This is a genomic window from Vibrio sp. Of7-15 (genome assembly GCF_022347565.1).
GTDB lineage: Bacteria > Pseudomonadota > Gammaproteobacteria > Enterobacterales > Vibrionaceae > NORP241.
On sequence record NZ_JAKRGH010000009.1, the window covers coordinates 115,343 to 196,991 of the forward strand.

The 81,649-nt window shown below is 43.7% G+C and carries 55 protein-coding genes and 1 other annotated feature (1 of these 56 only partly in view); of the genes, 32 read left to right on the forward strand and 23 right to left on the reverse strand.

The window, feature by feature from the left end:
* On the forward strand, positions 1 to 185 hold the final stretch of the coding sequence (grcA, locus tag MHO82_RS12105; protein ID WP_239184205.1) for an autonomous glycyl radical cofactor GrcA. Its footprint begins 193 nt before the window's first position; only the last 185 of its 378 coding nucleotides appear in the window; its start codon lies off the left edge, out of view; it ends in the stop codon at positions 183 to 185.
* 117 nt (positions 186 to 302) lie between these two features.
* Here the strand turns inward: grcA and thrC are convergent, their stop codons facing one another.
* From thrC to thrA, 3 genes are read right to left on the reverse strand one after another with little or no spacing between them, the layout of a single operon-like run.
* Positions 303 to 1,583, reverse strand: coding sequence for a threonine synthase (gene thrC, locus MHO82_RS12110; protein ID WP_239184206.1), 1,281 nt, complete (start codon positions 1,581 to 1,583; stop codon positions 303 to 305).
* Entirely contained in the window at positions 1,580 to 2,536 is a 957-nt protein-coding gene (gene thrB, locus MHO82_RS12115; RefSeq protein ID WP_239184207.1) for a homoserine kinase, read from the reverse strand. The genes thrC and thrB overlap by 4 nt, the downstream gene beginning before the upstream one ends.
* Before the next feature lies 1 nt (position 2,537).
* The gene (gene thrA, locus MHO82_RS12120) at positions 2,538 to 4,997 is read right to left on the reverse strand and encodes a bifunctional aspartate kinase/homoserine dehydrogenase I (protein WP_239184208.1); all 2,460 of its coding nucleotides are present in this window, start codon (positions 4,995 to 4,997) and stop codon (positions 2,538 to 2,540) included.
* 25 nt (positions 4,998 to 5,022) lie between these two features.
* Positions 5,023 to 5,141 (reverse strand) — a sequence feature (Thr leader region).
* 268 nt (positions 5,142 to 5,409) lie between these two features.
* On the opposite strand from thrA, the gene aceK reads away from it, so the two are divergent.
* Both aceK and MHO82_RS12130 read left to right on the forward strand, forming a co-directional pair.
* Positions 5,410 to 7,122 carry a bifunctional isocitrate dehydrogenase kinase/phosphatase gene (gene aceK, locus MHO82_RS12125; protein ID WP_239184209.1) on the forward strand — a complete coding sequence of 571 codons (1,713 nt, stop codon included), beginning with the start codon at positions 5,410 to 5,412 and terminating at the stop codon, positions 7,120 to 7,122.
* A 154-nt stretch (positions 7,123 to 7,276) separates the two neighbouring features.
* A complete protein-coding gene (locus MHO82_RS12130; protein ID WP_239184210.1) occupies positions 7,277 to 7,741 on the forward strand; it encodes a hypothetical protein in 465 nt (154 codons plus the stop codon).
* Here the strand turns inward: MHO82_RS12130 and MHO82_RS12135 are convergent.
* Together MHO82_RS12135 and MHO82_RS12140 are read right to left on the reverse strand one after the other, a co-directional pair.
* Entirely contained in the window at positions 7,738 to 8,229 is a 492-nt protein-coding gene (locus tag MHO82_RS12135) for a putative 4-hydroxy-4-methyl-2-oxoglutarate aldolase (protein WP_239184211.1), read from the reverse strand. The two genes, MHO82_RS12130 and MHO82_RS12135, sit on opposite strands and share 4 nt — an antisense overlap.
* Positions 8,230 to 8,261: 32 nt before the next feature.
* A complete protein-coding gene (locus MHO82_RS12140) occupies positions 8,262 to 8,690 on the reverse strand; it encodes a DUF3293 domain-containing protein (RefSeq protein ID WP_239184212.1) in 429 nt (142 codons plus the stop codon).
* Positions 8,691 to 9,034: 344 nt separating this feature from the next.
* On the opposite strand from MHO82_RS12140, the gene arcA reads away from it, so the two are divergent.
* On the forward strand, positions 9,035 to 9,751 hold the full coding sequence (gene arcA / locus MHO82_RS12145) for a two-component system response regulator ArcA (RefSeq protein WP_239184213.1): 717 nt from the start codon (positions 9,035 to 9,037) through the stop codon (positions 9,749 to 9,751).
* 80 nt (positions 9,752 to 9,831) lie between these two features.
* Here arcA and MHO82_RS12150 read toward each other — a convergent pair whose 3' ends face one another.
* From MHO82_RS12150 to MHO82_RS12165, 4 genes are all read right to left on the reverse strand, one after another.
* Positions 9,832 to 10,278 (reverse strand): hypothetical protein, encoded by a 447-nt coding sequence (locus MHO82_RS12150; protein ID WP_239184214.1) that lies wholly within the window; start codon positions 10,276 to 10,278, stop codon positions 9,832 to 9,834.
* Between the two features lie 8 nt (positions 10,279 to 10,286).
* A complete protein-coding gene (gene arcB / locus MHO82_RS12155) occupies positions 10,287 to 12,683 on the reverse strand; it encodes an aerobic respiration two-component sensor histidine kinase ArcB (RefSeq protein ID WP_239184215.1) in 2,397 nt (798 codons plus the stop codon).
* A 130-nt stretch (positions 12,684 to 12,813) separates the two neighbouring features.
* Positions 12,814 to 14,559, reverse strand: coding sequence for a GGDEF domain-containing protein (locus MHO82_RS12160; RefSeq protein WP_239184216.1), 1,746 nt, complete (start codon positions 14,557 to 14,559; stop codon positions 12,814 to 12,816).
* Between the two features lie 125 nt (positions 14,560 to 14,684).
* On the reverse strand, positions 14,685 to 15,629 hold the full coding sequence (locus MHO82_RS12165) for a TIGR01212 family radical SAM protein (RefSeq protein ID WP_239184217.1): 945 nt from the start codon (positions 15,627 to 15,629) through the stop codon (positions 14,685 to 14,687).
* A 630-nt stretch (positions 15,630 to 16,259) separates the two neighbouring features.
* Here MHO82_RS12165 and gltB point away from each other — a divergent pair.
* The 12 genes from gltB (at position 16,260) to MHO82_RS12225 (ending at position 36,411) form a co-directional block, all read left to right on the forward strand.
* On the forward strand, positions 16,260 to 20,807 hold the full coding sequence (gene gltB, locus MHO82_RS12170; RefSeq protein ID WP_239184263.1) for a glutamate synthase large subunit: 4,548 nt from the start codon (positions 16,260 to 16,262) through the stop codon (positions 20,805 to 20,807).
* Positions 20,800 to 22,269, forward strand: a complete 1,470-nt coding sequence (locus MHO82_RS12175) for a glutamate synthase subunit beta (protein WP_239184218.1) — start codon at positions 20,800 to 20,802, stop codon at positions 22,267 to 22,269. The genes gltB and MHO82_RS12175 overlap by 8 nt, the downstream gene beginning before the upstream one ends.
* A 501-nt stretch (positions 22,270 to 22,770) precedes the next feature.
* Positions 22,771 to 28,353, forward strand: coding sequence for a glutamate synthase-related protein (locus MHO82_RS12180; protein ID WP_239184219.1), 5,583 nt, complete (start codon positions 22,771 to 22,773; stop codon positions 28,351 to 28,353).
* 32 nt (positions 28,354 to 28,385) lie between these two features.
* A complete protein-coding gene (locus MHO82_RS12185) occupies positions 28,386 to 30,149 on the forward strand; it encodes a sulfite reductase flavoprotein subunit alpha (RefSeq protein ID WP_239184220.1) in 1,764 nt (587 codons plus the stop codon).
* A 96-nt stretch (positions 30,150 to 30,245) separates the two neighbouring features.
* Entirely contained in the window at positions 30,246 to 30,677 is a 432-nt protein-coding gene (locus tag MHO82_RS12190; protein WP_239184221.1) for a DUF1499 domain-containing protein, read from the forward strand.
* 101 nt (positions 30,678 to 30,778) lie between these two features.
* Positions 30,779 to 31,249, forward strand: a complete 471-nt coding sequence (locus MHO82_RS12195; RefSeq protein WP_239184222.1) for a DUF1456 family protein — start codon at positions 30,779 to 30,781, stop codon at positions 31,247 to 31,249.
* Positions 31,250 to 31,407: 158 nt separating this feature from the next.
* Complete coding sequence (gene mtnN, locus MHO82_RS12200; protein WP_239184223.1) at positions 31,408 to 32,106, forward strand: 5'-methylthioadenosine/S-adenosylhomocysteine nucleosidase; 699 nt, start codon at positions 31,408 to 31,410, stop codon at positions 32,104 to 32,106.
* 7 nt (positions 32,107 to 32,113) lie between these two features.
* Positions 32,114 to 33,067 carry a cobalamin biosynthesis family protein gene (locus tag MHO82_RS12205; RefSeq protein WP_239184224.1) on the forward strand — a complete coding sequence of 318 codons (954 nt, stop codon included), beginning with the start codon at positions 32,114 to 32,116 and terminating at the stop codon, positions 33,065 to 33,067.
* A 29-nt stretch (positions 33,068 to 33,096) separates the two neighbouring features.
* Positions 33,097 to 33,918 carry a vitamin B12 ABC transporter substrate-binding protein BtuF gene (btuF, locus tag MHO82_RS12210; protein WP_239184264.1) on the forward strand — a complete coding sequence of 274 codons (822 nt, stop codon included), beginning with the start codon at positions 33,097 to 33,099 and terminating at the stop codon, positions 33,916 to 33,918.
* A gap of 107 nt (positions 33,919 to 34,025) precedes the next feature.
* Positions 34,026 to 34,637 (forward strand): TRIC cation channel family protein, encoded by a 612-nt coding sequence (locus MHO82_RS12215; protein ID WP_239184225.1) that lies wholly within the window; start codon positions 34,026 to 34,028, stop codon positions 34,635 to 34,637.
* Between the two features lie 195 nt (positions 34,638 to 34,832).
* Positions 34,833 to 35,816 (forward strand): questin oxidase family protein, encoded by a 984-nt coding sequence (locus tag MHO82_RS12220; protein ID WP_239184226.1) that lies wholly within the window; start codon positions 34,833 to 34,835, stop codon positions 35,814 to 35,816.
* A gap of 40 nt (positions 35,817 to 35,856) precedes the next feature.
* Complete coding sequence (locus MHO82_RS12225) at positions 35,857 to 36,411, forward strand: flavodoxin family protein (RefSeq protein ID WP_239184227.1); 555 nt, start codon at positions 35,857 to 35,859, stop codon at positions 36,409 to 36,411.
* A 114-nt stretch (positions 36,412 to 36,525) separates the two neighbouring features.
* On the opposite strand, the gene tyrS is transcribed toward MHO82_RS12225, so the two are convergent.
* Positions 36,526 to 37,713 (reverse strand): tyrosine--tRNA ligase, encoded by a 1,188-nt coding sequence (tyrS, locus tag MHO82_RS12230; RefSeq protein ID WP_239184228.1) that lies wholly within the window; start codon positions 37,711 to 37,713, stop codon positions 36,526 to 36,528.
* A 129-nt stretch (positions 37,714 to 37,842) separates the two neighbouring features.
* Between tyrS and MHO82_RS12235 the strand changes: the two genes are divergently transcribed.
* Positions 37,843 to 39,150: a peptidoglycan DD-metalloendopeptidase family protein gene (locus tag MHO82_RS12235; RefSeq protein WP_239184265.1), complete on the forward strand. Its 1,308-nt coding sequence runs from the start codon at positions 37,843 to 37,845 to the stop codon at positions 39,148 to 39,150.
* Between the two features lie 63 nt (positions 39,151 to 39,213).
* Here MHO82_RS12235 and MHO82_RS12240 read toward each other — a convergent pair whose 3' ends face one another.
* The 3 genes from MHO82_RS12240 to erpA all read right to left on the reverse strand — a co-directional run bounded on the left by MHO82_RS12240 (position 39,214) and on the right by erpA (position 43,871).
* Complete coding sequence (locus MHO82_RS12240; protein WP_239184229.1) at positions 39,214 to 42,303, reverse strand: efflux RND transporter permease subunit; 3,090 nt, start codon at positions 42,301 to 42,303, stop codon at positions 39,214 to 39,216.
* 9 nt (positions 42,304 to 42,312) lie between these two features.
* On the reverse strand, positions 42,313 to 43,431 hold the full coding sequence (locus tag MHO82_RS12245; RefSeq protein ID WP_239184230.1) for an efflux RND transporter periplasmic adaptor subunit: 1,119 nt from the start codon (positions 43,429 to 43,431) through the stop codon (positions 42,313 to 42,315).
* A gap of 98 nt (positions 43,432 to 43,529) precedes the next feature.
* Entirely contained in the window at positions 43,530 to 43,871 is a 342-nt protein-coding gene (erpA, locus tag MHO82_RS12250) for an iron-sulfur cluster insertion protein ErpA (RefSeq protein ID WP_239184231.1), read from the reverse strand.
* Positions 43,872 to 44,169: 298 nt separating this feature from the next.
* On the opposite strand from erpA, the gene hemL reads away from it, so the two are divergent.
* Positions 44,170 to 45,465, forward strand: a complete 1,296-nt coding sequence (gene hemL / locus MHO82_RS12255; protein WP_239184232.1) for a glutamate-1-semialdehyde 2,1-aminomutase — start codon at positions 44,170 to 44,172, stop codon at positions 45,463 to 45,465.
* Between the two features lie 8 nt (positions 45,466 to 45,473).
* Here hemL and MHO82_RS12260 read toward each other — a convergent pair whose 3' ends face one another.
* Positions 45,474 to 46,229 carry a CpsB/CapC family capsule biosynthesis tyrosine phosphatase gene (locus tag MHO82_RS12260; protein ID WP_239184233.1) on the reverse strand — a complete coding sequence of 252 codons (756 nt, stop codon included), beginning with the start codon at positions 46,227 to 46,229 and terminating at the stop codon, positions 45,474 to 45,476.
* Positions 46,230 to 46,587: 358 nt separating this feature from the next.
* Here MHO82_RS12260 and MHO82_RS12265 point away from each other — a divergent pair, with 358 nt between their 5' ends.
* The 13 genes from MHO82_RS12265 (at position 46,588) to MHO82_RS12325 (ending at position 67,560) form a co-directional block, all read left to right on the forward strand.
* Entirely contained in the window at positions 46,588 to 47,673 is a 1,086-nt protein-coding gene (locus tag MHO82_RS12265) for an AI-2E family transporter (protein WP_239184234.1), read from the forward strand.
* Between the two features lie 161 nt (positions 47,674 to 47,834).
* Positions 47,835 to 48,854 (forward strand): 16S rRNA (guanine(1207)-N(2))-methyltransferase RsmC, encoded by a 1,020-nt coding sequence (rsmC, locus tag MHO82_RS12270; protein WP_239184235.1) that lies wholly within the window; start codon positions 47,835 to 47,837, stop codon positions 48,852 to 48,854.
* Between the two features lie 248 nt (positions 48,855 to 49,102).
* Positions 49,103 to 52,480, forward strand: coding sequence for a response regulator (locus tag MHO82_RS12275; RefSeq protein ID WP_239184236.1), 3,378 nt, complete (start codon positions 49,103 to 49,105; stop codon positions 52,478 to 52,480).
* A gap of 752 nt (positions 52,481 to 53,232) precedes the next feature.
* Positions 53,233 to 54,909 (forward strand): ABC transporter substrate-binding protein, encoded by a 1,677-nt coding sequence (locus MHO82_RS12280; RefSeq protein WP_239184237.1) that lies wholly within the window; start codon positions 53,233 to 53,235, stop codon positions 54,907 to 54,909.
* Positions 54,910 to 55,055: 146 nt separating this feature from the next.
* Positions 55,056 to 56,042: an ABC transporter permease gene (locus MHO82_RS12285; protein ID WP_239184238.1), complete on the forward strand. Its 987-nt coding sequence runs from the start codon at positions 55,056 to 55,058 to the stop codon at positions 56,040 to 56,042.
* A gap of 2 nt (positions 56,043 to 56,044) precedes the next feature.
* Positions 56,045 to 57,070, forward strand: coding sequence for an ABC transporter permease (locus MHO82_RS12290; RefSeq protein WP_239184239.1), 1,026 nt, complete (start codon positions 56,045 to 56,047; stop codon positions 57,068 to 57,070).
* A gap of 1 nt (position 57,071) precedes the next feature.
* Positions 57,072 to 58,055: an ABC transporter ATP-binding protein gene (locus MHO82_RS12295; RefSeq protein WP_239184240.1), complete on the forward strand. Its 984-nt coding sequence runs from the start codon at positions 57,072 to 57,074 to the stop codon at positions 58,053 to 58,055.
* A gap of 22 nt (positions 58,056 to 58,077) precedes the next feature.
* Positions 58,078 to 59,073 (forward strand): ABC transporter ATP-binding protein, encoded by a 996-nt coding sequence (locus MHO82_RS12300; RefSeq protein WP_239184241.1) that lies wholly within the window; start codon positions 58,078 to 58,080, stop codon positions 59,071 to 59,073.
* A gap of 24 nt (positions 59,074 to 59,097) precedes the next feature.
* Entirely contained in the window at positions 59,098 to 60,807 is a 1,710-nt protein-coding gene (locus tag MHO82_RS12305; RefSeq protein WP_239184242.1) for a glycoside hydrolase family 9 protein, read from the forward strand.
* A complete protein-coding gene (locus MHO82_RS12310; protein WP_239184243.1) occupies positions 60,800 to 61,675 on the forward strand; it encodes an N-acetylglucosamine kinase in 876 nt (291 codons plus the stop codon). The genes MHO82_RS12305 and MHO82_RS12310 overlap by 8 nt, the downstream gene beginning before the upstream one ends.
* Positions 61,676 to 61,692: 17 nt before the next feature.
* Positions 61,693 to 63,618: a family 20 glycosylhydrolase gene (locus MHO82_RS12315; RefSeq protein WP_239184244.1), complete on the forward strand. Its 1,926-nt coding sequence runs from the start codon at positions 61,693 to 61,695 to the stop codon at positions 63,616 to 63,618.
* A 37-nt stretch (positions 63,619 to 63,655) separates the two neighbouring features.
* A complete protein-coding gene (locus MHO82_RS12320; protein WP_239184245.1) occupies positions 63,656 to 66,055 on the forward strand; it encodes a N,N'-diacetylchitobiose phosphorylase in 2,400 nt (799 codons plus the stop codon).
* Between the two features lie 92 nt (positions 66,056 to 66,147).
* Positions 66,148 to 67,560, forward strand: coding sequence for a phosphoglucomutase/phosphomannomutase family protein (locus tag MHO82_RS12325; RefSeq protein ID WP_239184246.1), 1,413 nt, complete (start codon positions 66,148 to 66,150; stop codon positions 67,558 to 67,560).
* 69 nt (positions 67,561 to 67,629) lie between these two features.
* On the opposite strand, the gene MHO82_RS12330 is transcribed toward MHO82_RS12325, so the two are convergent.
* The 8 genes from MHO82_RS12330 to MHO82_RS12365 form a co-directional block, all read right to left on the reverse strand.
* Positions 67,630 to 68,664 (reverse strand): ABC transporter ATP-binding protein, encoded by a 1,035-nt coding sequence (locus MHO82_RS12330; RefSeq protein ID WP_239184247.1) that lies wholly within the window; start codon positions 68,662 to 68,664, stop codon positions 67,630 to 67,632.
* The gene (locus tag MHO82_RS12335) at positions 68,664 to 70,292 is read right to left on the reverse strand and encodes an iron ABC transporter permease (RefSeq protein WP_239184248.1); all 1,629 of its coding nucleotides are present in this window, start codon (positions 70,290 to 70,292) and stop codon (positions 68,664 to 68,666) included. Before MHO82_RS12335 ends, MHO82_RS12330 begins: the two co-directional genes overlap by 1 nt.
* A 61-nt stretch (positions 70,293 to 70,353) precedes the next feature.
* Entirely contained in the window at positions 70,354 to 71,370 is a 1,017-nt protein-coding gene (locus MHO82_RS12340; RefSeq protein WP_239184249.1) for a Fe(3+) ABC transporter substrate-binding protein, read from the reverse strand.
* Positions 71,371 to 71,525: 155 nt separating this feature from the next.
* The gene (locus tag MHO82_RS12345; RefSeq protein ID WP_239184250.1) at positions 71,526 to 72,755 is read right to left on the reverse strand and encodes an ammonium transporter; all 1,230 of its coding nucleotides are present in this window, start codon (positions 72,753 to 72,755) and stop codon (positions 71,526 to 71,528) included.
* Positions 72,756 to 72,781: 26 nt separating this feature from the next.
* Positions 72,782 to 73,120, reverse strand: a complete 339-nt coding sequence (locus MHO82_RS12350; protein ID WP_239184251.1) for a P-II family nitrogen regulator — start codon at positions 73,118 to 73,120, stop codon at positions 72,782 to 72,784.
* A gap of 188 nt (positions 73,121 to 73,308) precedes the next feature.
* A complete protein-coding gene (locus tag MHO82_RS12355; protein WP_239184252.1) occupies positions 73,309 to 73,677 on the reverse strand; it encodes a YacL family protein in 369 nt (122 codons plus the stop codon).
* Positions 73,678 to 73,782: 105 nt separating this feature from the next.
* Positions 73,783 to 76,380, reverse strand: coding sequence for a bifunctional aconitate hydratase 2/2-methylisocitrate dehydratase (gene acnB, locus MHO82_RS12360; protein WP_239184253.1), 2,598 nt, complete (start codon positions 76,378 to 76,380; stop codon positions 73,783 to 73,785).
* A gap of 215 nt (positions 76,381 to 76,595) precedes the next feature.
* Positions 76,596 to 78,923 (reverse strand): patatin-like phospholipase family protein, encoded by a 2,328-nt coding sequence (locus tag MHO82_RS12365; protein WP_239184254.1) that lies wholly within the window; start codon positions 78,921 to 78,923, stop codon positions 76,596 to 76,598.
* Between the two features lie 54 nt (positions 78,924 to 78,977).
* Here MHO82_RS12365 and MHO82_RS12370 point away from each other — a divergent pair, with 54 nt between their 5' ends.
* Positions 78,978 to 80,897 (forward strand): methyl-accepting chemotaxis protein, encoded by a 1,920-nt coding sequence (locus MHO82_RS12370; RefSeq protein WP_239184255.1) that lies wholly within the window; start codon positions 78,978 to 78,980, stop codon positions 80,895 to 80,897.
* A 51-nt stretch (positions 80,898 to 80,948) separates the two neighbouring features.
* Here the strand turns inward: MHO82_RS12370 and MHO82_RS12375 are convergent, their stop codons facing one another.
* Positions 80,949 to 81,251 carry an MliC family protein gene (locus MHO82_RS12375; protein ID WP_239184256.1) on the reverse strand — a complete coding sequence of 101 codons (303 nt, stop codon included), beginning with the start codon at positions 81,249 to 81,251 and terminating at the stop codon, positions 80,949 to 80,951.
* Positions 81,252 to 81,649 lie beyond the last annotated feature (398 nt).

Consider the following 81,649-nt stretch of genomic DNA (forward strand, 5'->3'; position numbering starts at 1 on the left):
TTGAAGGTGGCCAACACCTAAACGTGAACGTTCTTAAGCGCGAAACTCTTGAAGATGCAGTTGCTCACCCAGAAAAATACCCACAACTAACAATTCGTGTTTCTGGTTACGCGGTACGCTTCAACTCGCTAACCACTGAGCAGCAACGCGATGTGATTGCTCGTACATTTACTGATTCTCTATAATCGTAAATGCAACATACAAAAATGGCGCTGAAGTTCAACGCCATTTTTTGCTTTACATAGATAGTAATAAAAAAGGAAGGCCAAAGCCTCCCTCTATCATTCACTTTACATAGTCATTTACTGAACGCTACGTAACACCGCTTTGAGTGCATCAAAATCATTTTCAAGATCTTGAGACAACAACTCCATCGCACCATGCTTGGCCAAAGGTGCTGGTAGCTCAATCTCATTACCTAGAATGTCTTCCACGACTTCTTTAAATTTCGCAGGGTGGGCAGTACATAAGAACATACCCGTTTCGCCATCTTGCAGCTGCTCATTTAGAACGCGGTAGGCAATAGCACCATGAGGCTCACATAGGTAACCTTCATCACTCATTTCTTTTAACGTTTCAGCACTTTGCTCATCAGTGACAGCACCTTTTCCTAACGTATCTAGCCCCCAACCTTTCAGCTGGCAAAGCTCTTCAATGCGAGGCCAATTATTTGGCTGACTAACGTCCATCGCATTAGAAATCGTTGGAATTGTGGTTTTCGGCTCCCATTTACCGCTTTCTAAGTAACGTGGCACCGTATCATTCACGTTCGTTGCCGCAATGAAGCGCTTAATAGGTAAACCCAATGCTTTTGCCAATAAACCTGCCGTTAGGTTACCAAAGTTACCACTTGGTACAGAAACCACTAAATTTTCACGCTCTTCTTTACTAAGCTGGGAGGCAGCTTCAAAGTAATAACAGATCTGAGCCATTAATCGACTGATATTAATTGAATTAGCCGAGTTCAAACCGATCTCTTCACGAAGGGCCTGATCATCAAACGCTTGCTTAACTAACGCCTGACAGTCATCAAAATCACCGTTAATGGCAACCGTATGAATGTTCTTACCTAATGTACAAAATAACTTTTCTTGTAATGGGCTGATCTTGCCTTTCGGGTATAAGATCACCACATCAATATTGTCCATGCCATAGAAAGCGTGCGCAACAGCGGCTCCAGTATCACCCGATGTCGCGGTCAAAATAGTAATTTTCCCGCCATTCGATACCGCTGCTAAAGATTGCGCCATAAAACGGCCACCAAAATCTTTAAACGCTAAAGTTGGGCCATGGAAAAGTTCCAGCGCGTAAACACCTTCTTTTACTTTATTGATTGGAGCTGGGAACTGGAATGCGTTATGAACTAGCTCATTCACTTTGTCTTCTGGCAGCTCATCACCAATTAGTGCCGATAAGATTTTCCCGCTGCGAGTGACAAAATCTTCTGTTAGAAGCCCATCAATGTCATCTAGCTGTGGGATATCGGATGGAAAAAACAGACCTTGATTGCTACCTAACCCTTGACGAACGGCTTGGCCAAAAGAAACTTGCTCTTGATTATCTTTTAAATTGTACAGCTTCATAACTCACTTCCTGTAACTTGAGAGCCTTGCTTGTCCAAACGACAAACATGGACGAATCCTTCATCATTTTGTACGTAGTTGTCTTGTAACCAACGAGCTACACGCTCTGCTACGTCTTTGTCTTTACAAATACTAAATAAGGTTGGGCCAGAGCCTGAAATCCCCGTTGCCAGTGCCCCAGCCGATGCCGCATATTTGCGTGCATCGGAAAAACCGGGTAATAGCTGCTCACGGTAAGGTTCTGCAATCACGTCTTTGATCATTTTCGCTGCCAATTCAGGCTGCTGTGAATAACAAGCGTGAATAAAACCACCTAAATGACGACCATGAGCAATAACATCTTGGCGTCGATATTGAGCAGGTAAAATTTCACGTGCCGCCGCTGTCGAAACAGTGATCCCCGGATACGCCATAACCCAATACCAGTCATCAAAACTCGGCACTTCTTGGCTAATAATGCCTAACTCTTCAACCATAAGCTGAAGACCACCTAAATAGCAAGGTGCAACATTATCATAATGCACACCACCGGAGATCTGGCCTTCCATTTCTCCCATTAGCGCTAATAGTTCTGTTTCATTCAAAGGCAAGTCATGGAAGCGGTTTAGAGCATCGAGCGCTGCCACAATAGAGCACGCGCTAGAACCTAAACCAGAGCCAATAGGCATGTTTTTCTCAAGCGTCATGGCCACAGGCTTTAACTCGATGGACTTTTTCTCCAATTCACGTGCAAACACACGCCAGCAGTCATAAACAATATTTTCTTTTGGGTTGTCTGGCAGCTTTGCCACAAAACTGCCTGCTGTGGCCAAACTAAATGGTTCACTACCACTTTGAACTAATACACGATCCCCAAGACGCGTACCATCAACTGGTGATACAGCCGCTCCTAGAACATCAAAGCCAACACTGACATTGCCAATCGACGCTGGCGCATAAACTACAACACTCATCTTATACCCCTAGCTTCCAGCCTAATGTACGCATTAAATCAGAGAACACACCCGCTGCCGTCACTTCCGTGCCCGCACCGTAACCACGTAATACAAGTGGAATTGGCTGATAATAGCGGCTGTAGAAAGCCAAGGCATTTTCACCATCTTTGATCTTAAACATTGGATCATTTTCATCAACTGCCGCAATTCTTACCTTGCATTTACCTTCTAAAATCTCCCCAACATAACGCAGTACTTTGCCTTCTTTTGCGGCTTCGGCTAATGACTCTTTAAAATAGGCGTCCGCTTCAGGAAGGCGCGCCATGAACTCATCAACTGAACCAGAGTCATCAAAGCCTGGTGGCAGAGCTTGTTCAACTTCGACATCGTCAAGCTCTAAAGATAAACCAGCTTCACGAGCTAAAATCAGCAACTTACGAGCAACATCCATACCGGATAAATCGTCACGAGGATCTGGCTCAGTAAAACCATTATCTCGTGCAATAGTGGTCGCTTCACTTAGCGTCATGCCTTCATCTAACTTACCAAAAATGTAAGACAGAGAGCCGGATAAAATACCGTTGAATTTCTCAAGCTCATCGCCCGCTGCGATCAAATTTTGTAAGTTCTCAATAACAGGCAGACCAGCCCCAACCGTAGTTTCATACATGAACTTACGACGAGTCGCTCGTGCAGAATCACGCAGCTGATGGTAGTAAGCCATGCTTGCTGTATTTGCTTTTTTATTCGGTGTGATCACGTGGAAACCAGCGGATAAGAAATCGGCATATTGCTCAGCAATACCTTGATCAGACGTACAATCAATGATCACTGGGTTAATAATATGGTTACGCTGAACAAGGGCAATCAAGCGTGCCAAGCTAAACTCTTCCGTCGCACATCCCATGCGATCACGCCAGTTTTCTAATGGCAGGCCTGCACTGTCGGTCAGTAGACCTCGACTGTTGGCTAAGCCACATACTCGGATCACAATGCCCTTTTCCGCCAATTTCGGTTGCTGACGCTGAATTTGATCCACCAGCTCACCACCAACACCACCAACACCCACTACAAATACATCAAGGAAATGCTTACTGTTAAACAGGTTTTCATGACAAGCTTTGATGGATTCAGAGATCTTATCTTCAGGGATCACCGCCGAAATTGCGCGCTCCGAAGACCCTTGCGCAATAGCGACAATATTGACGTTCACTTCTGTTAAAGAGGTAAAGAACTGAGAAGCCACACCACGGGACGTACGCATACCATCACCAACTAGCGTTACGATGGCAACGTCATCAATAAATTCTACGGGCTCTAGTAGGCCATCTTTTAGCTCAAGTTCAAACGCCTCACGCAAAATTTGCTCTGCTTGTGGCTTGTCTTCTGCTTCAATACAGAAACTAATGCTGTACTCAGAGGAAGATTGGGTAATAAGGACAATTGAAATACCCGCAGTCGACATTGCGCCAAATACGCGAGCCGCCATGCCCACCATGCCTTTCATTCCCGGGCCAGACACGTTAACCATTGTCAGGTTACTAAGAGTCGTAATACCTTTAATAGATAAGTTATCTTCGCCAGTATCATGACCAATTAACGTACCAGCACCTTGCGGGTTAAAGCTATTTTTGATCAAACAAGGAATATGGAACTGGGCAATCGGTGCAATAGTTTTAGGGTGAAGAACGGAAGCACCAAAATAAGAAAGCTCCATCGCTTCTTGGTAGCTAAGTGATTTAAGAAGACGGGCATCGTCTACGATACGTGGATCACAGTTGTAGACACCATCCACATCCGTCCAAATTTCACAACACTCTGCGCGTAAACACGCTGCAAGCACAGCTGCCGAGTAATCTGAGCCGTTACGCCCTAGAGTCACTAACTCTCCTTGCTCATTACCAGCGGTGAAACCAGGCATGATGTTTACATGACCTTGCGGAAGTGGCTCATTTTTAAAATTCAGCGTAGAAACATCCACATCCACCATTGCTTCAAGGTGTTCGCCTTTAGCAAACAAGTACTTAACTGGATCAATCAAGCTTGCTGGTTGGCCTTTGGCTTCTAATACCGCTTTCATGGTGACAATGGAAATACGCTCACCCTTACTGATGATTTTTGCGTACACATTGTCCGGACATAACCCGAGTAAGTTGATGCCATGAACATATTGGCGAAGTTGCGACAAAGAATCTTTTAATTTTAGCTCTAAGGCTGACTTGTTCACTTGAGGCAGCTCAGACACGATGCCATCAAATAACTGTTTAAAAACAGATTCCACTTCAGCAATCTGTAATTCTGCTTCCCCATTTTTCAGTGTGCTATCAATAACTGAAACTAATTTATTGGTCACCTTTCCTGGTGCAGATAACACAACAGACACTTCTTGCTGACGTGCATTATTCGCAATGATGTCTGCCGCTCTTAAAAATCTATCTGCATCCGCTAACGATGAACCACCAAATTTTAAAACTCGCATCCCTTCCTCCCAATGATAAACTCGCAAAAAAAAAGCCTGTCCCTTGTGGGGTACAGGCTTTTTTTCAAAATACTTTCTCGTATCAGCCCACCCCAACACATTCCGTGCCGGTAATAATAATGGTTGTGGTGTTCATAGTGCTGATAGATGACATATGTGTTTTTTATTCGTTCGTTGTGTGCAATACCTAACCTTTAACCTATTTTATCTAATAGAGTCAATAAAAATTTATTTTTCACTTTTTAGTCCAGAGAACAAAAAACCAAAACAAGCCATTGATTTTAAACAACTTAAACAAGCTTAATAAAAATATCATTGCTTATTTATTTTTGTAAAAAAATCACGAAACATTTATTTACAGGGGATTTAATGTACAGTAAATAAACATAAGATCATGAAGAAGGAGCTTCGGATGGGTGCCAATATGGAACAACTTGTTGCTAACACCATACTACAAGGCTTTGATGCCATGTATGGCCGTTTTCTTGATGTCACAGCCGGAGCACAGCACCGTTTCGAGCAGTGTGATTGGCCCAGCGTGCAACTCGCGCTCAAACAAAGAATCAATTTTTATGACCACCATGTCGGGTTAGTAACCCAACAAATTAATGCCATGATCGGTGGTCGAAATTACATTAAACGTGCCTTTCTCATGGCCGTAAAAGCAGAGTACGTCACTTTGCTCGATAATTATCCCCGTTATGACATTGCCGAAAGCTTTTTCAATTCCGTCTACTGTCGTATTTTTGAACATCGTAATATCGATCGGGAAAAGCTCTTTGTCTGTTCCTCTCAAGATGGCCGAATTCCAACTTATCCAACTCCTCTAACCCGAACTTATGCAGCAACAGCTGGTATTTATGACATGGTTGAGCGTCTGATTGACGACACGCTGTTTACACGCCACTGGGAAGATAAATATCGAGATATAAAACGAGTTACTCACGCGATTCAAGATCACCTTCGTTCAACCTTTACACCCTGCACTCAAATCGAGCTCATCAGAGAGCCCTTTTATCGCAATAAAGGTTGCTACTTAATCGGAAAACTCACCACCGAACTGGGCACACACCCGTTTATTTTGCCCTTGATGAATCACCCCGAAAAAGGGTTATACATTGACGCTTGCATCATGAACCAAGACGAAGTCAGTAAAATTTTTGGCTTTGCTCGCTCTTATTTCATGGTCTACGCTCCCGCTCCAGCCGCGCTTGTCCGTTTCTTAAGAGGGCTGCTACCCAATAAGACCAAAGCCGAGCTCTACACCGCGATTGGTTGTCAAAAACACGGTAAAACCGAATTATACCGACAGTTTTTACGCCACCTTGAAAAATCAGACGATCAATTTGTCACCGCACCCGGCATCAAAGGCATGGTCATGACGGTGTTTACACTTCCTTCTTATGACTTCGTCTTTAAAATCATCAAAGATAAATTTGCCCCACCTAAAGACGTCACTCATCAAGTCGTGAAAGAAAAATATCGACTGGTAAAAGAACACGATCGTGTCGGGCGTATGGCTGATACATTGGAATACCGTAATTTTACTTTTACGAAAGACCGATTTAGTGACGAGCTGCTACAAGAATTATTGGAAGTCGCTCCATCCATTGTCAAAGTACACGGCAACGAGGTATCCATTAAGCACTTGTACATGGAAAGAAGAATGACGCCATTGAACATTTACATGGATACCGCTAATGAAGATGATCTAGCCATTGCTGTCAACGAATATGCGCTCGCTCTAAAACAGCTGGCCGCTGCAAATATTTTCCCGGGCGACATGCTGTTCAAAAACTTTGGGGTATCCCGTCATAAACGGGTGATTTTTTACGACTACGATGAAATCAGCTACATGACGGAAATGAACTTTAGGGAGATCCCACCTCCTCGTTTTCCTGAAGATGAAATGTCAGCAGAACCTTGGTACAGCATTGGGCAGTTTGATGTATTCCCTGAGGAATTCTCAACTTTCCTTCTAACCAATCAACGCATTCGAAAACTGTTTATGCAAAACCATAAAGAACTATTTGAAGCTGCATATTGGCGTAAATTGCAAAGCAATATAAATGCAGGCCACTATGAAGATGTATATCCATATAGTGAGCTTGAACGCTTCAAGTGATTTGAGTAAACAGAGAGAAAGTCGAGATTAAAATAATGAGAGTTATCACAGTTTATATGCAATAGCTCTCTTCTTTTTGAATCACAATTCCCAATCCAGAAATACTCGACTACCATGTATCTAGCAAATAATAAAAATAAAAGGTGGTAGGGAAATGACCAAATGGTTATTTACTCTGATCCTGCTGGTAGTGGCATTACCAACAACAGCAAATGAGTTAAATATTACAGACAAAGCCCCTTCCCCACATAAGTGGTTTGTGTCTTCTCAATCAGTGCCGACTGATCAATTTGATCTTTGGCAAGTAGACAGTGGGTACTCTTATTCGGTTTTTGATTCCGTAGAGTTATACGTGGGCGCTCGTCTACGCTCGAATGAACAAGAAACACGCTCAAATAAAGGTGGGCTGTTAAGTGGTATTAAATACAACTTCAGTGATCGCTTATCTGTACAAAGTGCCATTCATACCAGCAATACTGAAACAGAGACCCAAAACTCAGCGACCTCTGTAGAGCTGTCTAGTCAACTTCAGCTTTCCGAACAAATAGACCTACGAGCAACCATGGATTACGAAGCGTTACAGCAGGTCTATCAAATCGGTATTGGTTTTAAGTTCTAAAGTTTAGATAAATCTAGCGCTTCGGGACTAAGTAGTACTCCGTTTAAATCCGCATACACATAATCACCAGGTTGAATCATCTGATTATGTATCGTCAGTCCTACATTTGCTTCCCCGGCACCACGCTTTTCAGTTTTAAATGGGCAAGCACCTAACGCCTTTACTCCCAATTTTAAGCCCGATAACGTCGCGATGTCTCTCACTGCACCGTGAACTATGATGCCTTCCCAACCGTTTTTTACCGCTAACATAGCCAATTTATCACCAAGCAGCGCTCGCTTGCATGACCCATTGCCATCAATAAACAGCACCTTTCCTTTGCCGTTTTCCGACACAATGTCCCGAACTAACGAGTTATCGTGAAAACAGCGAAGTGTTACAAGCTCACCATAAAAACTTTTTTTATGCCCATAGTCTTTATATTCTTGCTCTAATAATTGAACACTCTCTTCATACTTATCACAAATATCTGGCAATAAATCTTTCATTGTTCCTCCATGATCCAATATTGAATTTTTACTTAACCTATAATTAAAAGCTCAGAAAAGAGGCCAAGATCACGAACGCTTTGCCCACCCAATAACACAGGCACTAAACGAATACGGCCACATTCCACATAATAAATTGCATTCTGATCAAACTGCTTTGCAAGCTCTACTGCCTCTAGTAACGGCACCTCAACCGCAAAGCTGTCTTCAAACCATCGCCCTTCTCTATCACTACCGACGATTTTAGAAAATCGCAATGAACGGCTTTTCATTTCCTGCATAAGCTTTTGATTATAAAAAAAGTTACGTTCATCTGGCTTTTTTACACTTCTCGGGTTCCAACCAGTGATAATAGCAAAACACTCAATAGACGGCGGTTCATCCACATAAAAAACAGTCGACGAATAATGCCCCCAAAGTTCTCTCTTACATTTTAGTTTGTCTTGCTCAATAACACTCATTTTTAGCGTTGCATCTATTTATATTCCCAATAAGTACAATACGACCTTTGATATAAATCAATAAAGTGCATGGAAATAAATATGAGTTATTGTTAGCGTGCTGTTAAGTGCTTAGAATTAGCCCATTCAAAGGAATCACTAGCCAGTAGCCTATTTATAGGATTTTGCGATTTTCGCTGCATTTATAGCCTAGATTGCCTGTAAGGACGGCGTACCGTTTAGAAGAGTGTTCTATTTGAGATATTTAGTTTATCATTCATGAATACTTTGCCTATATGTAAAAATTTTATATAGAATTTAATTATTCTATAACCGGTTTTCGAATTAGTAATTAGGTACCGCCCATGCAAACCCCCCAGATCCTGATCGTCGAAGATGAGCATGTTACTCGTAATACCCTAAAAAGCATTTTTGAAGCTGAGGGTTATAATGTTTATGAAGCCAATGATGGCGAAGAAATGCACCAGATGTTGTCTGAACATCACGTGCATTTGGTGATTATGGATATCAACCTACCGGGTAAAAATGGCCTTCTTCTTGCGCGTGAATTACGCGAACAAGGCGATATGGCGTTAATGTTCTTAACAGGACGTGATAACGAAGTTGATAAAATTTTAGGTCTTGAAATTGGTGCTGATGATTACATCACTAAGCCATTCAACCCTCGAGAGCTAACTATTCGTGCTCGTAACCTACTAACGCGAGCAATGAACCAAAGTGTTCCACAAGAAGATAAAAAGCTTGTTGAGCGCTACGAGTTTAATGGTTGGACTCTAGAAATTAATAGCCGCTCATTGATTAACCCTGATGGTGAACAATACAAATTGCCACGCTCTGAATTCCGAGCTTTACTGCATTTTTGTGAAAACCCAGGCAAAATCCAAACTCGTGCAGATCTTCTGAAAAAGATGACAGGCCGTGAGCTAAAACCACATGATCGTACTGTTGATGTGACCATCCGTCGCATCCGTAAGCATTTCGAGTCAACATCTGATACGCCAGAAATCATCGCGACAATCCACGGTGAAGGCTATCGTTTCTGTGGTGAATTAGAAGAGTAATCACTTTTCTCTACTATAGGTAAAAACAAAAAAGCCTCGTTCAGCGAGGCTTTTTTATATCTATCAACTAGCAAGCGCCGCTAGAACACTTCGGCCACTTTCACTTGTTCTTCAACCAACCACTCTGAACCACCGTTACCATCGGTAAGCTCTACCGCGATATCTATGCGCTGGCTTGGATCAACCTCCCCCTTCCATGACGCGGCAATTTCCCAGTAGTTCTCTTCGTGTGGACGGATTTCATACTGCTCTTCGCTCAAGCGCCACTCTTGCTCACCCTGACGAAATAAGACTTGTACCACTTCAATGTCAGGTGAAATCGTGGTTAACGCATTTAAACTCAGCGCTGCATTTGCTTTAACGCCAGTTTCACCCACCATTGGCATTTTATTTAGCCATACATTACTTTGCAGCGTAATACCTTCCCCTGCTATATAAGCAAAGGTATTACCCTGCCAGTCGGTCGTATTCATTGTTGCTGCGCACCCTGAAAGAGCTATTGCCAACGCTAACGCTATTCTTTTCATTCTCTATCCTAATTTGATTGCTGTGCTAGCCACTGTTTAAGTACATCGATATCATGATGGTATTCATTTTTTATTTCATCAACCCAGTCATTGATATTCTCCCACCATGCCGGGTGATCTGGTGATTGTGCTTTTTGAGCCACTTGCTGAATATGCTTCAACCCTATTGAACCAGCTGCGCCTTTAATTTTATGCGCTTCAGAGACAATGCCATCTTGATCTTTGGCTGTCATATTCGAATCTAAGATATCAATGTATTCTGGCATTAAGTTTTCAAACATCGCGATACTGTCGAGAATCGGTTTACTGCCGACAATCTCAACATACGAGATCAACATATCCATGTCTAATAACGTATTAAAGAGTTCGCTGTTATTACTTGGTTCTACTCTCATTTCTGGCTCTTTATTGTCTTTTTCAGGATTAAGCTGCTCTGTATTATTCAATGAAGCACTCTCTTTCACTTCAGAGTTAATGGCCAAGCGTTCTATTACTTCCGTTAAGGCTTTCACACTAAGCGGCTTACTGATAGCTTCATCCATGCCTTTAGAAAAATATTCCCCTTTTTCTTTCAGCACATTTGCCGTTAACGCAACCAATGGTGGCAAATTGTCATAATGAGATCGGAAGTGCTGAGCAATATCAAAGCCTGTCATATCAGGTAACTGGATATCCAGTAATACTAAGTCATACTTACTTGGTTCAAACATTTCAATCGCTTCATCGCCACGCATAGCAACATCCACCGTGTGCCCTAAGCTTTCGAGTAATGAACGGGCAACCGTAATGTTCAGTTCAATGTCTTCCACCATGAAAATATGTAAACTTGACTGGCTTTTCACTGGCATGGCTTCTTCTTCTTCCACCTGATCCACCAGCGGCACAGAAATGGTCACGGTAAAGGTACTACCAAACCCTTCTTCACTCGATACCGTAATATCTCCCCCCATCATATTGATGAGCTGATACGATACTGCCAACCCAATTCCAGTACCTACAGCATGCAAATTATCACTGCTGTGTTTCACTTGATAATACATCGCAAAAATCTTATCGAGCTCAGACTCAGGAATACCGATACCTGTGTCCTCCACTTCGAAAATAAGATCGGCGCTGTTATCGTGAATGTCACTGCTCACCGTCATCACCACACCGCCTTCTTTGGTGAACTTCATGGCATTACCAATCAAGTTCCAAAGCACTTGGCGTAAACGCGTCCCATCAACCTCTATGTATTTCGGAAGATCGCTTAATCGCTCTAAATCAAAACGCAGCTTTTTCTGCTCAGCCATTAAACCTGAGATATTTTCCATTTCGATGACAAAATCTGTGAAATCAAGTGGTTTTGGCATCAACTCTAACTTACGGCGATCAAACTTATCCATATCGATAATGTCATTAAAAATATTACCGAGCGTAATGGCACTGACATTAATGGTGCGCATGTAATTACGTTGTTCATTGTTTAAGGAAGAGTCCAAAAGCATACGGCTTAGACCCACAATGCCATTTAATGGAGTACGCAGTTCATGACTGATTGTGGAAATAAAGGTTGTTTTGTCTCGACTGGCTTTTTCTAAAGCATCTTGATAATGCTTACGCTCGGTTGTATCACGGCCAAAACCAACCAAACCTAAGTGACGGCCATCTTTACTATAAAATGGGATTTTACTGAGTTCAAAGTATGCCTTACGACCATCTGGATACTCTAACCATTGGTCGTAAGTCAAAGAGCTGTTCTGGCTAAACACTTGCTCATCTGTTTCCACAACTTTTGATGCCACTTCTTTGCTGTATACGTCCCATGGTGTTAAGCCAACTAACTCTTTTTCCGTACGACCAGTCAGCTCTTCCATGGCTCGGTTACAGCCAGAGAATTGCCCTTGTGCATTACGGTAATAAATAAGATCTGGAGAGGTATCAAGAAAGGAACGTAATAAAGCCGTTTGTTCTGCCAATTCCAGCTGAGCTTTTTCACGTTGGAAGACTTCATTTTCAAGATCGTGCATGGCCTCTTGCCGCGCCTCTTCGGCTTTTTCACGTTCTTCAATCTCTTGATTCAACTGCTTAATGTTGTCTTGTAGCTGGTGATTTAGCTCCATATCACGAGCACGCATCTCTTCTAACTTAGTAACTAATTTAGACAAGCGTTGACGAGAATCTTCCAATTGATCCACCACAACGGATAAAAAATACACCGCCCAAGGCGTGATTAATAATCCAAAAAAGACAGAGCGAACAATATCAATATTATCCACCTCTCCTTGAAGACCTAATGTCACTCCAACTTGCACCACAACAGCCAAGGCAACCAGAGCCAAAGCAAGCAGCATGCTAAACCGCATAATGCCAAGCTTTACCATCAAATCAACATAGTATTGAGCCAGAAGTTTTATCTGTTTCATGATGTTTTCCATTACTTACATTAATGGAAATCATATAGTGAGTTATGAGATTCCCCTAGAGGCAAATCTCATAACCTTAATGAAAAACACAACTTTTCTATTTAAAGACAGGAAAAAACGAAGAGATATATTAGATTGATGAAATACTCTGGGTTTGATTACGCCCTGCACGCTTAGCCTGATACAGTGCTTTATCGGCAATCCCCACCAGTTCACCATAATCTTGACCATGTTTAGGGATAATAGAAGCAACCCCCAGACTCACAGTCAGCAAGGATGATATCTCCGAATACTCATGGGAAATTTCTGCATCAACTAATGCTTGGTGTATCTTACGGGCCACAATATCGGCCCCTTCTAAGGTAGTATCGGGCAATAACATCACAAACTCTTCTCCCCCGTAACGTGCAACCATATCAGTTGCACGAGTGACCACAGAAGAAAACACATCTGCTACTTTACGTAATGCTTCATCCCCGAGTTGATGGCCATAGTTGTCGTTATACGATTTGAAACTATCAATATCACATAAAATAATCGACAACGGTTGTTGCTGACGAATATGCAGTAACCATAACGTTTTCAGCTGCTCATCAAAGCTACGACGGTTCGCCACTTTGGTTAGGCCATCAATAAAGCTTAACGTTTTCAGCTTCGCATTTACTTTCGCTAATGCCTGCTCTGCCAGCACACGCTCAGTGACATCGCGCGCCATCACCAGCACACCGCGGCTTTCATTCGCCGAGTTATAATACGCAGATTTAATCACATCAAACCACGTAATAGTGCCATCTGAATGTTTTAACTCATCAATGTACTTTACTGTATTGCCAGTTTCTAAGACCTTCTGATCCGTATTGTGGTAACGGCGATACACCGCTTCTGGCAGCACATCTTTGATGGTTTTTCCGATCAACTGCTCGGCAGAGGACACACCAATCGAATAAGCAAACGGCTCATTACATGCTTCATAAATGTAGTGCTCATTGAACATGCCAATCGGATCTGGGCACGAGTCTAATATGCTTTGTAATAAGCTATCTCGGTGAGCCAATGCCACTTCGGTATCTTGACGCTTTTCAATTTCATGACGCAAGTTTTCCTGCATAACGTGCCAGTCCGTTACATCATGACTGATACTCAACGTGCCCACGGTTTCACCTTGCTCATTTAGTAACAGGCTTTGGTGCGTCTCTAATAAGCAACTGCTGCCATCAGGTGAGGTTGTCCAGCTGCGATTTGATGAACGGCCCCGCATCAAAGACGTATTAATATCAACAATACCTTCCTCTACCCGATCCCGCCAGAAACGATCAAAGGCTTTATTCGTCCCCAGAAGTTCCCCTTGATTATTTTGAAAATACACTAATTCACTCAACGAATTCAGCGCACTCTTAGACACAAGAAGTTGGTCATATTGTTGGCTATTTTCAGAACCTTTTTCTTCTGTTGGAACCGCATAAAGCAGCCATGCCTTTTTTCCTCGGAATGAAATGTATCGACCAGATAAGGTGATTTTTTTAGAATTGACCTCAGATACGGGCCATGTCATCTCCAACCCAGAGAAAGTCACTCCCGAATAGCTGGCCAATTGTTGGCATAACGAGGTGGTAGATATCAGCTCAGGGTAACGAAATGTCGAGCCTATTTTACGAATACCTAATAGTTGTTGCGCTTTGGTATTTGCTTGTAATAAACGACCACTGCTCATTTTGATCGTTAAAGTAGCAATAGGCATCTGCATCAAGATCTGCTCTGTTCTCTGCTGATGCCTTATTTGAATAAAACGAATAAGTGCCAAACATATCATGATAACCAAAGCAGTTAAGCCATAGCCTTCTGTGGTGTCTAATAGCCAGGTACCAAGATCCTTCATCGCTTTCCTTTATCATTCTATGCATTGATCAGATATTCGCGCTGATTCGATAAAGTCAGCAAAGCTATTCTACCGAGTGACACTTCGATTCACCAACAAATCTTATTCATTACTATAGTTAGAGTTTAATGCGATTTCCTGACAGGTTCCGTATAGATAAAAGATTGATTTATCAAACTTCCTTGAGCGCCATCAACATCCAGTTTTCGACCTATTTCTGTCATGGCTAACCAGCGTTTTTCACACCATAACGGTGCCAGTAATGTCGGCCTTCTCGCCGTGGCTGTTACGCGATGAAAAATAATGTCAGGTGGCGTTAGACGAATCAGCTCGCATGCTATATCGATGTATTCTTCCATCTCCTGAGCTTGCATACGCCCTGTGTGCCATGCTTTAGCCATGGTACTGCCTTCCACAATATGCAGCGGATGAAGTTTTATGCCATCAGTGCCCGTTTCAATTACTTTGGCTAACGTGTTGCGATTATCATCTCGGCTTTCCCCCGCCAAACCGATAATAAGATGTGTGCATACCTTAATGCCTAACGCTCGTGCTCTACGAGTAATGGTGTCATAGCACGCAAAGTCATGACCACGGTTAATTCGTTTTAATGTGCTCTCTTTTGCTGTTTGCAAACCAAGCTCTAACCAGACTTCGTAGCCTTGCTGAACGTAATCAGATAATAACTCTAACACCGCATCAGGGACACAATCAGGCCGAGTACCCACACATAACCCCACGATATTGGCTTCCGACAATGCCTCTTCATACATTCTTTTTAAGGTTTGCACTTCCGCATAAGTGGACGTGTACGCTTGAAAATACGCCAAATATTTTTTGGCACGATGAACTTCATTTGCTCTTTCGGCCAACTGAACTTGAATCGATTTTTCTTGAGTTTGCTCATCGGCGAACGATGCTACATTGCAAAAAGTACACCCCCCTCGACCGATAGTGCCATCACGATTAGGGCAACTAAAACCGCCATGTAAAGTTAATTTATGGACCTTCTCACCGTAACGGCGCTGTAGATCTTGACCAAAGGTATTTACCAACTCATGCAGTTGCATTCTTCATTACTCTAAGACGTTAAAACTAGCCTAATCGGCCTTTGATAGTATTTTTTGCCACTAAACATCAAAAGTAAGCGATCAACCACTTAAATGATAATGGTTATCACTAAGATTTGTGAAATTAACATTCGAATCTGTAGAAAAAAAACAGGTTTAGACTACATATAAACTGGGAACCGGCCCCTAACACAAATCAATAAAAACGCATAATTTAGCTATTAAAGCGCAAAAGTTAATGCAAAGTTAAATAGTTATGCACAATGACTAATGAAAAACTGCTTTTACATGTAAGTTTAGTTGGTATTTAGCAAGACAAAAATGTAGGATAGTTACATAACAAGATTATTTATTAGCCGATACACCGGATTAGCTATCGGCCAAAAAGTGATACCCACCCACCATAAATTGTTGAACGACTGGAGTCATATTCAACACAACGGGCATCGCATTGGAGAGGTTACTTTGCAAGTACATCAGTGCTACCGCAAAGAGCCAGAAAGGATTCAGGCTCTACACCAGAGGGTTAATCACACCCCGTAGAGTTCTAGATTTCAAAAATACAAAAAAGGACAAGGCATAAATTTGCATAGACAAGTTGCGCCTGCTAAAAACTGGAAGGATGTATCTATGGTAGATAGAGAGCAGAATGCACGAGGTATGTATGTACCAGAATTGGAACATGACGCCTGTGGAATCGGTTTTGTTGCTCACCTTAAAAACCGTAAATCTCATGAAATTGTAACTCAAGCACTGGATATGCTGGCACGAATGGAACATCGTGGTGGCCAAGGTTGTGATCCGTGCAGTGGTGATGGCGCAGGCATTCTTTTGCAAAAGCCCCACGAGTTCTTATTAGAAGAGACCGTCCAACAAGGCATTAAACTGCCAGCGTTCGACAAATACGGTGTTGGTGTGGTGCTTTTTCCTAAAGATGAGTACAAACGTCAACAGTGTCGCGACATTCTAGAGCGCAATGCTAAGCGCTTAGATCTTGAAGTTATTGGCTACCGTGTCTTACCTGTAGACAATTCAATGATCGGTGAAGATCCACTCAGCACAGAACCTCAGTTTGAACACGTATTCATTACTGGCGGCTCAAACCTAGATCCTGCGGTTCTTGAGCGTAAACTGTATGTTTTACGTAACTACACAGTGCGTGTGTGCCTAGAAAGCGTTTCTAACATCGGCGATGATTTTTACATCAACTCTCTGTCGTACAAAACATTAGTGTACAAAGGCCAGCTCACCACAGAACAAGTTCCTCAGTATTTCTTGGATCTTAAAAACCCAAGCATGGTAACGGCACTTGCCCTTGTTCACTCTCGCTTTTCTACCAATACATTCCCTCGCTGGCGCTTGGCTCAACCATTCCGTTACATTGCCCATAATGGTGAAATCAACACCGTTCGCGGTAATCTTAACTGGATGAAAGCCCGTGAAGCGATCCTTGAATCTGACTTATTCAGCCAGCAAGAAATCAATATGCTGCTTCCGATCTGTCAAGAAGGCAGCTCAGATTCATCGAACTTCGATATGGCGCTAGAGCTACTGGTTCTTTCTGGTCGTAGCTTGCCACACGCTTTAATGATGCTGATCCCTGAAGCATGGCAAGAAAATAAAAACATGGATCCAAAGCGTCGTGCTTTCTACCAATATCACGCTAACGTTATGGAGCCTTGGGACGGCCCAGCTTCTGTGTGTTTCACGGATGGTGTTCAAGTAGGAGCAACATTAGATCGTAATGGTCTTCGCCCTTCTCGTTATACCGTGACTAAAGACGACTTCCTCGTCATGGCGTCAGAATCTGGTGTGGTGGAAATTGAGCCAGAAAACGTTCAATTCCGTGGTCGCCTACAACCTGGTCGTATCTTTGTGGCAGACTTAGAACAAGGTCGCATTATTTCTGATGAAGAAGTAAAAGATTCAATCGCCACGGCACAGCCTTATGAACAATGGGTGAAAGACAACCTATTAAGCTTAAAAGAGCTACCTGAAGCCGACAACATGCACCACCAGCCAACACCTGAGCGTCTGCTGCATCACCAACAAGCATTTGGTGTTAGCTCAGAAGAAGTGAATGAGATCATCGTTCCTCTTGCGAAAACAGGTTACGAACCATTAAGTGCCATGGGTGCAGACTGGCCTCTGGCTGTTCTTTCGCACCAATCTCAACATTTATCCAACTACTTCAAGCAATTGTTTGCTCAAGTTACCAACCCGCCAATCGATCCGATCCGTGAACGTATGGTAATGTCTTTAAATACCTACCTTGGTAAAGATCAGAACCTACTGAGCGAAACAGCAGAGCACTGCCAAAAAGTAGAATTAGAGTCTCCAGTTCTTTCTAACGACGAACTAGAAAAACTGCGTGCGATTGATAACGAGCACTTACAATCCAAAACATTAGATATTGTCTTCCGCGCAAACGGCGATGCAGGCAAGCTTGAGCGTGCTCTAAAACGTATTTGTCAGTATTCAGAAGATGCCGTTATCGACGGTTATTCCATCATCATCCTGACAGACCGTGCCGTCAACTCAAACCATGCCGCAATCCCTGCCATGCTGGCGGTAGGTGCGGTTCATCACCACCTCATCCGTAAAGGGTTACGTGCCAAGTGTGACATCGTCGTAGAAACGGGAGATGCTCGTGAAACCCACCACTTTGCAACTCTTGTGGGCTACGGTGCGAATGCGGTAAACCCATACTTAGTCACTGAAACCATTGTTGATCTTCAGAAGAAGAAGAAACTCGACCCAGAAATTTCATCGGTCGAGCTATTCAATAACTACCGCAAAGGGGTTAACGGCGGCCTATTAAAAATCTTCTCAAAAATGGGGATCTCAACCCTACAGTCTTACCATGGCGCGCAAATCTTTGAAGCTCTGGGGATCAGTAAGTCAGTCGTAGACAAATACTTCACCGGTACGGTTTCACGTATTGAAGGTTTAACCATCGATGACATTGCCCAAGAAGTGCTGGTTCGTCACCGTGTGGGTTACCCGACTCGTGAAATCCCAGTTCAGGTTCTGGATGTGGGTGGAGTCTATCAGTGGAAGCAGCGTGGTGAGAAACACTTGTTTAACCCTGAAACAATTTCACTACTGCAAAAATCAACCCGTAACAAAGACTACGAACAATTTAAGCAGTACGCCCACGCAGTTGACTCACAAGGTGATAACGCCGCGACATTACGTAGCCAATTAGAGTTCATCAAAAATCCAGCAGGCTCCATTCCTCTTGCCGACGTTGAACCTATTGAGAATATTCTTAAGCGTTTCGCAACGGGTGCAATGAGCTTTGGTTCTATTTCTTACGAAGCACACTCCACACTGGCTGTTGCAATGAACCGCATCGGAGCGAAATCAAACTCAGGTGAAGGTGGTGAAGATCCTGCTCGTTTTGAACGCAAAGACAACGGTGACTGGGAACGTTCTGCCATCAAACAGGTGGCTTCTGGCCGCTTTGGTGTAACGTCTTACTACCTAACGAATTCTGATGAAATTCAGATCAAAATGGCACAAGGTGCGAAACCCGGTGAAGGTGGTCAGCTACCTGGAGATAAAGTCGATGATTGGATCGGTGCAACACGTCACTCCACCCCAGGGGTTGGCTTAATTTCACCACCGCCACACCATGATATTTACTCTATCGAAGATTTGGCTCAACTGATCTACGATCTCAAAAACGCGAACCGCGCTGGCCGTGTCAACGTGAAACTCGTATCGGAAGCAGGCGTAGGTACGATTGCATCGGGTGTAGCAAAAGCGAAAGCTGACGTAGTACTTATCGCAGGTTTTGATGGTGGTACAGGTGCATCTCCGATGTCTTCTATTCGTCACACCGGTCTGCCTTGGGAGCTAGGCTTAGCTGAAACTCACCAAACACTGCTGAAAAATGGCCTACGTAACCGTATCGTTGTTCAATCTGACGGTCAGATGAAAACGCCACGTGACCTTGCAGTCGCAACGCTACTTGGTGCTGAAGAATGGGGCGTAGCAACAGCAGCCTTGGTTGTTGAAGGCTGTATCATGATGCGTAAGTGTCATAAGAATACATGTCCTGTTGGTATCGCAACGCAAAACAAAACCCTTCGTGAGCGTTTCGACGGCCGCGTAGAAGATGTTGTCACCTTCTTCCAATACATGGCTGAAGGTCTACGTGAAGTCATGGCTGAGCTTGGTTTCCGCACTATTGATGAAATGGTGGGTCAATCACACAAACTGAAGATCCGTGATGATATCGGCCACTGGAAATACAAAAACCTAGATTTAAGTCCTGTTCTGTTCAATGAACCTGCCCGCCCTGAAGACGGCATTTTCAACCAGCGTGAACAAGAGCATAACCTTGAAAATGTTCTCGACCGTAAGCTAATTGAAGCCGCTGCACCAGCGCTCTATGAAGGCAAACAAGTAGATGCTGAGTTTGACATCATCAACACCGACCGCAGTGCGGGAACCATGCTGTCGAACGAAATTTCAAAAATTTACAAAGACCAAGGCTTACCACAGCCAATGAACGTCAAGTTCAACGGCAGTGCGGGCCAAAGCTTAGGAGCCTTCCTTGCCAAAGGCGTGAAATTTGAAGTCGAAGGTGACGCCAATGACTACTGGGGTAAGGGCCTGTCTGGCGGTACGTTAGTGCTGTACCCAGATGCAAAATCAGACATTATTCCAGAAGACAATATTGTCGTAGGTAACGTTTGTTTCTATGGTGCTACGTCGGGCGAGTCTTACATTCGAGGTATGGCTGGTGAACGTTTCTGTGTTCGTAACTCTGGTGCAAAAGTGGTAGTTGAAGGTGTTGGTGACCACGGTTGTGAATACATGACTGGTGGTGTAGCCGTTATTCTCGGTCAAACAGGCCGTAACTTTGCCGCAGGTATGAGTGGCGGTGTTGCCTATGTTTGGGATCAGTTCAATGACTTCGAAACCAAACTAAACCCTGAGCTAGTTGACCTAGACCCAATTGAGCAAGAAGACAAAGATCTGCTCACAGAAATGCTAACTAAACATGTTGAATTGACTGGTAGTACAGTTGCAGCAACTTTCCTATCCAACTTTGAAGCAAACCTTCAACAGATGGTGAAAGTCATGCCAAGGGATTACAAAGCCGTACTACTAAAACGTAAAGCAGAAGCTGTAAACAAGGAAGAGTTGGAGGCCGTAAATGGGTAAGCCTACAGGATTTTTGGAGTTTGGCCGTGAACTGCCACAAAAATTAGATCCAAGTGTTCGTATTCAAGACAACAAAGAATTTGTCTTAAACAAAGAATTTGGCAATAAAATCAATGAGCAAGCATCGCGCTGTATGGATTGTGGCGTTCCTTTTTGCCACAACTCATGCCCGATTGGTAACATCATCCCAGAGTTTAATGACGCGGTGTTTCGCGACAGCTGGGAAGAGGCATGGAACATTTTAAGCACCACCAATAACTTCCCAGAGTTTACTGGTCGTGTTTGCCCTGCGCCTTGTGAAAGTGGCTGTGTCCTTGGCATTAACCAAGATCCAATCACCATCTGTAACATCGAAAAAACCATTGTGGAAACGGCCTACCGTGAAGGGTATGCAAAACCTAAAACGCCACGCTCTCGCACAGGTAAAACAGTCGCGATCATCGGTTCAGGGCCGGCAGGGCTGGCAGCCGCTGAGCAGCTAAACAGCGCTGGCCATACTGTTACCGTATTTGAACGTGATGAAAAAGTGGGTGGTTTACTTCGCTTTGGTATCCCAGATTTCAAACTCGGCATGGATGTCATTGATCGTAAAATCAATTTAATGTCTGACGCGGGCATCAAGTTTGAAGTCAATGCCCACATTGGTGTTGATATTAATGCACAACAACTGCGCCAAGACTTTGATGTGGTGTTATTAACAGGCGGCTCTACAGTGCCTCGTAACTTACCAATTCCAGGCCGTGAGCTCTCAGGTGTTCATTTTGCCATGGAGTTTTTAGGCCAAAATAACCGCCGTGCAAACAACATGGATCTGAAAACAGAAGAAATTCACGTTAAAGATAAGCACGTGGTAGTTATCGGTGGTGGTGATACCGGCTCAGACTGTGTAGGCACATCAAACCGCCATGGTGCGGCAAGCATTACACAAGTAGAAATCATGCCGATCCCACCTGAAAAGCGCCCAGCAAATCAGCCATGGCCTGAATACCCAATGATCATGAAAACCACTACTTCACACGAAGAAGGCTGTGATCGTCATTGGAATATTCTGACCAAAGAGTTTATCGGCGATGAAAGTGGCAACGTGAAAGCATTGCGTATTGCCGATATTCAGTGGGATGAACCTAAAGCGGGTGAGCGCCCTAACTTCACTGAAGTGGCTGGCTCTGAGCGAATTATTCCATGTGATGCCGCATTCTTAGCGATGGGTTTTTTGCACCCAGAACCAACAGGCGTTCTTGCTCAACTGGATATTAAACTGGATGAGCGTGGCAATGTTGCAACCGACGGGTTCGCAACAAACCAAAAAGGCGTGTTTGCCGCCGGTGATATGCGAACAGGCCAATCTTTGGTAGTTCGCTGTATCAATGAAGGTCGTGAATGTGCTCGTGAAGTAGATGAATACTTAATGGGTAACACTAACCTTGAAGCAAAAGCAGATTCTTTAATGCTATCAGCATAATCTATTGTAATTCCTTCCAATCTTGGCCAGTGCTTTGACGCTGGCCTTTTTTATACCTGCTTTTTATTCCTCCAAAATCCGCATACTTAAGATTATGTTCTACACTATTAATCATTAAATACGCATAAAAATTTTTAATTGCCTCTCAAAAAAATACGCCACAAAAATGTAACAAAAAGGTTAAAAATAAAACACTAAGCCATTGTTATATAAGAGATAAAAATCACTAATCATTACTATTATATAATTAGAAACACAATATTGTGAAAGCTTGACCTTTTTATTAATTCCTTATAGCTTGTTAGGTTGCTGAAAACAAATAACAACGGAAATGTTAACTAAGTATTTAAAATTCAGCACTTTAAGCTTATATCGCACATAAATGCAGTCACAATTTCTGTATGGTTTATGATTAATAACCAGCGATTCAGTAATCATGATGTAAGTAAACGCTTAGTAGTCACTGCCAGATAAACAGGCAGTAAGCAAGGGAGAATTGCAATGACACTGTATGATCCGTCGCTAGAGAAGGACAATTGTGGCAAAAATACCAGCACTCACAGTGAACGTGAGGCTAGCTACAAACTGGTTCAAACGGCGATCTCAGCACCTGCTCTAACCAGTCAGGAATTTCGTTCGCTGTACGATAGTGAGCATGAACATTCGAGTTGTGGGGTTGGATTCATCACCGATAAAACAGGTGAGCAAACCCACCAATTACTCGCTTTGGCCCACCAAGCACTGTGCACAATTCCTCATCGTGGTGGCATGAATGCAGAAGGAATTGGTGATGGTGCCGGAGTCAATATCGACTTATCTGTCAACTTTTATCGCTTTTTACTTGAGCAACCTAGCCTTGAAAAAGGGGAGTTTGGTGTTGCTAACTTTTTCTTTCCATTCGATAACTCTCAGTTTGATACCGCAAAATCACTGATTGAAAGCACACTTTCAAAACACAAACTGGATATTGCTTTCTGGCGTGAAGTTCCTGTAAATACCGATGCGGTAAATAAAGCGTCACAACAAGTGCAACAAACCATTCAACAAGTCATTTTTTTAAACCGAGAACCAAGAAATCACGTTGAATTTGAAGACGATATTAACTTATCACTCAGTGAACTGGAGTCGATAGGTTTTACTGATGACAACTTGGAAGGCTTTTATCCGCTTTCGATGAGCTCCAAAACTCAGGTGTACAAAGGGCGCTTAAATTCATGGGAAGTTGTGCCCTACTTTGCGGATCTTTCACACCCAGAACATCAAATCACGACCCTATTTTTCCATACGCGTTTTTCCACCAACACCGCACCAGCCACTATGATGGCTCAACCTTTTCGTCGCATGGCGCACAATGGCGAGTTGAATACCGATAAAAAAAATCGGTTAAGCGAAGACGCTATTGCTCGCCAGCAACATAAAAAAGTGATCTTTCCAAAAGGTCAATCAGACTCTGCCCGCCTCGATCAAACGTTGGCCCGCCGTGTGGTGGAAGACAGATTAGACATCGTGACGGCTGTGCTGGCAATGATGCCCCCGGCCTGGGAAAACGATGAAAAAATCTCCCCTGAAGTTCGGGCTATGCTGGAGTACTTTAGCTTATCAGAAGAGAAAAATGACGGACCAGCGGCACTGATTTTCTCCGATGGCCAAAAAGTAGGAGCCCGTCTCGATCGCCTAGGTTTGCGCCCATTACGCAGTGTCGAAACAGACCGTTATCTTGCAGTAATGAGTGAAGCTGGACAAATCGACTTTCCCGCTGAAGAAGTCATCCGCTATGGTCGTATTCAAGCTGGCGGGATGATCTACTTTGACCACGGGACTGGTAAGAGTTACGAAACCAATGAAATCCTAGAAACCCTAGCTAAGGAGCGTAATTATTCTGCTCTATTAGAGTCTGCTCGAATTACCCTCGATGATCTTGCCCCTTCTTCACTAGACGATGTGACTGAGAATACCGAGTTTAGCTCATACAGCCGTCAAGTTGCTTATTCACTGAACCAAGAAAGCTTCAAGTTCTTCTTAGACCCAATGATTGAGCATGGCGCAGAGAAAATTACGGCAATGGGTTTTGGCTTAGCGCCTAACGTCTTAACCGACGAAGAAGGAGGAATGTCGAAATACTTTAGCCAACGTTTTGCTCAAGTAACTAACCCACCACTTGACTCTTTACGAGAGTCAGACGGCATGACGTTACGTGTTGCCCTAGGTGCAAAGCCCAACTTTAGCCCACAAGATACAGTTCAACTGGTACTCGATTCACCGATCTTACAGCCACAGCAGCTAGAGCAAATTTTTGCCCAAGACAGAATCAACGTAACCACCTTCGACACCTTATTTACTCCTACGCTCAACAGCCGAGAAGACAATGCCAAACGGGTCGCGCAAGCCATTAATGATCTGTGTGACGCCGTCCAACAAGCGGCAGAACAACAATGCGGTATTGTGGTACTGAGCGACAAAAACATTGCCAATGACAAAGCCGCCCTTCCTGCTGTGCTTGTTGTTACCGCGGTAAACCAGCGCTTGATCAAAAAAGGCTTACGCTTTGACACCAGCATTGTTTATCAAACAGGCCAAGCTGTTAGCAGCCATGATATCGCCTGTTTACTGGGTTTCGGTGCCTCGGCCATTTGCCCGATGTCCGTATTCCACCGAGCAAAAACTCTGTCGAATAACCAGCCAGTCGAAACCGGACTAAAGAACTTTCAAAAAGCGTGTGAAAAGTCACTCATGAAAACCATGGGTAAATTTGGCCTTTGTACCGCTGAAAGTTACATTGGCGGTGAGTTTTTTGAGTCAAACTTCTTAGATACCGACTCCCCATGTTTAAAAAAGTACTTCCCTAACATCAGCTCTCCAGTTGGTGGCGCACGCTTTGAAGATCTAGCGTGGAGCTCGGCAAAATGGCACTTTAAAGCACTGGCGATTAATGAAGAAAACCAGATACCGTTACTGGGTTTATTTAAAGAGCGTCAAGACGGTGCAGGTCACAGCTTTGGTAATACCGCAGTACGCGAATACATCAACATGACCCAAGAGTCGGTGCAATATGTCGATGAAAACCAAGCAGAACAAGCCCTTGAGTCCGCAGTAGTCACCAGTGAAGACATCGCTTATAAAGAGCAAGGCTACGACAAACTCACCCCAGAGCAGATAGACAATTTTAAAGTAACACCGTCTTACCGCTCATTTGCCAGCAGTTTATACAGTGAACGGGAATCTCGCCCTGCCGCCCTTCGTGATATTCTGTTGCTGCCGCTCGATTTTACCGCAGCATCCACACCGGAAGAGTTCTCACACCTACTTGATCGCTTCCACTTTGATGGTAACGTCAACTACCTATGGGCGGGTTTACAAGTCACCTCTCTTTCCGTAGAGGAAGGACGATTCCAGTTACAACTGAATAACGTTGAAGCATCGGAAGCACTTCATGCGGCTATTAAGTCCACCTGGGCCGAAAAAATCGTCTCCGCTTCGCTAGAAAGTCATCACATTTCGCTTGAAGTAAAACCAGAGTTAGGTCAATTCTTAACGCGTATCAAGGCGGCTAAACAGCCAATAGAGTTAGATCAAGTTGAACCAGCTCACCTAATTACACCCACTTTTGCGTCTGGTGCAATGAGCCACGGAGCACTCAACGCCAACGCGCATCAAGCGGTAGCTCAAGGCACCAACATTGCTGGAGCCATGAGTAACTCAGGTGAAGGTGGCGAGCACTCAACGCGCTTTAATACAATCAAAGCCAGCAAAATCAAACAATTTGCATCAGGACGCTTTGGGGTCTGGGTAGGCTATTTGGCTGATCCTCAGCTTGAAGAGATCGAGATTAAAATTGCACAAGGGGCAAAACCGGGGGAAGGTGGCCAGCTACCATCACCAAAAGTAACGGTAGAAATCGCCGCTGCCCGTGGTGGAACACCAGGTGTTGAACTAGTGAGCCCACCACCACACCACGACACCTATTCCATCGAAGATCTTGGTCAGCTGATTCATGATGCCAAAGCCGCCCGTGTGCGCGTCATTGTTAAACTGGTCTCTTCCGAAGGGATCGGCACCATTGCGGTTGGTGTCGCAAAAGCGGGAGCCGATGTGATCAACGTCGCTGGTAATACTGGCGGTACAGGAGCTGCGGCTGTAACCAGCTTGAAAAACACAGGCCGAGCAGCAGAAATAGGGATTGCCGAAGTTCATCAATCCCTGAGTGAAAATGGCCTGCGCGACAAAGTCACCCTTCGCTGCTCTAACGCTCACCAAACTGGCGCAGATGTGATTAAGTCGGCCATCATGGGTGGCGATTCCTTCGAGTTTGGTACCACTGCACTGATGATGCTCAAGTGTGTCATGGCCAAAAACTGTAACGTAAAATGCCCTGCTGGCCTCACTACTAACCCTGAGCTGTATCAAGGTGATCCAAGAGCTCTAGCCCAATATTTCTTAAACGTGGCTCATGAAGTTCGTGAGATTTTAGCAAAACTCGGTTATCGCACTTTACGCGACATTCGCGGAAAAACAGAACTGCTGCACCTTGCTAACCACCACAGTATTGTTGGTCGCCTTGATATGACGGGCTTACTGCGTCCAGTGGATATCGTCAAAGTTGCCAAACCTATCTATCTAGAAGCAGACTTCACCCCAGACGATCACCTTATTGAAACTCTTCTAAGTGATTACTTTGAATCTGAGCAACGTCACATTACACTCGATGCCGGAAAGCTGAACAACCGCAATAAATCCACTGGTGGCCAGCTATCCATCGATATTGAACGTGGCTTAAATTATCAAAATATTGCGTCAAACCACCCTGCCGTTTTATTAGCAAGTAATGGTCGCCGCTTCTTAGATGCGGAATCGGTCCTAATCAAAAGTAACGGCAGTGCAGGACAAAGCTACGCCGCTTTCAATAACAGTGGCTTAGTCATGGAGCACACAGGCACTTGTAACGATGGTGTCGGTAAAGGGGCCAGTGGTGGCCATATTGTGGTGCGTTTCCCAGGCCAAGATCAGCTTACCTCTGGCAATAATGTGCTTATTGGTAACTTTGCGTTATTTGGCGCAACAGGTGGTCAAGCTTTCATTGAAGGTGAAGCTGGTGACCGTTTTGCGGTACGTAACTCAGGTGCCGTCGCCGTTGTTGAAGGGGTTGGTGATTTTTGTTGTGAATACATGACCAATGGTTCCGTCATTAACCTAGGCGGTTATGGAAAAGGCTTTGGTAATGGAATGTCTGGTGGCGTCGCTTACCAATACAATGTTGATGGCAACTTTGCTAACAGTTGCAGTAAAGACTCTGTTCTGACGTTGCCATTAATCGAACATAACCCAGGTTATGAAGAAGCACTAAAATGGCATTTAGAACAACATGTTCGCTTTACTCAATCTGCTCAGGCAAAAGCTATCTTAGCGGATTGGGCAACCAGCCGAACTCTATTTACTCTGGTGCTTCCATTAGCTCTGACGCAAAGCCAACACCCTGAAAGTATTCTGGCCTCTCATTCTCGCAAGAAAATGCAAGAAGAGCTGATCCACGGAGAAGCAAACCGCTTGCTTGAAGAGATCCACTTTGCTTATCGGGATGAGCAAGTCCTGTCTGACGGCTTAAGCCCACAATATGGAGAAATGGATACCTCATTAATTTGTGATCTTCTTACTCAAAGTGGGGTATTACACCGCGCACATGAATTGGCGAAGACACAAGTACCAGACGAAGATGAACAAGCGAAGTTAGTGACACGTATGTTCGAGCTGCGTGATAAAAAGCTGCTCGATACTGTCACAAAAGATGTAAAAGAAGCGATCTCTACCTACAAAGATGAAGAGTTAGCTGTACTGCTCGCCCACAAGCGAGTGCAAGATTACAAAACATCCCTCGCACGTAGAGATGTTTGGGATACACACTCTCGTGGAACCTCAGTTTGGATTTTAGCTCGCGAACTCGATATTCGATCTCAATTAACAGAGATTGAAGCGCTCAATCAAAGATTAGCAACCCTATATTGTCATGCGTTTGCAGATGTCATTCGAGATGATATAGAGCAAGAGAAAGCACTAGAAAAACAAGCTGAGAAAGAAGCCCAAACAGCCTAAGGAAAGGCGCGTATCTTAAGATAGGAAGAATTATGAAAGTACCTCATTTACCAAAAGATATTCCATTTAATGGCGACCAAAAGACATGGTTGGCGGGCTTCTTTTCAGGTCTGCATTCTCGTCTGCTCGTCAAAGAGGAATCAGTGGTTCATGCTGAATCTAAGCCACAAGTGAAAGCCCTTACTATTCTTTATGGTTCTCAAACGGGCAACGCTGAAAGTGTCGCCTACGATACAGCAGAAAAAGCCAAAGAATATGGCATGACAGCCAACGTCTACGACATGGACGACGTCGATGCACAAATCTTCGTGAAGTCCTCTCGTATCTTAATTGTGACAAGTACCTACGGTGAAGGTGAAATGCCAGACAATGCAGAAATGCTCTGGCAAACCATGAGCAGTGATAATGCACCAAAACTCGATGGCACCTTCTTCTCGATACTCGCCCTTGGTGACACCAGTTACGATGAGTTCTGTCTTGCCGGCAAACTATGGGATGAGCGCTTAGAAGCCTTAGGCGCAACCCGAGTAACCCCTCGTGTGGATTGCGACATCGACTTTGAGAGCCCATCTGAAGAATGGATGATTGCCACCCTGCCAAGTATTGCAGAAAAAGGGGATGACGGGGACAGTCACTCAACTCAAGGAGGGGCCTCTACCCCAAAGCAGAAATCTAAGTTCGGTCGTAAGAACCCGCTGCAAGCGACGTTGAAACAAAAACGTGTTCTTAATAAAGAAGGATCCAGTAAAGAGATCGTTCATTATGAATTATCACTAGAAGGATCTGGTGAATTCTATAAACCAGGGGACGCGCTAAACGTTATCCCTCAAAACCAACCGGAACTGGTTGAAGCATTTCTTGCCCAACTGAACTTTTCCGGTGATGAAAAACCGTCTTGGAACGGTGAAAACCACAGTCTGCGTGAGATCTTTACGCGCTATCTAGACATTCGAACCCCATCCAAAGAGTTTGTAAAAACCTTAGCTGAAAGCGCCAGCGATCATAAGCTCATTGAAATGATAGCCAATGAAGACAACTCTGCGCTAAACGACTTCTTATGGGGCAAAGATACCTTAGATCTTCTGCAAGCTTACCCGAATGTCACGTTATCTTTGGCTGAAATTCTTTCCTTATTAAAGCCAATTGCCCCACGTGCCTATTCCATCTCTTCAAGCTTGAACAAACACAATGATGAAGTTCACCTCACCATTGGTAGTGTTCGATACAAAAACGATGAACGTACTTATAACGGTACCTGTTCAACATGGCTCGCTGATCTTGTTGAAGAAGACGGTAAAGTACCTTGCTACTTTGCACCAAATAAAAACTTCGCGGTTCCTGAAGACGATAAAGCCCCAATGATCATGGTGGGCCCAGGCACAGGAATTGCTCCATTCCGTGCTTTCTTAGAAGAACGCGAAGTCCAGGCTTCACCAGGTGACAACTGGCTAATTTTTGGTGACCGAAACGGCGCAACCGACTTTATTTATCAAGATGAATTGGAAACCCTGCAAAATAAAGAAGTCCTCACCCGCTTAGATTTAGCATTTTCTCGCGATCAAGCAGAAAAAATCTATGTGCAAGATAAAATGCGAGAAGGTGGTGCAGAGCTGTTTGCATGGCTAGAACGTGGTGGCTACTTCTTTGTTTGTGGTGATGCTTATTACATGGCCAAAGATGTCGATAAAGCACTCCATGATGTAATTATTGAACATGGAAGTCGCACCGAAGAAGAAGCCAAAGAATACGTTAATCAATTGAAAAAACAAAAACGTTACGTTCGAGATGTATACTAAAATATACCGTTCTTAAGCAAAAAAAGGATCCTATAGTGGGTCCTTTTTTATTTGTAAATACATCACGTAAATAACGCGACAATAAGAGGCAACCCAATGACAAAAAACGTTTTCCTAGCAATATCAATACTCAGCTTGACCGCATGCAGTCAAGGGGTCACCACAATAGCTGACAAAAGCTCCTCACCGTGCGGCGAAAAGCCTAACTGTGTTTCCACTTTAGATAACCGTGATGAATTTAATATTGCCCCTTTTGAATTAACCCCAGACGCGACTTTAGAGATGCTGGAGCAAGCTGCACTGCAACTTCCTGGCGCAAAAACAGCAGTAAAAGAAAAAGACTATTTACGCATTGAGTGCACCTCAACAATCCTGCGCTTTGTGGATGATTTAGAGCTCAAAATAGAAGGACAGCAGCTCATTGTTCGATCGGAATCTCGAACGGGGTACTCAGATTTTGGTGTAAACCGAAAAAGAGCAGAGCAACTCAGAGCCGAACTTATTAAGCAAAATCTAATTATGAAATAATAAATTCCGCGGTATTCATGCATTTTATTGCTATCATCACCTTTGCTATTTTTACGCACTAACCACCGTGGTTCAGTTGCCCATTAGATCAGGACACATTTGTGACTAATAACGACATTTTACGCCGTATCCGTTATACCTTCGATTTCAACGATTCTAAAATGATGGCCATTTTTGGCTTAGCTGATCATCAAGTAACACGAGAGCAAGTAAGTAACTGGCTGAAAAAGGACGAGGATGCTGCTTTTCAACAGCTAGAAGACATTCAACTGGCGATCTTTTTAAATGGCCTGATCAATGATAAGCGCGGCAAAAGAGAAGGCCCACAACCAGAGCCAGAACAACGTCTTACAAACAATATGATTTTTGTAAAATTAAAAATCGCATTAAACCTGAAAGCCGAAGATATTTTAGACATCATGGCACTCGCTGACTTTAACATGAGCAAACACGAACTGAGTGCTTTTTTCCGCAAGCCAGATAACAAGCATTACCGTGACTGCAAAGCACAAATTTTACGTAACTTCCTAAAGGGGGTTCAACTAAAATACCGTCCGGAAGAGAAAGCATAAGCTTCGTTCTCCCCTGATGCGACATACAGCAAGACACCTCATACTATGATCTTTGCTGTATGTCCCAACACAGCACTTCCTTATTGTTAACCCCTCTTCAAAAAAAGCTATGCTACAATCCTTTCCACTATCAACTCCTTATTAATGAGAACACAAAGATGAAAATTGGCATTATTGGTGCAATGGAACAAGAAGTGGTCATCCTAAAAGATCAACTAGCAAACTGCGAAGAGCATAAAAAAGCAGGTTGTACGTTTTATACAGGCACACTAAATGGTGCAGATGTCGTTTTATTGCAATCAGGCATTGGTAAAGTGGCCGCTGCTGTAGGCACCGCAATTTTATTAGAAAGCTACCAACCAGATGTTGTGATCAACACAGGTTCCGCTGGCGGCTTTGACTCAAGCCTAAATCTTGGTGATGTTGTTATTTCAACAGAAGTTCGTCACCACGACGCTGATGTGACTGCATTTGGCTACGAAATTGGTCAAATGGCGGGTCAACCAGCAGCATTCGCTGCCGATGAAAAACTGATGCAAGTGGCAGAACAAGCATTAGCACAAATGGAAGACAAACACGCGGTTCGTGGTTTGATCTGTACTGGTGACGCGTTTGTTTGCACCGCAGAACGCCAAGAGTTTATTCGTAAGCACTTCCCTTCGGTGATTGCCGTAGAAATGGAAGCTTCAGCAATTGCCCAGGCATGTCACCAATTTAACACACCATTTGTGGTGGTTCGCGCTATCTCTGATGTTGCAGATAAAGAATCTCCAATGAGCTTTGAAGAATTCTTACCACTAGCAGCTAAAAGTTCATCAGAAATGGTGATCAACATGGCGAACCTGCTAAAGGCATAATGAAAGAATGATCGAGCAATTCACTTCTCTAATTGCCGATGGCACCCTACTAGTGATGTGGGGTGCACTGCTGTTCCACGTTTTGCTGCCGATTCCCTATCAAGCTCACCCCATGACGTTATGGCAAAAATTCGCTTCTCAGCTTGCCGAAAAAGTAAATGGAAAAGGGGATTACTCACAACGCTTGTTGTATGGCACATTAGCATGGCTTTTAATGTGGACACCGGCCTTATTGGTACTCATTGCTGCCTACCCTCTAGTGTGGGATCAACGGCTATTTGAGCTGGCTCTACTTCTGCTTGCCATTGACTGGCGCAGCTCTGAAAAGCTAGCCAAGGGGTTAGTCAATTCACTCGGCAATAACGATAAACAGCAAGCACGCGCGCAACTCGCTTTTCATGTTAACCGTCAAACAGATACCTTATCGCCACTTGGATTAGGAAAAGCGGGCGCTGAAACTTTGTTATTAGGGTATAGCCGCAATGTTATCGCGGTTCTGTTCTGGTTTGGTTTAACTGGTGGCATTGGTGCTTTCATGTACCGACTGGCTTGCGAGCTTGCTAGAGCATGGTCTCCTAGCCATGAATCCCTGCGCCCATTCGGATTACCTGCGGTTTATATGCTGGCTGTCTTTGATTACTTGCCTTTACGGTTATTTGCATTACTGCTCTGCGTTGGCCGCAATGGGAAACAAGCAATCACTACCATGTGGCACCAAGGTAAACAGTGGCAACTGCCTGGTCCTGGCTGGCTACTTGCCGCAGTGGGTGGAAAGTTAGAGCTCTCTTTAGGTGGGCCTGCTATTTACCTTCAGCAAAAATTAATGCGCCCGAAATTAGGAGGACGCATCGCTCCCGCGGCCTATCACTTAGCGCAGCTTCATCGGCTACTCAATGTTCGTATTGTTATTTGGATAGCAATTCAAAGCCTGCTTATTTTACTGCTCAAGCAAGGACTCTAACCTTGAAACTCAGCTCTTCTTTCGGCCCGTTGTTCTCTTTATTTTGTCTTGTTTATTCAAGTGCTGGCTTTGCTACTCAAAAAATTCAGCCCGCTCAACGAGTGATCAGCTTAGCCCCACACACCACTGAACTTGCCTATGCAGCCGGACTTGGGCCAGCCATGATCGCAGTCAGTGACTACAGTGACTACCCTGAACAAGCGAAAAACTTAGAAAAAGTAGCCAACTATCACGGCATAAAACTCGAACGTATCATTGCGTTAAAACCTGATTTGATACTGGCATGGGAAGGCGGGAATTCCCCTAGAGAGCTCAAAAAATTAGAACAGTTAGGCATGACTGTGTTTTATTCTAAACCCACAACCTTAGATGACATTGCTATCGCCATTGAAGAGCTAAGTCAGTGGGCCACCGATCCTTCGTACGCTCAGAAAACCTTAACCAACTACCGAGCAGACCTAGAGCAACTACGTAGCCAATACGCCCATAAACGTAAAGTACCTTTTTTCTATCAGCTCAGCACTAAGCCGATGATAAGCGTCGCGGGAAGCAGCTGGCCAAGCCAAGTGTTTACTTTATGCCAAGGCGAAAACATTTTTCAAAATAGCCCGAGCCCCTACCCTCAAGTCAGTGAAGAGCAAGTTGTCGTCAGGCAGCCTGAAGTCATTTTCACCTCTGAGCATGCTGTCGATAATAACAACTGGCACCACTGGAAAGACAAACTCCCAGCCCAAGACAAGCAGCAAATTTGGTCATTACATTCTGATTGGTTAAATCGCCCAACACCAAGGACGCTGAATGCTGTGAAACAAGTTTGCCAGTATTTAGACACCGCCAGAAAAGCAATGTGACAGAGATCCACTCACCCACCATTGATCGTTAACAGCTTGTTGTGCCTTTACACTAAACGGGTACAATCAACCCGTTTTTTTCATGCTGTTTTGTTGAGTTATCCCTAATGCTTACCTACGTTCTTGATATGTTTGGCACCGCCATTTTTGCAATTTCGGGAGTGCTGTTAGCCGGCCGACTAAAAATGGACCCTTTTGGGGTAATTGTATTGGCCAGTGTGACCGCCATTGGTGGGGGAACCATCCGAGACATGGCACTAGGTGCAACCCCTGTTTTCTGGATCGTGGATCCCGCTTACTTATGGGTCATTTTTACCACCTGTATCATTACCATGCTGGTCGTTCGCCGTCCTAAACGCCTGCCTTGGTTTGTACTGCCCGTTTCCGATGCCATTGGCTTAGCCGTGTTTGTTGTCATCGGCGTCGAAAAAGCCTTAGCGTATGGCGCAACACCAATGGTTGCTGTCATCATGGGCGTTATTACTGGCTGTGGTGGAGGCATTATTCGAGACGTCTTAGCCAGAGAAGTCCCGATGGTATTACGAAGTGAAGTCTACGCAACTGCCTGTATTTTAGGTGGTATTGTTTTTACTATCGCGCTGCATTACCAACTCGATTCCAATATTGCGACTTTGATGAGTGTTGCTACCACATTGATCATTCGCTTAGGGGCGATTCGCTGGCATTTATCCCTACCAACCTTTGCCCTCAACAAATAACACTCTCTCTTTAGCAGTCTGACATTCTCAGGCTGCTTTTTTCTGCTCTACAATTCCATATTCACAAAATTGCAAAAATAAGTGATCTAGCACGACTCAAAAAACAATAAGTAAAGTTTTTTGTTTACTTAACTATCACCCATACTATATTAATAAACAAATAACTTTATTTAATATATCCACTGGGAGCATCTCATGGAGCGAGCAAGCATAATAAAAAGCCAAAAGCTAATTAAGTTAGGCCACCAATTTGATCCCATCTACGACACGGATCTCAGTAATCATCTACCCATGGCGTTAAGCGCACTAGAACTATGTGGAGCAACACAAGAACAAATCGAGCACTTTTATCGCTTTTATACGCCAAGATTAGAAAAAATGAGGGCAGATAACACCGATCACCGCCAGCCCGCTACTTTGGGTGAACCTGATCACTTTCATGTTCATAGGAAAGCTATTCGAACCCAGCTAATCAATCTTGGTATTGAAAAAACACTCAAACGCCAATTACCAGCTTTATTGCCGGGACTCAGCAGTAATGCATTTCACTGTTTGATTCGTCTATCTTATGCCGTTCAAGCTCAAGAAATCGATGAAATTGCTATCGCACTTGCCGAATGGTCCAGCGTCAACCAGACATTAGGGCCTTTAACAACCACTCAAACTTACAATGCAGAGCAACAATTAGAACAGGCCAAAAGTCAGTTCGGTGAAAAGAAATTAGAATTTAGCAACATTTCCAAGCGTGTTATCCACATTATCAATCACGATAAATTTCAAGCAATACGCCCTATACCTGAAAATTTGTCGATTGAAACAGTCGCTAAAGTTGTTGTTACCCAGTTCCTGCACACTAATGATTTCACTTTATTACACGGAGTCACCGCATTTCAGGCATTTTTACTGTTATGCCCCTACTTTGACGATCAACACCAAGCCTTGCACTACTTCTGGCAAGCCTATGTGGCCGTGTATGCCAGCGCTTCACACACGCCAGTTGTTCCTTATACGCAACAGCCCAGCACACCCCAATGGCAAACATGGTTTCAGCAGTGCCTTCAGAGCTTAGACGATCACACTATTAAGCTGGTTTATAGCTGTTCATACATTTACCAATTTTTCCCTTACCCAGAATATTTGGCCGCTGTTGAAATGAGGCTATCGAAAGAACCGAAATAACACTCACCACCGCACTTACTGGCAAAAATAAGGAGTTCCTATGAAAAGTATCGCTATTGTGTATTTTTCTAAAACAGGTACCACACATGCCCTAGCTGAAGCGATAAAAAACGGGGCCCAAGATCAAGAAACCGCCACGGCAACCCTGTACCCACTCAGTGGTAAAGACATCATTGAAGGACGCTACGACAACACTCAGTTATTCACTGAATTACGCCAAGCAGATGCCATTATATTTGGCTCACCAACCTACATGGGTGGTCCTGCGGCTCAGTTCAAGGCATTTGCCGACGCCAGTAGCGAAACATGGGGTGAGCAATTATGGCGCAATAAAATCGCGGCTGGATTTACTTGTGGTGGAAGTCTCAATGGCGAGCAAGAGCAGACCTTACTCTATTTTTTCACGTTGGCCAGCCAACATGGCATGTTATGGGCAGGATTAGATATGCCAAACGGCTATGAAGACAAAACCATTAACCGACTTGGGGTTCAATTTGGGGCTTCTGCAGCCACTGAAGACAACGGAAAAGTACAAACCATCGATATCAAAACAGCACAATACCTAGGTGAACGCATCGCAGGTTTGCTCGTGTAATATGAAGTAAACATCAAGCAGTATTAATGAATAACCCAATGAACAAAATACAAAAAAGGCGCACAACGCGCCTTTTTCTATACATCAATCCAGCATAGCCGGAATTAACGAGATTTATTTAATGGTGATACGTGCAAACTTACGCTTACCAACTTGGTAAACAGCCGTACCTGCTGCTGGAACGAACTTAGTATCAGATACTTTCTCGCCCTCAATTTTCGCAGCACCCTGGCGGATCATACGCATTGCATCAGACGTTGAGTTAACCAAACCCGCTTCTTTTAGCACGTTACCAATTGGCAAACCGGCTTCAAATTCGAATTCTGGCATTTCATCAGGGATCGCACCTTTTTGGAAACGGTTGATGAACTCTTGCTCAGCGGCATCAGCATCGGCGTCTGTGTGGAAGCGAGCAATGATTTCTTTCGCCAGTAGGATCTTAACATCACGTGGGTTTTTACCAGCTTCAACGTCAGCTTTAAACTGAGCTACTTCTTCTAACGGACGGAAAGAAAGTAGTTCGTAGTAGCTCCACATTAGATCGTCTGAAATCGACATGATCTTACCAAACATTTCAGATGGTGCTTCGCTAATACCAATGTAGTTATTAGCCGATTTAGACATCTTCTTAGTGCCGTCTAAACCCACTAGTAGTGGCATCATGATCACAGCTTGTGGCTTCTGACCATTCGCTTTTTGCAGCTCACGACCCATTAGCAGGTTGAACTTCTGATCCGTACCGCCAAGTTCAACGTCTGTTTCCATGGCTACAGAGTCATAACCTTGCAGTAGTGGATACATGAATTCGTGAATCGCGATCGGTTGACCACCAGCATAACGCTTTTTAAAGTCATCACGCTCAAGCATACGAGCAACAGTTTGGTTTGCCGCTAAACGGATCATGCCCTCTGCACCTAATTCATTTAACCACTCAGAGTTAAACTGAATTTTTGTTTTTTCAGGGTCTAAGATTTTATAGATCTGATCAGTGTACGTTTTTGCATTTTCCAGTACTTCTTCACGAGTCAAAGGAGGACGCGTGCTGTTTTTGCCCGTTGGATCACCAACCATAGCTGTGAAGTCACCAATAAGGAAAGTCACTTCATGACCTAAATCTTGGAACTGGCGTAATTTGTTAAAAATAACAGTATGGCCAAGGTGAATATCCGCAGCCGTTGGATCAGCACCTAACTTAATGCGTAATGGACGATTTTCTTTTAATTTCTCAATAAGCCCTTCTTCAGGAATAAGCTCTTCTACACCGCGCTTAATCTCTGCTAGTGCTGCTTCAATGCTAGCCATTCTTGTTCGCTCCCACAAATTTGGCAAAAAAGTGATAATCCTCCATCTTACTTGAATAGCGATGTTTTTTGAAACCAGTTAAACTTAAACGTCTGTCTTTTTTATCAACAATAATTATTAGTTTGAATGATGCTGTCGAAACTTGCCAAAATTCCCTTAATACACCGTACACTCATCGCACTCTCTAGTGCAGCTGTTATCGTTGGCATGCTACTTATTCCAAATGATATGAATGTGCAAAATACTGATCCTAATGCACTACAAGTTGGTCGCTCTTATCCTGTAGACATTAACCCTGAACTGCTTGTTAGCCCAGAACCTAATCGGAATGCACAAATCCGCTGGGAAAAGCACAACGTAAAATCAGGGGAAAGTTCCGCATTACTGTTTAAGCGGATTGGACTTTCTGCTCGGTTGTTACATAACCTGATCAGCAGTGATGATGAAATTAAAGATCAATTATCCAACCTAAAACCAGGTAACGAGCTACGATTTGGCTTCAATGATCAAAACGAACTCATTCAGCTTATCCGCCCAATTAGCTCTACCGAAATTTTCCGCATTACTAAAGCTGGTGATAGCTATATCCCCCTTCATGAAAGCAAACCTGTTGAAACCCAACTTAACTACGCACAAGCCACCATTAGTTCAAACTTCTGGAATGCCGCTATCAGTGCAGGACTAACGCCAAACCAAATCATGGAATTGGCTGGCATGTTCGGTTGGGATATTGATTTCGCATTAGACATTCGCGCTGGTGACCACTTTGAAGTGCTATTTGAAGAGCGCTTTGTAGAAGGCGAATACGCTGGCCGAGGGAAAATCATCGCCGCCTCTTTTACTAACCAAGGGGATAACTTTAAAGCCATTCGTAACGATAAAGACGAGTCTTACTACGATCAAAATGGCCGAGCGATGAAAAAAGCCTTCTTACGCTCACCAATTAACTTCCGTTACGTAAGTTCTAACTTCAACCCACGTCGTTTACACCCAGTGACAGGCCAGATTAAAGCCCACCGAGGCACTGACTATGTAGCACCTGTTGGCACACCAATTTGGGCTGCTGGCGATGGTATTGTGTCTAAAGCGGGTTACAACCAGTTTAATGGTAACTACGTGTTTATTCGACACAGTAATACTTACATCACCAAATACCTTCACATGAAAAAACGTAAAGTAAAAACGGGACAACGAGTGAAACAAGGCCAAACCGTCGGCACGCTAGGAGCAACAGGCCGTGTAACTGGCGCTCACTTACACTATGAGTTTTTGGTTAACGGTGTTCATAAAAACCCACGTACGGTGAAGCTACCACAATCGAAGTCACTAACAGGAAAAGCAAAATCTGACTTTAAAGTACAGGCAGAAAAACGTCTGGACCAACTGGCAAGATACAGCAAGTACATGGCGACCAGTAGCCCAATGATCATCCACTAAGAAAGCACCGTACCCAATAAAAAATGCCTCACCGTCCAGTGAGGCATTTTTGTTTCACAATGACTATTCGAGTACTTGTTTATCTTTACCAAGCATGAGTAAACAAGGCGTCAGAACTAACGTTAACAATGTCGCAAACGCCAATCCACCAGCCACCGCCGTAGCCAACTGTGACCACCACTGGGTACTTGGCGCACCAAACTCAATATTACGATTAATCAAATCGATGTTCATCTCAAGCACCATTGGCATCAAACCTAAAATGGTGGTGACGGTAGTTAACAGCACAGGCCTTAACCTTTGCACTCCCGTTCGAATGATGGCTTCTATTTTATCGAACCCTTGCCGACGCAGCTGATTATAAGTATCAATCAGTACAATGTTATTGTTCACCACAATACCCGCTAAAGCGATCACTCCGATCCCTGACATGATGATCCCAAAAGGCCGTTGAAAAATAAGCAAACCCGCAAATACGCCAACGGTGGAAAAAAGCACGGCACTTAAAATTAAAAATGCCTGATAAAAACTATTAAACTGCGTCACCAAAATCAGAGCCATGACCGCCAGAGCCACAATAAATGCATTTTGTAAAAAAGCCGTGGAGTTATCTTGCTCTTCATTTTGGCCGCGCAACTTAAAGTTAACCGATTCAGGCAAGCCTAATTCCGATAAAGCGTGCTCTATTTTTGGTAGCTCCAAGCTTAAGTTGTACCCTTCTTGCATGTCTGCCATCACCGAGATCACTCGATGACCACCCACACGATGGATAGTGTCTTGTTTCGGCGCTGCTTTTATCTGGGCAAAGTTAGTAATAGGGATCATGCCTGCGGCGGTCTTAACTCGCAGCTCATCAAAGCGGCCTATGTCTCGCTGCTCTGCTGGGAAGCGGACCAAAATATCCACCTCTTCATCCGAGTCATCGGGAAGATAATCCCCCACTTTCAGGCCATTTGTCACAAACTGCACCGTGTTACCCACCACCGTCGCATCGGCCCCAAACCGAGCGGCATCGTCTAGCTGTAAATCAATTTGCCAATCAATACCTGGTTTATTGCCAGTATCACTGAGATTGGTAAATGCAGCATGATTATTCGCCCAATGCCGGACTAAACTAACACTGCGTTCCAACTCTTCAGGAATACGACCACTGAGCTCAATCACCACATCATGCTCTGCTGGCGGGCCAGCTTGTGGAGACTTAAATTCCAACTCAATGCCAGCAATATGAGCGGTTTTTTCTCGCAGTTCATCAATGATTTCTTTCACTGGGCGGCGATACTGCCAATCCACTGGCGTTAGCTGAATCTGGCCAATCTCATCGCTTCCCCCCGTTTTGGTGTACACACTGTCAAGCTCCTCCATCCCAATGATGTGCTGCTCTATTTGCTTCATCAGCCGATCTTTTTCATAAATAGATAAATCACCGTGAGAGCGTACTTTCATCGTCATAAATGGTGGGTCGACTTCAGGGAAAAAGATCATACCCAGCCCCGCTTTTGCGTAACCAAACCCCACGGCGATAGCAAGCACTATGGCCGCGACTAAAATTTTAAATGGGTGACGAACTGCGACAGAAAGTACCTTTACGTAGCCTGCTATAAACCCAGACGCTTTTGAAAACTCGCCGTGTTCAATCGCTTGCAAACGAGTTCGCTGAGCGGGTGACACGTACTGCGGTTTACCAAAAATGCCGCCAAGCACAGGCACAAACAGCAGTGCCATTAACAAAGAAGCGCTTAATGTTGCAATCAAGGTCAAGGGTAAGTACTTCATGAACTCCCCGGTGACGTCAGGCCAAAACAGCAAGGGAGCAAAAGCAGCAAGCGTGGTGGCAGTAGAAGCCGTAATTGGCCATGCCATACGTAATGCCGCTTCTCGGTAGGCTTCTTTACGGGGAGCCCCTTCTTGCATGCGCCGATCCGCGTATTCGGTCACCACAATAGCGCCGTCCACCAACATGCCCACTGCCATGATCAATGCAAACAGCACCACTATGTTGATGGTTAAACCCGACATGGCCAACATTAATAAACCAGTCAAGAATGACCCGGGAATAGAAATCCCCACCAGTAACGCGGTTCTCGCCCCCAAAATAGCGATGATCACAATCACCACTAAAATAATGGCCGAGAGGATGTTATTTTGAAGATCGTTCAACATGATACGAACGTCTTTTGACTCATCCCACGTGTATTTGATCAATAAATTATCAGGCCATTGAGGTTGTTGCTGAGCACCCTCCAACACGGCTTTTACCAGCTCAACCGTTTCAATGATGTTTTCACCCGCTCTTTTTTTGATATCCAGTACAACCGCACCTTGACCATCCAAACGAGCAAAACTGCTCGGATCTCGAAACGCTTTTCGTACCGTCGCCACATCCGCGAAGGTGATCACTTGCTTGCCTTCCACCTTAATCGGCAAATCCAGTACATCCTGAATGGAATCAAACACCGAAGGAACTTTAACAGAAAAGCGGCCGTAGCCCGTATCCACAAACCCCGCCGCGACCACTCGGTTATTTAATGCCACTAAGTTATAAATATCCCCCTGATCCAGACCATAGCTTTCCAGCAGTAGTGGATTAACAATGATCTCCACCACATCCTCCCGATCCCCGGCAATATCAACTTCAAGAATTTGGCGGTAGCTTTCCAGCTTATCTCTTAACTTACGAGCAATTTTCACCACCGCTCTTTCAGGCACGGTGCCATACAAAACCACAGAGAGAACAGGCTCTTCCGCTGCCAATGTTACTTCGTTCACTGTTGGCTCATCGGTATCATCAGGCAACTTTGCTTTTGCCAAATCCACCGCATCACGGACATCTGACATGGCTTTTGCTAAATCTGCGCCAACAGAAAACTCTAATGTCACGGAGGCATGACCTTCTGAGGCAGTGGCAGTCATCTCTTTCACCCCTTCAACTGAGCGTAATTCATGCTCTATGGGGCGAATCAACAGCCTCTCTGCATCGGTCGGTGAGATCCCTTGATGACTGACTGAAACATAAATAATGGGAATGGTGATGTCAGGGTTCGACTCTTTCGGAATCGTAATGTAAGTGATGATCCCAGCGAGGATGATGAACACGAGCAAAGACAGCATGGTTCGTGATCGAGTCAATGCCGCATTAATTAAATGATGCATCCTTGCTCCTTATTGTTGAACCGCAATGACGCTATCGCCATCACGCACAAAGCCTTGCCCTACCGTAATGATATCTACTTGTTTATCAAAACCGCTCAACCACACACCATCACTTTGTGCTTTCACTAACTGAATAGGAACAAACTCGACTTCCGCCAATTCTGTTTGATCGTCTTGAACTCGGCGATTCGTGACCGTTTTTACCCCTAAATTACCACTCTCATCCAATGCCAACATGGCAGGAGTAATTTTAATCGCCGACTGGGTATCAAGCTCAATCCCAACTTCGGCGCTAATGCCTGCCGGAATTTGATTGTTTGGATTAGAAATTTCAATTTCAATGGCGAACGTGTTTGTCGCAGGGGAAGCAAGCTGAGAAATGTAGCGTAGCGTCCCTTCTTTTTCTGGCTGACCAATAAAATTAACGTGAGCTACTTGGTTTAAATCTAACTTATGAATGTGGCGCTCACTCACATCAGCCTCTATCACTAACGGATCTAAGTCGACCACTGTCGCCATGGGATCACCAATCGACACAAAATCACCAACCTCCACCGCATATTGCTCGATGATCCCATCAAAAGGCGCAACAATTTGGGTATTCGTTAAAATGTGTTCCGCATTACGCACCCGCGCTCTAGCTTCGAGTAACGTGGCTTCGGCTAAGCTAAAGGCGACCTCTCCTTGCAACCCTCTTTTCTTGAGGGCTTTTGCCGCCGTAAACTCTTTCTCTCTCACTGCCAATAAGGCTTTGGCTTTATTAAGCTGCAATCCCCAATCCGCCATGTCTAATTGGATCAAAGGCTGACCTTTTTTCACCACACTGCCTTTTTTCACTAATAAGGTTTCAATTTGACCAGCTACTTGAGCGGCTAGTGTTGCTTGGCGATCTGGCGCAGTACGACCGTATAATGAAATTGAACGAGCAACAGGGGCAACATGAAAAGTTTCCACAACGACTTTCGCTAATGGTACGGCTTGAGGCTCTGCGGTTTTAACGCCGGGTGAGTTGTGGGCTTGCGATAGGCCAGATGCCAGCCATAAGACTAAAGAGATAAGGAGCACCCCTGATAAAATCCAGGGTCGATAGCTAAAAAATGACAGGATGGAGGGAGACGCTTTATCCATAGCAATTATCCTTACTGCTGTTTGGAGGAAGAGCGAGAATCAGGCCTTGTAAGACATCCTACAAACAAGGCCACTACATATTAAATCAGGTATTTGTGTTAAACACTGAATGAAGCACCGCAACCACATGTTGTTGTTGCGTTAGGGTTATTAACAAAGAAACGAGCGCCTTCTAGACCTTCAGTATAGTCGACAATACCACCAATGAGGTACTGTAAACTCATTGGGTCAACCACAAGCGTTACGCCATCATTTTCAATAACCATATCACCATCATTCACTTTCTCATCAAAAGTAAATCCGTACTGGAAACCACTACAACCACCACCAGTGATGTACACACGTAATTTCAGCTCTGGATTTTCTTCTTCAGCAATCAAAGTTTTCACTCTTGCTGCTGCAACATCAGAAAATTCTAATGGTACGTTCACTTCACTCATTTCGACCTCTCACAATGCATATCGCCTTTTTTAGGCTGCTATTGGTGGGATTATCTAATACCTGACTGGTACGTTCAAGTATTCACCACTTTTTGTTCTCTTGTCAGTATCAAGCTTGATAATTCACACAACAACCAAGAGGCGTTAAGTACATGGTTTGCTATTAAAAAACCAATATTTAAGTCACGATTTTCTCTTCTACTCTGGCTTCTTTTTATCCAAGCCATGCTTTTCATTTTGTTTTAGGTACAATAGCGCGCTAATAAGGTCTACCCAGTTTAACTTGAGGATGTAAGTAATGACCAAATCAGCAGAATTGTTTGCAAAAGCGCAAGATGTTATTCCTGGTGGAGTGAACTCCCCTGTACGTGCCTTTGCTGGTGTCGGTGGTTCTCCACTGTTTGTTGAGCGTGCCGATGGCGCATTAATTTTTGATGCTGATGGCAAAGCTTACATTGATTATGTTGGTTCGTGGGGCCCGATGATCTTAGGCCATAACCATGTTGCTATTCGTGATGCCGTTATTGAAGCCGCTCAACGTGGCCTTAGCTTTGGTGCACCAACAGAAATGGAAATCACCATGGCTGAGTTGGTGTCTAAGCTAGTTCCGTCAATGGAGCAAGTGCGCATGGTAAGCTCGGGTACCGAAGCAACCATGAGTGCAATTCGCCTAGCTCGTGGGTTTACTGGCCGCGATAAAATCTTAAAATTTGAGGGCTGCTACCACGGCCACGCCGATAGCCTATTAGTAAAAGCGGGCTCTGGTGCCCTGACTCTTGGCCAACCAAGCTCTCCTGGTGTTCCTGCGGACTTTGCAAAACACACGCTAACCGCCACCTTCAATGATCTAGATTCCGTTCGTGAACTGTTCGCTGAGTTTAAAGATGAAATTTCGTGCATCATCGTTGAACCAGTTGCAGGTAACATGAACTGTATTCCACCTGTTGATGGCTTCTTAGAAGGTCTACGTGAAATTTGTGATCAAGAAGGCGCGCTACTGATCTTTGATGAAGTAATGACAGGTTTCCGCGTTGCTCAAGGTTGTGCACAAGCTCACTACAACATCAAACCAGATCTAACCACGCTAGGTAAAGTTATCGGCGGCGGCATGCCAGTGGGTGCATTTGGTGGTCGTAAAGATGTCATGCAGTTCATCGCACCAACGGGCCCAGTTTACCAAGCGGGTACCCTATCAGGTAACCCTGTGGCAATGGCTGCCGGTTTTGCGTGCTTAAAAGTACTGACCGAAGAAGGCAACGAAGAGCGCCTAGCAAAAACCACACAGCAACTAGCAAATGGCCTGAAAGCCTTAGCAGATAAGCACGGCGTACCAATGGCAGTAAACCAAGTGGGCGGAATGTTTGGCTTCTTCTTCACAGAGCAAGAATCAGTGACTTGCTACGAAGACGTCACCAAGTGTGATATTGAGCGCTTTAAACGTTTCTTCCACCTCATGTTAGAGCACGGCGTATACTTGGCTCCATCTGCATTTGAAGCTAGCTTTACTTCTCTAGCGCATCGCAGCAAAGAAATTGATGCCACGTTAGAAGCGGCCGATCGTTGTTTAGCCATCATTGCAGCAGAAGCAAAATAAGCTAACGCTTACAACAATTCCTCACGCCCAGCATCGTCTGGGCGTTTTTTTCCTTCAAAAATAGCTTTGGGATTAATCACACACAATTGCTCAGCCAACGCTTCTCCATGCAACATTGCCACATGCTGATAGGCATCTCTTAAACATGGTCGACGTTTTGATAAATTATGAGTATCCGACGCAATGACATGTACCCAACCTTTTTTAAGCATTTGCATCGCTCTGTCTCTGGGCTCTTGACGGAAATGCCCCAATAACGACCCCGCATTAATTTGCAATAAACACCCCATATCAATAAATGGCTCAAGAATGCTAATGTCTTTCACTACGCTAGAATTTCGTTCAGGATGGGCAATAAGAAGCTGATAACCTAACTTGATCAAACTCTCGGCTATCTTTTCCGTTCCAGGAAGAATATGAACATGATGAAACTCAACCAAAATAGTGGGTTTATTGTGATAAAACCCCAATAGCGGCAAATTGCCTTGTTCAGCCATAGGTACAATATCCGGACTGAGCCTCACCTCACCCGCAACCTTTAATGCAATTGGCAGATCAAGTGATGCGATAAGAGCACGTACTCTCAATTCAGCCTGTTCAATGATGGCGGGGTTGTATTGGTATTCTGAAGGGTTCACATGGGGTGTTGCGACAATACCTTTGACCCCATCGGCTACCGATAAACGCAGTAACTCTTCCGTTTCAGCGAGAGATTTAGCTCCATCATCCACTTCAGGTAAAATATGGCTGTGCAGATCAAACATTCCTTGTCCTTACTTTCTCATACAGCAACAACTATCAACGCCAATAATATAAAACTAACAAAGCAAGCCCCAAACACACTAGTCGAAACCAGGGAATGTCCCGTTTGGTCAACGTAGATTGCCCTTTACTGCCCTCTTTTTTATTGCAACACGACATATTTATTTACCACCATACAAAATACTAACTAGTAACCAATCGTTGCGCACAAGAGGCGAAAACGCCATTATAGCTGACTCATACACAAAACATTCGAGTTAGCTCAATATCTCGTTAAATAATAAAGATAAATATTAGGAAAAATATCTTTAGGGAATATCGAGAGGATCTGACATTCACCGTTCATATAAAGGAATAACAGTGCCAAATAAATTCAATATTACTTCGCGCCATTGGATATTAGTGGCCGCACTGATCATTGCCATCTACGCCTGTTTTAAGCTCATTCAGCCTTATATGAACTCCATTATTATGGCATTCATTATTTCTTTGCTGTTTGCGCCGCTGCACACTCGACTGGAAGCGAAGTTTAAAAACAGACCCAATATAACTGCCTTAATATCTTGTACCATTCTTACCTTTATTATTGTCATTCCTTTGCTGGTTGTCTTTTCAGCCATGATTCAGCAGGGCTCGACCTTCTCTAAAGACGCCTATGGCTGGGTAAGTGAAGGAGGGGTACAAAGCCTCTTAGCTCACCCTACCGTAGCAAAAGGCCTTCATTTTATTAACGAATGGCTCCCATTTGACAGCATTGACCCACAAGAAGTGGCCCAAAAAGTGGCACAAATTGCTTCTCAGTTTGGCACCAAGTTAGTTGGAATTAGCGCAAAAGTACTAGGGGATGCCACCAACTTCCTTGTTGATTTTATGCTGATGCTGTTTGTTTTATTTTTCCTACTGCGTGATCACGACAAAATGGTGTCAGCCATGAGACACGTCCTTCCACTTTCTCGCAGCCAAGAAGACATCTTATTAGAAGAAATAGAACAAGTGTCTAAATCCGCGGTGTTAGGATCATTTTTAACGGCTATTGCACAAGGTTTAGCCGGTGGTTTTGCCATGTGGCTAGCAGGGTTTCCAGGTTTATTTTGGGGAACCATGATGGGATTTGCTTCTTTTATTCCTGTTGTAGGAACGGCACTCATCTGGCTTCCTGCCGCCATCTATCTCTTACTTACCGATCAATGGCAGTGGGCACTGTTCCTTGTAGGATGGGGCGTGATCGTCGTTGGCTCTATCGATAACATCGTAAGGCCACTACTCATGCAAGGTAACTCTAGCATGAACACGCTCCTTATCTTCTTTTCTTTATTAGGTGGTATTCAGCTATTTGGCCTTATCGGGTTAATCTACGGGCCAATTATCTTTGCCATCACACTGGTGCTCTTCAAGCTGTACGAAGTAGAGTTTAAAACCTTTTTGGATCAACAAGACAACAGTTAGCAGCCTTATAGTTGATATTACGGAAATGGCAGCTTAATTCTGGGTTGCCACTTTCCTCCTATTTCCTTACCTTCCACACCAGATAACCATTTCCTCTTTAGTTCTCTTTGTGGGAAAATCACGCCCGCTTTCTACAACCCTTTTTATTTAATGAGGCCATTATGTCTTTTACTGCACCTAGCCAAGTAATAGCACGACAACTTGACTACTTTACCGATAAACACGTAATGGTTGCCGGGGAGTTAGAAGATACGTTTCCTGCTGAACTAACAAAACACGCCGCTTCAGTTAGCGTTTTTGCGACTAACTATGGTTACTACCAAACCATGAAAAAACACTCTAATGTAACGTGTTATTTTGGTGTAGAGCTAACAGAAGATACCCAAGCAGATATGATCTTGCTCTACTGGCCAAAAGCCAAGGCAGAAGCTCAATATTTACTGCATATGTTGCTGGCAAAATTAGGCCCAAACACTGAAATCTGTGTGGTGGGTGAAAACCGCAGTGGCGTTAAAAGCATTGAAAAGATGTTCAAAGCATATGGCCCTATTACGAAATATGATTCTGCACGCCGATGCAGCTTCTATTGGGGTCAATGTATGGAAGAAGCCCCAAGCTTCACGCTAAATGATTACTTCAAAAGCTATACCGTTGAGTTTGATAACCAAACGATTCAAGTCCGCAGCCTTCCCGGCGTATTTAGCCACGGTGAGTTTGATAAGGGCTCCGAGCTACTGCTAGAGACTCTACCATCGTTACAAGGAAAAACCCTTGATTTTGGCTGTGGCGCTGGAGTTATCGGTTCTATCATGAAGTATCGTAATCCTGATATCCAATTAGACATGTGTGATATCAGCGCTTTTGCTATTGAGTCATCAAAAGAAACCTTAAAAGCAAATAATCTAGAAGGTAATGTCTTTGCTAGCGATGTTTACTCTGATGTAAACGCACCTTATGACTTTATTATCAGTAACCCACCTTTTCACGCTGGCCTGAAAACATTTTATAGTGCAACAGAAACCCTACTGGAAAAAGCACCACAATACTTAACCGCCACAGGTCAATTACTTATTGTGGCAAATAGCTTTTTACAGTATCCACCGATTATTGAAGCTGCTTTTGGTCAGTGTGATACGCTGGCTAAAAATACCAAGTTTAAAATTTACAGCGCGAAAAAATAGCCTTTTCTTATTCCGCGATCGGATTAATTCCGATCGCAACATCTAAATATCTTATTAAAACCTCTCTTCTTATTGATAAAGTGCGCCTTTGCACACGCTTTAGAATTCACTTACTTGCTAATAAAAAAAAACTCAGTATAAAAAACGACTGGTAATTTATAATCTACTTTTCTATCGGTTATATTTACCTTACGTAAAAAACGTCAATTTCATCGTTGGTCATTTTAGTTGCGTCGTTAGGCAAAGACATGGATAAAAAACAACACTTTAAAAGGCTTCAGAACACTCTGATGATCGCCTTTTTGGCTCTCAGTATCACCCCTTTAACGTTAATTGCGTTATTTTTCTTACAGTCCCACAGTCAAGATCTTGCCGAGCAAAGTACGGCTCACTTAGACTCACTTCGAGACAGTAAAGAACAACAAATACTCAGTTATATTGAAGCCAGAGAGTCTGAAGTGCTCAGCTTTGCACGTTCAGAGCTTGCCAACGCCAGTGGTGGTCGTTTTTACGGCTTAGTCAGTGCCTTTCAACAACTAGGGAAAACACCCGAACAAGCAAGAACCAACGCTCAGGAAAGATATATTCACAACTCAGGGGATCAGCTCAAGGCAGAGGTAACCCCCGACTCAAGTGAATATGCAGGCAGTGAACGCTATCGCCTACTGCACAAACGCTACCATTGGGCCTACCTTGAATTACTAAAACGCTCAGATTTTACTGATATCCTTCTGATTGACGTTGAAGGTAACGTTGTCTATTCCACCACCAAAGATAACCATTACGGAACAAACCTGATCGGCGGCCAGTATAGAGACAGTTCACTTGGGAAAACCTTTACTGCTCTCGTTAACGTCACCGAAAGGCAGCGCAATAAAGAGCAGCTACCTATTATTTTCTCAGACTTCTCCCAGCAAGGAGAGGAAAACATTGCATGGTTTGCATCCCCAATCATCCAGCAAGGTTACCTGCACAGTTATGTGATGTTCAAATTGCCAAACACGGGCCTGACTCAGCAATTACAAGATAAGTTGGATGAATCAAGTAGCATCAGCACGCTGTTAGTTGGCAGCAATCTCACCTCACGACTCAGCTCGACGTCAGTGCAAGACATCGACAAGAACCTTGATATCATTAACAAAACCCTATCAGGGTTAACGGAAGTTGGTCAGTTTACCAATAATGACAACCAACCTATTCTCGCGGCTTTCTCTCCCGTAGAAGTTCATGATAAAACTTGGGCACTGGTGATCGAATTGCCAGAAAGCGAAGCATTTGCTCGAATTCATCAACTAGAGAAAATCTTTATCTTATCGATGCTAGTCGCCATTGTTTGTGTAGTCATTGCTTCTCATTATTTATCTAACTCAATTACCGCCCCACTTCTTCGGTTAACTTGGGCTGCGGAGCGAGTCTCTGCTGGTGATCTGGAGCAAGAAATAAGCAGCACCGATAGAAAAGATGAAATAGGTCGCCTTGCCATTAGCTTTTCTCGAATGCAACGCTCTATCCGAGACAAAATACAGCTGATCAAGACGCAGAATACTGAGCTAGAAAATAACCTAAACCTGATCACACAACAAAATGATGATCTACAAATCGCAGATAAGCTCAAAGATGAATTCCTAGCAACCACATCTCATGAATTAAGAACGCCACTACACGGTATGGTGGGCATCGCAGAGGCACTATTATCAGGCTCCAATGGTCCGATCCCTGCTCACCAACGCCACCAGCTAGAAATCATTATTAATAGTGGTCACCGCCTAGCCACACTGGTTGATGATTTACTGGATTACCACAAAATGCGCTACGGTAGCCTCGATATTAACCATCAAACGGTGGATTTGTCTGCCGCAACCAGCCTAGTATTGGAGCTCTCTAATCACCTTCTTGGTAACAAGCCGATTCGGATCATTAACCAAGTACCAGCAACACTTCCTCTTGTGGTCGCGGATGAACAGCGCCTAGAACAAGTGCTGTATAACCTCATCGGCAATGCCATCAAATACACCTCGGAAGGTAAAATTGTCATTTCAGCAACAGTGTTAGATGAGCAACTGCGAGTCCAAGTTGTCGATACAGGTCATGGCATTCCTGCAGAACAGCTGGAGCACATCTTCGAACCATTGATTCAAGCTGGCCAAGATTCAAACCGCTACCGACAAGGAGCAGGCCTTGGTTTATCGATCAGCCGCCAGCTCATTGAGTTAATGGGGGGAAATCTTTATGTCAGTAGCCAGCCTATGGTCGGAGCCACATTCAGCTTCACTCTGCCACTGGCTTCAGAGCAAGATCTGGCAGCCATGCAAACAGACAGTACGCCGACGCACTTCCAAGCGCCAACTCGCTCGGAACCTAACTCTGAGCTAACAGAAGCTCTACCAGATAATCCAGAAGGACCGTTACTCATTGTGGCTGATGATGAGCCAGTTAATTTACAGATTCTTGAAAGCTTTTTACGCCTTGAAGGCTACCGAGTAAAAACAGCGGATGATGGCCCCAAAACGCTCAAATTATTAGCGGAAGAAAAGCCAGAGCTGTTACTGCTGGATGTCATGATGCCAGGAATGAGCGGTTATGAAGTCTGCCAGCAGTTGCGTGAAGAATTTGATCATGCTCAGTTACCTATCATCATGCTAACCGCGCTCAGCCAAACACAAGACCGTGTTCGTGGTTTCGATGCTGGTGCGAATGACTATTTAACGAAACCATTTAATAAAGAAGAGCTTGCTGCCAGAATTAGTGCTCATCTCCAAGCGAGTAAAGCAGAGGTCAGACGACAAGAAAATACCCTATTACAGCAAGAATTACGTAATAGAGAGCAAGTAGAAGCCAGTTTATTAGAAACTCAAGGCCGCCTTCTGGAGCAACTGGAAAATGCCGCAGAGCCTATATTATGCGCCAAGCATGATGGGCGTATTCGCTTTGCCAACAATGCTGCTGCAAGATTATTTAAACTCACACCAGAGCAGCTCAACCGTCATACCTTAGATGAAGTCATCACGAAGAAATCACTTCTTAATGTCGACAATCACTTTAGCGGTCATATTGATGTGTACATTCAAAACCGCATAGAAACGGTCTCTGCGGATATTTTGCGTTTACCAGAGCAATCTGGGCTCCAGTTTATGGTGATCTTCAGCACTTCAAGTGAAGGAAATGGCTATCGTGTGGCGAACCTTGAGCATGCTGTAGAAGCCTTATCCAGCTATGCTTTTGATGGCGATAAAGCCAAACTGCAGCAGCTACGTGAACTTGGAGGCGAATTTACCCGCTTAGCCGACAAAGTCGAAAACAAAGGTGGCGATAAAAATGAACTGATGCGTGAGATCCTTGTTGAGGTCATGGTTCTCACCATCGATTACTGGGAAGAAGCAACAGGGCACAATAAATTTACTCTTGCCGAAGAAAGTGGATTATGGCGTGTGTACCTTGACCGCAGTACGTTACAAACCAGAACCTTAGATAAGTACCTACGAACAGAAACCTTACCGAAGACACCACGCTGGAGAACCGTATTAAACACAATTGACTATGTCTTAGAACACTGCTCTTCACGCACCGAGAAACGACAAAAAATAGAAAACCTACGAGAACAATTGCAAAAGTTAATCACCAACTAATTACCCACAGCTTCAACGTAAAGCTCGCAACCTTTGCGAGCTTTTTTATATCTATAGCATTTTTTGCGCTTCATACTGATTCAATAACAAAAATCTCAAGCAAGTAAAACCAGCTTTACCCAGCCACTAAAATCAGGCAAATCTGATAAGTTCTTAACCTATCAATACAGCTACATTAAGCCCTAATTTTAAGTGAAAAATAAGAGGAAATAACAGGGAAATACAGAGCAAAAATGCCCATGAATTTATGTAAAAACATTAATAATCTCAACTGAATAACAGGAATGCGAACTCAATCACAACAAATCGGCAAGATTAAATTCGCCCCTTCAAAAAACAAAACAACCAGTCAGTGATCCATATCCAAGACAAAAATAAACCAACACAAAATCAAATAAAATCAATCAATTAAATGTTAGCGCTCCATTACATCACTCATACCATTAACTCAACATTACGATGCAGGTCACATAATACAAACGCGATGAATTATCAGCTAAAAGGCACGTTTTGACGATAATTACGTAACAAGAAGCACTTTTAACGGTTTTAACGAGCAATCAAATTGACGTTTTTCTGCTCACGTAGTTTCCTTACCCATGTCGAAGGCCTACAGGCCATCCGTAACACAAGAAGTAAACGATGTATAAATCGTCAAGCTGAAGGTCATTAACGGAGTAGGCTTTTAAGAGTGTTTATCAATTGATAAAGACATCCATAAGTGAAATAAAAGCAAAGAGTAAGGAACAGCTATGCTTGCCAATATAAAGAAGACAAAACTAGCAGCAGCAGTTATTGCCGCAGCCGCAGCAAGTCTTGTAGCACCACAAGCTGCAGCAAGAAGTGAGTTAACGATTGTCCCAAATTTCTACCCTACAATGGTACAAAACTTTAACCCATACCTTGCAACAGGCTTACATACTACCGCTGACTTCGTTTTTGAACCACTGGTTGTATTTAACGAAATGCACGGTAACAAGCCTGTGATGCGTCTTGCGGAAGACTTCCGTATGTCTGACGATCTAATGACCGTTACTTTTGACATTCGTAAAGGCGTAAAATGGTCTGATGGTGAAAAATTCACAGCTGACGATGTAGTTTACTCGTACAAACTTCTTAAAGAAAAACCTGAGCTTGATCAGCGTGGTATTAACAAATGGATTGCAAGTGTTGAAAAACTAAATGAATACCAAGTTCGCTTCAACCTAACAGAAGCAAACTCAAACGTACCGTATGAAATCTCTGTAATCTCTATTGTTCCTGAGCATGTATGGAGCAAGGTCGAAGATCCAACTACATTTGTAAACGAAAACCCTGTTGGTACAGGTCCGTTCACTGAAATTGATACTTTCACTCCGCAACTTTACATTCAGTGTCGTAACCCACAGTACTGGGATAACGATAACCTAGACGTTGATTGTTTACGTGTGCCACAAATCGCAAACAATGACCAAATGCTAGGTAAAGTGATCAACTCTGAACTAGACTGGACGTCTTCATTTATTCCTGACATTGATCGCACCTACGCGTCAGCAAACCCAAATCACCAATACTGGTACCCGCCATCAGGCACTCAAGCGTTTGTTGTTAACTTCAAACACCAAGATCCAGCGAAAAAAGAAGCGCTAACCAACGTTGATTTCCGTCGTGCTTTCTCAATGGCACTGGATCGTCAAACTATCATCGACATCGCATTTTACGGTGGCGGTACAGTGAACGATTTCGCATCTGGTTTAGGTTACGCTTTCGAAGCATGGTCTGACGAAGAAGTTCACAACAAATATAAGAAATTCAACACTTACAACGTTGATGGCGCTAAAGCATTACTGAAAAAAGCAGGCTTTAAAGATGTCGATGGTGATGGCTATGTAGAAACTCCATCAGGTAAATCATTCGAGCTAGCAATTCAATCACCAAACGGCTGGACTGACTTCAACAACACAGTTCAACTTGCTGTTGAGCAGCTAGATGAAGTGGGCATTAAAGCGAAAGCTCGTACACCTGAGTTTGCGGTTTACAACCAAGCAATGCTAGAAGCAAACTACGATGTAGCTTACACCAACTACTTCCACGGTGCAGATCCACACCTATACTGGAACAGCGGCTACCACTCAAACCTACAATCAGGTGAAGGTATGCCACGTTTCGCAATGCACTACTTCAGTGACAAGAAACTAGACACCCTTCTTGATAGCTTCTACAAAACAGCGGATAAGAAAGAGCAACTAGAAATCGCTCACGGTATTCAGGAAGTGATTGCTGAGAACCAAGTAACGATTCCTGTGATGTCTGGTGCTTACATGTACCAATACAACACGACTCGTTTTACTGGCTGGTGGGATGAGAAAAACCCGAAAGGCCGTCCAAACATTTGGACTGGTATCCCAGAGCGTCTTCTACACGTACTGGACCTAAAACCTAAGTCGTAAGCAATACTTCTTTTGCGGTGTACACCTTGTACACCGCCCTTATCCCCCACCCTTACCGAAACAAGGAATGGCGCTTTGCGTCAGGGGGTTTTGCGTCCTGAATCCAGGTCAGGCGAACAAATCACTGGATGAGTAAGGTGTGAGTTATGGGATTTTTTCTAAGACGATTGTCATTTTATTTTATTGCGCTAGTTGTCGCTGCAACATTGAACTTTATTATTCCGCGAGCAATGCCAGGTGATCCCGTCACCATGATGTTTGCTAACGCAACAGTACAGGTAACCCCTGAACGTATTGAAGCCATGAAGCAACTGCTTGGCTTTGTAGATGGCCCGCTATACCAGCAATACTTCATCTACATTAAGAATATTTTAACGTGGGAATTAGGCACATCGATTCAATTCTACCCACTATCAGTAAATACCCTTTTAGGTGGTGCATTTGGTTGGTCACTATTCCTAGCAGGTACTGCGGTTATCCTTTCTTTCTCTCTAGGCTCTATACTCGGCATTTTTGCTGCGTGGAAACGAGGTAGCCGATACGACACATTTATCTCTCCGGGCATGCTAGTTCTGCAAGCTGTACCACAGGTTGTAATCGCCATGTTAGCCATGTTCACATTCGCTGTCGGATTAAAGTGGTTCCCAACAGGCTACGCCTACACCGCAGGAACCGTTCCAGATTGGACAAGCTGGGAATTCATCAAAGACGTCGCATACCACGCAATTTTACCTCTGTTCTGTGCATCCATTGTTCAGGTTGGTGGCTTCCTAATTAACATGCGTAACAACATGATTAACTTACTTGGTGAAGATTACATCACCATGGCAAAAGGTAAGGGCCTCAGCGAAAACCGTGTTGTCTTTAACTACGCGGCGCGTAACGCCATGCTACCAAGTGTTACTGCACTGTCTATGTCTCTAGGTATGGCAATTGGTGGTCAGCTAATCATTGAGATCATCTTTAACTACCCTGGTCTTGGCTCTGTATTATTTAATGCGATTCACGCTCGTGATTACCAAGTACTGCAAGGTCAGTTACTTATCATGACACTCTTCATGCTGTTCTTTAACCTACTGGCGGACATGCTTTACGTGCTCCTAGATCCTCGCCTACGTAAGGGAGGCAAATAATCATGAAATCTCTAATTAAATTACTCTCCGGTAACCCAAAAGCATTAATTGGTTTAAGTATTTTATTTACCTTTATTTTTATCGCAGTATTCGCTCCTTTCCTGACGGATCATGCGCCAGATAAACGTACAGGTAAGCCTCATGAATACCCTGCTTTTGCAGTGAAATCTGCCCAAGCAAACCCTGATGGCTGGATCGCACAAAATTTAGCAAACGATCGCCGTACACTGCTCATGTCCAAAAAAGCTGAGCACTCAATGGGCACCACTCGTATGGGTCGTGATGTTTGGTCACAATTGGCTCACGGTGCACGTATTTCACTGGCTGTTGGCTTTGGTGCTGGCTTAGTCGTATGTTTCTTAGCAACCATTATCGGGGTATCAGCAGGTTACTTTGGCGGTAAGGTGGATGACGTTCTCACCGCAGCCATGAACATCATGTTAGTAATCCCGCAGTTCCCGCTACTGTTTGTATTAGCCGCCTTTATCGGTGAGGCAGGACCGCTCACCATCGCCTTAATCATAGGTATGACTTCCTGGGCATGGGGGGCACGTGTAATACGTTCACAAACCTTAGCGCTCCGTGAAAAGGAGTTTGTAAAAGCTGCTGAAGTATTAGGTGAGTCATCACTGCGCATCATCTTAGTCGAGATTCTACCGAACCTAATCTCCATCGTAGGTGCGAGCTTCATTGGTTCTGTGATGTACGCCATCATGATGGAATCAACCATCTCATTCCTAGGCCTTGGTGATCCAAGCACCATCAGCTGGGGAATCATGCTCTACAACGTACAAACATCCTCTGCAATCTTAGTTGGCGCGTGGTGGGAACTGATTGCTCCATGTATGGCACTGACTTTACTCGCGATTGGTCTTGCTCTGCTTAACTTTGCCGTGGATGAAATTGCGAACCCGCAGCTTCGCTCTCACAAAGGCATGAAGCGCTGGAAAAACCTAGCAAAACAAGAAAAAACAGAACGCACACCAGAACAAGTACCACAAAATGCACTATGGAGCGGAGATAAATAATATGACTACGCCACAAGTTTCAATCCGCAACCTATGCGTAGACTACATCACAGACGCTGGCGATGTACGAGCAGTAAACAACGTAAGCTTTGATATTGGTAAAGGTGAAGTATTTGGCCTAGCTGGTGAGTCTGGCTGTGGTAAATCTACTGTTGCTTTCTCTCTAATGCGCCTGCATAAGCCGCCTGCGTTTATCACGGGTGGTGAAGTATTGTTCAACGGTGAAGACATTCTTAAATACAGCGATGACCAAATGCAGGCTTTCCGCTGGAGTGAAATGTCCATGGTATTCCAAAGTGCCATGAACGCCTTAAACCCAGTATTAACAATGGAAGAGCAGTTCTGTGACGTCCTAATGCGTCACACGAACATGACTCGCCAGCAAGCGGTTCGCCGCGCTGAAGGCTTATTAGAAATTGTAGACATTCACCCGAACCGATTGACTGATTACCCTCACCAGTTCTCTGGCGGTATGCGTCAGCGCTTGGTTATTGCCATTGCACTGGCACTGAACCCAAAAATGATCATCATGGATGAACCAACAACTGCACTCGATGTTGTGGTTCAACGTGAGATTTTACAAAAGATTTATGCGCTTAAAGAAGAATTTGGCTTTTCAATCTTGTTCATTACTCATGACTTATCGTTGATGGTGGAATTTTCAGATCGCATCGGAATCATGTACTCCGGCGAGCTGATTGAAGTAGCGCCATCACAGCAAATCCTTGAAACGCCATACCACCCGTACACAAGAGGTTTGGGTAGCTCATTCCCTCCTCTAACAGGCCCGAAAACCAAGCTGACAGGCATTCCAGGTAACCCATTAAACTTACTTGAGATTCCACAAGGTTGTCGTTTCCAGGCTCGTTGCGATCGCGTTCAGGATCTTTGCCGTGAACAATCCACATTGTTGCGTCAAATCGAACCGAACCGTTTATCAAACTGCCACTTCTACGATCAAGCTATCGCAGTATCAAAAGCTTAACAGGGATATTTAGGAGTAAATTATGAGCAAAGATTTTGGCGAATTACTGGTGGAAGGTAAAAACCTAGTTAAAGACTTCCCTGTTAGCAGTAATGCCCTAAAACAGCCAATGATGCGCGCCATCAACGACGTATCATTCAAAATGTACAAAAGCCGTGGGTTATCTGTGGTAGGTGAATCCGGTTCTGGTAAATCCACCACAGCGAAAATGATCGCAAAGATGTATGCACCATCACAAGGTACCATTGAGTACAAAGGTCGTGATATCCAGAGCATTTCTAAAAAAGCCGATCTCATGAACTACCGTGAAGGTGTTCAAATGGTGTGGCAAGACCCGTTTGGTTCATTAAACCCAACTCACAACATCTTCCATCACATTGCTCGCCCGCTCTTGATCCACAAAAAAGTGACATCGGGTAATAAAAAAGAACTCGAAGAACGTGTGTATTCTCTGCTTGAACAAGTAGGTTTGATACCACCAAAAGAGACAGCGGCAAAATTCCCACATCAACTGTCAGGTGGCCAGCGCCAGCGTGTGAACTTAGCACGTAACATTGCCGTTGGCGCCGAAGTGGTTCTGGCGGACGAGCCAACCTCTATGCTTGATGTGTCTATTCGTGCCGGTGTTCTTAACTTGATGGAAGAGATGAAGTTTGAGCAAAAAATGTCTCTGTTATACATCACGCATGACATTGCCACCGCTCGATACATTGCAGAAGATCTTGCTGTTATGTACGTAGGCCACATGGTGGAATGGGGGGATACTGAAGAGATCATTCACCATCCTCAACATCCATATACTCAGCTTCTTGTCTCTGCTGTTCCAGATCCAAGTAAATCGATCCACACAAAACTGAAAGGTAATAAAGGTGAGATCCCACTATGGACTCCTGAATCTGCTGGCTGCCCATTCGCAGGGCGCTGCCAACAGGCATCAGATAAATGTCGCGAGCAACTACCTGGTGTGACTCAACTTTCAGACAACCACTTTGTTCGTTGTTACCTATACGAAAACTAAACACTCGTATATTCAGGAGGAAACATGCAGCTGTTAACAAATCATATTGGTTACGAACGTCTTGGTAGTAAACAGGCTGTTTTGCAGGTCTCATCTGCCATTACAGCAACCACTGCCAATCTTGTCTGCTGCCAAGACGAGCGTACCATAATGCAGCTGCCTCTTAAGGCCTGTGGTCCGGTCGCCGAATGGCAAGACTGGTATTATTATCAAATTGATTTTTCAGGTTTCACTGATGAAGGAACCTTTTTACTTCAAGTTGATGAGTGCCAATCTCACCCATTTCGCATTACCGAGGGGCTATTAATGCAACGTACATTTTCAGATGTACTGCATTATTTTAAATCTCAGCGTTGTGGCGGAATCTACGATAAACAAGATCGTAATGTTCCATTGTTTGGTTCAGAACGAACAGTGGACGTTCGTGGTGGCTGGTACGACGCATCCGGTGACGTCAGTAAATACTTAAGTCACCTTTCTTACAGTAACTACCTTAATCCTCAGCAGACACCGATGGTAGTATGGAATATGTTAAAAGGCCTTGAGTTGCTCGAAGAGCGCCAAGACTTTACTAACTTTTCACGCATCCGACTAACGGAAGAAGCACTATTTGGCGCAGACTTTTTACTGCGCATGCAAGACCCTCAGGGTTACTTTTATATAACGGTTTTTGATCGTTGGAGTAAATCCACGGGGCAACGGGAGATTTGTGCTTATGCCACTCAAGATGGCCATAAATCTGCAGACTACCAAGCAGGTTTTCGCCAAGGTGGTGGCATAGCCATTGCGGCACTAGCAGCAGCGGCACGCTTGCCTCAAGGTGCCGATTTTACAACTCAAGAATACCAAAATGCCGCAGAAACGGGCTATTGGCATTTAAGAGAAAACAACCTTAAGTACTTAAACAACGGTGAAGAGAACATCATCGATTGTTATTGTGCATTAATCGCAGCCACTGAATTATACAAAACGACTCATGACACGCGTTATTTAAGTGAAAGTCGTGACTGGGCGAAAAAGTTATCTCACTACCAATATTCCGATCATCAACACTGTGATTATTGGGCAGCAAATAGTGATGGTAGTCGCCCATATTTTCATGCTGCGGAAGCGGGACTACCTGCGATTGCTTTAACTCAATACCTTGCTGTGGAGGAGGACTCAACCCTTCGGGAGAGCTACAAAGAGGTATTGGTTAAAGCACTCCAGTTTGAATTAACCATTAGTACTGAAGTCAACAATCCATTTGGTTACCCACGTCAATACGTCAAACCCGTTAACGACCATAAGCGCAGTGCGTTTTTTGTCGCTCATGACAATGAAAGTGGTTACTGGTGGCAAGGAGAGAATGCACGTTTAGGCTCATTAGCTTCTATGGCTTACTTAGCTAAACCTTGGCTCTCTGATCCTAAATTGATAAGCAAACTTGATAATTTTGCCCAGCATTGCTTGAACTGGGTTGTTGGTCTGAACCCTTATGACATGTGTATGCTCGATGGACATGGGCATAACAACCCAGACTACTTACCACACCTTGGCTTTTTTAATGCGAAAGGTGGCGTTTGCAATGGCATTACTGCTGGCTTTGACAACGAAGAAGACATTGCATTTAACCCTCAGCCCCATGGTGAAGACATGCTCCAAAACTGGCGCTGGGGTGAGCAATGGATCCCACATGGCGCTTGGTATTTATTAGCCATTATGAGCCAATTTTCGGAGCTAAAGCATGACTGAATTATACGTAGGTATTGACGGTGGCGGCACATCTTGCCGCGCACGTATTCGAAACGCACAGGGCGACTTTCTTGCCGAAGCCAAAACCGGGAGCGCCAATATCTTACTCGGTGTTGAAATCGCGATGGCTTCGATTATTGACGCTATCTCTGATGCCGCTCAACAAGCAAACTTAACCAAAGCGGACTTTTCTCGTATGCATGTAGGGCTGGCTTTAGCTGGCGCAGAGCAAAAATCTGCATGGCATGCATTTATGGATCAGCCCCACCCTTTTGCCAGTGTCGTTCTTAATACTGATGCCTATGGCGCTTGCCTTGGCGCTCACAATGGCCAAGACGGTGCAATTATGATCGCAGGCACGGGCTCGTGTGGCATTTTATTAAAAAGTGGTGAACAGCATGTAGTTGGAGGCAGAGAGTTTCCAATATCAGACCAAGGTGGCGGTGCCATCATGGGATTACGCCTGATCCAACAAGTTTTACTTGGCGTTGACGGTATCAAACCATTAACACCACTGGCTCAACATGTTATGGCTACTTTTGATAACGAAGTCGACAATGTCGTGAGCTGGTCAAAAACGGCGCGCCCTTGCGATTACGGCAAATTTTCACCAGCAATCTTCGAATTTGCTCTGCAACATGACTCTCTTGCCATCGACATGCTGCAACAAACCGCAGCAGATATCGAGATGTTTCTAACTGGCCTCAACCATAAAGGAGCAGAACAAATCGCTCTTATGGGAAGCATTGGAGAGCGTATCGTCGACTGGCTTTCTCCACCAGCTCAACAATGGCTCGTTGAACCCGCTTGTGACGCCATTGACGGTGCCATTCAAATGGCAGGTAAACCAAAACACAATCTTTATTAAAATAAGGATGGGGAATAATGAATTACCGTGTTGATCTAACCGTTCTAAGTGAAAAAAATCAAATCAGCCGCTTTGGTTTAACGCTGCATAATTTAAGTGAACAAGATTTAAATGATTGGACGCTAAATTTCACGATTGATCGTTTTGTTGATCCAGCGTCAATACAAAACGCCCATTTACATCAAGTCGGTAGCTTGTGCACCATCACACCAAATGACAACCAACCACTACCTGCGAATAGCCACTACTATGTTGAATTCATCATCCGTACAGCGCCATTTCGTTACTTAAGTGATGGCTTGGATGATGCTTATATTTCAGTTAAACAAAATAACGAAAAGATAAAGCTAGCCGTTGATATTACGCCAATCATGCTGGCATCCCCATACAGTGAACGATCCCAGTATCCAGAACCACCAGCAGCGGATATTGCCATTATTCCAAAGCCGCAGAGCCTTATTGTCTCTGAAGGTCGCTTCATCTTATCAGAATTAACAACCATCTCTGCACTGACTTCGCTATCGGAGCCCGCTGCACGTTGGTTACGTGAAGAACTGTCTGCGCATATTAATGAGCAAGTGCAACTGAGTGATAACGGTACGATCGAATTCAAACTCAACCCAGTCTTAGCTGACGAGGCTTATTCATTAACTTCGACCACTCAACAAGTCTTAATTGAAGCAAATTCACACCAAGGCTTTATTCATGCAGTTGCCAGTCTATTACAACTGTTACCAGCATCAGCCCAAGGTAATGGTGATTATGGTTATTCGCTGCCGTGTGTGGACATCAATGACGCGCCGCGTTTTGGCTACCGTGGCATGATGCTCGATTGTGCACGACACTTTCACTCTGTCGATAAAGTAAAACGTTTAATCAACCAATTGGCTTACTACAAGTTCAACGTTTTCCATTGGCACTTAACGGATGATGAAGGCTGGCGGATTGCGATCAATGCTTACCCACAACTCACTGATGTGGGTGCTTGGCGCGGTCCAGAGCAAACCATCGAAGCGCAATATACTAAAATATCAGAAAAACACGGTGGCTTTTATTCCCAGCAAGACATCAAGGATGTTATTCGCTATGCAGAACAACGTGGCATTACCATCATCCCAGAAATTGATATTCCGGGGCATTGCCGCGCAGCCATAAAGTCATTGCCTGAATTGCTAGTGGACCCTGATGATCACTCCCAATATCGTAGCATTCAACATTACACCGACAACATTTTATCCCCTGCTCTTGAAGGTACCTACACCTTTTTAGAAACCGTGTTGGATGAAGTGTGTGATTTATTTCCAGCCCCATACGTTCATATCGGCGCAGATGAAGTACCAGGAGGTGCTTGGACTGACAGCGAGAAATGCCGCCAGCTAATGGACCAACACGGTTACTCTGATCCCAAAGAACTTCAAGGACATTTGCTGCGCTTTGCAGAAAAGAAATTACAAAGTCGTGGTAAACGCATGCTGGGATGGGAAGAAGCCCAGCATGGCGATAAAGTCAGTAAAGAAACCATTATCTATTCATGGCAGAGCGAAGAAGCAGGCCTTAAATGTGCTCAATCTGGCTATGACGTTGTTATGCAGCCCGGCCAATACACTTACCTCGACTTGGTACAAGACTTCGCTCCAGAAGAACCCGGTGTGGATTGGGCTGGAACGCTACCACTAGAGAAAACCTACCGCTATGAACCTCTTGCCGAATTATCAAATGATGATCCGGTTCGTCAACATATCTTAGGCATCCAATGCGCACTGTGGTGTGAAATCATTAATAACCAAAGTCGTATGGATTACATGCTTTTCCCTCGCCTTCTTGCCATTGCAGAAGTGTGTTGGACAGACAATAAAAATCGTAACTGGGAAAACTTTTTATCTCGTTTACAAGGACGGTTACCAACCCTAAAACGTCAGGGTGTTAACTTCCGCCAGCAATAAAATTCACAATATTTATGAAATTGTAAGGATATAACCAATGAAATACGGCCATTTCGATAACGATAACCGAGAGTATGTGATCACTCGCCCTGACGTGCCTGCACCATGGACAAACTACCTTGGCACAGAGCACTTCTGTACTGTCATCTCCCATAATGCTGGTGGTTACTCATTCTACAAATCTCCAGAGTACAACCGCGTGACTAAATTCCGCCCTAACTCAACATTCGATCGCCCAGGACACTACGTCTATCTTCGCGATGATGAAACTGGCGATTATTGGTCTATTTCATGGCAGCCTGTTGCCAAAAGCTTAGAAGAAGCAAATTACGAGATTCGTCATGGCTTGTCTTACTCGACATTCAAATGTGATTACAATGGTATCTCTGCTAAGAAAACCTTGTTTGTACCTGTTGGTGAAGATGCCGAAGTGTGGGATGTTGTCATCAAAAATGACAGCGATAAGCCACGTACAATCAGCGCGTTTTCATTTGTTGAGTTTTCATTCAGCCATATCCAGTCTGATAACCAAAACCACCAAATGAGCCTTTACTCGGCTGGCACATCGTATAATGAGGGCGTTCTAGAATACGACCTGTACTACAACACCGATGATAAAACTGGCCATTATTACTTAGCAGCCAGCTTTGATCCTGATAGCTACGATGGCCAACGTGATGCCTTCATTGGCAACTACCGTGACGAATCTAACCCAATAGCGCTTGAAAACGGTAAATGCTCAAACTCAGCGCAGACCTGTTATAACCACTGCGGTTCATTACACAAACAATTTGTGATTCAACCAGGTGAAGAAGTGCGTTTTGTGTACATCTTAGGTGTGGGTAAAGGTGAAGGCGCGGTACTTCGTGAACGCTACCAAGATCTAGCGAATGTGGATGCCGCTTACCAAGCGATTAAAGAACACTGGGACACTCGCTGTAATAAATTCCAAGTAAAATCCCCTAACGAAGGCCTTGATACAATGCTTAATGCATGGACTCTGTACCAAGCAGAAACCTGTGTTGTATGGTCTCGTTTTGCCTCATTTATTGAAGTAGGCGGTCGTACAGGGCTTGGCTATCGTGATACCGCTCAAGACTCCATGGCCGTGCCACACACCAACCCGCACATGACCAAAAAGCGTATTATCGATCTACTGCGTGGACAAGTGAAAGAAGGTTATGGCCTACACCTATTTGATCCAGACTGGTTCGATCCAAACATGGCCGATGTAGAGCCATCAAAGTCACCAACCGTAGTACCAACACCAAGTGATGACGATAAAATTCACGGCCTAGATGACACCTGCTCTGACGATGCACTGTGGTTGGTACCAACCATCTGCCGCTACGTAATGGAGACAGGGGAAACCGAATTCTTTGATGAAGTGGTTACGTACGCGGATGGCGGTGAAGGCACCGTTTATGAGCATATGATCCGAGTATTAGAGTTCTCAGCAAAACACGTTGGCCAAACAGGGATCTGTAAAGGCTTACGCGCTGATTGGAACGACTGCCTAAACTTAGGTGGTGGTGAGTCAGCCATGGTGTCATTCCTACACTACTGGGCGATTCAAGAGTTCGTTGATTGTGCCAACTTCTTAGGTAAAACCGACGATGCTGAAAAATACTCTATCATGGCTGAAGGCGTAAAAGCGGCCTGTGAAGATCACTTATGGGATGGCGAGTGGTACATCCGTGGTATTACCAAAAATGGTGAAAAGGTCGGCACCGATACACAAGCCGAAGGTAAAGTTCACTTAGAATCAAATACATGGGCTGTCGTCTCAGGGGCAGCTTCTGAAGAACGTGGCCGCAAAGCAATGGATTCAGTCGATGAATACTTATACTCAGACTATGGCCTCCACTTAAACGCCCCTTCTTTTGCAACACCAAACGATGACATTGGTTTCGTGACTCGTGTTTATCAAGGCGTAAAAGAAAATGGCGCAATCTTCTCTCACCCTAACCCATGGGCTTGGGTTGCTGAAGCAAAATTAGGTCGAGGGGATCGTGCAATGAAATTCTACGACGCTCTAAACCCTTACAACCAAAACGACATGATTGAAACTCGCTACGCTGAACCTTATTCATACGTTCAGTTTGTTATGGGACGAGATCACCAGGATCATGGCCGAGCTAACCACCCTTGGTTAACAGGTACCTCTGGCTGGGCTTATGTTGCCGCTACCAACTGGATTTTAGGTGTTCGCCTGAATTTTGATGGCCTGATTGTGGATCCATGTATCCCAACAGAATGGCCTGGATTTGAAGTTCATCGTGAATGGCGTGGTGCCACTTTTGATATCAAAGTTGAAAATCCAAACAACGTAAGTAAAGGGGTGGCCTCCATCACTTTAAATGGCGAAGCAATCGAAGGTCCTATCCCAGCACAGCCGTCTGGAAGCGTTAACCAAGTTGTTGTTGTAATGGGCTAGTCATAAAGGTGCGCTTTACTTTAAGCGCACCAATTTTGGTTCCCTATTTGGAACCTGCCTTACGCACAACGCGAGAGAAATAGGAGTTTTACATGATTAAGTTTGGTACTGGTGGCTGGCGCGCTTTTATTGGCGAAGAGTTTACTAAAGACAACGTTCGCCTTGTGGCACAAGCATTGTCTAACATTATGATCAATGAAAATGCCGTGGATAAAGGCTTCATCATTGGTTACGACCGCAGATTTTTATCCGACAAAGCCGCTAAGTGGTTTTCTGAGGTACTAGCTGGCAATGGCATTACAGTTAGCTTCATCGACAAGTTCGTGCCTACACCTATCGTAATGTTCAAAGCAAAAGAAGCTGGCACCATTTATTCGGCTTGTATTACCGCTTCTCACAACCCGGCAGACTATAATGGCGTAAAAGTCTTTATTGAAGGCGGGCGTGACGCTGATGAAATCATTACCGCTAAAATCGAAGAGCAAACAGCTTCTCTTACTGCGTCTGATATTTCCAGTATCGATTTTGATCAGGCCGTTGAAGAAAGCAAAGTAAACATCATCAATCCAATGAACGAGTTCGTCGACTCAATCATTAACTTCATTGATATTGAAGCCATTAAAAAAGCAAACCTACGCGTCCTCATTGATCCAATGTTTGGGGTGGCCAAAAACGCACTACAAACCGTATTGATCAATGGCCGCTGTGATGTGGATGTGATCAATGATGGTGAAAATCCATCGTTTGGCGGCTTAATGCCATCCCCAAGCGCTGCAACGCTCTATCGTTTAAAACACCTTGTGGCTCACGAGGGTTATGATATCGGAATCGGTACTGATGGAGATGCCGATCGTTTGGGTATTATCGATGAAAAGGGCAACTTCATTCACCCTAATGAAGTCTTAATGCTACTTTATTACTATCTACTTGAGTATAAAGGTTGGAAAGGCTCTGTCGTTCGCAACATTGCTACCACACATTTACTGGACAAAATCGCACAAGACCACGGTGAAAACTGCTTTGAAGTACCAGTTGGCTTCAAACACATCAGTTCACAAATGGAAACGGATGACTCCCTTTTAGGTGGCGAAAGCTCCGGAGGATTAACAATTCGAGGTCATATTAAAGGTAAAGATGGTGTATTCGCATCTAGCTTATTAGTTGAAATGATCAGCGTTACTGGCAAAAAGCTCTCTGAATTATTGAATGAGATCTACACCAAGTATGGTTACGCCTATACGGCTGAAGGGGACTGTACGTTTAAACCTTCCGAAAAAGAGGCCCTTTACAATAAGATCTATATTGAGAAGTCACTACCTGAATTTGAATATGAGATAGAAAAAGTAAGCTACGCCGATGGGTTAAAAGTTTACTTCAAAAATGGTTCATGGGTACTAGCAAGATTCTCTGGCACTGAGCCATTATTACGCTTATTCGCTGAAACTGAGGGACGTGAATCGTCAGAAGCCTTAGTTGCTCAATTCAAAGCGTTCCTTTCTTTATAATCTGTACCTACCTAGCAAAAAAGCTCAGCCATCACTCGCTGAGCTTTTTTATTCGAGGCTACCAAAACATTAAGACGCAAAAAGAACAGGAGTATGAGGCTCTATTTGCACTCGCACTTTTTGCCCTACTGTCAAAGCTTCACTGGATGTCACCGCCAACACATGCCCGGCAATATCCATCATGTAACGGCAATTATCTCCCATGAACTGCTGCTCAATGATCGTCCCTGAGCCACCCTCATCACTCATTACCGTCACGTTCTGAGGCCTTAGTAGCAACTCAACATTCATACCAGGAGGGTAAACCGAATCTAACGTAAACGGGGCTGAACCAATGGGGGTCGTAACTGTATTATCGCTTTCAACTAAAGCTGGCACGTACGAACCACCACCTAAGAAATCAGCAACAAATTTACTGGATGGCTGGTAATACAGATCCGTCGCACAACCGAACTGCTCAATAATGCCGTGGTTCATTACCGCTAATTTATCTGAAAAGGCAAACGCTTCTTCACGACTGTGAGTCACGAAAATAGCCGTCACTCCCTGAGCCTTAAAAATACGTCGGATCTCTTTGATCAAGTCATGACGCACTTGAGTATCGATATTAGAAAAAGGCTCATCAAGTAATAATAAATCAGGTTCACACGCTAATGCCCGAGCAATAGCGACTCGCTGCTGTTGTCCACCTGAAAGCTGATGCGGATAACGATCCCCAAATGCTCCTAGGTGAACTAAAGCTAACATGTCTTTCACTTTTGCTTGAGCTTGCTTTTTATCCCAATCACGCAAACCAAAAGCAATATTTTCACTCACAGTTAAGTGAGGGAACAAAGCATAATCTTGAAAGATCATCCCTATATTTCGTTTCTCTGGTGGTAACCATGTCTTCTGATCACAAATGACTTTATGGTTCAGTGTCATTTCACCAGACGTTAATGGCAATAAACCCGCAATCGCTTTTAATAATGTTGTTTTACCGCAACCACTCGCTCCCAAAAGACACACAATTTCGTTTTTCTCTACCGAAATAGACAGATCTTTAAGGATATCCTGGCCATTGTAGCTGCAGGTTAAATGTTCAATAGATAATGCGCTACTCATCAGTGTTTTTGCTCCAAAGAACGGTTAACAATAATCAAAGGAATTAATCCTACCAATACTAAAAGCACTGCTGGCAATGCCGCTAACTCTAGTTGCTCATCCGAAGCAAAGTTATAAACATAAGTGGCTAACGTTTCAAAGTTAAATGGCCTTAGCAATAATGCTGCATTTAACTCTTTCATCGATTCAATAAATACCAACAGCCCCGCGATCAAGCAACCTCGGCGAATTAACGGTAAATGTACGCGCTGTAGCATTGGCCCAACACTGTACCCCATTGTTCTTGAGGCCATGTCCAAAGACGGAGGAATTTTATTTAAACTGCTCTCAATACTGCCAATAGCAACCGCAGAGAAACGAACGACAAAAGCAAATACCAAAGCAAAAATAGAGCCAGAGAGTAACAACCCTGGACGTCCTAAATCGAAGAATTTTGCAAGATCATTAATTAAATGGTCCGCATTGGTCATTGGTAACATCACACCAATAGCAAGCACAGTACCTGGTACGGCATACCCTAGTGAAGAAATCCGCATAGGGATCACACTGCTTGACACGCTATCTAAGCGTTTATAAAAATTAACCAGTAACGCAATGATCACGGCCACCAATGCCGCTAAAAAAGACACTTTCAAGCTATTAATCGTGTACTGGTGAAATTCGTTGGTCCAACTCTCTTCAAAATAGCCATAAGCGTAATAACATAGCTGCAATAAAGGAAAAATAAACGCGAGAGATACCAGCCCCCAGCACCAAGATAATGCTGCCCACTTTTTCCAACCTGTTAGTTTGTAGCGCATATCATCGTTACTGCTAAATTGAGGCTGAAAAAGTTTTTGTTTGCGACGGCTGTAGCGCTCTGAACTGATCAAGAGAAAGATCACCAACAGCATAATGGCCGAAATTTTGGCGGCTGCATTTAAGTTGGAGTACCCTAACCAAGTATCATAAACCGCAGTGGTTAATGTATTTACGGCAAAGTAACTTACCGTACCAAAATCGCCCAGCGCTTCCATCGCCACTAAAGATAAACCAACCGCAATCGACGGGCGAGCTAGAGGCAATGAGATACGACAAAAACTTTCCCACGCAGAACAACGTAGCAAGCGAGCAGACTGCAACAAGCTATTGCTTTGCTCCATAAAGGCTGCCCGGGCTAACAAATAAACGTACGGATAGAGCACCATCGCAAGCACGACAGAAGCTCCTGTTAGGGTTCGAATATCTGGGAACCAGTAATCACTGGCATTCTGCCAACCAAATACATCACGTAGAAATATTTGAATAGGGCCTGCGTAGTCCAGCCAATCGGTATAAATATAACCAACAATGTAGCCAGGAATAGCCAGTGGAAGCACTAACGCCCACTGCAATACTTTTTCGGTTGGTAGACGGCACATGGCCATTAACCATGCAGAAGGGAGCCCTAGAACTAATGACAAAAAGGCCACCCCCACTACCAAAACAAACGTATTGACAGTGTAAGTGGCCATCACGGTATCCATCAAATGAGAAAATACCTCATCTGATTCACCTAAGGCTGTATAAAAAATCGCTAGAATAGGCAAAACCAGCAGTAGAGCAAAACTCCAACTACTGGTTTTCCATGATAAAAAATTTTCTTTCATTGCCTAAAACAACAAGGCCTTATGGTTATTAAGGAATAGGGCCTTTATGACCCTATTTCACTTAAAGGTCAAATTTAACTTCATCAAGAAGTTTAATCGCAGCGGTGTGGTTATCTGCAATTTTACCTAAAGAAACTTTATCTGCTTTAAAATCACCCCAAGAAGCAACAAGCTCTGAGCGCTTCACGCCTTCTTTTACTGGGTACTCATAGTTCACTTCAGCGTACATCTTCTGAGCAACGTCACCCGTTAAGAATTCCATTAGCTTCTGAGCATTCTCTTTGTTTGGCGCGTATTTCGCCATCGCCATACCACTTACGTTAACGTGAGTACCTTGAGAAGATTGACCTGGGAAGTTGATGTAAACAGATTCAGCCCATGCAATTTGCTTAGGATCATTAACCATCTTGCCTAAGTAGTAGCTGTTACCAATAGCCACATCACACAGGCCTTCTTTCACAGCTTTAACTTGTGCACGATCATTACCCTGTGGTTTACGCGCTAGGTTCGCCTTAACCCCTTCCAACCACTCTTTAGCTTCAGCTTCACCTTCATGAGCAATCATAGAAGCCACTAAAGAAACATTGTATGGGTGCTTACCAGAGCGGGTACAAATTTTACCTTTCCACTCAGGCTTAGCTAAATCTGCATAGTTAAATTCATTCGCTAGCTTGCCAATGCGATCACGTGATGAATAAACATTACGAGTACGAAGAGTTAGAGCAAACCACTCATCATCGCTGTCACGGTATTGTGCTGGAATATTTGATTCAATCACTTTGCTGTCTAGTGGTTGAACTAATTTCTTATTAGTTAGTTCCGCTAAACGGCTAATATCAGTAGTTAAGATAACGTCAGCAGGGCTGTATTCACCTTCTTGCTTTAACTTCTCAGCAAGACCTTTTTTAGCAAACTTAACATTAACTTTGATACCAGTTTCTTTAGTAAATTCCTTAAACATAGGCTCAACTAAGAATGGTTGGCGATAAGAATACACATTAACTTCTTCCGCAGCCATCACACTTGTTGGCGCTAGGGCACTACATACTAGAGCTGAAACTGACAGCAATTTTTTCATGGTTAAGTCCTTTATGAAAACAAAATGATAACGTTTATCAGTATCGTTATTATACTTATAATTTTCCAGTTCTGACAACATTCTGACACAAATTGAAATAAAAAAACCCTGCTGTTTATGGCAGGGTTTCTAGGAATGTGATGTTAGGCAATGAGTTATTTCATAGTAACAAATTCAGGGTAAGCATCCACACCACAGTCGTGTGTGTCCATTCCCTCTAATTCTTCCTCTTCAGTAACACGAATACCAATGGTTGCTTTAAGCACAGCCCAAACCACTAAGCTCGCACCAAATACCCAACCAAAGATAACAGCAGCGCCCAATAGCTGAGAAGAAAATGCAGCATCAGCATTACTAAATGGCACAACCATTAAACCAAAGAACCCACATACACCATGAACTGAAATCGCACCAACTGGATCATCAACTTTAATTTTATCTAGACCGATAATACTAAACACCACTATTGCGCCCGCCACAACACCGATAATAACCGCAGATAATGGTGAAGGTGACAATGGATCAGCCGTAATCGCAACAAGACCGGCTAGAGCGCCGTTTAAGACCATGGTTAAATCAGCTTTACCCCATGTAGTTTTGCACACAGCCAGAGCCGCAAGTGCACCCGCAGCAGCAGCGGCATTGGTATTAAGGAAGATCTGCCCAACCGCTGTCGCATTTTCAAAGTCAGACAACATTAGTTGTGAGCCACCATTGAAGCCGAACCAGCCAAACCATAAAATAAACGTACCTAAAGTTGCTAAAGGCATATTGGATCCTGGAATAGGGTACACTTCGCCATTTTTACCATATTTACCTTTACGTGCACCCAGCAACAATACACCAGCCAACGCAGCGGCTGCACCAGCCATATGCACAATACCAGAGCCAGCAAAGTCACTAAATCCAGCTTCAGATAGGAACCCACCTCCCCATGTCCAATAACCTTCCATCGGATAAATGAATGCGGTTAATACAACAGAGAATATTAGGAATGACCATAACTTCATTCGCTCAGCAACGGCCCCTGAAACCACAGACATCGCAGTCGCAACAAACACCACTTGGAAAAAGAAGTCAGATTCTAGTGAGTGATCAGCCCCTTCTCCCTGAGTTCCAATAAGTGTTCCAAATGAAGGCAACCAGCCACCAGCACCATTATCAACATACATGATGTTATAGCCAACAATCAGGAATGTGGTACAAGCAATCGCGTATAAACAAATATTTTTAGTCAAAATCTCAGTGGTATTTTTTGAGCGAACTAACCCTGCCTCTAACATGGCAAAACCTGCTGCCATCCACATTACCAGCGCACCTGAAATGAGAAAGAAAAAAGTGTCTAGTGCGTACCTAAGTTCTGTTACTGTTGCTGATAATTCCATAATATTATCTCCCAATCCTTGTTGAGTTAAATCGCTTCCAAATCCATTTCACCGGTACGAATACGAACAGCTTGCTGTAGGTCATACACAAAAACTTTACCATCACCGATTTTTCCGGTGTGTGCTGCTTTACTGATGGCTTCTACAATGGCATCAACATTGTCAGCTTGTGTTGCAATTTCTAGCTTAACTTTTGGTAAGAAGTCCACTTGGTATTCAGCACCTCGGTACAATTCGGTGTGGCCTTTCTGACGACCAAACCCTTTTACTTCCGATACTGTCATACCATCTACGCCCACATCGGCTAATGCTTCGCGAACATCATCTAATTTAAAAGGCTTAATAATTGCGTTAATAAGTTTCATCTGCGTCTCCTCGCATCCGTATTTCCCGCTAACACTTTTATAACAATCAACTGTTATGCCAGTTTTAAAAAAACTTAAATTACAGAAACTTAAGATCATTAAGCCCTAAAAAACAAAAAAGGCCGCACCAAACTAGTGCAGCCTTTTCACTGATATAATGCATGCCTTTAAAAATGCATCAATTTCCCTTATTTTTTCTGAAAAAATGCCAACCAACTGTGCAACATCTGCTCAAAATCTTCTAAACCGCATACAGAAACACTTTCTTCATTATAAAAATCGATGTCCTCTTCAAAGTCTTCATCTTCCTGATGAAAAAGAACATTTTCCTGAACAAGTGCTTCTTGGGCATTAAGCTGCAAACTGAGTTCTTTCCCCTCTAAATGCCACTCTTCACTGCTGTTTTTCAATGCATCAATTTGGTGAAATAGCATGTTAATCACTTCGGTATCCGTTCCGACTTCATCAAGCAACCATCGCCCTAATGCTTCATGCCCCATTGAAAAGTGAACGCGATAGGTTCCCATTAAACTATTGCGTCGAAACTCATAATCCATATTTTATGCTCTGCTGTTCTCTTTCTCATTAGTGTAACTCAAATCAACACCAATAAAAAAAGCAGCTCTTTCAAGCTGCTTTAAGTCACCGAGAATAAAGAAGTATTATACTGGCTCTTGGAAAATCACATCAGACGCTTTATCGGTATACTGCGTCATACGATGGAAGTTCAAATAACGGTATGTGTCTGCTGCTGTCGCATCAATTTGACGAGCATACTCTAAGTACTCTTCAAACGTCGGTATACGACCCAGAATCGCTCCTACTGCCGCAAGTTCAGCAGATGATAGGTACACATTAGCCCCTGTTCCTAAACGGTTAGGGAAGTTACGTGTCGATGTCGACATCACTGTCGCTTTATCAGCAACACGAGCTTGGTTACCCATACATAAAGAACAGCCCGGAGTTTCAATACGAACTCCAGCACGCCCAAAGATACCGTAGTAACCCTCTTCCGTTAATTGATCTTTATCCATCTTCGTTGGTGGCGCAATCCAAAGACGAGAATCAAGTTGACCACCAAATTTCTCTAGCAGTTTACCAGCAGCACGGAAGTGTCCGATGTTTGTCATACATGAACCAATGAATACTTCATTAATTTCTGTCCCTTGAACTTCAGACAGCAAGCGAGCATCATCAGGATCATTTGGAGCACATAAGATTGGCTCTTTAATGTCTGCTAAATCGATTTCAATAACGTGAGCATATTCTGCATCAGAATCTGCTTCCATTAATTCAGGGTTCGCTAACCACGCTTCCATCGACGTAACACGACGCTCTAAAGTACGACGATCGCCATACCCTTCAGCGATCATCCACTTCAACATAACGATGTTCGAGTTTAGGTATTCCGCAATCGACTCTTGTGATAATTTCACGGTACAACCCGCCGCTGAACGCTCTGCAGACGCATCAGAAAGTTCAAATGCTTGCTCTACTGTTAAGTGCTCAACGCCTTCAATTTCAAGAACACGGCCAGAGAATTCATTAATTTTACCTGCTTTCTCAACCGTTAACAGACCTTGCTTGATACCGTAATAAGGAATCGCATGTACTAGATCACGCAGTGTGATACCTGGCTGCATTTCGCCTTTAAAACGAACCAATACCGATTCCGGCATATCCAGTGGCATAACACCAGTTGCTGCTGCGAATGCAACCAAACCAGAACCAGCAGGGAAAGAGATACCTAATGGGAAACGTGTATGTGAATCCCCACCAGTACCAACCGTATCTGGCAGAAGCATGCGGTTTAACCATGAATGGATTACACCATCACCAGGGCGAAGTGATACACCAGCACGGTTCATAATGAAATCAGGCAGTGTATGGTGAGTATTTACATCAATTGGTTTCGGATAAGCAGACGTATGACAGAAAGACTGCATCACTAAATCTGCTGAGAAACCTAAACATGCTAAATCTTTTAACTCATCACGCGTCATTGGCCCTGTTGTATCTTGAGAACCAACCGTCGTCATTTTAGGCTCACAGTAAGTACCAGGGCGAATACCTTCTACGCCACACGCTTTACCAACCATCTTTTGAGCTAAAGAGTAACCTTTACCAGTATCAGCTACTTCAACAGGGCGACGGAATACATCTGAAGCCTCTAGGCCCAGAGATTGACGCGCACGATCGGTTAAACCACGGCCAATGATAAGTGGAATACGACCACCAGCACGAACTTCATCAATCAAAACATCTGTTTTTAATGAAAATTCAGAAATCGTTTCACCTGTTTCGTGATCAGTTACTTTGCCTTCAAATGGATACACGTCAATGACATCACCCATATTCAGCTTAGTTACATCGACCTCGATCGGTAATGCACCAGCATCTTCCATTGTATTAAAGAAGATAGGTGCAATTTTACCACCAAGAACATAACCACCTGCACGCTTATTCGGTACATAAGGAATATCATCTCCCATGAACCATAACACAGAGTTAGTTGCAGATTTACGAGATGAACCCGTACCAACCACATCTCCTACATACACCAACTGATGACCTTTTTCTTTCAAGGCTTCAATTTGATTAACAGGGCCAACTGTACCGGCTTGATCTGGTTCAATGCCATCACGTACGTTTTTCAGCATTGCTAAAGCATGCAGTGGTATATCAGGGCGAGACCATGCATCCGGTGCTGGAGATAAATCATCGGTGTTTGTTTCACCGGTAACTTTAAATACGGTAAGAGTGATTTTTTCTTGTAAAGCTGGTTTAGATAAGAACCATTCGGCATCAGCCCAAGATTGAAGTACTTGCTTGGCAAATTCATTGCCTGCTTTTGCTTTTTCTTCTACATCGTAGAACGCATCAAACATTAAAAGCGTATGAGATAGTGCTTTAGCTGCGATAGATGCTAGGGCTTCATCATCTAATAGTGCAACCAGTGGTTCAATATTGTAACCACCTTGCATTGTCCCAAGTAGCTCAGCGGCTTTCTCTCGGCTTACAAGCGGAGATTCTGCATCACCTTTTGCAACAGCGGCTAAAAAACCCGCTTTTACATAAGCGGCTTCATCAACACCTGGGGGAATGCGATTTTCAAGTAGGTCGAGAATGAATTCCTCTTCACCTTTTGGTGGATTTTTTACCAGCTCAACCAGAGCTGCAACCTGTTCAGCGTCCAGAGGTTTTGCAACAACTCCTTCAGCAGCACGTTCTTCGACGTGTTTACGGTAGGCTTCAAGCACGACTTATTCCTCTCATTGCGGTTTACCCCTGATGGGTAAACATCCTTGGAAAGTACTTGGCCTGATAGAACCTGCTGTAACTTATTTAATGATTCTTACCATAAAACAGAGAAATATCGGGTAAAACCAGACCAAAACCGTATGCACATCATAGCAAATTTAACTTAAAATTAAAATCTGATCATTTTGACCAACATACGACTTCTAGCTAAAGATTAGAAAGAACTCCCAACTATAAGATAAAGTGAGTTTAGCCGATCTTCAATCTGGCCGTAGCCAAAAATCACAGGGCCTATGGGTGAATTAATGCCAGCAAAGATAGAATAAGCGTTGTACAGATCTACATCTTTAAAAGAAACCTCTGTATCGCCGCCGCCCCATACGCCACCCTTTTCAAGTGAACCGCCAATATAGACTGGTGATTGGAAAAGGCCAAAATCGTTATCAATCAGCTTATAACGGTAAATAATACTACCAAAGGCTAAGTTCTCTCCTAGAAGGCTGTCTTTTGGTATACCACTTAAACGTAAAAAACCACCAAGCTCTTTAGGTTCAAGAATCAGCCGCCCTTCCGCGCCTTTCGCTACACCATACTCTAGGTTCCCCACAAGCGTATGCCTTTGATACGAATACGCGCTGATGCCTTTTACAGTTATTTGCGTCACGGTATCTTCGTTGACTTCTGGGGATTCAAAAATACCATAATCAACCGCTCGGTCTTCTGACACTCTGTACTCAGCAAATAAATAATTACCCCTTGTAGGTAAACTAAAGTCATCTAACGTATCTAGTCGATACTCAACAAAGGCCGCTTTACGTTCATATTCATTGTTCAGCCGGAGAATACTTGCTCCAGCGATCTCTCCATCGGTATAACGTAAGCCTGCTTTTAACTCATGCCACAAATGGGGCTGAATGCCTACCGCCCCTTCAAAGATCCACTCCCGGTAGCGTACAGGTATGACATTAAAAACAATATCGTCAAAATTCACTGAGCCAGGTGCTGTGAAAGGCAAGGTTTTTTTCCTAACTTCATAGCGAGCTCCCAATGTTGTGAATAGAGCCTGGTTGGAAAGAAAAGGGGAATACAACTCCAACATAGCCAACTTATCTGAGCCAAGCTCCCAGTTTGTCCGTAATTCTGCGCCATTTTCACTCAAGCCAGAAAAGTTCAGTGATAGCCCTAAAGAGTATTGGCTGTCCGTTTCAAAATCATCCTGTAAGCTAAACCGAAAATTTAAGTAATTTGGTCCCCACGTTTTTTCTTCTACCTGAATCTGAAGATCGTTCACATCATCCAGTACATTATATTGATAGCTAATACGTTCAAATCGATCGAGAGCGTATAAGTTATCGATACTTTCTTCTAACTCTTCGGTGGAAATAGTATTTCCGTGCGCCAAACTCAATCGGTTTAATAGCAACTCATCACTATAATGACTCTTATTAATTAACGTAATTTGATCAATAACCAAGTCATCGCCATACTCAAGTTGACGACGACGTTGCTGTTTACTCTCAAGATAAGCTTGATATTTTGCGCTAGAGACAGAGAAAGGTTTTAATAATTTTTTGGCCTGCCTTGCTGATTGATAACCTAATTCATAAGCTTCAGGCATTTTGTCAAACTCAATGGTTTCCATTGCACCAACATCTGGTGACAGTAAAACATCACCCTGCCCAAGTAATCCAGCCTGTTGTTCTGTACTATTTTTCACCATAAAGTTAGTTAGCTGATCCATGACTGAGATATAGCTGGCTATTTCACCTTTTTCTTTATAGTCAGTACTGATGTCAACAGCAATCACAATATCTGCCCCCATTGCTTTAACGACATCAACAGGCATATTGTTGACAATGCCGCCATCTACCAATAACTTTCCTTCATACTGCATAGGAGGAAGAATGCCAGGCACTGACATACTGGCCATCATAACCTGAGGTAAATTTCCTTTATCAAGAACCACAGGAACAAGATGTTCAATATCTGTGGCCACCGCTCTAAAAGGAATAGCGAGATGATCAAAAGAGTCAAAATTAGGCAAATTACCGGAGGTTTCTCGGAGAATTCGGGCCATGGTTTGCCCTTGAACTACTCCTTTTGGTGCTTTTAGCTCACCAAGCCCCGTCCCTAAATCCGTCGTAATTTGGTAACGGTCTTCATACTCTTTATCCCTGATTCTGCGTTCACTGCGATCCACTCTGTCAATATAACCATGGCTCCAATCGACACTATAAATTAAACTTTCTATTTCACTGGCACTCATTCCTGATGCATACAAGCCCCCAACATAAGCCCCCATACTGGTGCCAGCAATATAGTCCACCGGAATATGCATTTCTTCTAGTGCTTGTAAAACACCAATATGAGCTGCACCTTTCGCTCCGCCGCCAGCTAAAACCACACCGACTTTCAGTCGCTCTGGAATGATTTCTGCATAGGCATAGCGAGAGAAAATAAAAAGAAATAAAATACAAAGCAGAATTGATAACTTACATCTTTGTTTGTTATTTATACTGAATAAAGAAAAAACCAACTGCACAGAAGCTCCTCGCAATGAGCCTAATAATGAAAATATTAAAAGAAGAATTTCACAATGAAGAATATTAATCTCACTATAAAACAGAAACTTGTTCTCGGTATTGTTATTGCCGTTTTAACATCTACTTTGCTGGTTGGGTATATTGCACAAAGTAAATCATACGAAGTGGTTGAAGATCGACTAATTAATGTTGAACTACCTTCGATGGTGATGCAAATTCGAAATGAAGTAGACAAACAAGTGACTCAATTATCTTCAGCCGCTCAACAACTCGCCAACAGCCGCTTTATTTTATCACTTTATAAAAATGAAACCCTTTCCGATCATGATGAGCGACAATTAATTCAGCAACTTAACGACATAAAAGCGCAATATTCCTTAAATGATGCTTCAGTTGCCAATAGAGAAACTGGCGATTATTGGAATCAAAACGGTTTTCTACGCCGTTTAACACCACAACAAGATGGCTGGTTTTTTGGTTTTACAAAAAGTGGCAATGAGAAGATGCTTAATGTATTCCAAGAATCAACAGGCGAAGTGAAGCTTTTTGTTAACTATCAACAGATTAACGGAAAAGGCATGTCAGGCTTATCTAAGTCGTTAGATGACATGGTGCGATTACTCAATACATTTAAAGTTGAAGAAACTGGATTTGTTTATTTAGCCGACGCGCAAGGGACAGTAAAGCTACACAGAGACAACAGCCTAATGGGCAAAAGCTCCTTTAGTTCCTTATATGGCCATGAAGCTCAATCCAAACTGACTTCTAAGCAAGATTTTAATTTAGTGGAACTAGAGTTAAATGGTCAAACGACATTAGTTGCTACGAGCTATATTGAATCAATGGACTGGTTTGTGGTCGCAGAGGCACCTAAAGAGGAAGCCTTTGCCCAGTTACGATCGGCAATCACGCAAATGATCCTGTGGACTATCGTCATTGCTGCCGTTTTAATTTCACTTGCCTTTGTGATTGCTGGCACAATTACCCGCCCACTTCACAACCTTGCTTGTATGTTCCGTGATTTAGGGGAAGGTGATGGAGATTTAAGCCACCGTTTGACCGTTGAAGGAAACGACGAGATCGCGCAACTATCCAGTGGTTTTAATAGCTTTATTGCCAAAATACATCATTCAGTAAAAGAAGTTGCCGAAACAGGTAACTCATTACGTACGGCAGCAGAAACAGTAGCAACGAAAGCTCAAAGCACCTTAGATAATAGCCAGCAACAAAGAGATCAAACAATTCAAGTTGTTACCGCAATTAACCAAATGGGTATGACCATTAGCGAGATTGCTACTAACGCAGCTCAAGCAGCAGAAACCGCTCACAGTGCAGAGTCAGACACGAACAATGGGCAAAATGTGGTGAATCAGGCTAAAGAATCAATCAGTCAATTGGCATCGGATATGAATAATGTATCTACTGTTATAAATAACCTAGCTAACAACACACAAGAGATTGGTTCTATTCTGGACGTCATTCGTGGTATTTCAGAACAAACTAACCTATTAGCACTAAATGCTGCCATTGAAGCAGCTCGTGCTGGTGAACAAGGAAGAGGCTTTGCAGTCGTAGCAGATGAAGTACGCAACCTAGCTAGCCGTACTGCTGACTCCACTGATGAAATACAAAAAATGATTAACCAGCTACAAGCTGAAGCTAAAAATGCAGTATCAGCAATGGAAGCTAGCCAGGCATTAACCTCACAAGGTGTATCATCTTCAGATGAAGCTACCAATGCTTTAAGCGCAATTTCAAGTGGAATCACAACCATTTCCGACATGAATACTCAAGTAGCAACAGCAACAGAAGAGCAATCCACCGTTGTTCATACTATCAACAGCAACATTGAAGAAATTAACGACATTAACCAGCTTACAACCGGAACTGCAGAGCAATTAGCTCTAGCTAGCTTAGAGTTGAAAGAGTTATCTCAACGATTAGACACAATGGTAGGTACATTCCGCTTATAAAGTACAGAATAGCAACCTAAGCTCACCTTGCTTAGGTTGCTATCTAAGAGCTTAATCTTCCACTCGGCACCCTGTTAGAGTGTCGTTCCCCCAAGTTAGCATTGCTTCATCTCCCTTCGTAAATAATAAACTATTTCCATCGTAGCTTTTATATTTCACTCCAGACGCAGAGTCTTCCAAATACATAACTTGCGTTTCATTCAAATAGTTCACCATAGATTTCCCTTCATGGTAATCAACCGAAAATGATTGTCCTTCTAAACATTGATAAGAAACTGCCTGACCAAGACGACTAAAATCACTCGTTGTACACGCCACTAACGATAAACTAAGAAAAACATAAGGAAGCCGCATATGAATCTCCATTGATGGCTCTGCACTCCCCCTGTACCTAGCTACGTAAGAGTCATGAAACTAGAAGTGTCCCCCACGTATAACAAATAGGAAATGCAAAGTAGATAGACAAAATAGAAATGATTGTTTAGCGATATAAGCTTAGCTGAGGAAAAGAGATGCCTAAAGAAAATAACACTATAAAATTAAAGGGTTCAGTATAAAGCTGCCCCTCGACTTACAAAAATTTGAGTCCTAAAATTTACTAGAACAAAGCGATATAAACATAAAAGTAATCACTTTTTTCAGACGTAAAAAAGCCCGACTCTTTCGAATCGGGCTTTTCTAATAAGTGGCGGAGTGGACGGGACTCGAACCCGCGACCCCCGGCGTGACAGGCCGGTATTCTAACCAACTGA

Excerpts from the sequence above, each read along its gene's own strand:
- arcB (WP_239184215.1), bottom strand. The coding sequence starts at position 12,683 with ATGAAACAGATAAAACTTCTGGCTCAATACTATGTTGATTTGATGGTA.
- MHO82_RS12275 (WP_239184236.1), top strand. The coding sequence starts at position 49,103 with ATGGATAAAAAACAACACTTTAAAAGGCTTCAGAACACTCTGATGATC.
- MHO82_RS12175 (WP_239184218.1), top strand. The coding sequence starts at position 20,800 with ATGGGTAAGCCTACAGGATTTTTGGAGTTTGGCCGTGAACTGCCACAA.
- MHO82_RS12245 (WP_239184230.1), bottom strand. The coding sequence starts at position 43,431 with ATGGATAAAGCGTCTCCCTCCATCCTGTCATTTTTTAGCTATCGACCC.
- MHO82_RS12205 (WP_239184224.1), top strand. The coding sequence starts at position 32,114 with ATGATCGAGCAATTCACTTCTCTAATTGCCGATGGCACCCTACTAGTG.
- gltB (WP_239184263.1), top strand. The coding sequence starts at position 16,260 with ATGGTAGATAGAGAGCAGAATGCACGAGGTATGTATGTACCAGAATTG.
- MHO82_RS12300 (WP_239184241.1), top strand. The coding sequence starts at position 58,078 with ATGAGCAAAGATTTTGGCGAATTACTGGTGGAAGGTAAAAACCTAGTT.
- arcA (WP_239184213.1), top strand. The coding sequence starts at position 9,035 with ATGCAAACCCCCCAGATCCTGATCGTCGAAGATGAGCATGTTACTCGT.
- thrA (WP_239184208.1), bottom strand. The coding sequence starts at position 4,997 with ATGCGAGTTTTAAAATTTGGTGGTTCATCGTTAGCGGATGCAGATAGA.
- MHO82_RS12130 (WP_239184210.1), top strand. The coding sequence starts at position 7,277 with ATGACCAAATGGTTATTTACTCTGATCCTGCTGGTAGTGGCATTACCA.
- MHO82_RS12135 (WP_239184211.1), bottom strand. The coding sequence starts at position 8,229 with ATGAAAGATTTATTGCCAGATATTTGTGATAAGTATGAAGAGAGTGTT.
- MHO82_RS12190 (WP_239184221.1), top strand. The coding sequence starts at position 30,246 with ATGACAAAAAACGTTTTCCTAGCAATATCAATACTCAGCTTGACCGCA.
- MHO82_RS12305 (WP_239184242.1), top strand. The coding sequence starts at position 59,098 with ATGCAGCTGTTAACAAATCATATTGGTTACGAACGTCTTGGTAGTAAA.
- thrB (WP_239184207.1), bottom strand. The coding sequence starts at position 2,536 with ATGAGTGTTGTAGTTTATGCGCCAGCGTCGATTGGCAATGTCAGTGTT.
- MHO82_RS12165 (WP_239184217.1), bottom strand. The coding sequence starts at position 15,629 with ATGCAACTGCATGAGTTGGTAAATACCTTTGGTCAAGATCTACAGCGC.
- rsmC (WP_239184235.1), top strand. The coding sequence starts at position 47,835 with ATGTCTTTTACTGCACCTAGCCAAGTAATAGCACGACAACTTGACTAC.
- MHO82_RS12325 (WP_239184246.1), top strand. The coding sequence starts at position 66,148 with ATGATTAAGTTTGGTACTGGTGGCTGGCGCGCTTTTATTGGCGAAGAG.
- MHO82_RS12220 (WP_239184226.1), top strand. The coding sequence starts at position 34,833 with ATGGAGCGAGCAAGCATAATAAAAAGCCAAAAGCTAATTAAGTTAGGC.
- MHO82_RS12140 (WP_239184212.1), bottom strand. The coding sequence starts at position 8,690 with ATGAGTGTTATTGAGCAAGACAAACTAAAATGTAAGAGAGAACTTTGG.
- aceK (WP_239184209.1), top strand. The coding sequence starts at position 5,410 with ATGGGTGCCAATATGGAACAACTTGTTGCTAACACCATACTACAAGGC.
- tyrS (WP_239184228.1), bottom strand. The coding sequence starts at position 37,713 with ATGGCTAGCATTGAAGCAGCACTAGCAGAGATTAAGCGCGGTGTAGAA.
- MHO82_RS12355 (WP_239184252.1), bottom strand. The coding sequence starts at position 73,677 with ATGGATTATGAGTTTCGACGCAATAGTTTAATGGGAACCTATCGCGTT.
- MHO82_RS12160 (WP_239184216.1), bottom strand. The coding sequence starts at position 14,559 with ATGAAGGATCTTGGTACCTGGCTATTAGACACCACAGAAGGCTATGGC.
- MHO82_RS12345 (WP_239184250.1), bottom strand. The coding sequence starts at position 72,755 with ATGGAATTATCAGCAACAGTAACAGAACTTAGGTACGCACTAGACACT.
- MHO82_RS12320 (WP_239184245.1), top strand. The coding sequence starts at position 63,656 with ATGAAATACGGCCATTTCGATAACGATAACCGAGAGTATGTGATCACT.
- MHO82_RS12285 (WP_239184238.1), top strand. The coding sequence starts at position 55,056 with ATGGGATTTTTTCTAAGACGATTGTCATTTTATTTTATTGCGCTAGTT.
- MHO82_RS12225 (WP_239184227.1), top strand. The coding sequence starts at position 35,857 with ATGAAAAGTATCGCTATTGTGTATTTTTCTAAAACAGGTACCACACAT.
- MHO82_RS12185 (WP_239184220.1), top strand. The coding sequence starts at position 28,386 with ATGAAAGTACCTCATTTACCAAAAGATATTCCATTTAATGGCGACCAA.
- thrC (WP_239184206.1), bottom strand. The coding sequence starts at position 1,583 with ATGAAGCTGTACAATTTAAAAGATAATCAAGAGCAAGTTTCTTTTGGC.
- MHO82_RS12280 (WP_239184237.1), top strand. The coding sequence starts at position 53,233 with ATGCTTGCCAATATAAAGAAGACAAAACTAGCAGCAGCAGTTATTGCC.
- MHO82_RS12180 (WP_239184219.1), top strand. The coding sequence starts at position 22,771 with ATGACACTGTATGATCCGTCGCTAGAGAAGGACAATTGTGGCAAAAAT.
- MHO82_RS12370 (WP_239184255.1), top strand. The coding sequence starts at position 78,978 with ATGAAGAATATTAATCTCACTATAAAACAGAAACTTGTTCTCGGTATT.
- MHO82_RS12340 (WP_239184249.1), bottom strand. The coding sequence starts at position 71,370 with ATGAAAAAATTGCTGTCAGTTTCAGCTCTAGTATGTAGTGCCCTAGCG.
- MHO82_RS12290 (WP_239184239.1), top strand. The coding sequence starts at position 56,045 with ATGAAATCTCTAATTAAATTACTCTCCGGTAACCCAAAAGCATTAATT.
- MHO82_RS12240 (WP_239184229.1), bottom strand. The coding sequence starts at position 42,303 with ATGCATCATTTAATTAATGCGGCATTGACTCGATCACGAACCATGCTG.
- mtnN (WP_239184223.1), top strand. The coding sequence starts at position 31,408 with ATGAAAATTGGCATTATTGGTGCAATGGAACAAGAAGTGGTCATCCTA.
- MHO82_RS12295 (WP_239184240.1), top strand. The coding sequence starts at position 57,072 with ATGACTACGCCACAAGTTTCAATCCGCAACCTATGCGTAGACTACATC.
- erpA (WP_239184231.1), bottom strand. The coding sequence starts at position 43,871 with ATGAGTGAAGTGAACGTACCATTAGAATTTTCTGATGTTGCAGCAGCA.
- MHO82_RS12310 (WP_239184243.1), top strand. The coding sequence starts at position 60,800 with ATGACTGAATTATACGTAGGTATTGACGGTGGCGGCACATCTTGCCGC.
- MHO82_RS12330 (WP_239184247.1), bottom strand. The coding sequence starts at position 68,664 with ATGAGTAGCGCATTATCTATTGAACATTTAACCTGCAGCTACAATGGC.
- MHO82_RS12335 (WP_239184248.1), bottom strand. The coding sequence starts at position 70,292 with ATGAAAGAAAATTTTTTATCATGGAAAACCAGTAGTTGGAGTTTTGCT.
- MHO82_RS12150 (WP_239184214.1), bottom strand. The coding sequence starts at position 10,278 with ATGAAAAGAATAGCGTTAGCGTTGGCAATAGCTCTTTCAGGGTGCGCA.
- hemL (WP_239184232.1), top strand. The coding sequence starts at position 44,170 with ATGACCAAATCAGCAGAATTGTTTGCAAAAGCGCAAGATGTTATTCCT.
- MHO82_RS12260 (WP_239184233.1), bottom strand. The coding sequence starts at position 46,229 with ATGTTTGATCTGCACAGCCATATTTTACCTGAAGTGGATGATGGAGCT.
- MHO82_RS12350 (WP_239184251.1), bottom strand. The coding sequence starts at position 73,120 with ATGAAACTTATTAACGCAATTATTAAGCCTTTTAAATTAGATGATGTT.
- MHO82_RS12375 (WP_239184256.1), bottom strand. The coding sequence starts at position 81,251 with ATGCGGCTTCCTTATGTTTTTCTTAGTTTATCGTTAGTGGCGTGTACA.
- MHO82_RS12215 (WP_239184225.1), top strand. The coding sequence starts at position 34,026 with ATGCTTACCTACGTTCTTGATATGTTTGGCACCGCCATTTTTGCAATT.
- MHO82_RS12315 (WP_239184244.1), top strand. The coding sequence starts at position 61,693 with ATGAATTACCGTGTTGATCTAACCGTTCTAAGTGAAAAAAATCAAATC.
- MHO82_RS12235 (WP_239184265.1), top strand. The coding sequence starts at position 37,843 with ATGCTGTCGAAACTTGCCAAAATTCCCTTAATACACCGTACACTCATC.